This window comes from Candidatus Falkowbacteria bacterium (genome assembly GCA_018674305.1).
Classification (GTDB): Bacteria; Patescibacteriota; Patescibacteriia; order UBA11705; family JABHMO01; genus JABMRF01.
This window is the reverse complement of sequence record JABHAL010000013.1, coordinates 1-115343: the sequence shown is the minus strand read 5'-3', so window position 1 is coordinate 115343 and position 115343 is coordinate 1. Positions and strand designations below refer to the sequence as shown.

114 protein-coding genes, 3 tRNA genes and 2 pseudogenes (1 of these 119 running past the window's edge) are annotated in these 115343 nt (G+C 36.2%); 17 read left to right on the top strand and 102 right to left on the bottom strand.

From position 1 onward, the window contains the following. The 3 genes in view from HN643_05190 to HN643_05180 are tightly spaced (at most 28 nt apart) and all read right to left on the bottom strand, a layout consistent with a single transcriptional unit that may run on beyond the window. Positions 1–8: the start of an HD domain-containing protein gene (locus HN643_05190; GenBank protein ID MBT7501033.1), read on the bottom strand. Its footprint begins 988 nt before the window's first position; 8 of the gene's 996 nt are visible here — the first part of the coding sequence; it begins with the start codon at positions 6–8; its stop codon lies off the left edge, out of view. A gap of 17 nt (positions 9–25) precedes the next feature. Continuing rightward, entirely contained in the window at positions 26–1432 is a 1407-nt protein-coding gene (locus HN643_05185) for a hypothetical protein (protein ID MBT7501032.1), read from the bottom strand. Between the two features lie 28 nt (positions 1433–1460). Further along, a complete protein-coding gene (locus HN643_05180; GenBank protein MBT7501031.1) occupies positions 1461–1964 on the bottom strand; it encodes a hypothetical protein in 504 nt (167 codons plus the stop codon). A 511-nt stretch (positions 1965–2475) separates the two neighbouring features. Between HN643_05180 and HN643_05175 the strand changes: the two genes are divergently transcribed. From HN643_05175 to HN643_05160, 4 genes are all read left to right on the top strand, one after another. Then, complete coding sequence (locus HN643_05175) at positions 2476–2850, top strand: hypothetical protein (protein MBT7501030.1); 375 nt, start codon at positions 2476–2478, stop codon at positions 2848–2850. Positions 2851–3009: 159 nt separating this feature from the next. Beyond that, positions 3010–3591: a cyclic nucleotide-binding domain-containing protein gene (locus HN643_05170; protein MBT7501029.1), complete on the top strand. Its 582-nt coding sequence runs from the start codon at positions 3010–3012 to the stop codon at positions 3589–3591. A gap of 166 nt (positions 3592–3757) precedes the next feature. Beyond that, the gene (locus HN643_05165; protein MBT7501028.1) at positions 3758–5101 is read left to right on the top strand and encodes a hypothetical protein; all 1344 of its coding nucleotides are present in this window, start codon (positions 3758–3760) and stop codon (positions 5099–5101) included. A gap of 88 nt (positions 5102–5189) precedes the next feature. Further along, positions 5190–5510 carry a hypothetical protein gene (locus tag HN643_05160; protein ID MBT7501027.1) on the top strand — a complete coding sequence of 107 codons (321 nt, stop codon included), beginning with the start codon at positions 5190–5192 and terminating at the stop codon, positions 5508–5510. A 43-nt stretch (positions 5511–5553) separates the two neighbouring features. Here the strand turns inward: HN643_05160 and HN643_05155 are convergent, their stop codons facing one another. From HN643_05155 to HN643_05125, 7 genes are all read right to left on the bottom strand, one after another. Beyond that, entirely contained in the window at positions 5554–7242 is a 1689-nt protein-coding gene (locus HN643_05155; GenBank protein ID MBT7501026.1) for a CTP synthase, read from the bottom strand. A gap of 96 nt (positions 7243–7338) precedes the next feature. After that, a complete protein-coding gene (gene rplI / locus HN643_05150) occupies positions 7339–7782 on the bottom strand; it encodes a 50S ribosomal protein L9 (protein ID MBT7501025.1) in 444 nt (147 codons plus the stop codon). A 70-nt stretch (positions 7783–7852) separates the two neighbouring features. Further along, positions 7853–9124 carry a S41 family peptidase gene (locus HN643_05145; protein MBT7501024.1) on the bottom strand — a complete coding sequence of 424 codons (1272 nt, stop codon included), beginning with the start codon at positions 9122–9124 and terminating at the stop codon, positions 7853–7855. Between the two features lie 8 nt (positions 9125–9132). Continuing rightward, a complete protein-coding gene (gene murA / locus HN643_05140; GenBank protein MBT7501023.1) occupies positions 9133–10386 on the bottom strand; it encodes a UDP-N-acetylglucosamine 1-carboxyvinyltransferase in 1254 nt (417 codons plus the stop codon). A 99-nt stretch (positions 10387–10485) separates the two neighbouring features. After that, positions 10486–15219: a hypothetical protein gene (locus HN643_05135; protein MBT7501022.1), complete on the bottom strand. Its 4734-nt coding sequence runs from the start codon at positions 15217–15219 to the stop codon at positions 10486–10488. A gap of 22 nt (positions 15220–15241) precedes the next feature. Beyond that, a complete protein-coding gene (locus HN643_05130; protein MBT7501021.1) occupies positions 15242–15418 on the bottom strand; it encodes a hypothetical protein in 177 nt (58 codons plus the stop codon). 14 nt (positions 15419–15432) lie between these two features. Then, positions 15433–15732 carry a hypothetical protein gene (locus HN643_05125; protein ID MBT7501020.1) on the bottom strand — a complete coding sequence of 100 codons (300 nt, stop codon included), beginning with the start codon at positions 15730–15732 and terminating at the stop codon, positions 15433–15435. A gap of 259 nt (positions 15733–15991) precedes the next feature. Between HN643_05125 and HN643_05120 the strand changes: the two genes are divergently transcribed. Next, complete coding sequence (locus HN643_05120) at positions 15992–17329, top strand: PEGA domain-containing protein (GenBank protein ID MBT7501019.1); 1338 nt, start codon at positions 15992–15994, stop codon at positions 17327–17329. A 56-nt stretch (positions 17330–17385) separates the two neighbouring features. Here the strand turns inward: HN643_05120 and HN643_05115 are convergent, their stop codons facing one another. The 13 genes from HN643_05115 to HN643_05055 all read right to left on the bottom strand — a co-directional run bounded on the left by HN643_05115 (position 17386) and on the right by HN643_05055 (position 30736). After that, positions 17386–18234, bottom strand: coding sequence for a hypothetical protein (locus HN643_05115; protein MBT7501018.1), 849 nt, complete (start codon positions 18232–18234; stop codon positions 17386–17388). A 79-nt stretch (positions 18235–18313) separates the two neighbouring features. Further along, the gene (gene rfbD, locus HN643_05110) at positions 18314–20218 is read right to left on the bottom strand and encodes a dTDP-4-dehydrorhamnose reductase (protein ID MBT7501017.1); all 1905 of its coding nucleotides are present in this window, start codon (positions 20216–20218) and stop codon (positions 18314–18316) included. A 111-nt stretch (positions 20219–20329) separates the two neighbouring features. Continuing rightward, positions 20330–21010, bottom strand: coding sequence for a hypothetical protein (locus HN643_05105; GenBank protein ID MBT7501016.1), 681 nt, complete (start codon positions 21008–21010; stop codon positions 20330–20332). A gap of 101 nt (positions 21011–21111) precedes the next feature. Beyond that, complete coding sequence (locus HN643_05100; protein MBT7501015.1) at positions 21112–21822, bottom strand: hypothetical protein; 711 nt, start codon at positions 21820–21822, stop codon at positions 21112–21114. Positions 21823–21998: 176 nt separating this feature from the next. After that, complete coding sequence (rfbB, locus tag HN643_05095) at positions 21999–23012, bottom strand: dTDP-glucose 4,6-dehydratase (protein ID MBT7501014.1); 1014 nt, start codon at positions 23010–23012, stop codon at positions 21999–22001. A 215-nt stretch (positions 23013–23227) separates the two neighbouring features. Next, positions 23228–24037 (bottom strand): hypothetical protein, encoded by an 810-nt coding sequence (locus tag HN643_05090; GenBank protein MBT7501013.1) that lies wholly within the window; start codon positions 24035–24037, stop codon positions 23228–23230. 13 nt (positions 24038–24050) lie between these two features. After that, the gene (locus tag HN643_05085) at positions 24051–26366 is read right to left on the bottom strand and encodes a hypothetical protein (protein ID MBT7501012.1); all 2316 of its coding nucleotides are present in this window, start codon (positions 26364–26366) and stop codon (positions 24051–24053) included. A 1-nt stretch (position 26367) separates the two neighbouring features. Further along, positions 26368–26586 (bottom strand): hypothetical protein, encoded by a 219-nt coding sequence (locus tag HN643_05080; protein ID MBT7501011.1) that lies wholly within the window; start codon positions 26584–26586, stop codon positions 26368–26370. Positions 26587–26593: 7 nt separating this feature from the next. After that, on the bottom strand, positions 26594–27004 hold the full coding sequence (locus HN643_05075) for an HIT family protein (GenBank protein MBT7501010.1): 411 nt from the start codon (positions 27002–27004) through the stop codon (positions 26594–26596). A gap of 70 nt (positions 27005–27074) precedes the next feature. Further along, the gene (locus HN643_05070; protein ID MBT7501009.1) at positions 27075–27452 is read right to left on the bottom strand and encodes a four helix bundle protein; all 378 of its coding nucleotides are present in this window, start codon (positions 27450–27452) and stop codon (positions 27075–27077) included. Between the two features lie 37 nt (positions 27453–27489). Continuing rightward, positions 27490–28062, bottom strand: a complete 573-nt coding sequence (locus HN643_05065) for a CDP-alcohol phosphatidyltransferase family protein (GenBank protein ID MBT7501008.1) — start codon at positions 28060–28062, stop codon at positions 27490–27492. Between the two features lie 45 nt (positions 28063–28107). Continuing rightward, the gene (locus HN643_05060; protein MBT7501007.1) at positions 28108–28563 is read right to left on the bottom strand and encodes a dTDP-4-dehydrorhamnose 3,5-epimerase family protein; all 456 of its coding nucleotides are present in this window, start codon (positions 28561–28563) and stop codon (positions 28108–28110) included. Positions 28564–28633: 70 nt separating this feature from the next. Beyond that, positions 28634–30736, bottom strand: a complete 2103-nt coding sequence (locus tag HN643_05055; GenBank protein MBT7501006.1) for a S8 family serine peptidase — start codon at positions 30734–30736, stop codon at positions 28634–28636. A 156-nt stretch (positions 30737–30892) separates the two neighbouring features. Here HN643_05055 and HN643_05050 point away from each other — a divergent pair, with 156 nt between their 5' ends. Further along, a complete protein-coding gene (locus HN643_05050; GenBank protein MBT7501005.1) occupies positions 30893–31528 on the top strand; it encodes a hypothetical protein in 636 nt (211 codons plus the stop codon). A gap of 58 nt (positions 31529–31586) precedes the next feature. On the opposite strand, the gene HN643_05045 is transcribed toward HN643_05050, so the two are convergent. The 32 genes from HN643_05045 to HN643_04890 form a co-directional block, all read right to left on the bottom strand. Continuing rightward, a complete protein-coding gene (locus tag HN643_05045; protein MBT7501004.1) occupies positions 31587–33386 on the bottom strand; it encodes a threonine--tRNA ligase in 1800 nt (599 codons plus the stop codon). A 59-nt stretch (positions 33387–33445) separates the two neighbouring features. Beyond that, positions 33446–33907, bottom strand: a complete 462-nt coding sequence (locus HN643_05040) for a D-tyrosyl-tRNA(Tyr) deacylase (protein MBT7501003.1) — start codon at positions 33905–33907, stop codon at positions 33446–33448. A gap of 476 nt (positions 33908–34383) precedes the next feature. Further along, entirely contained in the window at positions 34384–35529 is a 1146-nt protein-coding gene (locus tag HN643_05035) for a hypothetical protein (protein ID MBT7501002.1), read from the bottom strand. A 163-nt stretch (positions 35530–35692) separates the two neighbouring features. Next, a complete protein-coding gene (locus HN643_05030) occupies positions 35693–39199 on the bottom strand; it encodes a DNA polymerase III subunit alpha (protein MBT7501001.1) in 3507 nt (1168 codons plus the stop codon). Between the two features lie 156 nt (positions 39200–39355). Further along, positions 39356–41332 (bottom strand): DUF4012 domain-containing protein, encoded by a 1977-nt coding sequence (locus tag HN643_05025; GenBank protein MBT7501000.1) that lies wholly within the window; start codon positions 41330–41332, stop codon positions 39356–39358. 663 nt (positions 41333–41995) lie between these two features. Beyond that, positions 41996–42448 carry a hypothetical protein gene (locus HN643_05020; GenBank protein MBT7500999.1) on the bottom strand — a complete coding sequence of 151 codons (453 nt, stop codon included), beginning with the start codon at positions 42446–42448 and terminating at the stop codon, positions 41996–41998. A gap of 538 nt (positions 42449–42986) precedes the next feature. Further along, positions 42987–43397 (bottom strand): hypothetical protein, encoded by a 411-nt coding sequence (locus HN643_05015; protein MBT7500998.1) that lies wholly within the window; start codon positions 43395–43397, stop codon positions 42987–42989. A gap of 36 nt (positions 43398–43433) precedes the next feature. Continuing rightward, entirely contained in the window at positions 43434–44225 is a 792-nt protein-coding gene (locus HN643_05010) for a glycosyltransferase family 2 protein (GenBank protein ID MBT7500997.1), read from the bottom strand. Between the two features lie 80 nt (positions 44226–44305). Then, positions 44306–45286 carry a glycosyltransferase family 2 protein gene (locus tag HN643_05005; GenBank protein ID MBT7500996.1) on the bottom strand — a complete coding sequence of 327 codons (981 nt, stop codon included), beginning with the start codon at positions 45284–45286 and terminating at the stop codon, positions 44306–44308. Between the two features lie 94 nt (positions 45287–45380). Beyond that, complete coding sequence (locus tag HN643_05000; GenBank protein ID MBT7500995.1) at positions 45381–46874, bottom strand: glycosyltransferase family 2 protein; 1494 nt, start codon at positions 46872–46874, stop codon at positions 45381–45383. Positions 46875–46981: 107 nt separating this feature from the next. Next, positions 46982–48124 carry a hypothetical protein gene (locus HN643_04995; protein ID MBT7500994.1) on the bottom strand — a complete coding sequence of 381 codons (1143 nt, stop codon included), beginning with the start codon at positions 48122–48124 and terminating at the stop codon, positions 46982–46984. A gap of 110 nt (positions 48125–48234) precedes the next feature. Then, complete coding sequence (locus HN643_04990; GenBank protein MBT7500993.1) at positions 48235–48504, bottom strand: hypothetical protein; 270 nt, start codon at positions 48502–48504, stop codon at positions 48235–48237. A 1-nt stretch (position 48505) separates the two neighbouring features. Further along, a complete protein-coding gene (gene pyk / locus HN643_04985; protein ID MBT7500992.1) occupies positions 48506–49939 on the bottom strand; it encodes a pyruvate kinase in 1434 nt (477 codons plus the stop codon). Between the two features lie 97 nt (positions 49940–50036). Beyond that, entirely contained in the window at positions 50037–50372 is a 336-nt protein-coding gene (locus tag HN643_04980) for a DUF4870 domain-containing protein (GenBank protein MBT7500991.1), read from the bottom strand. 29 nt (positions 50373–50401) lie between these two features. Beyond that, positions 50402–50779, bottom strand: coding sequence for a YraN family protein (locus HN643_04975; GenBank protein ID MBT7500990.1), 378 nt, complete (start codon positions 50777–50779; stop codon positions 50402–50404). 5 nt (positions 50780–50784) lie between these two features. Next, on the bottom strand, positions 50785–51024 hold the full coding sequence (locus HN643_04970; protein MBT7500989.1) for a hypothetical protein: 240 nt from the start codon (positions 51022–51024) through the stop codon (positions 50785–50787). 183 nt (positions 51025–51207) lie between these two features. Then, a tRNA-Leu gene (locus HN643_04965) sits at positions 51208–51293 on the bottom strand. A 49-nt stretch (positions 51294–51342) separates the two neighbouring features. Next, positions 51343–51525 carry a ferredoxin gene (locus HN643_04960; protein ID MBT7500988.1) on the bottom strand — a complete coding sequence of 61 codons (183 nt, stop codon included), beginning with the start codon at positions 51523–51525 and terminating at the stop codon, positions 51343–51345. A gap of 121 nt (positions 51526–51646) precedes the next feature. Further along, positions 51647–52456 (bottom strand): hypothetical protein, encoded by an 810-nt coding sequence (locus HN643_04955; GenBank protein MBT7500987.1) that lies wholly within the window; start codon positions 52454–52456, stop codon positions 51647–51649. Positions 52457–52493: 37 nt separating this feature from the next. Beyond that, complete coding sequence (locus HN643_04950; GenBank protein MBT7500986.1) at positions 52494–52946, bottom strand: polymer-forming cytoskeletal protein; 453 nt, start codon at positions 52944–52946, stop codon at positions 52494–52496. A gap of 90 nt (positions 52947–53036) precedes the next feature. Further along, on the bottom strand, positions 53037–54734 hold the full coding sequence (gene argS, locus HN643_04945; GenBank protein MBT7500985.1) for an arginine--tRNA ligase: 1698 nt from the start codon (positions 54732–54734) through the stop codon (positions 53037–53039). 132 nt (positions 54735–54866) lie between these two features. Beyond that, on the bottom strand, positions 54867–55571 hold the full coding sequence (locus HN643_04940; protein MBT7500984.1) for a hypothetical protein: 705 nt from the start codon (positions 55569–55571) through the stop codon (positions 54867–54869). A gap of 62 nt (positions 55572–55633) precedes the next feature. Next, positions 55634–56344, bottom strand: a complete 711-nt coding sequence (locus tag HN643_04935; protein ID MBT7500983.1) for a hypothetical protein — start codon at positions 56342–56344, stop codon at positions 55634–55636. 62 nt (positions 56345–56406) lie between these two features. Then, on the bottom strand, positions 56407–57102 hold the full coding sequence (locus HN643_04930; protein ID MBT7500982.1) for a hypothetical protein: 696 nt from the start codon (positions 57100–57102) through the stop codon (positions 56407–56409). Positions 57103–57143: 41 nt separating this feature from the next. Continuing rightward, the gene (locus tag HN643_04925) at positions 57144–57839 is read right to left on the bottom strand and encodes a hypothetical protein (protein MBT7500981.1); all 696 of its coding nucleotides are present in this window, start codon (positions 57837–57839) and stop codon (positions 57144–57146) included. Between the two features lie 139 nt (positions 57840–57978). Further along, positions 57979–59268, bottom strand: coding sequence for a hypothetical protein (locus HN643_04920; protein MBT7500980.1), 1290 nt, complete (start codon positions 59266–59268; stop codon positions 57979–57981). Continuing rightward, positions 59265–60041 (bottom strand): hypothetical protein, encoded by a 777-nt coding sequence (locus tag HN643_04915; protein MBT7500979.1) that lies wholly within the window; start codon positions 60039–60041, stop codon positions 59265–59267. The genes HN643_04920 and HN643_04915 overlap by 4 nt, the downstream gene beginning before the upstream one ends. Before the next feature lie 3 nt (positions 60042–60044). Beyond that, the gene (locus tag HN643_04910; GenBank protein ID MBT7500978.1) at positions 60045–61082 is read right to left on the bottom strand and encodes a hypothetical protein; all 1038 of its coding nucleotides are present in this window, start codon (positions 61080–61082) and stop codon (positions 60045–60047) included. Positions 61083–61152: 70 nt separating this feature from the next. Beyond that, positions 61153–61596 (bottom strand): hypothetical protein, encoded by a 444-nt coding sequence (locus HN643_04905; GenBank protein ID MBT7500977.1) that lies wholly within the window; start codon positions 61594–61596, stop codon positions 61153–61155. A 9-nt stretch (positions 61597–61605) separates the two neighbouring features. Further along, positions 61606–62790, bottom strand: a complete 1185-nt coding sequence (locus HN643_04900; GenBank protein MBT7500976.1) for a tyrosine--tRNA ligase — start codon at positions 62788–62790, stop codon at positions 61606–61608. Positions 62791–62870: 80 nt separating this feature from the next. Next, on the bottom strand, positions 62871–63842 hold the full coding sequence (locus HN643_04895; GenBank protein ID MBT7500975.1) for a hypothetical protein: 972 nt from the start codon (positions 63840–63842) through the stop codon (positions 62871–62873). A gap of 21 nt (positions 63843–63863) precedes the next feature. Beyond that, the gene (locus tag HN643_04890) at positions 63864–66449 is read right to left on the bottom strand and encodes an AAA family ATPase (GenBank protein MBT7500974.1); all 2586 of its coding nucleotides are present in this window, start codon (positions 66447–66449) and stop codon (positions 63864–63866) included. A 1361-nt stretch (positions 66450–67810) separates the two neighbouring features. On the opposite strand from HN643_04890, the pseudogene HN643_04885 reads away from it, so the two are divergent. Next, positions 67811–68020 (top strand): annotated as a pseudogene (locus HN643_04885) (hypothetical protein). 1161 nt (positions 68021–69181) lie between these two features. On the opposite strand, the gene HN643_04880 reads toward HN643_04885, so the two are convergent. Both HN643_04880 and HN643_04875 read right to left on the bottom strand, forming a co-directional pair. Continuing rightward, a complete protein-coding gene (locus tag HN643_04880) occupies positions 69182–69322 on the bottom strand; it encodes a hypothetical protein (GenBank protein ID MBT7500973.1) in 141 nt (46 codons plus the stop codon). A 4-nt stretch (positions 69323–69326) separates the two neighbouring features. Further along, entirely contained in the window at positions 69327–72542 is a 3216-nt protein-coding gene (locus HN643_04875; protein MBT7500972.1) for a class I tRNA ligase family protein, read from the bottom strand. A gap of 461 nt (positions 72543–73003) precedes the next feature. On the opposite strand from HN643_04875, the gene HN643_04870 reads away from it, so the two are divergent. Beyond that, positions 73004–74119 carry a hypothetical protein gene (locus HN643_04870; protein MBT7500971.1) on the top strand — a complete coding sequence of 372 codons (1116 nt, stop codon included), beginning with the start codon at positions 73004–73006 and terminating at the stop codon, positions 74117–74119. Between the two features lie 52 nt (positions 74120–74171). Here the strand turns inward: HN643_04870 and HN643_04865 are convergent, their stop codons facing one another. From HN643_04865 to HN643_04855, 3 genes are all read right to left on the bottom strand, one after another. Beyond that, the gene (locus HN643_04865; GenBank protein MBT7500970.1) at positions 74172–75200 is read right to left on the bottom strand and encodes a calcium/sodium antiporter; all 1029 of its coding nucleotides are present in this window, start codon (positions 75198–75200) and stop codon (positions 74172–74174) included. 186 nt (positions 75201–75386) lie between these two features. Then, positions 75387–75463 (bottom strand) — tRNA-Val (locus tag HN643_04860). Between the two features lie 49 nt (positions 75464–75512). Further along, a tRNA-Ile gene (locus HN643_04855) sits at positions 75513–75588 on the bottom strand. A 440-nt stretch (positions 75589–76028) separates the two neighbouring features. Here HN643_04855 and HN643_04850 point away from each other — a divergent pair. Then, a complete protein-coding gene (locus HN643_04850) occupies positions 76029–77006 on the top strand; it encodes a hypothetical protein (GenBank protein MBT7500969.1) in 978 nt (325 codons plus the stop codon). Positions 77007–77057: 51 nt separating this feature from the next. On the opposite strand, the gene HN643_04845 is transcribed toward HN643_04850, so the two are convergent. From HN643_04845 to HN643_04680, 34 genes are all read right to left on the bottom strand, one after another. Beyond that, on the bottom strand, positions 77058–77837 hold the full coding sequence (locus tag HN643_04845) for a hypothetical protein (GenBank protein ID MBT7500968.1): 780 nt from the start codon (positions 77835–77837) through the stop codon (positions 77058–77060). Positions 77838–77956: 119 nt separating this feature from the next. Then, the gene (locus tag HN643_04840) at positions 77957–78670 is read right to left on the bottom strand and encodes a hypothetical protein (GenBank protein MBT7500967.1); all 714 of its coding nucleotides are present in this window, start codon (positions 78668–78670) and stop codon (positions 77957–77959) included. Positions 78671–78746: 76 nt separating this feature from the next. Beyond that, positions 78747–79412, bottom strand: a complete 666-nt coding sequence (locus HN643_04835) for a hypothetical protein (protein ID MBT7500966.1) — start codon at positions 79410–79412, stop codon at positions 78747–78749. Between the two features lies 1 nt (position 79413). Beyond that, positions 79414–79800, bottom strand: a complete 387-nt coding sequence (gene ruvX, locus HN643_04830) for a Holliday junction resolvase RuvX (GenBank protein MBT7500965.1) — start codon at positions 79798–79800, stop codon at positions 79414–79416. A 92-nt stretch (positions 79801–79892) separates the two neighbouring features. Then, complete coding sequence (locus HN643_04825) at positions 79893–81149, bottom strand: WD40 repeat domain-containing protein (GenBank protein MBT7500964.1); 1257 nt, start codon at positions 81147–81149, stop codon at positions 79893–79895. Positions 81150–81211: 62 nt separating this feature from the next. Continuing rightward, entirely contained in the window at positions 81212–81970 is a 759-nt protein-coding gene (gene map, locus HN643_04820; protein ID MBT7500963.1) for a type I methionyl aminopeptidase, read from the bottom strand. Further along, positions 81967–82632 carry a nucleoside monophosphate kinase gene (locus HN643_04815; GenBank protein MBT7500962.1) on the bottom strand — a complete coding sequence of 222 codons (666 nt, stop codon included), beginning with the start codon at positions 82630–82632 and terminating at the stop codon, positions 81967–81969. The genes map and HN643_04815 overlap by 4 nt, the downstream gene beginning before the upstream one ends. 95 nt (positions 82633–82727) lie before the next feature. Beyond that, entirely contained in the window at positions 82728–83999 is a 1272-nt protein-coding gene (secY, locus tag HN643_04810; GenBank protein ID MBT7500961.1) for a preprotein translocase subunit SecY, read from the bottom strand. A gap of 113 nt (positions 84000–84112) precedes the next feature. Then, complete coding sequence (locus HN643_04805; GenBank protein ID MBT7500960.1) at positions 84113–84676, bottom strand: 50S ribosomal protein L15; 564 nt, start codon at positions 84674–84676, stop codon at positions 84113–84115. A gap of 26 nt (positions 84677–84702) precedes the next feature. Continuing rightward, on the bottom strand, positions 84703–85251 hold the full coding sequence (locus HN643_04800) for a 30S ribosomal protein S5 (protein ID MBT7500959.1): 549 nt from the start codon (positions 85249–85251) through the stop codon (positions 84703–84705). Positions 85252–85263: 12 nt separating this feature from the next. After that, positions 85264–85623, bottom strand: a complete 360-nt coding sequence (locus HN643_04795; GenBank protein ID MBT7500958.1) for a 50S ribosomal protein L18 — start codon at positions 85621–85623, stop codon at positions 85264–85266. Between the two features lie 13 nt (positions 85624–85636). Then, the gene (gene rplF, locus HN643_04790) at positions 85637–86185 is read right to left on the bottom strand and encodes a 50S ribosomal protein L6 (GenBank protein MBT7500957.1); all 549 of its coding nucleotides are present in this window, start codon (positions 86183–86185) and stop codon (positions 85637–85639) included. A gap of 9 nt (positions 86186–86194) precedes the next feature. Continuing rightward, positions 86195–86587: a 30S ribosomal protein S8 gene (gene rpsH / locus HN643_04785; protein MBT7500956.1), complete on the bottom strand. Its 393-nt coding sequence runs from the start codon at positions 86585–86587 to the stop codon at positions 86195–86197. 63 nt (positions 86588–86650) lie between these two features. Further along, positions 86651–86836, bottom strand: a complete 186-nt coding sequence (locus HN643_04780; GenBank protein ID MBT7500955.1) for a type Z 30S ribosomal protein S14 — start codon at positions 86834–86836, stop codon at positions 86651–86653. Positions 86837–86844: 8 nt separating this feature from the next. Next, positions 86845–87393: a 50S ribosomal protein L5 gene (gene rplE / locus HN643_04775; protein ID MBT7500954.1), complete on the bottom strand. Its 549-nt coding sequence runs from the start codon at positions 87391–87393 to the stop codon at positions 86845–86847. 5 nt (positions 87394–87398) lie between these two features. Further along, positions 87399–87758, bottom strand: a complete 360-nt coding sequence (gene rplX, locus HN643_04770; protein MBT7500953.1) for a 50S ribosomal protein L24 — start codon at positions 87756–87758, stop codon at positions 87399–87401. 12 nt (positions 87759–87770) lie between these two features. Next, positions 87771–88142 (bottom strand): 50S ribosomal protein L14, encoded by a 372-nt coding sequence (rplN, locus tag HN643_04765; protein MBT7500952.1) that lies wholly within the window; start codon positions 88140–88142, stop codon positions 87771–87773. Between the two features lie 20 nt (positions 88143–88162). Beyond that, on the bottom strand, positions 88163–88414 hold the full coding sequence (rpsQ, locus tag HN643_04760) for a 30S ribosomal protein S17 (protein MBT7500951.1): 252 nt from the start codon (positions 88412–88414) through the stop codon (positions 88163–88165). 21 nt (positions 88415–88435) lie between these two features. After that, a complete protein-coding gene (gene rpmC, locus HN643_04755) occupies positions 88436–88636 on the bottom strand; it encodes a 50S ribosomal protein L29 (GenBank protein ID MBT7500950.1) in 201 nt (66 codons plus the stop codon). 9 nt (positions 88637–88645) lie between these two features. Beyond that, positions 88646–89062, bottom strand: coding sequence for a 50S ribosomal protein L16 (gene rplP / locus HN643_04750; GenBank protein MBT7500949.1), 417 nt, complete (start codon positions 89060–89062; stop codon positions 88646–88648). Between the two features lie 10 nt (positions 89063–89072). Continuing rightward, entirely contained in the window at positions 89073–89780 is a 708-nt protein-coding gene (rpsC, locus tag HN643_04745; protein ID MBT7500948.1) for a 30S ribosomal protein S3, read from the bottom strand. Positions 89781–89795: 15 nt separating this feature from the next. Continuing rightward, positions 89796–90392 (bottom strand): 50S ribosomal protein L22, encoded by a 597-nt coding sequence (rplV, locus tag HN643_04740; GenBank protein ID MBT7500947.1) that lies wholly within the window; start codon positions 90390–90392, stop codon positions 89796–89798. 9 nt (positions 90393–90401) lie between these two features. Beyond that, positions 90402–90686 (bottom strand): 30S ribosomal protein S19, encoded by a 285-nt coding sequence (rpsS, locus tag HN643_04735; protein MBT7500946.1) that lies wholly within the window; start codon positions 90684–90686, stop codon positions 90402–90404. Between the two features lie 48 nt (positions 90687–90734). Next, positions 90735–91580: a 50S ribosomal protein L2 gene (gene rplB, locus HN643_04730; GenBank protein ID MBT7500945.1), complete on the bottom strand. Its 846-nt coding sequence runs from the start codon at positions 91578–91580 to the stop codon at positions 90735–90737. Positions 91581–91589: 9 nt separating this feature from the next. After that, positions 91590–92093, bottom strand: a complete 504-nt coding sequence (rplW, locus tag HN643_04725; GenBank protein MBT7500944.1) for a 50S ribosomal protein L23 — start codon at positions 92091–92093, stop codon at positions 91590–91592. A 4-nt stretch (positions 92094–92097) separates the two neighbouring features. Next, a complete protein-coding gene (rplD, locus tag HN643_04720) occupies positions 92098–92730 on the bottom strand; it encodes a 50S ribosomal protein L4 (GenBank protein ID MBT7500943.1) in 633 nt (210 codons plus the stop codon). A 32-nt stretch (positions 92731–92762) separates the two neighbouring features. Then, positions 92763–93611: a 50S ribosomal protein L3 gene (gene rplC, locus HN643_04715; GenBank protein ID MBT7500942.1), complete on the bottom strand. Its 849-nt coding sequence runs from the start codon at positions 93609–93611 to the stop codon at positions 92763–92765. Positions 93612–93893: 282 nt separating this feature from the next. Beyond that, on the bottom strand, positions 93894–94244 hold the full coding sequence (gene rpsJ / locus HN643_04710; GenBank protein ID MBT7500941.1) for a 30S ribosomal protein S10: 351 nt from the start codon (positions 94242–94244) through the stop codon (positions 93894–93896). A 12-nt stretch (positions 94245–94256) separates the two neighbouring features. Continuing rightward, a complete protein-coding gene (gene tuf, locus HN643_04705) occupies positions 94257–95450 on the bottom strand; it encodes an elongation factor Tu (protein MBT7500940.1) in 1194 nt (397 codons plus the stop codon). Between the two features lie 128 nt (positions 95451–95578). Then, positions 95579–95869 carry a hypothetical protein gene (locus HN643_04700; protein ID MBT7500939.1) on the bottom strand — a complete coding sequence of 97 codons (291 nt, stop codon included), beginning with the start codon at positions 95867–95869 and terminating at the stop codon, positions 95579–95581. Between the two features lie 4 nt (positions 95870–95873). After that, entirely contained in the window at positions 95874–97961 is a 2088-nt protein-coding gene (fusA, locus tag HN643_04695) for an elongation factor G (GenBank protein MBT7500938.1), read from the bottom strand. A 24-nt stretch (positions 97962–97985) separates the two neighbouring features. Beyond that, positions 97986–98483, bottom strand: coding sequence for a 30S ribosomal protein S7 (gene rpsG, locus HN643_04690; protein ID MBT7500937.1), 498 nt, complete (start codon positions 98481–98483; stop codon positions 97986–97988). Positions 98484–98667: 184 nt separating this feature from the next. Further along, complete coding sequence (gene rpsL / locus HN643_04685; GenBank protein MBT7500936.1) at positions 98668–99087, bottom strand: 30S ribosomal protein S12; 420 nt, start codon at positions 99085–99087, stop codon at positions 98668–98670. A 116-nt stretch (positions 99088–99203) separates the two neighbouring features. Beyond that, complete coding sequence (locus tag HN643_04680) at positions 99204–99872, bottom strand: site-2 protease family protein (protein MBT7500935.1); 669 nt, start codon at positions 99870–99872, stop codon at positions 99204–99206. Between the two features lie 311 nt (positions 99873–100183). On the opposite strand from HN643_04680, the gene HN643_04675 reads away from it, so the two are divergent. The 8 genes from HN643_04675 to HN643_04640 all read left to right on the top strand — a co-directional run bounded on the left by HN643_04675 (position 100184) and on the right by HN643_04640 (position 108205). Then, positions 100184–100369 (top strand): 50S ribosomal protein L28, encoded by a 186-nt coding sequence (locus HN643_04675; GenBank protein MBT7500934.1) that lies wholly within the window; start codon positions 100184–100186, stop codon positions 100367–100369. Positions 100370–100841: 472 nt separating this feature from the next. After that, complete coding sequence (locus HN643_04670; GenBank protein MBT7500933.1) at positions 100842–101141, top strand: helix-turn-helix transcriptional regulator; 300 nt, start codon at positions 100842–100844, stop codon at positions 101139–101141. A gap of 99 nt (positions 101142–101240) precedes the next feature. Continuing rightward, complete coding sequence (locus HN643_04665; protein ID MBT7500932.1) at positions 101241–101666, top strand: MarR family transcriptional regulator; 426 nt, start codon at positions 101241–101243, stop codon at positions 101664–101666. A gap of 1 nt (position 101667) precedes the next feature. Next, positions 101668–103419, top strand: coding sequence for an efflux RND transporter periplasmic adaptor subunit (locus tag HN643_04660; GenBank protein MBT7500931.1), 1752 nt, complete (start codon positions 101668–101670; stop codon positions 103417–103419). A gap of 14 nt (positions 103420–103433) precedes the next feature. Then, a complete protein-coding gene (locus HN643_04655; protein ID MBT7500930.1) occupies positions 103434–104171 on the top strand; it encodes an ABC transporter ATP-binding protein in 738 nt (245 codons plus the stop codon). An 84-nt stretch (positions 104172–104255) separates the two neighbouring features. Then, complete coding sequence (locus HN643_04650; GenBank protein ID MBT7500929.1) at positions 104256–105488, top strand: FtsX-like permease family protein; 1233 nt, start codon at positions 104256–104258, stop codon at positions 105486–105488. Beyond that, positions 105481–106731: an FtsX-like permease family protein gene (locus tag HN643_04645; protein MBT7500928.1), complete on the top strand. Its 1251-nt coding sequence runs from the start codon at positions 105481–105483 to the stop codon at positions 106729–106731. The genes HN643_04650 and HN643_04645 overlap by 8 nt, the downstream gene beginning before the upstream one ends. A 61-nt stretch (positions 106732–106792) precedes the next feature. Further along, entirely contained in the window at positions 106793–108205 is a 1413-nt protein-coding gene (locus HN643_04640) for a hypothetical protein (protein ID MBT7500927.1), read from the top strand. Between the two features lie 55 nt (positions 108206–108260). On the opposite strand, the gene HN643_04635 is transcribed toward HN643_04640, so the two are convergent. The 8 genes and pseudogenes from HN643_04635 to HN643_04600 all read right to left on the bottom strand — a co-directional run bounded on the left by HN643_04635 (position 108261) and on the right by HN643_04600 (position 115218). Continuing rightward, positions 108261–109133, bottom strand: coding sequence for a hypothetical protein (locus HN643_04635; protein MBT7500926.1), 873 nt, complete (start codon positions 109131–109133; stop codon positions 108261–108263). 184 nt (positions 109134–109317) lie between these two features. Further along, positions 109318–109655: pseudogene (locus HN643_04630) on the bottom strand (tRNA-binding protein). Positions 109656–109809: 154 nt separating this feature from the next. After that, positions 109810–110400 (bottom strand): CYTH domain-containing protein, encoded by a 591-nt coding sequence (locus HN643_04625; GenBank protein MBT7500925.1) that lies wholly within the window; start codon positions 110398–110400, stop codon positions 109810–109812. A gap of 86 nt (positions 110401–110486) precedes the next feature. Beyond that, positions 110487–110993: a prepilin-type N-terminal cleavage/methylation domain-containing protein gene (locus tag HN643_04620; protein ID MBT7500924.1), complete on the bottom strand. Its 507-nt coding sequence runs from the start codon at positions 110991–110993 to the stop codon at positions 110487–110489. 97 nt (positions 110994–111090) lie between these two features. After that, positions 111091–111864 (bottom strand): hypothetical protein, encoded by a 774-nt coding sequence (locus HN643_04615; protein MBT7500923.1) that lies wholly within the window; start codon positions 111862–111864, stop codon positions 111091–111093. Positions 111865–112332: 468 nt separating this feature from the next. Next, a complete protein-coding gene (locus HN643_04610) occupies positions 112333–112929 on the bottom strand; it encodes a nucleoside-diphosphate kinase (GenBank protein ID MBT7500922.1) in 597 nt (198 codons plus the stop codon). Positions 112930–113132: 203 nt separating this feature from the next. Continuing rightward, on the bottom strand, positions 113133–114098 hold the full coding sequence (locus HN643_04605) for a hypothetical protein (protein ID MBT7500921.1): 966 nt from the start codon (positions 114096–114098) through the stop codon (positions 113133–113135). Between the two features lie 127 nt (positions 114099–114225). Continuing rightward, entirely contained in the window at positions 114226–115218 is a 993-nt protein-coding gene (locus tag HN643_04600) for an MBL fold metallo-hydrolase (GenBank protein MBT7500920.1), read from the bottom strand. Positions 115219–115343: the final 125 nt, after the last annotated feature.

Below are 115343 nucleotides of genomic sequence, written 5' to 3'. Positions count from 1 at the left end.
GATTGCATATTTAATTGAATTAACTTTATTTAAATTTATTCATGACATTTTTGAAATCTTCTTCTCCCAACAATGAAGTTCTAGATGCGGCAATTAACGAGCCTCCCGCAACTAAGACAGTTGGATCTTTGGTAACAATTTCACCAGCATCAATTTCCCCTGCTTCAACTTTATCATTTAACCCAAAGAAAGCTTCTCTATCTGCCTGGGCAGCCCAGCCATCAATCATTTTTTGTTCGTCTTCTGTCTTATCAGCTTTCGTAATAAGTGCTTCTCTTTTTGCTTTTTCTGCTTTATTTAATTCTAAACAAACAGCACTCAAATCCAAAGAGTTGGCCATATCTGGAGTAATACCAATATTATAATTATCACCAAAAGCTCTTTCCTCTCCTCCATAAACTGCAACAACTGTATCCGGACTTACTCGATTATAAGCCATATTGGTGAACATAAGAGGTTTTTTGCTTGTACCAACAACAACATTCACTTCAATATCATTACCCTGTCTATCTTTAATTGTTATTTGGCCTTTTTCCGCTTTTTCAAAATCCTGCAAAAAGTCTTCAAATGATACTTTTAGATTTTCCCGCCCCTCGTTAACGACCTCACTCAATTCCTCAGATAAATCTAGAGATGTAATATCAACCGCTATATCAAAACCTGCATCTTTCATCTTTGCCTCGTTAGCTGAATTAATTAGTTCAAAAACCATTTGGTTGCGAAGATTTTCATATTTTGCTTGTGTTTCCTGAAGTTTCTTTATTCCTTCTGCATTTAATCTTCCGTCTTCTCCTTTCATTTTTGGACTACCAAAAACCTCTTTACCAAGTTCCGCCCGGCCTCTATCGCTAAGCAGACTCTTGATTGCAGAAACTGTTCCAGGAAGTGATTTTGCATATTCTTCAGGATCCAATCGATTTTCACCATAATCTTCAGTATTTGTAACCTTAGCCAAGTCTTCTGCTATGACCGGCATTTCTCCATTTTCAATTAAGCTTCTAACTAAATAAGAAGAAGCAATTGCATCAAGATCACTATCAAAATGAGTTTCCACTTTGGTGATTCCTTTTTCTTTAATCAACTGTGTAACCTCATCAGAATAATCAAAAACCATTTTGGTTGAACATTTTTTAACGTCAACGCCTTTGGCACTAAAAAAAGTGTCTATAGAATGATGATCAATAGCACCGGCTAAGATACTTTCTTTATAAATTTGATCAATGTCTTCTTGAGTAAAATCTGTTTTATCTTTATGTACTTCTAAGAAATCTGAGAAACTTCCTGTATCTGTAACCAAAGAGCCTTGTGTCAATTTTTCCGCAACATCAACTTTAGCTCCCTTTGGTAAAGAAGGCAAACACCCTTCATATTTTATAGGTATAAATTTCAGTTTTTCGGGAGCTGAAGAGCCTCCCATCATTTTTTCTGACATAAAATTATATTTATTTATTTCTAATATTTTATTCTTTCATCGCTAACATTTTTTTAAAAGCTCTTTTCATCACCTCTTTGATTTCACCACCATCAATAGTTAAATTAAAACCATAACCATCATGCCCAGTGGAATAGCCGATTGTTTCACCAAAAAAACTCACCTCACCTTCTTCATGATCATCATAATCTTCTGAAGGTCTTATAACTCTCCTGTCAAACAAAGCACTTGTATCAAGTTTTATCTTCATCTTCTGAGCTACCAAACTGAAAATACTTTCCAACTCATCCTCCAAGTGAAAACCCATACCAAAATCACTACGTGCGTCTTCAAATGCTTCCAATTCTTTATCTGCCCAATCAACCATTTGATCAATATTTTCCGTTGAAAACTCGACTTTATTGAATTCATCTTCATCTAAACATAAACCTAAATCATCATAGCTTTCTTCAGCTACTTCTTCTTCATGTTTAGTTTCCGCTGTTGGTGGCGGTGGCACAGGTTGGTTTGTAGGAAAACCTTCAAAATTCATAGGTTTGTAATTTATTTATTTAAAACAATGAAAAGCCCCTCGATTGGCGGGCTTTTCACTCTCATCATCTATTATAGCAAACTTTTTCTATTTTGTCAAGTTTTTTTCCTAAATTAAGTTTAATCATTGACAAAAATTCACCTTCATGCTATACTTTTCAGTTCGGTTAATCATTTTGATTTGCCGAATACTTCAACCAATGGCTTGTTTTTCCGGACCGCTACCCTACTGCTAAGCAGGAGTGAGTAGTAACCAGAGAAGGATTGGTCAAAGGAGGTTCTTTGTCATGATTTATTTAGCATCAGTTCAACCCAATGTAGCATCAGAATCTTTTGGTTTCCTTCTTATGGCAGGTATTATTGGCGCAACCGTTATAACCTATCTATCCTGGCTCTACCTTCCTAAACTTTTCAGAATACTCTTTCGAGAATCGCTAATCGCGTTAAAAGGCAAAACTTTCTACGTCCACATCCGAACCACTGACGGTCGCAAAACTGACATGGAAAGTCTTGTGCTTAATCAACTGCTCAGTCATGGCGCGATAGGCCGTTTCCAAACCGCAGATGATGTTGATCTGTATTGCCCTACTTCAAGCGACGATAATGTAACTGAGAAAATTTCCATGCCTAATTCAGAAGATTGTTATACTCTTATTGGGCGGCTAAAAACGTATCGACACACTGATCCAGATCAAGCAATCTCAACTCGAGTTCTACTTGATTTCAGGGTAATTGACTTCCAAAATCAAATCATCTTCGCCAACTCAGAAAAAGAATATTCCCAGCATACGGAGGATCGTGATCAAGACTACCTTTTACATAACACAATGAAGGAATTAGCCAGGGTTATCGGCAATCAGATTGCCAACCACCTGGCAAACAAATAATACCCAACCCTCACTTTTCTGAAAAGTGAGGGTTTTTGTTTCAAAAATCAAACTCTTCACCATTTACAACAACTCTGGATAACCCCCTTTCATTTTTAGAAAAATATGCTAACATATAACTGTGTAAGTTAACTTAACGTCACAAAAAAGGAGGTCACTATGGATTCTGACTTTATTGATGGAATATCTGAGGAATTTGCCAAAGCAATTTATATTGAAATGCAGTTGTCACTATTTGATGACATTGATCCAAAAACAGCAATCTGGCTATTGCAACAGTGCACAAGAAAAACTTTTTCCCTTGACGACACAATAATGATGGAAGGAGAGGAAGGCAAGGATCTCGTCCTCCTTCTCTCCGGTGAAGCCGTCATTAAGGTAGGCGGAGCAACCGTATACAAGTTCGAGAAAGGAGCCATCATCGGCGAAAGTGGGGTGGCAAAGAAAACATTTCGGCGAAATGCGACCGTGTTGGCCGGAAGCAGTAAAGTTCAGGTCTTGGTAATCACACAAGAAAAGCTCAGTGATATAAGAATTGAGATGCCTGAAGTTTTCACAGAGATTTACATGAATCTTCTAAACATGGCCATTGAAAAGCTGGGATTTGCCAACGACACAATCCAACAAAAGATTGAAGCTGGGGCAGAAAAAGACAGTGAAAACCTTGAATTAACCAGAGAACTTGAACACAAAAATTGGCTTAGACGACTGGCCGTAACACTCGGCTTTAGTCAAGCTTAATAGTTCTTTCAATTAAAATAAAGGCGCTCCTCTCCGAGTCGCCTTTTTTCTTTGACAAAAATATGGTAAAATAGAATTATAATAGACAAAATACAACATGAAACATGTAGCATGTAACACCATTCCAGCGGTTGATACATGATTCAGGATTCATGATACATGCATTATGCCAAACAAAAAACAAAAAGCTTACGTCGTTGCTGTAGACATGGGCTATGGCCACCAGCGCGCTGCCTGGCCATTAAAAAAACTTGCTCACAAAGGAGAAATTATCAACGCCAATAATTACCGAGGCATTCCAAAATCTGACCGTGAAACCTGGAAACACTCTCGCGAAAGCTATGAATTCATTTCTCGTTTCAAAAAAGTTCCCTTAATTGGCAAACACGTTTGGAATCTTTACGATAAACTTCAAGAAATACCACCCTTTTACCCAAAAAGAGACTTATCTAAACCAAGTTTACAAGTACGGTCAATTTATTCTTTGATCCGAAGAAAAAAATGGGGAAAGCATCTAATTGACACCTTAGCAAAAAAACCACTCCCCATTGTCACTACTTTTTTCATAATTGCCTATATGGCGGAGGAGTTTAATTACCCAGGTGAAATCTATTGTTTAGGAACTGACACTGATTTAAGTCGCGCCTGGGCACCACTTGATCCTAGAAAAAGCAGGATTAAATACTTAGCACCAAATCCTCGCTGTGAAAAAAGGCTCCGTCTTTATGGAGTTAGATCTGAAAATATTTTTGTAACTGGGTTTCCCCTACCAGAAGAACTGGTTGGTGGACCAGAAGAAACTATTCTAAAAAAGGAATTAGGTTATCGCCTATATAGTTTAGATACCAAAAAAGTTTATTTAAAAAATTACCAAGACACTGTTATCAAGCATCTGGGGAAAAAGAATTATCCTAAACGTGGTGATCATGTCTTAACCCTAATGTTTGCGGTTGGCGGAGCTGGTGCGCAAAGAAACTTAGGCATAGATATTGTAAAAAGCTTGAAACAAAAGATCAAAGAAAAGAAGATCCGAGTTGTGTTAGTGGCCGGTATTCACAATGATGTGAACACCTATTTCAAAAAAGAAGTTTGTAATCTTGGTTTACGTAGCGAGCTAAACAAAGGTGTTAAAATAATTCACGGCACAGACAAAGCTGACTACTTCCGCAAATTTAATCAGATCATTAAACATACTGACATTTTGTGGACCAAGCCTAGTGAATTAAGTTTTTATACAGCGCTTGGCTTACCTATCATAATGGCGCCACCAATTGGTTCTCAAGAAAAATTTAATCGTCGTTGGCTACGAACAATCGGTTCAGGCATCAACCAAGAAAATCCTGAATTCACCGAGCAGTGGCTATTTGACTGGCTAAATAGTGGTTGGTTTGCTGAAGCAGCCATGCAAGGATTCTTGGAAGCATCGACCAGCGGGGCCGACAACATTGAGAAAATATTAGCGCACAAAGAAGAAGCTATCAGTAAAATTAAAAAAATCCTACAATATTAAGAAAAACCAAGTTCTAATTGACAAAAAATTGTTAATATTATAATATATAAAAATGTATTGATATTTATTTGAAATAGAGGTGAACATTTTGTACAAAGACAAATACAGATTTGATTTTATTTGTTGGGATAAAAACCTAAACTACTGGATAACACAAAGTAATGACACCTGGCATACATTTGAGAATGACAACCTTGCTATTCTCGCAGCAGAAGTTAAAATTGAACAAAAACTTAAACGCGGAGCTGGAAAAGTTAGTTGTACTGTCCAATTCATGAAAAGTCAATTTGTCGCCATAAGACACGTTATTACCTTACAAAGACCAAAATCAGCTTTTCGCAAACCTAGTTGTCGAAGCGGTAATACACATATTCAAAAAGTTACACCACCAAACAGGAAAAAAAACTAAAAAAGACTCATAAGAGTCTTTTCTTTTTTTACCACATTCTATACTAATAATTCGTTATTGATAAATTGCCATCATGTTTTTTTTCTACTTCAAATTTATCAGAATCTTCTTTTCCCAGGCACGCCTCTATAAAAGCATTAAACAAAGGATGACCCTGAATTGGTCGTGATTTAAATTCAGGATGAAACTGTACACCGACAAAGAAAGGATGATCAGGTACTTCAATGATTTCGATCAAATTACAATCTGGTGACTGCCCGGCGAACAATAAACCACCGTCTTCTAATTTCTGACGATAATCATTATTAACTTCATAACGGTGCCTATGTCGTTCAGAAATTTCTTTTTCATTATACGCCTTATAACTAATAGATTTTTCGTCCAAAACACAAGGATATGCCCCCAATCTCATAGTTGATCCATATTTACCTTCTTGTAAATTTTTAATTTGCCCCGACATAACATGAATAACTTGATGCTCGCCATCGGGATCAATTTCTGTGGAGGTAGCGTCTTTGATCTGGCAAACATTTCTAGCAAATTCAATAGTAGCTAATTGCAGGCCATAACATAAACCAAAAAATGGAATTTTATTTTCTCTTAAATATTGGATAGCAGAAATTTTACCTTCTATTCCCCGACTACCAAATCCGCCAGGAATTATCACTCCATCGTATTGCTTTAATTCTTCTAGCTTTGCTGGATCATTTTCATAAACCTCACAGTTGATCCATTGAATGTCCGGCTTTTTGCCATGAAACCAACAAGCATGCTTTACCGCTTCAATCACAGAAATATAAGAATCCTTCAATACAAAGTCTCCAGTTTTGAAATATTTACCAACTATACCAATTTTAACAGTTTCCGTAGCTGCTTTAGCTGTCTCCAAAAACTGTTGCCAATCAGCCATACCCTTAGCCCCCAATTTAGGTACCCATCCAAATTGCTTGAGAATTTTTTGACCGATTTTTTCTTCTGAAAAATTTATTGGGATATCATAAATTGATTCTACATCTGGAGCAGAAATAATATGATCAGGGAACAAATTACCAGAAATGGCAATTTTTTGTTTTCGAATATCATCCAATGGTTTTTCTCCACGGCACAAAACAAAATCTGCCTGAATACCAGCTGAATTCAAAGTCCGAACTGCATATTGAGTAGGCTTAGTTTTCATTTCTCCAAGTTTAGAAGGAACTGGCAAATAAGAAACAAGCACAAAAATTACATCGTGAAAATTGTGCATTTTCATCATACGGGCAGCTTCAAGGAATAACATATTTTGATATTCACCAATTGTACCACCAACTTCTACGATCATAATTTCAGCTTCACTTTTTTTGGTTGCCTGTTCAATTCGGTAAATTATCTCTTCCGGAATGTGAGGTACAACTTCCACGCACTTTCCTCCATATTCCAAATTTCTTTCACGCTCAATTACTGTTTGATAAACTCGCCCGGTGGTCATGTAATTATCTGACAAAATATTTCGACCCAAAAAACGCTCATAATTACCAATATCCTGGTCAGTTTCATCGCCATCCTCAGTTACAAAAACCTCACCATGTTCAGTTGGATTCATGGTACCAGCATCCACATTAATATAAGGGTCAATTTTAATAGCTGAGACTTGATAGCCATGCCCTTGTAATATTCGTCCCATTGAAGCTGCGGCAACGCCCTTCCCCACTCCACTCATCACGCCACCGACTACAAAAATGTATTTTGACATATTATTCAGGTAAAAATCCAAAGTTAAAAGTTTACAGTATAGTTTTTAAATACAGATTTACTAATAGATACTTTTACTTTTTAACTTTTACCTTATTTATTTCTCACTTGCAATCAAGGTAATTTCACTTTTTAAACCAGAATCAACATTAACTGGGACCTTATACGTACCCGGTTTTTTTATTGGTTCCGCTAATTCAAGTTGTTTAATTTTCAGAGAGACACCCTTATCTTGCACAGCTGTAATGATTTTTTCTTTTGTTATCCCTGCAAAAAAAGTTCCACCTTCACCAACTTTTTCGTGAAAATTGACAACAATAGCTCGAAGCTTATTGGCTAAGGCTTCTGGTGAAGACCCTCGACCAGCTGATTTAACGGCTGGCTGCGTTGCCAGTTTTGAGTACTTGGCAACATTACTATCTGAAGCTGCCACGGCTATCTTTTTAGGCAACAAAAAGTTACTAGCATAACCATCAGACACATTTTTAACTTCCCCAGCTCTTCCCAAAGATTCAAAAGATTTTAATAAAACTACTTTCATATAATTTATATTTACAAAAAGGAGAGTGTCCCCTCCTTTTTGTTATTTGTAAAATTTCTTAAATTGATTTCTATTTGAACTGTTTAATGGCCTCATCTAACTGTGGGTCTTTTTCTTCCAAATAATCTTCACTGGTAATTTCAACTTCAACATCTGGTGCGATTCCTTCGTCATTAATACTTCGACCCAGCGGAGTTAACCATTTGGCGACTGTTACTTTCAGTGAAGACCCGTCTGGTAATTTTCTCACAGACTGAACTGATCCCTTGCCATAACTTTTTTCACCATAGATTTTGGCAATTTCATATTCTTGCAATACACCAGCAACGATTTCAGATCCTGAAGCACTACCTTGATTAATCAACGCTACTGTTTCATATTTAGCAAATGGAGTTGAATTACCAGCATTGTATTGAATTTCTCTGCCATCACCAAATTTTTCAGTTAACAACAATTTATCTTTCTCTATCCAGTAAGAAGAAATATCTAGGGCCACGTTAAGCAATCCTCCTGGATTATTACGCATATCCAATACCAACCCTTTCGGATTAACCTTTGCTACTTCTGCCTCTAAATCAGAGAATAGCTCCAAAGTATCTTCATTAAAAGCACTTAATTCAATGTACATTATACCATCCGAACGATAGTCCCATTTAACGCTTTTCAATTCAATTACACCACGGGTAATGATAACATCTTGAGCATCCCCACTCCCTCTAACTATGAGAAGTGTTACTTGTGACCCCTTTGGTCCTCGAATTAATCTAACTACCTTGTCTAAATTCATTCCCATAACCTCCTGACCATCGACAGCGTAAATTTTGTCACCAGCTAGTAAACCAGCTTTATCGGCTGGCGTACCTGACAGCGGAGCAATAACAGTAACAATCTCATCTCGTATGCCAATTTGCGCGCCAATACCTTCAAATTCACCTGCGATTTGTTGTTCAAATTCTTTCGACAATTCGGGATCTAACAAAACGGTATATGGATCTCCAGCTCCCTCAACAAATCCTTCAAGAGCATTATAAAAAAGTTCTTTTTCCTCCAAAGTGTCCTTGTCAACATATTCAGTTTGTAATATTGTCCAAACTTGTTCAACTAAACGATTATCAAACAATTTGGATAATTTGGTTGCTTTATAATATTCAGGGTCCACTTTAAAATTAATTTTACCTTCACTAATTTTTCCAAAAACATAACCACCAGAAAAGAACAAAATACATAAAACAACAATCACTATGCTAACTACAATACTTTTTTTTGTTTTGGTTTTTGGTTGTATCAATCTTCGTCCGGTTGGATCCAGCTGGCCTACATTTTTATTTTCGATTGTCTCCATAATTTTTTTTATTTACTTCTAATAATTTTAGCGCCTAATTTTGATAAACGTTCTTCAATTTTTTGGTAACCTCGATCTATTTGGTAAATATTATCAATAACTGTCTGCCCTTCTGCCATCAGACCAGCTAAAAGCAATGCAAAACCTGCTCGCAAATCCGGACTTTCCAAATGTCTGCCATACAGTTTACTCGGCCCACTTACAATAACCCGATGTGGATCACACATAATTATATTAGCACCCATTTGTTTTAATTTATCAGTGTAAAATAATCGTCCTTCAAAAATTGTTTCATGAACCAAACACATTCCCTCAGCTTGAGTCAATAAAACTGTGAAAGGCTGTTGCAGATCTGTTATAAAACCTGGGTATTCATGTGTAACAATATCAACTGCTTCAAGATCCTTAGTTTTACAAACTTCCACCCAATCTTCTCCTAACTCATAATCAACACCCATTTTATCAAACATTGCCCACAAAGCTTCCAAGTGATCTGGTCGACAATTTGTAACTCGAATTGGATCACCACACAATGCTCCAAGAATTGCAAAACTACCAGCTTCAACACGATCAGGCAAAACCTCGTAAACATCTGCAGTTAATTTATCAACACCTTCAATCGTAATTGTATGAGTGCCAGCTCCACTGATTTTTGCACCACAACTATTTAAATATTCCGCTAACTCCGGAATTTCTGGCTCACAAGCTGCATTTTTCAAAATCGTTTTACCTTCTGCTAAAGTTGCAGTCATCATTAAAACTTCTGTAGCAGTAACTGAAATCTTTGGAAAAACAAAATTCATACCAACAAGTTTATCAGCTCTAAAATGGTAATGATCTTGATTTTCTCTTACTTCTGCACCAAACTTACGAAATCCATCAATGAAAATATCAATTGGACGTTGCCCAATTGCGCAACCACCAGGGTGAGGTAATCTAACTTCGCCCTGACGTAATAAAATTGGCCCAATCAAAAGAATTGAAGCTCTTATTTTATTAACCAACTCTGGATTTAAATCTGTTTGAGTAATTTTTGAAGTTTGCATTACAATCTGACCATTACTTCGTTCAACCTTACTACCAGCAAATTCACACAATTCGAGAAGACGATTAATTTCTTCAATATCTGGGACATTATTAATTGTAATTTTTTCTTCAGATAATAAACTAGCGGCAATGATTTTCAAAGCTGCATTTTTGGCTCCACTAACGGTAATTTCACCTTTTAGCAGGTTACCTCCTTGAATGATAAAACTTGACATATTTGAGATAAAATTATTACATATAACTCTTGATGTAGTTTAACATATTTTTTTCAAAAAATAAAGAAGGCTTTGATTTAGCCTTCTTTACTAAATATTTTAATATTTTACAGTATAAATTGCGTCTCTGAGCTGATTATTCATTGCGGACAAATTGGAAGCTAATCTACCTTTAATCTCCTCAACTGCTGACGTGTCACCTGCCGCCTCAGCAGCATGCAAAGCACCTTGCATTTCGTATATATCTGTAGCTTGCCGATAAGTATCTGATACAAATTTTTCAGCTAACTTAACATCTGTAATCCCCTGATCTTTAGCTACTTTAACTGCTTCTTGAATCCAGTCGTCACGTAAAACTGCTCCGTCACCATTAGCAATCGTTTCATTTGTTGGAGGAATGGCATCATTAATATATTCATTAGCTCTATCATATGGAGTGCCTACTAATTCCGTATCCCCAACCGCAGGTTCAGGTGCTTCAACTACTGGTTCATTATTATAATGCACAAATGCTTCTCGATATTTCACGGGAATTCTTTTGTAATTATTATCAATCTTTTCTTCTAAGATCTTGGCCGCTTCATTATCTCCAGCTTCTTTGGCATCAGCTAAAGCATCCTCAAGTCGAACAATTCTTCGAGCATGATTAGCTACTTGATTCTGCTTAACTTCACCATCTTCATCTAAACCTTCTAAATCGGCCAAATATCCTTTGCGAATGATCCCCTCATTTTGCATTTCTCCAACGCCCGGATAATCACTACGGTGAAGCTTTGTAAATTCAGCTGCTCGCTCTGTTGGAGTGCCCTCAAATCCTGCTGGTTCTCCAGTCTCAGCCGGTTCATCGACAACAGATTGTTCCAACTCGGCGCCAGCCTCACCAGCATTAACTTCAACCTCCGGTACTTCACCTACTCCGCTTTCAAATACAGGGCCATACTTATTTTCTGTTTGATTTACAATTAAATCAATGTTCCTACCAAGCTTAGCGACAGCTTCAGCATCTCCGCTTGCAGCTGCCCTTTCCATAGCTTGCTGAAGATTAAAAACGCGACTCGCTCTAGATTCAATAGCTTGTTGAGCAAGTGCTGGATTATTTCCTGCACCCCTGGCATGATCAACCCAATCATCACGCAAAATATTATTATCAACTAATTCCGCTCTATTCAATCCACGGCTATCAGATTCCATATATACTTCACCGGGATTACTTGTGTCCATCCTTGGTTCAGCTGGCGCTTGTTCTGTTTCCGTAGCTAGCTCTTCAGCTGGAACCTCCTCAGGCTCAACAATAGACTCTTCTGCCAGAACCTCTTCAGGTTCAAGATCAGGATCAGCAATAGGTTCTTCAATTGGGGCTTCAGAAACTGGTTCTGAAGCTTCGGCTACTGGCAACTCAACTGACTTTTCAACTGCTGCCACTTCTAAGTCCTTTGGTGCTTCAATGGTTTCACCTAAAACGGTTTTAACTGAACCATTTTGCCAAGCTTCAGCTGGCAAATCCCGAAATCTTAATTGGTCATGTTCAGTTAAATGATGATCTGCCATTTCAATTTTCCAGCCACCCATAGCTTCTGGATCCTGAACAAAAGATAATTCTGCTCCAGCATGTGGTGTAAATGGATAACCATAATGATATTGACCATCGAATTTCACCCAATCGTAACCAAGTCCTTTTAATTGTCCCATTTTCCAGTCATGAATAAACTCATTAAAAGATTCTTTGGCTACTGTTTCATTGCCACCCGCACTTTCCAAAGCTTCTTCCCACTGAGATGGAAACATCTCCTGACCATGATCCATTGTTTCTATGTCCATAATACGACTAACGCTATCACCATCACCAAATTCAAATGTTTGTTCTGGATAGGTCGCGTCTAATACAGCTTCAACTGCTGGAACTGGGTGTTCTTCTACTACAGCTGTTTCGACTTCAGCTGCTTTAACCGCAGCTGTTTCAACTTCAGCGCCGGTAACTCCAGCATCATCTTCTGGTAAAACTGCTTCGCCCGGATAATCCACTCCAGCGACAAGCTCTCGCTCTGGTCCAGGTGTACCCTCTGCCACGGTTGGCGTAGGTTCAACTACTTCACCCCCACCACTTGCTCTTGTATCGGAGACCTCGCCGGCAGCGGCTTCTCCACTACCAAAGGCCATTCCCATTAATTTACGCTGAACTACACCTGAAGCAAATAACGCACCAATTTCAACCGCGATAACTTTTCGTACGGTTCTACGGGTTTCATTACTCCACTGTTTTTGCAAAGCTTCACTCTCTGCTCTTTCATCAATTGCATTTAGTTTTTTAGCCAATATTTCTTCTAACGCGTTGACCTTTGCCTCAACCCTTTTTTCTTTTTCTGCCACAGCGGTAACAAAAGTTTCCATATCATTCAGAACATCTTCTTGCGCTTGTTTTTTAATCAATTCATTATTGGACAAAACTTCATTAAGATGAGATTTAAAGTCATCATTCATTTCCCAAGCCTCAAGGTTAATGGAAAAAAGATTAATATCTTCTTCAAACCCATGTTTCCTTACCTTCATAATCTTCTTAACACTCTCAGTTGTATATATTTGCTGATAATATTCAGCTGGATTCTTTGTTCCTTTTGCTGAAAGCTGATCTAAAACAACTTGTATGTCTGGTGGTAAATTTTTGTAACGTTTATCCAAAACATTTTGACATGCTTGAGCACGTTTATACTCAGGACTTTTTTTCCTTTGTGCTGCAGTTCCTTTTACCTTGTTTAATTCTTGTTGTCGGACAAAAGTTAAAATTACATTTCGAATATAATCGTCAGTTCGATGAATGGCTAACTCTCTTAGATGTTCCGCTCTAGCCTCAACTGCCCTTTCCAATCTTTCTCTATCTTCTGCTCCAATCTTGGCTTTTTCTGAAGACACATCTTGCGCTTTTAATCCATCAATTACACCTTTCATTCGACGAGCTTTTTCTTTAAGTAACATTTGATATTTTGGATCTTCAGAAATTTTTATTCCATTTCTAACAACAACTGTTTGATAATATATCAATACTTTTTCCAACTGATCATCTGGTAACTCTATTGCTTGTTCAGCTTGCAACTCTACTGTTTTCTGTTGGATTAATCTTTTACGTTCTTTTAATTGATTGGCTAAAGCTAAATATCCTGGATCTTCACTCTTCTCACTCCGAGATAAACCATTTTTTCTAACATATTCATCCATTTGCTCTTGTATAGCAGCTTCTTTGTTGGCTAAAACTCCCTTGATTTGTTTTTTGTATTCCTTTAGTTTTGATTTTATTTCAGGAGATAAAGGGATTTTTGTACCTTTTCTTTTGTCTGCCCAATTCATCAATTCATATGAACCCATTGAACCACCAACAAAACCAAAAGCTCTTGAAGCTGCAAAATAAGCTCCACCGAATGCGCCAGCAGTTGCTAAAACTGGGGCTCCCGCTACTAAACTTGCACCCATTAAGCCGAGACCAACGTAAAGTCGGCCTTTATTAAATTTTCTAATATATTTATTATTGCGATACAGATCATAGACCTTGCTACCCCAACCTTTTTCTTTTTGAAAAGCTTCTGCCTTTGCATCAGACAAAGCCATTTGTTCACTGGTCCATTTTTCCATTTTGGCAGCTACTGTTTCCGCTCTAGCCTCCATATAAGTATCCTTAGATTCCTGCAGTCCTTCCATGTCTTTCAAATATGCCCCTGAATTTGTAGCTCGACGAATCCAACCAACCACTCCACCAAATTTTTTAGAAACTTTAGCATACTTATCAGCATAATTATTTCTTTTAACTTCCAATAGATGCGGTTGAAGCAATTCAATTACTTTATTTCTAAAGCCACCTTCTTTTGGTAACGCGTGAACCAATGGACTTTCAATCGCAGGATTACTTTTTACAATAAGATCAACCATGTCTTGTAATTCTTTTTTGTCATAAATCTTGCTACCTACTGTTAAATAATCTGGTAACAAGGTTTTTAAAGATTCAAAGCTAGTAGCTTTTACAACTTCAGTTTTAATTTCAGCAGAACTACCGGATTCTATTTTCACATCTTGACGATTGACAATATGATCTTTGTCTCCTATTCGGATCATAATCCCCTTTCCTTTTTTCGCCAATCCAGTCACGAAGCCAGCTAATTTCTCTCCTTTTTCATTGGTCCAACTAACCACTTGCCCTTTTTCTAAATCAATGTTCAATTTCTTTGCTTCTTGTTCGATTGCTTGCATTTCCGTTACTGGGCTACCAAGATCTTCAGCTGACCCACCAGATGAAATAGCGTTCAATTTTTCCACAAAAGTATCTATTGCTTTTTTTGCTCTTTCTTTTAACTCTTCAGCCTCAGTAAATTCCGGCAATTTTTCCAACTTATTCATTAGCTTAACAAATTTTGCAAATTTTTCCTTGGCCTGTTGAACAAACTCATCCTTTCTTTTTTCAACCTTTTCTGCATCACTTTCTACTGACTCTTCAGCCTCAGCGCCTTCAGAAGCTTCAGGGACTTTATAACCTTTTTCTAAATGAATCTCTTCGGATAATTTTAAATTAGCTTTAATGCTAACAATAGCTTCATCAATAGAAATCATCTCACCGCCGTGTCTATCAAGGATTTTAATGTCCTCACTTTCAGTGGCCAGTTTATTTAATTTCTCAAGTGCTTCTTTTACACCACTAATTCTTGCTGGACTATAATAAAGCTTGCCATCAGAAACACCATCCGGCACTTGTGTTCGGTTATAATAGTTGCGAGCTTGAATTGCTAATTCCTTGGTAACGTCTTTCTCCTTTGGAGCAGGTGCTGGTGCTGAACTCTCTGCTGTTGATGCCATATGTTTATACTTTATTTAATTATTACTCTGATATTTTTTTAACCTCATCTAAAACTTGTTGAATGTCTTCATGATCAACTTTTTTAAAGGCTTGGTTAACTAAATGATTACCCTGTTTTTCTAAATCTCTCATTTGCAAAACGAATTCGTCATAAGCTGCTTGCATTTGAGCAATTTTTTGTTTATCTATTTCGGACATAAAAAAAACAAGTCTTAAACTTGCTCAGTAGCTTCAAACATTTCTTGTTTGACTTTAATTATTTCTTCATTAACAATGTCTTCTAAATTCGGAAATTTCTCAGATAAAAAATTCATCATCTCTACTGGAGTCTGCTCTAACTCGGCCATTTTCTTAGCATCTTCGTCTGCTAGCTGTTCCATTAGACGAAGGATTAATCTTTTTTGTACCAATTCTGTCATTTTATCAACCAAAGCCTGCTTTCTCTCATCTGGCAGAGTTTGTAAACCCAAAAGCTCGATAATGTTGTCTTGAAGTAAATCTTGAGATTTCATAAGTTATTTTTATTATTCTTTTAATTTTCTAATTTACTATAGCATAAGTGAGATAAAAAGTCAACATATTTCACTAAATTTAGCCATTATTTTATAAAATACAAAAAAAAACCTTTTCTTCTTAAAGAAAATCTGCTTTAATGGTTACACTGGGTCATCTCTTGTCTACCCTGCCTACCGCAGACAGGCGGTTTACATGCCGAAGTATACGAGTGAATCCACTTTATCAAACTCTTACAAAATTACTTTCACAAGCACTATGGACATTAGACTTAGAAGAACAATTTCATTCATCTTTATTATAGCATTTATCGTTTGTACCCCCATACTCCTTTTATACACAACTGGGTTTCGTTATGATTTAAAAAAAGGTCAACTGCAACGAACTGGAGCTTTGGTTTTAGAAACGGCCCCAACAAATGCCGAGGTTTTACTAAACGACGAAAAAGCCAAAAGCAAAACACCAGCCAGACTAAACAACGTCTTACCAGGTGATTATGATGTGAAAATTAACAAGCCAGAACATTATCCCTGGCAAAAAAAATTAACTATAAACACTCAAGAAACAACCTTTGCTGAAGATATAATTTTATTTTATCAGGCTGAACCACAATCTATTAATGGTAATAATATAAACACTTGGAGCTTTTCCCCAGATAATAACTTTTTAGCCTTGATTGTTAATGAGTTTAATCAAGAGCATATTTATTTATATAATTTGAAAAATAACAAGAAAAAGTTAGTTCATGTAAGTCAAACACCAACTACCAAACATAAAATTGACTGGTCACCTTTTGGATCATATTTCTTATTGACAACAGACAGCTCGGTCACTGCCCTATCTACTGGTGCTCCCTGGAAAAACCTTCCAGTACAGGCAACTGCGAAAAATTTTCAATGGGATGCAAATAACTACAATATACTTTACCATCAAACAGGTAGTAATTTATATGAGACAAATTATTTAACACAAGCTACAACGAAAATATTTACTTTACCAACCCAGGCAACTTTGCTTGACTATTATATTAATGATTCTGAAGTGTTCACAATCGAAAAACTCAACACAAAGTATCTTTTGACTAAATATCCGTTAAACACAGACACAACAATTGATTTACGAAAAATCATTGAGTTGAATAATCCTAACTACCACTTCATTAATATTTTTAAAGACAAGCTCGCATTATTTGAAGAAACCGATCAAACTATATATTTAGCGAACCGTTCACTTGATCAAATTGCTTTTCACAAAGACGGAATTATTTCTCATGATTTCCTAAGTTCAAAAGGACTTCTTCTCTTGCAAACATCCCAAGAATTATCCTACCTTGATTTAAATCAAGACAATTTGGAGGAAGTAACTATTACTCGCTACAGCCAAGGATTACAAAATGCTAAATGGCATTCATTAGGCAACTACGTTTTCATGCTCAAAGATCAAACAGTTGAAATAATTGAATTAGATGACCGTAACGGTAATCAAACGATAAATTTACCAATTAAGCAAGTTCAGGATTTAGCTGTAAACTCAAATCAACAACTTTTATATTATATTGCGAATAATCAACTTTGGAGTTTAGCTTTGGAAAAATAAAACCTCAAAAAAAAGTAGGGCCAATTAATTAGGCCCTACTTTTTTATTATAAGCAACTATTTGAATTTCCAATAGGCATTTGTTAAATAACTCAGGAAGAAAACTTGTATACCACCCTTAATTAACAAGAATGCTGTTCCTAAAACTATGTAACCAAGCCAAGTCACCACCATCAAGGCCATCTGGCCAACAGCCAACATTCCTATCACCCCTAGCAATATAAATGGCAATGCAATAAGTATTAAAGAAAGAATTAACACAAAGCTTGCCACCACCCACAAACCTACTTCAGTGATTTTTATTACCGTTAAGTCAATATAATTAGCAATGTATAACTTCCATCCAGCAACGATTGAGTTTATAGCGCTTTTCCCTTCTATTACTGCATAACAATAAACATAATGTCGAAACAAGAACAACCAAACATTATACAAAATCAATAAAATCACAAACAAAGCCATTAACCCGCCACTAGGTATAAAAAGGACTACTAAAGCAAATAAAATTAAATTGATTACACCAAAAATTAATTCAAACAGAACCACCTTACCAAAATTTTGCCAACCAATTTTCAGCAATTCACCAATCTTTAGTTTATCACCAGATTTCAATTTACCCAAAGCAGCAACTAAACTAGTTTTAGCAAAAATTGCAATTAACAAGATTAATGATAAAAGCACGAAGGTAATAAACAAAACTAGAAAAGCTCGCCAGTCATTGAGAGTCACATTTAATTTAACTAAAACTGTATTACGAAAAGTGGTTAATTCAGTCCAATCCTCTATCAAATAATCAAGGAAAAAGGCGCCACTGGTAATGAACAAGCCCAAAAGCCATAAAAGCTTGTGAGTCCAAGCTACGCTCCAGGCTGATTTAATTGTCTGTTTAATTGGAATACTAAGCATAGAAATGTAAATTACTTTTATTTTTGTATTTATTATTCTTAAACGTAAAGGCCTAATACCTACCACTATAAGCAATTATCTATTTAACACCTTCATTATACCCCATTTTTTTCTGATATTCCATAGTAGCTGCAATATTAGAAGCTTTCAATAAAGATTCAAAAGTTCCAGCATCATACCAACGACCACGAATTTTTCTTACATCAAGTTCATTCATACCTAAATAAGCTTTGTGAACCTCTGTAATATCAGTTTCAGGCCGCCAAGTTGGTTTAATCCCTTTGGCAATATGACAAACGCGACTATCAAATATATAAATTCCTGGAATCGCATAATCACTCTTGGGTTCTTTGGGTTTTTCCTCAATGGAAACAACGCTCATATCACTATTAAATTCAACAACCCCAAAACGTTCTGGGTCTGGCACTTCTACCGCAAAGATTCTACCTCCATTTTTAAATGAAATTATGTCTTCTGTGAAATCATGATCAAAAAACAGGTTATCACCCAAAATCAACGTCACATTATCTTCACCAATAAATTTTTCGCCGATAACAAATGCTTCTGGCAATCCTTTGGGCGCGTCCTGAATTTCATAGGTTATTTTCACGCCCCACTCTTTTCCAGATCCTAACAGCTGTAAATATTGGCCAGCGTACTCAGGAGCAACAATAACTAAAATGTCAGTAATTCCTGCCTTGACTAAAGTTTCCATAGGATACAAAATCATAGGTTTATCAAAAACTGGCAACAATTGTTTACTGGTAATTTTGGTTAGTGGGTAAAGTCTACTCCCCTTGCCTCCTGATAAAATTATACCTTTCATATTTTTTTCTGGTTGTTTTAAATTAATATTTACTTGTGGTTTTTCTTCTTTAATTGAAATTTTCACTTCCTGATGTTGCTCCTTTGTTTTTTCTTCCGGCAAATTCCCACTAACCTCAATTTGTTCAACTTTTGACTTAAGATCTGCCAAATTAATTTCTGGGGCAACAACTGTCTTTGGCTTAACTAGAGGAATTTCCGGTTTCACAGCAGGCTCAACTGGCTTTTCATTAACAACTGGTTCAACCACAGGCAAATTATCAACTTCCTCCTGTCCGCCTTGATTAGAAGTTGAAACATTAACAAAAACTGGATTTACCTGCTCCAATTCACGTAAAAAATCTTTTAATGCCTTTTTCCAATGGCGCATACGAGGGAATTTTGTGTTTTGCAGAGAAGAATGTGCTGGCCGTTTAGCTGGTCGAGGAAATCGACTACTCGGAACAGGTTTTACTTTTACTGTTTTCTTGGCCTGAGAAAAAATTTCTATAGCAAACTCACACCACGTGCAACCACCTTCATTAGTAATGTGATAAATCCCAGGATGATAATTACCCGTTGTCAGATCCTTGGTAGCTTCTGCCAAATCAACCACATAGGTTGGATTACTTACTTCCTCATCTACAATTTCTAGTTCATCTTTTTCATCTGCTAATTTCAACATTAATTCAATAAAACTCTTTTTTCCACCATCAGACTTTGCAGGTAAACCAAAAAGACGAGAAGATCGAATAACAAATCCAGCAGGATTGTGTTCCAAAACTTCCTCGCCTAAAAATTTCGATTCACCATATCTAGAAATTGGAGATGGTAAATCATGTTCAAAATAACCATCTTGCTTCTGACCATCAAACACATAGTCTGTACTATAATGTACAAAAACAGCGCCTTCTTCACCAGCTGTTTTAGCCAAGTTAATTGGTCCATCAACATTTACTTTTTGAGCAAGATCGTAATTTTCTTCAATGTCATCAACTGCGTTATAAGCCGCAGCATTAATAACTAAATCAGGTGACAAGTCCTTAATCATCTTTTTAACTTGTTCTGCATTAGTAATATCGATTTCCTCCTTATCCCACAAAGTGAGATCAAATTTGGCAAATGATTTTGCCAATTCTTGACCAAGCATTCCCTTGGAACCAACAATAAGTACTTTCATATCTAATTTAAGCTAAGAATAAACTATGACTATCTTATCAAATAGGACCTAAAAGTCAAATTGAGTTATTAACAAAAAAACCGGTGGAATGTCCCACCGGTTGTATTTAATTTAGAACTGCAATCCCTTGACGATCTTTGCCATCAAACGGACTGCGCCAGAATTGGTGAACTGATCACCGACTGTTGCAGCAACTTGCCACGGAACAAATTGTGATCCTGTGATCTTTTCTGCTGCTGCGCTGGTCGCCTTGACTACATCAAGATTGAGTACATATTTCCCGCCCACTTCCGCTATTTCATCTTCGAAGAATTGAACGCCATAGTATTTGACGCCATTTTCTTCACCAAGTGTAACGAAAAAGGTAGAATTGGGATTACCCGGCTCACCAGGTGGAGCAAAAACTCTCTCTCCCTCAACCACAGCAAATTCTTCATGAAGCTCGGCCACAGCCGATTCAAAATGGCTTAGACCAAGCTCGAGAAAGCCACGTGGCAGATTTAATATCGGCGATTCAGATTGGAATGGCCGAAGCTGCTCAACCACTCCAATGAGAAGCTCACCAGCCCCAGTTTTCACAAAGGGAACTAATACTGATCCGCCTCCACCAAGTTCTTGAAAACCCCAGGAATCGTAACCTGCCGCAGTATTGCCCCATCTCAAGAGGCCAAACCTCTTGTGTTCAAGCTCTACTACGCTCGCCTCAACTTCTTCACCATCAACCCTACATTTCCAGCCTGCTTTGTCCTCAGCGCCAAGAGACGTGAGAAGCCTTCGTAATTCTGACCCCATAATAACACCTTGTTATCGGGGTCTGCACCAGGACTCAAATCCTTCCGTGCAAACTTTAACAACCATGTCGGGCTCTCCCCAACCAAAATAATTTCATGTTTTTAACTTATACAATTACCCGTGCTAGCTTGATACACGGCCCAGGCAGTTAAAGAATGCTGATCATGAATTTTACCTTGTTGAATCAACTGAATAAATCTTTGCTTATCAATCAGCCTAAAAACCCTTAAAGCGCCTGTGTACTCATTTAAGAATTTTGCTTCATCTAACTGCACTTTTACTAATGAGTAAGTTAAAACATTCCCACTAACTGTATGATTTTCAGTCACTTCTGTTCTCAAATCAAGAAACTCTGTTTGACAATCAAATTTTTGTGAAAGCAAATCACACTTTCTCGCCCAAACAGCTTTAGACACATCTTCCATACAACTTATTTCAATATCCGCGGGAATAAAACTACGGGGAAAGACTATGGCCATTTTACCTACAAACGGTGAATAACTATTTATCATCAAAAAGCTATCTCCATTAACCACTGGAATTAAAACATGACCAGATTTTGCAATATGCGAATAATTAGCATTAAAATTGGCCACGTATGCAACTTTCTCACCAGAAAAAGGTTTTCTAACTAAAAATTCAACGGTAACGACAAAATCACGACGATGAAAAACAGTTAAAATATCCTCGATTTCTAACTCACCTTCTTTGTAATTACCAACTCTAGGCAATACAAAAGGCACACCAAGATGCGCTAACCTTTGATTAAGCTTTTCTCGTTTTTGCTCTAGTCTTTGAGCTACCTTTCCCATTTTTCATCTCCTGTCGGCTCTCCCGACTCTGGACAACTTGTCAATTTACAACGACTTCGTATTATCTTAACGAATTATTATACTTATGTCAACAAAAAGAACGCCCTTGCGTTCTTTTGTGTTTTGATTATTTGGATTTTGAATTTGTTTCGTGTTTAGAAATTAGGATTTAGAATTTACTGCCTATTATACCAACGGTCATAGTATTCCTGATACTCACCAGATTTAATTCTTTGCCACCAATCTGTATTATTTTTGTACCAATCAACAGTTTGGCGCATACCTTCCTCAAATGAAATCTTTGGTTGCCATCCTAACTCAGCCTGAGCTTTATGTGAACGAATCGCGTAACGACGATCATGACCTGGTCGATCCTGCACATATTCAATCATTTCTTCGCCATGACCCATAGATTGAAGAATTCCCATAGTTAAATCAAAATTGGACTTTTCACAATTACCACCAACACAATAAGTGTGCCCCAGCTGGCCACGGTGAATAATCTGGTCAACAGCTTCACAATGATCATTAACATGAATCCAATCACGAACATTCTTGCCATCACCGTAAAGTGGAACTTTTTTACCTTCAATTAAATTGGTCACAAACAAAGGGATCACTTTTTCTGGAAACTGCAGTGGTCCGTAATTATTGGAACAATTAGAAATAGTAACAGGTAAACCGTAAGTATGAAAATAAGCGCGAACTAAATGGTCTGAAGCGGCCTTGGAAGAAGAATAAGGACTTTTCGGATCATAGGGAGTTTCTTCATGAAATGCCTTATGAGTATCTTCTAGACTTAGTGAGCCGTAAACTTCATCAGTTGAAATATGGTGAAAACGGGTATTATTTTTTCGAGCAGCTTCCAATAATGAATGTGTGCCCAAAACATTAGTTTTCACAAAAGATAGAGGATCTAAAACTGAGCGATCTACATGCGATTCTGCTGCAAAGTGAACGATAATATCAATTCCCTGGTCAACCAAATGCTCAACCAATTCAGAATTTAAAATATCACCCTTAACAAACTTATAATTTGGGTGATCTTCGCAATCTTTTAAATTTTCTAAATTACCAGCGTAAGTTAGCTTATCTAAATTAACCACTGAGTATTGTGGGTATTTATTCAAAACATAGCGAACAAAATTCGCTCCAATAAAACCTGCCCCCCCAGTGACTAGCATTTTCATATTTATCTCTATTTAAGACTATCTGCCATTACTTTACCTTATTCTTTTTTGAATTGCAAACTCTATTCATCCCCCGGCATTCGCCGGGCAAGCTACCCTCCCTCCCCATTAGGAGGCGCTGCGCGCGGCCTGACTCGTCATCCCGATGTAGTCGGGATTCCTCGCCTTATTTTCACAAAGTATTTTCAATAAATTACAAAATTTTATTATTTATTTCACATTGATCGCTTTTCAATCCAATTCCGCCATTCGTCTTCACTAAATTTATCAAAACCTGCTTCTCTCAACCTGGCTTCCTCAATTGGAATTAGTTTTTCAATCTCAGGAATCATTGTTTCTTTCAATATGCCTTCACTCATTTCCCCAACAATCTCCCAAGTTTGATAGCCATCTTTTTTATCAAAACCATACTTAGGCAATAAATCCAACATAATTTTATTAAAAAATTTTTTGGCTTTTTTCATCACTGCCTTGACAACTGCGGTTTCAAAACCAGTATAGCCAACATAAGAAATTTTTAAATAGCCTGGGACTAAGGCCTTCTCAACATAAATCCGTCGAAGCAACGAATCACGAAGTTCACCAGCTTGTTCAAATGTTAAACCTCGTTGCTGATGTGCGAATTTGGTTAACAATTCATCAACATGATATTCACCCCAAATTTTTTCACCACTTCTAAGCTTATCAGGAATTTCAACGTCCATGTTAAACCTTGCATTTTCCGGATCAGTCACCACCTCTTCCATATACTCAGCAAATGCTTCCTTTTCTATATCAATATCCATTTCAATTTTTTTTGTTTCTATTAACTCAACAATCTGCTCTTTTTTGGTGATATAGTCGCGCATTACTTGAAGCGCCTCCTTGCTTCCCCCCTCAGCTTTCTTTTTCAGCTCAGCAAAACCCAAACCACCAGAAATTACTTCCAACTCGGACATTAGTTTCTCAAAATAAACTTGTTGAACTTCGGTGAAGTTGGCGTGGAGAGATTTTTCTGTTAATTGTTGTGTTTCCGGGTTAAACATATCTACGCGAATATTACGAATCTAACTCTTTCTCTTTCTCCGCCCGCACAGACTTTCGTCTCTTCCGACGTGGTGCTTGCCATTCTTTCTTTTTGAGGTTACGTTCGCGTTTCTTACCAGTCACAGTTCGTTTACTGATAAATGCTTCTCGTGGTAAATCAACTGCGTCACCGTGAATGTCTGTTTTTTCTTGACGACCGGTCTGACCACGCACATCTTCTTTTTTAGGTTTACGAACATTTTCCCCTCGCACACCACGTGCGCCCTTACCAATATTTTCACTGGATAATGTTTTTCTTTTTGTTGCCTGTCGCGGATCAGTCAGAGTACCACGAGCTGTCTCCGCCAATTTGCCTGGTGGTGGCGGTGGTGGTGGAACGTCTTTTCTGATTCGCCTAACCCGTCTTTTTATATCAACCTCTTCACCTTCTTTCGTGTCAACATCAACCTCTCTTTTCTCATCATAACGAACTACCCTTTTTCCTTTTTTAATTTTCGCTGGTCGCTCAAAATGAATCTGCGGATCTTGCACACCATGATGTTCAACCAAGATAGCTGGATCTTGTCTTGAATCTGGAGTAACTTCTTTTTCTTGAGTTGGAGGTAAATTTATTTTAACCTTCTTCCATTTAACGTCAACTTCTGTTTCTTTTTTTGTAAAATCTTCACCTCCACCTTTTCCTGTTTCAATCACTTCAATTTTTGGTACTGGAACCTTCATTGTTTTTTCAACTGTTTCGCCCTCTACTACTTTTGGTTCAATCGAACGCCCCGTGCCACTTACGAAAACTTCTACTTCCGCTCCCCGACCTTCATCCATAACAGATTGCAGAAATGACACTTGTTCTCCAGAATATTTACTTAAATCAAGTTGCCCACGATTATATGCTTTGAAAAATTTAACTAACTCACTTTCTAATTCGATACCAAAAATATCTTTAATCTGCTCTCTTTGCTCATTTACTTGACGAGCAAACTCGTCACCATTTTCAGTATCATATTCAACTGTAATATCTTCAACTCCTAACTCAGCCTTAATTTTATCCAGCTGGCTTTCTGCAATTTGAGTCGCCCCCTTTCCTCTAGCATCTTTTAAATTTTTATTTTTCTTTGCATTCCCCTCGGGACTTACTAAACCTCTAACAACTAAAGTAAGTGAAGCTTCTGCTGGATCAACATTGTTTTCTGCTAAAACAGTTAACGCCTTATTTAAAATGGCTTGTTTAATTTTCTCAACATCTTGTTCACTCATATCTTTAGCTTCAAACTTTGGTGAACGATCAGATTTAATGCGTACTCCGCCACCTTCAAAAATTGACTTTTCAACATCTTGTAACTCAACTCTGTCTGGTAATTTTTCTTGAGTCTTTACTTCCAACTCTTCAAAAGTAGTTTTAATATCAAACTGAGCTTCATCTGGGGGAGCTTCGCTGTCTGGTATTACTTCTTTTTCTGTTTCGACAATATCTAAACCAACAGGAATAGAAAATTCCAAGCTTTTTCCACCCTCTTCAGTTCCTTTTCCATATTTCTCTTTTAACTCTTTAAGTATTTTTAATCTTTCTTCTGGTGATGTATACGGGGATGTCAAATATTGATGTAATCCATGTATCGTATTACCACTTTCATCTGTATATCTTTGAATAAGCTCCAATTCATCTTGAGTCAAGCTTTGTTCCTGTTTTTGTTGATCATTAGTTTGTGAATACTCCTTGGCCATAGAACCAACTGGGACTAACAACATTAAAGCAGCCAATCCAGCTCTAACATTTTTTGTTAAATGATGACCTTTATTGCGTAAATAACCCATAAAACCTTTTTGGTCTTCTCTAGCAACACCAGCCATTTCTTTGGTAATTTCAAGTAATCTTTCAGCTTCTTTTTCAGAAGCATAGGCTTCTGCCTCTTCACGAGATGAGAATTCATGTTCAGTTCTTTTGACTCTTGGTGTTGGCAATTCTTTATCTGGAATCGGCTCACCTTTATCGTCGTAAAGTTGTTCGTATTCAGCCTCTCCACCTGCTGGAACGTCAGTAATTTCAACAATAGGAACGGTTTTTACCCGTTCTCGGACAATTTCAGTTTGTTTTTTTATTTTTTCCGCCCAAACTTCTTCAATTATAATGTCATATAGTGTTTCGGTAACTATCACTTTTTTGTGCGGAGCGAAAGGGATTCCTTTATAAGTTTCCACTTCGCCCTCAGCGGGTTTTAACTTTCCTTTTTTACCTTCTGGCAAATCAGGTTTCATTCCCTTATTGAGGTTTTCAATCTTGCTATCATCGGGAAAGTCCAACTCTGAAATATTTATTCTATTTTTATTTTCCATATTATAAATTTTTTATTGAATCGCGTGCTTTATCAATATCTTGTTCTGCTTCTTCAGCAACTTGTTGTTTTTTAGATGTTGTTTGTTTCCAGAACATAAATCCCTCAAATACTTTTTTGATTTGAGTCAAAATTTTCACTCGTTGCTGAGGATCGTTCATAGCCTGTTCATACTTTTTTAACTCAGCCTCTGAAACATTTAGAATGTCATCATCTTTCATACTTTTTTTATTTTAATGCTTTATTTATTTTCAAGGCTATTTCCTCCATTTGTCCTTCCTCATATCCACCTCTAATAAACCTAGGGTGACCATCATCTTTCTTACGAGGAATAATATGAAAATGTAAATGCATCACTTCCTGCCCGGCTATGCCACCATTATTTGTACTGAAATTATAACCCTTATAATCAAGGGCTTCACAAACAGCTTTGGCAATTTTTGGCGCTACGCTAATTAAATTCCGTAATGCCTCTCCACTAGCCTCTGCCATATTAACAAAATGTTCTTTGGGAATTATTAAAACATGTCCAGGATTCACTGGATTAATATCTAGAAATGCTAAAGTATCATCGTCCTCATAAATTTTTTGAGAAGGAATTTCTCCGCTAGCAATTTTACAAAACAAGCAGTTAGTCATATTGTTATATTGTTATATTGTTATATTGTTATATTGTTATATTGTTATATTGTTTAAACAATTTAATAATTTATATTTCTAATTTTTCGTTTGTATACTTAATCAAATGATTCATTTCCCGAGGTAGACCGCTTAATTTACCTTCAATGTACTTATACTGGTCTTCTGAAATAAATTTTCTAATATTAGCCTTTTCTAACCAATCTTGAGATTCTTTCAAAGATCCGAAGCAATATCGATAGAACTTTATCTTATCCTTCTTTGTGTATCGCCCAAAACCCTCTGCAATATTTGCCGACATAGAATCAACTGATCTTACCCATTGCATACCAACAGTATTTTTAGCAAAATAATCCCAACTAACTACAATTTCCCAAACATCATTAGATAAATCAAAGGCTATATTATATGCACTAATATCTTTTAATCCCAAATATTTTTTTTCCATACTCCTAAACAGTTTAGCAATTTAACAATATATCAATTTATATTCCTTTTTTCAACATACTGAGAGAAGCAAAACCGATACTGGTGTATAGTAAAACCTGAGCCAAGAAAATCAGTAAACCTATATTTAACATAAAACCCAACATCAAAAAGCCAGCACCAAAACACTGTAAATTCATTTTGATTTTACCCCAAACATTGGCCATCACTTCTATCTGCTTCATTCGACTAAAAGCTCCGCCCAAAATAAAAGCCAGCTCAAAGGCTAGCAATAAAATAGTTAAATTCAGATTAATCTGTAGCAATAAAGTTGCTACTACAATTCCAATCAATAATTTGTCCGCGATCGGATCCCATATTTTTCCCCAATCAGTAATCTGATTACGCAAGCGAGCTAACGTCCCATCTAGCATGTCGGTGATAGCTAAAATCACAAATAGAATTATAGCTATCAGAAATTCGTCTCCCACCAATAAAACAATTAAGATGGGAGAAAAAATTAACCGAATAAACGTTAGGTGGTTAGGCTTAACACTTTTTGGTACGAGCGGAAGAGCATATTTTAAAATCCGATCGTATGGAGCAAATACAATCTGCTCTTTGTTCTCCATATTTTTTTATTTTTTATTTTTCAATTTCGACACAAGTCGAAATAATTAACGATTTTGAGTGGACCAATCAAAACTAATTTGAGGATCATCAAATGGAATTCTTTCTTCATCTGGCTCAGCAGGATTGTAGACCTCACTTGTGTGATATAAAAGTCCAACTTTTTGATTACCTAAAACTCTATAACCGTGAGCTACTCCCGGTGGAATGGAAATTAAACATGGATTGTCCTCACCGGCACAAATCACTTGAGTTTTTCCTCGGGTTGGAGAGCCCCAACGCAAATCATAAAGTACCACCTGCGCCATGCCCTTTAGAACAAACCAGACATCCCATTGTTTTTTGTGCCAATGAAAAGCTTTAATTACTCCAGGATGAGTCTCAGTGTAGCTTGTTTGTTTAACAGGATGAAAAGTGTCTTCCCCCTCCTTGATTACTTCTGTAAAAAACCCTCGATCGTCACAGTATTTTTTTAAAGGCTTAATCTTTACATCTTCTATCATAGGGAAAGAATAAATTATTGTATTAATGTATTAGTTTAGACTAAATTCTCTAGATTGTAAATAGCTTATTTTACATTACAGCTATATTAATACCAGATGTGAAATTAGATGAAAACGGGAAAAATTCAGCCTTGAACCCTCCAATGTTAGTAAAAATTTTAATATGTGGCCCGCCACCTGGTCCTGGCGCAGTAATAATATCAACTTCATCATCATTATCCCAGTCGCCCGCTTCAACTTCCACTCCTCCAGAAAAACTTGATTTATAAGCAAAAAAGCTAGCAATAACAGAGCCATTATATTTAAAAACTTTCACATGTGGACCGCCAGTAGCACCAGCGCCGGTCACAATATCAGCCACTCCATCATCATTAACATCAGCTACAGAAATATTAACACCACCCATAAACTGTGGCGCATATGCTATAATTTCTTTTTTTAGATTTCCTTGATGATCAAAAATTTTTATCTTAGGCATTATCCCATCATGTGGTGCACAAATAATTTCCAAGTTACCATCACCATCTACATCACCAACTTCAATATTAATTCCCTTTTTGTAACTTTTGTTATAAGCGAAAAATTCCTTTTCAAGCTGACCTTTTAAATTAAATATTCTAACTAGTGGGCTAAATCCTGATTGTGGAGCAGCAATTATTTCGACTTCACCATCACCATCTACGTCACCTGCAGCCACTTCTACTCCACCTTTGAAATCATTACCAAAAGCTAGAATACTAGACAAAATTACACCTGAACGATTTATTACTCGGACAAATGGTTGAGCGCCTCTTGTAGTTCCAGCAATTATTTCCTTACCCCCCCCGTCAATATCAATTGCTTGAATATTCAACCCGGTAAATTGATCTCCTTTTATAAGTTCAATCTCATCTTTTTTACCAAACGATGAATTATAAAAATTTACTGAACTATAACCACTCTTTTGAGTAGAAACTATAATTTCGGAACCACCAGTAACTGGCCCGGTTTTAGTATTAGTTGGAACTGAGAAAGTTGCTGGAGTTGAAACTACTGGTGTATTTGGGGTTGAGGGAGTTGTGGACTGTCCACCGGAAAGAGAGTTAGCTGCTTCAACTGCTTTTTTCGCATTTAAAACACCTGAGCCAGCTTTACCCTTCCATTTAGCATTATTTAAAAACAACATATTACTTTCCTGGATAACAGTTTCAATAATTTGCTTTGGAGATATATTACTGTTAGCTGATTTCATCAAGGCCGCGACTCCAGAAACTAATGCTGCCGAAAATGAAGTCCCATTCCAACTGGTATCATAAGCCTGATCAAACTGGGAATAATTTGTATCATGATACAACAAACTAACCATATCTTCGCCTGGTGCAGCTATATCTATACAATCTTTCCCATAATTCGAAAAAGCTGAGACCTTATTGCTTTTATCGCTGGATAAAACACCTAATATTTTATTTTCTTTAAACTCTTGATCATAGCAAATTGGGTATAGTGGTTTTTTGGACATATCAATTCCATTAGTTTCTCCTTCTGCCGCATTACCAGCTGCGGCCACTATCAAAACTCCATTCTTGTAAGCGTTCGTAATTGCATTTTTTAATTTACTGCTATGCTCGTCGCCACCAAAACTTAAATTTATAATATCTGCCCCATTATCAACCGCATAATCAATTGCATCTGCCACATCACTTGATCCTCCCAGACCAGATGAATTTAACACAACCAAAGGCATTATTTTCACATTAGCAGTCACTCCCTTTATCCCCTTATTATTGTTATGAACCGCTGAAATCAAACCTGAAACAAAGGTACCATGATTAGCAGCACTAGCCACAAAACTTCCAGTTATCTTGGGCTCTGGATTAGCTCTATTATTAATAAAATCATAACCATTACGATCATCTTTATAACCGTTACTATCATTATCAATATTATCACCAGCAATTTCTCCTGTATTAACCCAAATATTATTAGCTAAGTCTGGGTGATTTACGTCAACGCCTGTATCCAAAACTGCAACTATAACCGAGGATTTACCATTGGTTATTGTCCAAGCATCAGGAGCCATTATTTCTTGTAAATACCATTGCTTACTAAAATACGGGTCACTGGCAGCAAAAACTGTGGTACTTATCATGAATGTTAATAAAACTAAAATTACAACTAGCCTTTTATTGACCATAAATTTACTTATTTCTTATTTACTTGTTTCATGAAATTAACTAAGGCTATTATACCTTATTTTATGGAAAATTGTAAGACTACTTGACAAATAAATAAAAAAATGTAATAATGGTACAATTACGTAGTAAGAACCTAAACAGTCAGGAGGCAGATCATGTCACTAAGAAAAGATGACACTGTGATCACTGTCTCCTTTGGATCGCCGAAATCGCCATCTGAAGAAGACTGTGGGAAAACCAGCGTTACGCAAGTAATCTTCTTTGAAAACTTAACCACTCAAACAAAACTTGAGTCCAACCCTCAACCAGCGGCAGAGCCTCAAATGATTGAAGAATACCTAAAGAAGCTAGTTACTGGTGAATTACTCAATCACTATGAGATGGCTACAATTTTGAAAGCAATTGATCCACTCATAAAACTTTTTCCGGACCTTTCAGTAGAAGCTATTGAAAGAGTTCGTGATGAATTCAGAGGTGACCATACACCAAAACATTTTATCTTTGCCAAGCAAGAGTCGGAGCATTGGGACAATGCTCTTAGACAAGGTCACTCACCCATTCCTGGCTTTGACTTTCCAAAAGCACACGTTGTTTTTGAAAACAATGACCAGGAAAATCAAGAGACTCGGGTTACCTTTTTAAGGCCCGAGTACGAACACCCAGTACCGACAGTCAACATTTCAACTAAGTTGACCGATGCCAGAATTTTCTTCTTACTCATCGTGCGAATGTATCGATTTTACGACGAAAGTCAAACCGAGAAAGGAAAATTCCGCAAGGAGTCAAAATAATGAACAACAACAAAGCGAGCCCTCATACGGCTCGCTTTTCTAATTTTAAATTGTGTTATTAACTTTTATTCAAATTTTCTTCAACTATTTGATTAACAACTTCAGATAAATTTTTGGCACCTAAATCCCCCTCTGACCGTTTGCGTACAGCTACAGTTTTGTCTTTGACTTCCTTTTCTCCGACAACTAATAAATATGGGACCTTGGCTTTTTCTCCATTTCTAATTCGTTTCGGTAAAGAATCTCCATCACTATCCATTTTAACTCGGATCTTTTTACTTTTTAGTTCTTCAACCACCTCTTCTGCATAATCATTAAACTTTTCTGAAACTGGCAAAACTCGAACCTGCTCTGGTGACAACCATAATGGAAATGATCCAGCATAGTGTTCAATTAATAATCCCATAAACCGTTCAAATGAACCAAACAACGCCCTGTGAATCATAAACGGCCGATCCTCTTCTCCCTTGGAATTAGTATAAGTCATATCAAATCTTTCAGGCAGATTGAAATCAAATTGAATGGTTGAACATTGCCACTCACGGCCCAGAACATCTTTTACTTTGTAATCTAATTTCGGTCCGTAAAATGCAGCTTCCCCTTCTTCAATCTCATATTCAATACCAAGACCTTTAGCTACTTTTTCTAAAACCTTTTCACCCATTTTCCAATCTTTGGGATTACCCACATATTTATCTGGATTTTTTGGATCACTAACTGATAAATATATTTTATAATCCTTAAAACCAAATGAATCAAATATAAATTTAACAAAGTTTGCTACGCGAACCAACTCCGCTTCAACTTGTTCTTCAGTACAAATAATATGCGCATCATCCTGAGTAAAACCACGAACTCGAGTCAGCCCTGATAGTTCACCTGATTTTTCATAACGGTAAACTGTGCCACACTCTGCCCAGCGCAATGGCAAATCGCGATATGACCATTTATCTGCATTGTAAACCTGCATAGCGAACGGGCAATTCATTGGTTTAAGTAAATATTCTTCTTTTGGCCGATCAACTGCTTTGCCCTCTTGATATTCTTGCAACGTTTTACTAACTTCGAGCACTGGGAACATTGAATCATTATAAAAATTCCAATGTCCAGAAGTTTCCCATAACTCCCTTGATCCAATATGAGGACTTTTAACTAACTCATAGCCATTATCTAAATGCGCTTCATACCAAAAGTCTTCAATCAATCGCCAAAGTAGTGCGCCTTTAGGTTTCCACATTGGTAAACCAACACCAACTTTAGGATCAAGTAAAAATAAATCTTTACCAATTACTCGATGATCTCTTTTTTCTGCTTCTTCAAGCATTTTTAAATAATCTTCAATCTCTTCTCTAGTTTCAAAGGCTAAACCGTAAATTCGCTGAAGCATTTTGTTCTTTTCATCGCCTTTCCAATAAGCACCGGCCACTTTATGTAGTTTAAAAGCACCAACAGCTTTCGTTGATTCCACGTGTGGGCCACGACACATATCTACAAATACTTCATTGCCATCTTTGTCTAGGTTTTTGTAAAAGCTTATTTCTTTTTCACCCTCAGCTGCCAAGTCTTTAATCATTTCCAGCTTGTAGGGATTATCTTTGAGCTTTTTCTTAGCTTCTTCAATTGATAAATTAAAATGCTCAAACTTTTGATCTTTGGAAACGATCTTACGCATTTCCTTTTCAATTTTTTTTGAATCAGCTTTAGAAAATGAATCTTCTCCAAGATCAAAATCATAATAAAATCCATTATCAATAGCTGGCCCAATAGCTAATTTAGCATTAGGGTAAAGTTTTAACACTGCTTGCGCCATGACGTGACTTAAAGAGTGGCGCATTGTTTCAAGTTGTTCTTTGTCCATATTTTTTATTATCTTTAGTTATTGTTTAGAATTTAGAATTTTATGATTAAAATTTCCATCTACTTTTCTAAAAGAAAAGTAGATGGTCCGTCATTCACAAGCTTAACTTGCATGTAGGCTCCGAATTCACCTGACTCAGTTTTAATATTTTTAGATTTTAATTTACCGATAAATTGATCATACAACTCCTTTGCCTTTTCAGGCCCGGCAGAATTGAAAAAGTCAGGTCTTCTCCCCTTTTCGCAACTGCCGTACAACGTGAACTGCGAAACAACCAAAACTTCACCGTTAACTTCAAGTAAAGATTTTTCAAAATGCTTTACCTGCCCTGAGCCTGTCGAAGGGTCATCTTCAGCAAACACGCGCAGGTTAATTAATTTTTCAACTAAATAATCCACTTCCGCTTCTGAATCATCTTTTCCCACACCAAGAAAAACCAAAATCCCGTTATTGATTTGACCAACAACTTTTTTCTCGACTTCAACTGAAGCTGAAGTTACTCTTTGTATTAATAATTTCATAGCAAATAAAAAAGACTAAGATTTCTTAGCCTTGGGATCCCACTGAACGACAAGCCAAATTATCAGCCCGCCGTCCGAAGCCTCGAACTTGTCGAGAGGCGAAGGACGGTTCCACCCAAGTTCTCTAGATAAACAAACTCTAGAGCTCTTAATTTCTTAAATTGTCCTCACAAACTTAGTTGATGCTTTAAGAGCATCAAACCCTAAATTCTAATATCTAGACTCTAAATAAATTCAAATTGTCAAAACGTAAAATTCAAACTTAATTTTGATTATTTCAGAATTTAAATTTGAAAAATTGTTTAGGACTTAGAATTTCGTGATTAGAGTTTAACCCTACAAGGGCGTCTGGTTGGTAGCCAGACCAATCGTCTATGATTATGTTAAGTATAACATTATTAAAATGCATGTCAAACAAAAGAACGCTGCTCACACAGCGCTCTTTTTGTTATCAGTATATCTGTATAAATCAGTAATCACTTATTGGGATTCACAATAACGATATTCACATGATCCTTTAACTTTGGAACTTTCTTTACCCAGAATGGTGACAACTCAACAATGACTGATTCAACCTCATCAAAGCTGGCCAAATACAGCTCCACTCCCTTGGGACTCAAACCAACCATTTTGTCCTTGGCAAATATTTCATTATTAGCCTTGATAACAGAATCACCCTCAACATGAACCCTGATCTTAGCTGTTTTATTTTGATCGTTAAAATCTTGAACCTTATAACTAAGTTTTTCAACACTTAAACTTAATAAATCTTGCCCATCTGGCACAGCCTGTTGTAATCGATCTCCTGCCACCTCGATAATTTTATTTTGATCCAAGCCTATCAAAATCGCAGTTATTTTCAAACTAACTTCAAATTCATCTTGTTTAGCGCCCTCTTCTACATCAACTGCCTCTTCAATAACTTGCTTCGAAACTACCAAGGTTACATAATTACTGTTTGGTAACTGGCTTTCGAAATCCTTAATTGCTTTTTCATACAAAGTTTCAGTTAAACTTTCTTTTGCTTTAACTATATCAATTGACTTAACAACTTTAATAGTCTCGCCTGATGTTGAAATAACTTTTTTATTCTCAGCATAAACCTGACTTTGCAGACCTTCCCACAATCCAGGAATTGTAAACGTTGTGGGTTGAATCTCAGTAAAAGAATTTGGGTCATCGGCATATACATCCGCAACTAATTCACCTTTAGCTGGAATTTCTGCTCGATCACTCAAATGAAGTAAAATTCCATCTTGTGTTAGTAGCCGAGTAGTTTTAACTAAAGTTTGCGCTTCATCTCTATTATTAATCAAAACAACTTGCCCGATAGTATCACCCTCCAAAATTTCAGAACCCGTAGCTTCACCTGTGCCAATACCCTCTACTTCTGTTTCATGCAAAACTCCTTGCAAGATTTGATCTGAAGCTTGCCCGCCATCAGTAATCACATCGTACACAAAGTCTGTTTCAACTTGAGTAGCTATTGGAACAACCTTAACTACTGCCCGACTGGCCGAAAAATACAAAATAAAAACAACCAAAACTACAGTTGCTGCGACTAAACCAAAAATCATTTTTTTATAACCCTCCGTTACACGTGAATGTTTTTTTATATACATATAATTTATCCCGCCCACCCACCCCATTAGGGCCGCTGGCGCGGAGCCGGGCTCGAATACTCGCCCTTATTTTCACTATTAATCTACTTTATATATTTTGATAGTACTGTATGCCTTATCTGTAAATTCATTTTACTAGTTAATCGTATTTAAGTCAAAATAATTATCCCTGTAAGACTGCTTCCTTACCCAAGAGACTCTCTAATTTTACCCGACTTTCGTCACTAAGATCTATCAAAAAGTTAGTTTTTATTAACTTTTCATCAATTTTTAATATTACCTGATGTTTACCTGGGATAGCAATGAATAACATTTTTATTTGACTAGCGAAATCCTTGGTTGCACCTACTGGATATTTAACAATGACCTGTTTCTGCCCCAAACGTTTTAACTTTTCGTCATTGGTTGGCTGATTTTCTAAATCACTAATAACTAACCTTTCAGTTTGTTGGTTAATTGACCAAACTTTACTGCTTAATATTTTATTATCCCCATCCTTGTCCGATAAAGTGCCCTCGATCACCAAAATATTTCCCTCCTGCCAAATGTCTTGTTTTTCCATTGATCTATATAGTCTAGGAAAGATTAATGTTTCAATTGACCCCAACGAATCTTCAATTGTTACAAACAACATCGGGTCACCTTTTTTGGTAATAATTTTCTTGATAATTGTTGCCACACCACCTGTGCGGACAGTTATTTTTTCACCTCGCATTTGCTTTACCTCAGCAATGGGATAAATCAAGCTCTTGAATTTCTTTTCGTAATCAGAAAAAGGGTGCTCAGACACATATAAACCAAGGAATTCCTTTTCCCAAGCTAATATTTGCTGATCACCAAAATCCGGCGCATCACGCAAAACCAAATCTGGCAAAACATTTTCCCCGCCATTACTTAAACTAAAAATATTCACCTGTTTAGCTGACTTTGCTAATTCAACTTCCTTCATATACAACAAAAGCTTATCCACATTTTCCAACAAACTGGATCGACTGGCAAACAAGTCCAAAGCGCCACTTTTCATCAATCCCTCTAATGATTTCTTATTAAGCGCCTTGGTACCAACTCGAGATAAAAAATCTTCAATAGTTGTAAAGTTGCCATCAGTTTTTCTTTCATGAATTATGGCACTGGCCACACCATCCCCCACATTTCGGATAGCACTCATACCAAAACGAATCCTAGGATTTTTTTCTTTCAAAGATTCAGCCACTACTGCAAACTTTGAAAAACTTTCATTAATACTAGGTGGTAATATTTCCAACCCCATTTGTTTACATTCATCAATTTCAATAGTAATTCTATCCATGTTATTTTGATCTGAAGTTAACAAAGAAGCCATGAACTCAGCTGGATAATTAGCTTTTAGATATGCAGTTTGGTAAGCGATCAAAGCATAGCAAGCAGCATGTGATTTATTAAAACCATATTCAGCAAACTTTTCCATGCTCTCAAAAGTTTGTTTTGCTACATCAACTGGTATTTTATTGTTTTGACAACCTTCCAAAAATTCTTTTTTCATTTTTTCCATCAAATCTGCGATTTTTTTACCCATAGCTTTTCTCAAAGTATCCGCCTGCCCCCCAGTAAATCCAGCCATGTCCTTGGACAGTTGCATGACCTGCTCCTGATAAACGATAACTCCATAGGTGTTTTTCAGAGACTCCCTCATAATAGGATGCAAATAGGTTATTTCAGTTTCTCCATGCTTTCTAGCAATAAATTCATCAACCATACCGGAATTTAACGGTCCAGGTCGGTACAAAGCAACCATGGCAATCAAATCCTCAAATTCAGAAGGTCTTAATTGTTTCAAATAACGTTTCATACCACTAGACTCAAATTGGAACACTCCAGTAGTTCGGCCATTCTGAAATAATTTATAAGCCTTTTTGTTATTCAAAGGAATTTCATCGATGTCAATTTTTTTACCATGAATTTTGTCAATAATATCACAAGCTCTCTCAATGATAGTTAAATTTTTCAATCCCAAAAAATCCATTTTCAGTAAACCTAAATCTTCGACGGGGTGCAAAGAATACTGGGTAATAATTACGTCTTCCCGATCCCGAGCCAACTGACAAGGACAATATTCGGTCATTGCCTCTCGAGTAATAACTACACCACAAGCATGAGTGGAGGCATGTCGTGCTACACCTTCAAGTTTTCTGGCAAAATCAAGTAAGCGTTTAGCGTCATCACTAGTTTCATACATATCCTTGACCTCTGCAACTTTACTAATCACATCATCCAGTTTCATTCCCATGGGAATTAATTTCGAAATCTGATCACAAAAGGCATAAGGCATATCCAAAACCCGCCCCACATCTTTTACTGCTGCCCGAGCAGCCATTGTTCCAAATGTAATAATTTGGGCCACGTGATCATGGCCATACTTTTCTTCTACATAATGAAGAACTTCATCTCGACGCTCATCAGCAAAGTCAATATCAATATCAGGCATAGAAATTCGATCTGGATTCAAAAATCTTTCAAACAATAAGTCATATTTTAGTGGTTCGATATTTGTTACTCCCAGCAAATATGAAACTACACTCCCTGCAGCCGATCCCCTTCCCGGCCCAACCACAATCCCTTTACTTCTAGACCAATTAGTAAAATCCTGTACGATCAAAAAATATGAGGGATAACCAGCGCGTTGAATAACGCCTAATTCATATTCCAAACGATCAATTACCTTTTGTTCTTTTTCCGTCAACTTCTCTTTTTTGGGATCAAAATAGTAACGCTTGGAAATTTTGTCATAACAAAGGTCTTTTAAATACTCAAAATCCGTTTTTCCTTCAGGCACTTCGTAGTACGGCAATTGAATATCACCCAAAGGAATTTCTAAATTACATTTTTCTGCTACTTTCAAAGTATTTTCTACAACTTGCGGATTGCTACGAAAATTATCAAACATCTGATCTGAAGTATACAAAGAAAAATCTTCTCCTAAATAAGACATTCGGTCCGTATCGCTCAACCTTTTCTTGGTTTGCAAACAAATCAGAATATCATGAGCTTCTGCGTCTTCACTATTTAAATAATGACTATCGTTCGTGGCCACTAGATTTATATTTAACCTTTTTCCCAACTCGTACAATTTATTGTTTACAATTTTTTGTTCTGGAATGTTAGGATGGTGTTGCACTTCTAAATAAAAATCATCTGGGCCAAAAACGTCCTGATATTTTTTTATAATTTCTTCAATTTTTTCATCATCCAATCCACGAGTAATCGCCTTTGGAACTTCTCCAGCCAAACAAGCAGACAATCCGATTAAACCTTTACTATATTTCCTTAAAATTTCCCAATCAATCCTGGGCTTATAATAAAAACCTTCCAAATGAGCGAAGGTTGTTAGTTTAATTAAATTTTTGTAGCCTTCAAAATCTTTAGCTAATAATACTAAATGAAATCGCTCTTCACTTCCTACCTCTTTCTTTTTTCGGTCACTTGTAATATAAGCTTCAACTCCAACAATTGGTTTAACTCCGGCCTTTTTGCATTTCTGATAAAATTCAATCGCGCCATGCATTACCCCATGATCGGTCAAAGCCAAAGCAGGCAAACCTTCTTCTTTTGCTTTATTTACTAAATCATCAATTTTAGTTAACCCGTCCAGCAAACTGTAATGGCTGTGAACGTGGAGTGGGACGTAACTCATGGAAACTTAATACTTAAAACTTAATACTTACTTAAAGTATTTTACCACATAAACCCAACTTAACCAAAACATCACTTTATCCACCAATTACGCAACAAATTCATTGTTTTTGCAACAAAAAAAGACCTAATGATCTTTAATTTATAATCTTAAAACTTACTCCAACCAAACCGTATAAATCTGATCAGTGGTGATAACCTCGACATGTTTCAAATTTCTACCGATATTATCCAAATTATCTTTTAACCAACTAATCTTTTTGTCGAATGTTAAATCCAACTGTAAATTCAACTTAGGAATACCAGCTTGTTTTTGCACCATTAAATTATACTCACCATCGTCAACATACTTTTTGATCCGAGCGGGTAATTTGTATTGCCAACTAACCACACGCGAAGTTTGCGGTTCAACTTGAAAAAACAAACCATAAGCAGTTTTGCCGAACTCCTGATAAGTGTCAACATCTTCATCCAAGTTCACTTCTGTATTCCCAACTTTAACGGAAATTAATTCACTACCTTCTGGCACATATAATCTAGTATAAGTTCGATAACGAGTTGTTTTCCAACTAAAAGTTCCCAGATTTTGATAATTCACTCGAGTCGTAGCAATTAAATCATGATTATCATCAACATCAAGACCATATTGAATAGTTCGATCCATGACTGAATCTGTTTTCAGAGCTGCTAAATTAGCATCAACCAACATTAAGTAATCACCAGCATAACCCTTGACCTCTCCGGCCCAACCATTTTGCATTGCTAAATTTTGCATTTCATCATCAACAAAATACAACTGAATTTGTTTTTCTTTAACTTGATTGCTAACCATAGCCAACAAATCGTTGAACTGGCTCATTGGAGCAGTATACAAACGTTGAATTATTTGTTCACCTAAGTCACCGATTATATCTTTACGATCAGCTTCAGAAATACCTTGATCATAATATCCAAATTCTACTTGATATTGTAATTGTTCCCAGAAATTACCCTGATTAAATAATAAATCTTGAATTGTAAAATTGCCTAATATTCCGATCAGCTTCTCGATTACTGTGGGCGTTATAGCAATTACACCATCAATTTCTTCTTTTCCACCCTCCTGATGATAAAACCAAGTTGCTTTTTCTGCTGAAGTTGCAAAATCTGGCCACCAATTACTATCACGAAAATACCAGTGATCTTGATTCATATACTTTTCAATTGGTTCTGGTGGTTTAATATCTAACTTTCCTTCAACTAAACGATCCAAATTATATGAATTGTCTGTGAAAAATTCCACAATTTCGGCATTTTTGATTTTTAGGATTCCGTAAGTACCAATAAATCCCCCACTTGGTCGCATTTCCCTATTATTTTGTAAAATAAATAAATAAGTTTTTTCTTCTGGATAACCGGAAAAGGCTGGTAGCAACTTTGCAACAGTAATTAGGCTGTCAAAAGCTTTCTGAGTTTTTGGTAACTTGCTTCGTAGAGGATTTACAACTTTATTAAAAACAAATAATGGATTATGTGAATTTATTGCTGCCAACTTCTGACTAATATCATTTAAATCTTTTTGAGTAGCAATTAAGTCTTCAGTTGAATCAGACAAAGCCTGCAAAACGGCACCTTTTTGTTCGGGTGAAATATCCTGCCAAACGATTTTATCTGTATGCAATATAGTTTGTATTTCTAAACCCTTTTGGGTAATGTTTTTCAGAGCACCTGACATAATCTGACCGATTTCAACAATATCCTGCGCCACTAAAAGCTGTTCTTTTACTAAAGCACTACGAAAAATCGCTGCCTGACTTGTTAAATCTAAGGCTTGCCCAGCAATCTTAAAATTATTTTCTGCCATAGCCAACTCATCTATTGCTAATTCAAACTTTTGTTCTTTGATCAAACTTTCCGCAGTAACTAAATGATTTTGTCCTTCAATTCCTTCAGCGTAAACCGTTTTTAATGAAGCATAATATGGAGTAATAGAAATTCCTGCAAATACCGTAATTAATATAACCAAGATTAAACATAATAAAATTGCATACGGAATCAGCCGGATGGGAATTAAAAGAATCTGACCGACTGTTGAAGTATGTTTTTTGTAATTCGATTTTTCAGGCTGGATAAAATTTTGTTTTTCGCTATTCATCTGTGTTCACTTTTAAATTTAATATTTCAACCTCTAACTTGTTTCATTATAGCAATTTTTATACTAAAAAAATAGATTGAATTAACAAAGTAAAAAGACTCGACGATGTTGTCGAGTCAGGTCACTGAAAGCTGTGAAATGGAAATGGGAAAGTGCATCGTTAAATCGTCTGTGCTTGTAATCATAAGTCTTCGTCCTTTAGACTTTTGAAGTAAGACTAGAAACCATAGCTTCCGCCAGTTCTTGGATCACAATCACCAAAAAGGGTATCAAACAAGGGGCACTTCCCCCTTCTAAGACGTTCTGAATCCTCTTTTTGATAATCGTTTACAACAGACAAGACTACTATTCCTCCCAATAGTCCGCCAATGACACCAACACTTCTCGATGCGGTTCTTACGACAACCGTCGTGGGAGGCTGGCAAGAACACATTCCGAGTAAAACGAACAACAGCAACAGTTTTTTTAGCATCGCATCTCCTTTTGTAAGATGATACAACTATCAGAGACGAGCGTCTCTGTATATATATCATAGACCAATTGTTTTCTATTTGTCAATACAAAAATCATCTTTGTTCATCAAAAACTTTAAAAGAAAAAACCCGACAATGCTTGTCGAGTTCTTTCACAAACGTTGTTGTGAAAATTTTTACTTCTGGAGATCTAGATGTAGATCACCATCGGCATCAAGATGACTGCCGGCAGGAGGTAAACTAAGCACGTCGCCATCGCGGTGCGAACGGTGACGAACGACGGGCGATCACGCCAATAGACGATCACACAACCGACGGTAGCAGCAACAAACAGTACCCAGATGGCAGTGAAGTAGATTCCTACTCCCGATCCCAACATCCGAAAACCGTCCTGCACGATCATGTCCACCAGGAAGTTTCCAACTAAGATTGAGAATCCCGCCATCGCGCACATGAAAAGCTTAGGCGCTACGGTCCGATCTTCACGATCCCGAACTATCGCCACGGCGAAACCACCGAGAAGACAACCAAAGAGGGCGACCAACTTCGCGTTGAAAACAACCTCGCTGTTCAAACCAACGATAAGCGAGATCAAGGACACAACGGCCATAATACCGAAAAACCACATCATTTCCTTCTTCATTTGATACCTCAATTTAATGGTTAAACAACTATCAAAGATCAACTGTATATATTATAGCACAGACTTAGTTAAATGTCAAGTAAGGCTAATGATTTTGGCTAATTTTACAATACTTACAGAAAAAAGAAAGACCCGGCAATGTCGTCGAGTCTTTGTGGTTTCACTTACTACTAGATAACTTTGGCTTGATCAACTTCTCTCAATCTTCTTCTTTTTCGTCAAAGTCATCCTCAGTCAACTTGTCGTAAACTACTGCGGCAGCTATCACCGCACCGATTAGTACTAATCCTGCGCCAGATTTTGCCACAGGCTTAATCACCGTTACAATGGTCGTTGGGGATGGTCTGCAGGAACACAGAAAAACAAATAGAAGCAGCAGAAGAATTTTTTTAATCATTCTAAACCTCATTAAAAAGATTAATAAAACATTTCTTTCTCTCTCCTCTGCCTTGCTACCACTAGCGTAAAATAAAAACTCGACTTTGTCAATTCATAGGAGAATATTAAAAAACTGAACGCATTACGTCCAGTTATTATTTTAACGTTTAAGGAAAAAAAGTTCAAACTCAACCTGCTTTTCCTTTAAATATTTTTCAAAAGCTTCAGCAATTCTCATAACTTCTTGACGAGCGCTTTGACTATGATGATCTCTGAACAACAATGCTCTTTTTTGACCATACCGCCCAGCATCATCGAAGAAATACATTTTACACCAGGCAAAAAGTTTGCCTTCAATTTCAAACCCATAAATTCCACCCTCGGAATTCCAAGGCATAGAAACAACGTCATCAATGGAATACCGATGTACTTTAGGATCACACCATTGCATGAACTCTTGAACCAGCTTGATTAGCCAAGCTTTAAACTCCTCTTCTGTTCCTTCAAATTTAAATTCAAACAAAGCTTGAGAATCTCTTTGTTCAACGGGCAGTTCTTTACCGTATTGCATTCTACCCCTCCAATGTCAAGTGTTATGTGCTATGTGTTACGTGTTTTTGCGCCATTTCAACATATATTTCAGCCAACTATAAATATGAATACGAGTCAATTTACTAAATAAGGACTTCATACCACCCTGATCAGCGGACTGCCGACGATGTAAATGCACAACTTCCACTTCAGGATGATAAACGACCTGGTGACCAGCTTGTTTAATTTGACGACAAAGGTCGGTATCTTCAAAATACATAAAATAACGATCATCAAATGCCCCGATCTTATCAAGTACCTCTTTTGGCGAAACCCAGCATGAACCCTGTATCCAATCAACTTCTCGAGTATCATTGTGATCCCAGTCGGTCATTAAAAATCGATCAAGTTCTTTTTTCGCCCAAGGTAATTTACCCAAAAAAGTTCTGCGGTACATTGGGGTAAACAATTTATGCCAACGATAACAAGTATATTGCAATGTACGATCAGGATTTAACAATCGTGGTGCTAACAAACCAATTTCTGGTTCATTCTTTATATGATCAACTAATTTCTGCAAAGAATCTTGAGAAACAAAGATATCCGGGTTCATTACCATTACATGTTTGCCTTGTGCATTTTTTATGCCAACATTATTACCACCACCCATACCCAAATTTGCACCAGTCTGAATAAACCTAACCTGAGAAAAACGCTCTTTGATTAAATCTTCAATCCCGTCCTTCGAATCATTATCAACAACAATAATTTCATAAGGGAAATTTACCTCAGACTCTAAAAGGGCCTTAACACAATTCTTGATTAAGCCCCTCTGTTTGTAATTTAAAATTATAATTGATAATTCCATGATTAAACAAATATTAAAAATTGATATTAAACAAATATTTAGACAACTAATGTAATAATATTTGCGCAATATTCAAATTATTAACTATTAAACCAATCACTCAACTCTTCATCCTTAATCTTCTTATTCTTCCAAATTATTTTGCGTTTCAATTTCAATTGTTTCCAATTTCTTATAACCTGAATCCAGGCTTTAAGATTTTTTGTTTCCAATAAAAATACATAGAAAAATTTTACCAGTTCATACAGAAAAACACGTAAACTTAACTTTGGTAAACATTTTATCAGGAAAAATATATGATTACGATAAGAATAAAAATTAGCAAACTGTGACTTTCTCCGTCGGTTACTGGCAACCTGCAATTTGGTCATTTTATCAAACGGAATCGTAACTGTACGATCATGGTAAGCAATCCCACCAGGAACCATCCATGCCTCCCAGCCCGCCACCTGTAAACGAAACGCTAGATCAACATCTTCTTTGTAGCTAAAAAATGATTCATCAAAATATTCTTGTTGATACCTTATTTCTTCCAATGCTTTACGTCGAAAAAATGGTAATGCTCCAGAAATGCCAAATACTTGTTTCTTCAAATCGTACTGACCTTCGTCCACCTCCCCGCTTCCCATATCAATTACTCTAAAATTCTTGAATATTTTTAAACCAATGGTATCAATATACTTAGTCTTTTCACCGTCTTGCCAACGATATACTTTTCCAGAAGCCACTCCCGCCATGGGATTGTTATCCATAAACTCTACTAACTCCTGAACAAAGCCTGGCTCCAAAACAACATCCTGATTCAAGCACAAAACATAATCAGATTTGGTCCAATGAATCGCTTGATTATGAGCTTTGGCAAAACCCAAGTTATCTTTATGTTTAATAACTTTTAAATGCGGATATCGTTCGTTGATCAATTCTAAAGTATTATCCGTTGAACCATTGTCAATAATAATTAATGAAACATCCTTAAAAGTTTGCTCAAGTACAGACTTTAAGCAACTTTCAATATATCTTGCTCCATTCCATGTGACTAAATTGATTGAGACTTTGGACATAAAAATGATTACTGATCTTTACTGATATACTGATTAAGTAAACAAAACATATATGATGCTAAATAATCAGTAAATCAGGACGTTCAGTACTCAATTACCTTGACTTAGGTGTTACCCAAAAGCCAAGATGATATTTTTTTGGTAGAAGTAAACGGGTTTGTGATTCTGTCGCAGGAATTGAACCAAATAATATTATAGTAACAGGCAATAGAATCCACTGTAAAAACATTACCAAATATTTCCACCGGGAATGACCACTTGGCCTAGGTGGTAAAATAAACAAACTAACAATAGCAGAAAATAAAATTCCAATCATAGCTGCTCCCATTAGCTTCTCCAAAACGAATGGCGCATTTTGTACAATAACTGAAGCAGAAGAAGCGCTCCGACCAGCTACCCAAAGTGGAAGCCGACCTAAAATTAAAATTATGATTGGTGCAGTTGCCCAGGAGTACATTCCTTCTGTTAAATTCCAGGTGTACTTTAATTTTTTAGTCCAAGCGATTTTTTTATTATGTCTGAACTTATTCATCATGTAAGGAAAATGTTCAACTCCCCAAGCCCAACGTCTTTGTTGTTTATATAAATTCTGAAAACCTTTCCAATAATTTTTATCCATTACCGTATCCATAGAAACTGGTACATACATTGGCTCCACTGCATAATCGCCATCGTACTTAAAAAAACATTGTAAGAAAATTCTAGAATCATCAGTTACAATATCTTTTTGCCAAAAACCTACGTCAACTAAAGCCTTGAAACTCATTGAATGGGAACTAAAAGTGTACAATCGCTCTGGCCGCATCATATCCATTAATAACCAAAAGATAGTGCCAAAGGCAGTTACTCTCATTGCTGCTGGTGCCTCCCAAATATTATTATTGTAATTTACTGCTGGCTGATAAGATACCCTCATTGGCTTTGGATGCGTTAGATATTTATACGCTAAATGCGCAAAATATTCTTTGTGAACACAAGTATCTGAATCAAAATAAGACACTATTAAATTTTCATAAGGAATTTTCAGTTCATCAACTAGCTCTTTTGATCGATGCCCCATCCAATTCGCATTAGCACCCTTACCTTTCATTTCATCAGGCAATCCATCTGGATGAGTTGTCGCTAAAAATTTAAAAAACTTGTGACCAAATTCTTTTTCTATCTGCTTTGCCTTGGGAATAAAATCATCGGCAATTCTACCTTCACCACCCAAAATAACTATCATCTTTTCTCCAATATAATTACTATCAGTCAAACTTTTGAAAGTAGTTCGTAAAACTTCTAAAGGTTCGCCATAAGTTGGCAAATAAATAATATGATAAATCCGCTCCCAGTTTGGTATTTTCTTGACCTTGGCTAACCAGTCAAGTTGTACAATCTTACGATATTTAAAATATGACATGGTCGCATATAAAATGAAATGCAAAACGCGGAACAGCCAATACAAGTCAAAAGCTATAATAAAGTAAATTACCCAAAGTGGCTTAACAAAAGATAGTGCAATGGACAAAACAAAAGTAAGCCAGATCAGTCCGCCTGGCACCATTTCGTAGAATCGAAATAATTTAGTTCTAAGGACTTTTTTCATATTATTTACAATAGAATATCATAAAAATCAGAAATAATCAAGCAATGAATTTTCCTAAATTTAGAACAAAAAAGCTGGACAAATACCAACTTTTATTACCTTATATACTAAATAACTAAATCATAAACAGTATACACAATACCTAGAGCAAACATTAAGATTAATAACCCTCCGATAATCTTAAATTTAGGTAAATGAAACTCTGGTTTTCGATCGCCAGACTTTTTAGCCTTCCAATACATTAGAACTAAAATTGTTCCTGATAAGCCAAAAGTCAAACTACCAGCTATTCCCATAATGTGAATAAAGTCACGAGCACTGATCAGAAAAATGATCATTGGAATAGATACGACTGATAACCAGGCTGTCATTTTGGAAAACTTAAAATCAAACTGGAATAATTCTTTCATGGTAATGCCAATCGTCAAAAAACTGGTGCCCATAGCAAAAAAAGCAAACAAGTTACCAAAGACAATCATTGACTTACCAATTTTTTCTCCCAAACCAATTGTGGCGACTTCTGTTGTTAGTATCCCGGTTACACCAACAACTATTAAAGCAAATAAAGAATAAATAACAATTGGAATTATACTACCAACCGTAACAGCACGCTTAACTTTTTTAGGATGCTTACGTAAAATTTCTCTAAGTGGAACAATCGAAGCTGCTCCACCATAAGCAAACAAGATCACGCCATAAGGAACAAAAAGATTAGAAAAGTCGGTATACACCAGATTATTTATACTTATATGCGATGAACTCAATCCAAATATAACGAGGATTATTACCAAAAAAATTGCCACCATCCACAATTCAAAAACTTTAACTAAGTTTAAACCTACCAAAAGGATTAGAGAACATACTGCAAAAAATATTAAACTATAAACAAATTTATCTCCACCAAACAAAGCTGCCAAAACCTCTCCCTCACCAATCATGTAAGCTGTCAAAGCTCCATAACCACCAATTAATGACGCTAAAACTGCAACCCGATAAGCAAAGTTACCTAAATATTTTTTTGCATATCCAGCAATCTGATGACGAAAACGAGTACGTAGGACAACTTCACAAAACATCAAGTTCATAAGTAAAGCTGCCAAACCTAAAACAATTAACATCACAAAACCCAAACCAAAACCAACCTGAGCAATAACAAAAGGCACACCTAAAATACCAGCACCGATAATGGTGCCTATTAAGGTGGCAACTGCTTCACCAAAAGCAAATTTTTCACGTATAAACTTATTCATAACAAATTACCAATTTATACTAATATTCAGATTCAACGTGTTAATTCTAAATCAAATTTACGTTTCTATTTTTGTAGATCCGTACATCCGCACAAATCAGTAATCTTAACTTAATGGAAATGGCACATATACCCGACTGACTTTTGCGATGTAATTTCTTTTTTTTGAGGAACAACTGGTAGTTTTATGTCCTCAACATCAGTTATTTCTTCCAAAGCACCTCCACGAATTATACAACTAACCTTTTGTATCCAAGATGGTTCAAGTTCATAATACTCAATTCTTTCCGGTGATTTTATATTAGAATAAATAAAAAACATGGCCGTAATTACAGCTATAAAAAAAAATAATATCAATAAATAACGCTTCTGCCATTGCATATCACGAAACTTCTTTAACTTCAACTAAATTAATTTTCCCACTCTTGCCAACTGGAACACCAGCTACAACAATCATTTTATCATTTTTCTTTGCCTGTTTAGTCAACTTAAGATAGGTCTCCGCTTTTTTTATTATTGCTGGTAAATCCTTACAGCGATGTAACACAAAAGGTATTGCGCCCCAGGTTAATTGCAACTGTCGCTGTACTCGATGATCTTCGCAAGCAACAAAAATGGGCAACTCTGGACGGTAACGACTTACCACCCTTCCTGAATGTCCACTAATAGATGCAACTAAAATTAATTTAGCGTTGATTTGATCAGCCAAAGTCTTGGCTAAGCTACTAACCGCATCGCTAGTTGACTTGATCTGCTTTATTTTATGTTTGATTACTAAATCGTCATAAGCTGACTGCTCTGTCTTTTCAATAATCTTACGCATATATTCAACGGCCTTGACTGGATACTTGCCTGCAGCAGTTTCACCCGATAACATAACTGCGTCCGTGTGGTCAATAACAGCATTTGCTACATCACTTGCCTCTGCTCTGGTTGGCCGAGGATTATTAACCATAGACTCCAACATTTGAGTAGCCACAATTACCGGTTTAGCAGCGGTCAAACATTTATCAATAATCATTTTCTGCATTAATGGTACATCTTCAGCAGAAAGTTCAATCCCCAAATCGCCACGCGCTACCATAATGCCATCAGCCACAGCAATTATTTCATCCAGATTTTCAATGGCCTCCTTTCTCTCAACTTTTACAATTATCTTGATTGGATTTTTGGATTTTATTTTTAACTTTTTTTCATACTTTGTTATTAAGTCTTTTAAATTGCTCACCTCTTTAGCATTGCGAACAAAAGACAAAGCCACAAAATCAACTGCGTTTTTAATTCCAAACATTAAATCTTTTTTATCCTTTTCCGACAAAGCCGGCACAGTAACATCAGTGTCAGGCAGGTTAATCCCCTTGTGAGAAGTAACCACTCCACCAGCTTGTACTTTGCAATAAATGTCCTTTCCTCTGACCTTAGTCGCCATCAATTCAATCACACCATCTGCAATCAAAACTCTTTGGCCCGCCTTGACATCGCGGTGCATGTTTTTGTAAGTTACTGGTATTTTCTTTTTATTTTTCTTAGTATCCGTTGTCAAAATAATTTCTGAACCTCGAACTAAATTAATTCCTTTTTTCGGTAAATCACCTAACCGAATGCGCGGACCTTGTAAATCTTGCAAAATAGCCACTGATTGTTTTACCTCTTTTGCTGCCGAACGGACCAAACGTAAAACTCGACCGTGGTAAGCATGGACATTATGAGAAAAATTAAACCGCGCCATGTTCATGCCGTTGCGTATCAATTGCTTTATAATGGTTTTCTTGTCTGACGCTGGGCCTAGGGTACAGACAATTTTTGTTCTCTTCATATTATAGGAAAGAGGGCTAAAAAGGCGAAAGAGGGCTAAAGAAGGTAACTTGTGACGTTCTCACTTTAGTTATCACCTTTATCACCTTGATCTTCTCTCAAATGTTTATTTTTTTACTGTAGTCATGAATGATTGGCGCTTTCCACCACTCGCCATTCCAAGCTTTGATTACACCGATAACAGAAATAATCAGGAAGGCCATGCTAGCAAATAACCAAACCATTTGTCCTAAGATTGGAATAATATTTATAAATGAAACGATTACTTCAACAATAAATAAAACTAATCCCTGCTTAGCATGAAATTGCACATATTTACTATCTTTTTTCGCTAATAATGGAATTAAACATAATATGCCTAAATAACTAATGGCTGCTAATAATTTGTTGTCTTCAATGTCTTTGGCACTGTTTGGTACGGTTGGTTGATCCATATAATTATACTAGTTTATTGTTAAATAATTTAACAATTTAATTCGATATTTTCAAAATGAATAAATTTTGGTATTAAATCCATGACTTCTACAACCATAATGTCAAAGCGTGGAAAATAGTCATCGTATTTTTCGTTCAATGTACAAAACTGATTTATAGCTTTGGAAATTTTTTGTTTTTTTGAATAATTCACGGCTTGTTCACCATAACCATAAGCTTTACTGGTTCTGGTTTTGACTTCCACAAACACTACTTCTTTATCTTTGGCTACAATCAAGTCTATTTCAGCAATAAGTTTTTTGGATTTAAGATAATAATTTTTATCAACTAATTCATAGCCTTTATCAACATAAAACTTTGCTGCTAGATCTTCCCCCCATTGGCCAAGTTGTTTTTTTGAACTCATGTGCGTTATCCAAAGAAAAAACTAAACAAACCTCCAAAAAAAGCAGCGTGTAGGTTTGTGACAACTAAAAATCCTATCAAAATCACTACAATACCGAACATTTTATAAAATGATTTACTACCGCCCATAAACATTTTTTCCGCAAAGCCTAGTGGCCCAATGAATTCATAAAATGCTCCTGGTTTCCAGACCATTAAATAACCTACTGCACAAACAATCAAACCAACTATAATTCTAACTAACATAAAATATACGCAATTAATAATTATGCAATTAAATTATACCATATTTATGCTTATATATAAAAAATTTATCAACAAAAAAAGAATCTTATTTTTAATAATAAAATTCTTATGGTGCCCAGAGCGGGACTTGCCCGGCATTCGCCGGGCAGCCGGCGCATGCCGGCTGAACCCCTGTTTACATAGTGGTGCCCAGAGCGGGACTTGAACCCGCACGCCCCGGAGAGCCATGGCCCTCAACCATGTGTGTATACCAATTCCACCACCTGGGCAAAAACAAAAACAGCACCCTCTAGTGCTATTTTTGCATATTTTTTAAAATTATTCAACAGTTATACAGGCAACCGGACAAGCGTCGTTAGCTTGGTTCGCCATTTCTTCTTTGCCAGTCAAATCACCAGCAATTACTTCAGCTTTACCGTCAACCATTTGAAATACTTCACCAGCAATAGCTGCGCAAGAGCCACAGCCGATACAGGTTTCTTTGTTTACTTGAACATTCATAATAAGTGATACGAATAAACCTTCATACGAATGCCGCTAATATGCGAATCTGATATCCTTAATATATTCGCTTATTCGCATCATTCGCATCCTGAGTAAATTCGTATTATCATTTTTTGTTTTAATTAATATTTTTTTGTCTACCCTTCCCGACAATCACCTGAAATATTTTCGGTTCGATTTCTACAACAACCGGTGTTTTAATTATTTTATAATTATCTAAAGTCACGGGTAAATATTCGAAGCTCTTAATTTTGAAATCTGTTCCCTGAATAATAGTGTCGATCTTTGGCTGAGGTTGTTTTTGGCTAAACCAGGCTCTTTTATTTACCTTTGACCTGATAACCAATTCAACTTTATTATCTTGAGCGGAAAATTTCTTCATTTTACTTTCAGTTTTTCTTTTCTCATTCGGAAAGTAAAAATTATTGACCTCAATTTCTGCACAATCAGCCTGTGGTACAATTTTATAATTATCTTTTTCTACACTTAAGCGATCTAGGTTTTTATTAATTTTCAAATTGGCAAAAAAGTATTGTTCGCCCACCTTCCCTAAATCAAATTTAACAATTGTACGAGCTGCAATCACTTCACAAGCAGCATCTTCCATTGGTAAGCCTAAACACTTAGCAATATTATTGCCTGGGCCAACAGGAATCAGTCCTAGTGTAATTTTATTTTTGGCAATTATATTAACGACTTTAAGAAACGTCTTATCATTACCAAGAACAACGACAGTTTTTACTCCCCGCTTGGCTTCATCGTTAATTAATTCATCAACACTTTTAAGTAAGGTCAGTCGTTCGTGTTTTCCCTGAATTTCTAAATCTAACAACCTGGTCTTGATACGATCAATTGTTTTTTCGTATTTTTTATCACCTAAAAATGTGTCGTAAATGTAATAATACATACAGCCTGTAGCATGTAACATCACTAAAGTGTTGCTTCATGATACATGATTCATGAGTCTAATCTTCATCACTAAAAATCTCAGCCTGGTCTTCCTTGTCCTTCGTAGCTTCAGGCGAAGAAGGATCTTTTCCTTCAGCTGATGTTGGGCTTGCATTATCAGTCATCGAACAACGACCATTAAAAACAGCGCCGGCATCAATTTGTAAAGTACTGGCTTCAATGTCGCCATTAACTTCAGCAGTATTACTAAGTTCTAATTTTCCTTTGACCACTATGTTGCCACTAACTTTCCCTGAAACAAATGCCTCATTAGCGTTTACTTCCGCCTTAACTTTAGCTCTTTCACCAATCTTCAAAGTTTGTTCAGTTTTGACGCTACCAATAACCTCCCCCTCAACTGTAATGCTACCATTACTAACCAAATCACCTTCAATTTTTATTGATTGACCGATTACAGTGTCGTCAACTACATTTTCGTTATAATCTTCTTCTCCATTGGATTTAAACATAATTTAAGTTCGTTATTTATTAACCCCTCCCATTCCCCCTTCAATATACCTCTATCTTACTAAAATACGAGGCTTGGGTCAAAAAGTTATCTACATTTCATCAACAGGGTCAATATTCAATAAATTTAGTCCCTTTTCAAGCAAAAATTTCACTTTTGAGCATAAAGTCAAACGTGCTAAACGTAAGTTTTCCTCAGATTTCAAAACTGGGCACTGATGATAAAAATTATTATACAGTTGAGTTAGATCAATTAAGTAGGTGCAGAGTCGCATTGGCACGTTATCTTGAGCAACTTTGACTACAATTTCATTAAAATTACTCATATGTAAAATCAAAGCTTTTTCAGTTTTATCAGTTAGCAAAGAATAATCAACCTTACCTTTAAGTTTGGTTTTTCGTAAAATAGAATTAATCCTAGCTAAAGTATAAAGTAAATACGGACCAGAATCACCTTCAAATGCTAAGGCCTTCTTAACATCAAAAACTATTACCGAATTATTATCATATTTCAACATAAAAAACTTAATAGCTGCCAACGCAATTTTACTGGCCACTGCTTCAATCCTATCCCTCGGCCACTCATCATGACGTTCTTTGGTTTCTTCAATTGTTTTCTTCCAGATCTCATTATAAAACTTGGAAAAAGTTACCACGTTCCCTTTTCTTGAAGCCATCGCACCGTCTGGCAATGTTACAAAATCATAAGCCACGTGAATTTTCTCACGATCCTCATATCCCAGTAAATCCAAAAGCTTAAAAACTTGTTTTATATACAATGACTGTCGATTATCAACCACATAGATAGATTTTTTAACTTTGAACTTATCAAACTTTTTCATACCAAGTGGAATATCCTTTGCGCCGTAAAGCGCGTTTCCATCAGACTTGATCAAAACTAAGACTTCCAGCTTGAACTCCTTTAAATCAGCAATCACGGCGCCATCACTTTTTCTAATTTGTGGAATTGTTTTTTCATCAAGAATATTCTGAACAATCTTTTTTCCAACGGCTTCTTCTTCACTTTCCCAAAACCATTCATCAAATTCAACATTAAGTAAATTGTATACATCATAAAAACCTATCATGCTCCACTCTTTGGTTGATCTCCACAAGGAAACTAAATCTTTATCGCCGGCTTCCAGCTCTTTGTGAATATCGCTAACTTCCTGATTTAGGGTTTCATCTTCTTCCAGCTTTTTCACAGCTTCAGTATAAGCTTGGCCAAGGTATTCTGAGTTAGTTACACCCTTGGGTATATCAATATTAGAATTAAACTTGGTTATGTACCACAATACTTTAGCTACATGCACTCCAGTGTCGCCAATATAGTTAGCAGCAATTACATTTTTAGGTTTTTTATTTAGGAAACGATGAATCTTTACCAAAGCTGCACCAAGAATTGCGTTTCGAGAATGGCCAACGTGAAATTCTTTATGAGTGTTTGGCTGAGAATACTCAATCATTACTTTTTCTGTAACTTTCTTTTCGGGTTCAAATTTACTTTCCAGAACCAGCTTGTTTAGATATGCGCTTTTAATTACAAAATTAAGATAAGGCCCAGCCGCTTTTACTTCTTCAATAATCTCCAGCATGTCGGCCTGCGCGCGTTTAAGGATCTCCTGGCAGGTCGCTTGAGGATCAAGTTTCAATTGTGCCGCCAAATCAAAACATGGTAATGCGAGGTCGCCCATTTCACGATTTGGCGGCTCAGTAAATTGACTTGGTTCAACTTTAATCTTTAATTTTTTACTTAAGTAATCCGCTAATTGTTGTTTTATTTTGTTCATATTTTTTAAATAGGATTAAGAGGATAAAGAGGGCGAAAAAAGATAACTAAAGTGATTAATAAATTAAATTACGGGAATAAAGTCTTCATCTTAATTTACTTACGATTTTGCTACGAATACATGGTTTCATTTCTATGCTTTTCTATAATTACGAGCTTTAAGATCTCGCCGAAACCAGCGATTTAACTTGGCATACGTTTGCCCATTACCTATTTTATACACAATTAATAGACCATCTTCAATCTTAGCATTTATTGGCATACTTAAGCCAACAACTTCTATTTCTCCTTTACCATCCTCGGAGCGATAAATATCACCAACTGTTATATCGTTATACTTTTTTAAGTCTAGCAAATCTATTTCACCAAGTCTATCAGCATTATATTTTTCTGACTTATTTTTGGCCAACAATCGTCCTTCAAATCCATATTCTTTCATTGAAGGATTATTACTATCCTTAATTCCATCAACCATAAAAGCTTTACTATCCGAACTTCTAGGAATACTTAATATTTTGCCCGTTGCTCCAAATGAAAAATTCTCTAATATAAAAACCTCATCACCAACTTTTAATTCCTCGTCTCTCAATTCATTTACTTCTGGCAATTCTTTTTTCTCAATAAACTCAACAATCTGTTCTTTCTTGGAGATATAATCCCTCATTACTTGAAGAGCCTCTTTATTACCCGCTTCAGCAGTCGCTTTAAGTTCAGTAAAACCCAAACCATCCGAGATCACTTCCAATTCAGACATTAATTTATCAAAATATCGTTGTTGAACTTCGGTAAAGTTAGCATGGAGAGATTTTTCTGTTAATTGTTGCTCGGGATTGATCATATTTTAATTTTGTTCCGGGATACGGGATATGTGTTACGCGCTATACGATTCACGCTATACGCTTAAGGCTTTTCTACTTTTTTGTAAACTAAAGCAATAATTTCATTCTCGAATCTGAAGCGACGTGCAGTATACACATCACCATCACCATATTTAAAAACAATTTTCAGGCCTTCTTCGTGAGTAAAGCTATCAGGCATACTAAAACCTAAAATCTCTCTTGTTTTTGTTTTAGTCCTATTATGTCGCACAAAAATATCACCAACAGCATAATCTTCATATTTTTTCAAATCAAGTAACTCAATTTCACCAAGTCGGTCAGATTGGATTTTTTCCGGTTTATTTTTGGCTACATCTTCAGGATTAAAATAAATTATTTCGGCATCGCCATTCTCATCTTTGCTAAAAACCAGTACTCGAATTACGTTACCAGAACTATCATTATTCTCAACTGTTCCTTTTCTACCAGAATAACCCCCTCCCACTATATAGACTTCATCACCAAACTTGAATTCCTCATCTCGCCATTCATTCTCAGGCATCTCCTTCTTTTCAATAAACTCAACAATTTGCTCTTTCTTGGCGATATAATCACGCATTACTTGCAATGCTTCTTTATTACCCGCGTCAGCCTTCTCTTTAAGTTCAGCAAAACCTAATCCACCTGAGATCACCTCCAACTCAGACATTAGTTTATCAAAATGTTGTTGCTGAACTTCGGTAAAGTTAGCATGGAGAGATTTTTCTGTTAATTGTTGCTCGGGATTGATCATATTTTAATTTTGTTACGGGGTACGGGATATGTGTTACGCGCTATACGATTCACGCTATACGCTTAAGACTTTTCTACTTTTTTATAATCGAGTCCACGATTAATCTGTTTAAAACGTCTGTATGATGTTGCATATGTCTGACCATTAGTTGCTTTATACACTATTGTTAAACCATCCTCATGATTTGCAGCGATTGGCATCATAAACCCAATAATTTCTTTTATCTCCTGACCATCAGAATAAACATCGTCCACACAAAGATCTATATATTTTTTCAAGTCCAGTAAATCAATTTCACTCAATCTGTCAGCATAATATTTTTCTGGTTTATTTTTAGCTAATTGACTATCTTTCAAAAACCGAGAATTTGTATCGTCAACTACACTGACCTGAACATGATACTTTTTAACTTTACCTAAATCGTCAATATCTATAATTTTTACTTTTTCTCCAAAATGTGCGGCATACAATATAAAAACCTCGTCTCCAACTTTAAGCTCCTCCTCTCGCCATTCATTCTCAGGAACTTCCTTCTTCTCAATAAACTCAACAACCTGCTCTTTCTTGGCGATATAATCACGCATTACTTGTAATGCTTCTTTGTCACCAGTTTCAGCTTTAGCTTTAAATTCAGAAAAACCTAAACCACCTGAAATCTGTTCCAGCTCAGACATTAGTTTATCAAAATGTTGTTGCTGAACTTCAGTGAAGTTAGCGTGAAGAGATCTTTCTATTAATTGTTGTTCGGGATTTAACATTTTTTATGATTGTTACAGGATACGTGTTATGTGTTACGTGTTTAAGACTTTTCGACTTTTTTATAATTTTGCTCCTCATTTAGTTCTATGAATCTTTTGTATGACATTAAAAATGTTGCCTCGCCGTCTTTTTTAACAACAATCGTTAATCCGACTCGGTGATGGGGATGTTCTGGCATTTTGAAACCTAAAATTTCTCTATTTTCTACACCTTTAGAAAAAAAATCGCCGACAGTAAGCCCGTTATATTTTTTTAAATCAAGTAAATAAATTTTACCCGCTCGATCAGCATCAAATTCTTCTGGTTTATTTTTGGCTAAATACCAATCCTGAAAAAATCGTAAATTTGTATTGGCACCTTCCTTGACCTTAACATAATACCTTTTAACTTTACCTAAATCGTTAATATCTAAAATTTTCACTTTTTCTCCAAAATGCGCAGTATTCAAAACAAAGACCTCATCTCCAACTTTAAGTTCCTCTTCACGCCACTCATTCTCAGGCACTTCCTTCTTCTCAATAAACTCAACAATCTGTTCTTTCTTAGTAATATAATCCCTCATTACCTGAAGGGCTTCTTTATCTCCCTCTTCAGCCTTTGCTTTAAGCTCAGCAAAACCCAAACCATCTGAAATCACTTCTAATTCAGACATTAATTTATCGAAATGAGCTTGCTGAACTTCGGTGAAGTTAGCTTGGAGTGAGCGTTCAGTTAAATTGTGTTCAGGAGTTAACATGTTCTTTGAATTTTGATCTAGTTTAAAAAATTATTTAGTTACTCACTACTATTTACTAGTTACTAATTATCCCGACGTAAGGCGGGATCCCGATAATCAGCTTTGCTGATTCATCGGGACTGATTACCAATTACTGCTCCTACTTTTCATCGAAAAACGCAATCGTAGCATCTCCATACGTTACCATCAATTGGTTATTTGGCAAAACCTGCATTCTCTCAACGCCTTTTTTTTCTTCATCTGGATCGCCAATTGTACTGACAATCTTATTCGTTTTAATATCATAAACCAAAACTTCGCCTGATTCCATTCCCAACAGTAATTTATTGTCATCAGTCAGCTGAATCTCATAAATTTTATCGAATATTTGCAAGTCCTTTGGCAACTCAACCCTATATTGCTCTTTTCCCTTTTTATTTAGAAATATAAGCTCGGAACGTGTAATATCTGGCACATCTGATTCCGTTTTGAACTTGCTTGTTACGTTGGCATGTACAATAATATTATCTTTTGTAACCACGCTATTAACAAAATTATCATCCTGGCATTGCATATCGATAAAGTGATTTGTAGCAGGGGCAATAGTTTCATACCAAACATTTTCTTTATTTCCTAATAAATTCCAAGCTGCAATTCCACCACTGAGATCCAAAGTGACAACACTAGCTGGTGATAATCTTTGTGTACTCATAATACTGTCCTCATGTTTTCCTTGAAAAGTGAAAATCTTTTGTTTTGCACTAACATCCCACATAATCAGCTTATCATCAGTCATAGAAATTAACAAAATGTCTTTCCCGACTATAGCAATTTCAGATGCCTCAAGATTATCTCTATTTATTCTACCTAAAGATACTATTTCTGCATCAAGCATTGCCTTACCTGTCCAATCAAGTTTATATAAAAAATTTTTAGAATCAATGCAATAGGCGCTTTGATTATCAATCATTTTATAGAAAGAAATCCCTCCTTTGAAAAGTCCCTCTCGAAGACCATCAAACATAGCCCCAGACTCCGGATAAACCATGGCCATAGTATCCTCATCACCACCAAAAATAGTATAACGAACCAACATATTATCCTCATCCAACCAGTCAGCTGAAAAAGGTCTTTCAGAATCACCATAAATTGATGATAATTCACGTGTCTTTTTGTAATCCTGCCAATTTGGACTCATGTCTCTTGTCTCAATGAACACAACAATCTTTTCTTTTTTGGTAATATAATCGCGAAGACGCTGAAGCGCTCTTTTTCCAGCAACTGAATTTGGTGGTAGACTCAACGTTTTCGCTTTGAGTTCAGAAAAACCCAAACCACCTGAGATTTCTTCTAATTCAGACATTAATTTATCAAAACGTTGTTGTTGAACTTCTGTGAAATTAACCTTAAGGCTTTTTTCTGCTAATTGTTGAATTTCTGGATTAATCATAAATTCGGGTCTTCTATTTTTTTATACATCATATTTTCAATGGCTTCTTTAAAACTACCGATTGACTCGGAACCAAACATTTTCTCTTTATGGCTATGGAAAATACCCTCTCCATAACTGAAAACAACAGCCACGCCACTAGGTTTAAAGCCATTAGATTCTACTGCATTGTCGGGCGAACAAAATCCCTCAATTTTCCTATTTTTGCTTCTAAAATTATGATAGATATCCCCTACACCAAAACCTTGATACTTACTCAAATCCAACACCACAAGTTCTCCAAGCTCTCCAGCATCAAGTTTTTTAGGTTTATTTTTAGCTAAATTTTCTATTTTACAAAAGCTCAGTTGTTTGCCATCATCGCCAGTAATAACCCTAGCCCAATCAGCACCATCCTTCTCAAAGAAATTAGAAATTTTCCCTTTTCGAACGAAACCAGTTGTTGGCTCAATCAAATAAACCTCATCACCAACCTCAAGCTCTTCATCGCGTAATTCATATGTCTCAGGTAATTCTTTTTGCTCAATAAACCCCACAATCTGCTCTTTCTTGGCGATATAATCTCTTAGTTTTTGAATGGCTTCACTTGAGCTGCCGACTGAAGTCGCCGATGAACTCAACACAGACCGGGCTTCCGCTTCAAGTTCAGAAAAACCTAAACCACCTGAGATTTCTTCTAATTCAGACATTAATTTATCAAAATAAACGCGCTGCTTCTTGTTGAAATCAGCGCGTAAGCCTTGTTCACTCAAATGGCCTAACTCTGGCTGCATATTTTAGAAAGCTTCTGCTGGAAAAACCCCAGCGGTTTTAGTAATTATTGAAGGCCTACTTGAAGATCTTCTACTTGCGTCTGGTTCGTATGTCTTTGGTCTAGATTTAAAAAGAATGCGATTGTTCTGAGTCCCCCAACGAACAGTTGGTACTCGATCAGTTGCTGGTCGCACGCTAGCAGAACAAATATTACTAGAATCAGTAAACAAATGCTGACCAGTACGATCAAAATGATCACGCTCTAATATAAAATACTCTGATAAAGTTAAACCATCAATATTAGGATACATGGGCTTTCTTCTTTGTAAGGCCTCCCACGATTCATTATTAAAACTTTTAGTATGCTTACATCCGTCGTGTCCAGGGACATCTGTAAATAAAACTAATCTCAAATCCTTGCGTGTATCTAAAGTCCCATCAATTCCACCCTCTAGTAAATCGCTTTTGAAAAAATCAGGTGGGTTATAATCAGAGCCAACTGTCATTTTTCTAAACAGTTCACTATAATGTTCTGCTGGAGTAACTAGCTTATTAATTTTTCGTCCTTTCCCATCAATACTCTCCTCAAAGTCTGGATCTCCAACCACACCTTCAGGGATGACGGCCAAACGGTTAAATCCAGCTCGTTCAATAAGTTTCTGCATCTGCTCTTGTGTTTCCTGACTAACTTTAATTTCCTGTGGCCAATCCACCCAATCAATTCCTTTTTCCATAAAAAAGGATTGCCATTTACGCAACTGTTCTTGTAAATGAAATTCTACCTCCACTCCTTCAGGTGTAGTTGCCCGAATATCTTGAACCAAGATTATTTTTCTTTCAATAAAACATACAACCTGTTCTTTTTTTGAAACATATTGTCGTAAAACTTTCAAAGCTTGTGGGTCACCAGCTTCAGCAATAGCTTTGATCTCTTGAAAGCCATACCCTTGTGATATATGCTCCAACTCATCCATCAAACGGTTAAAATGGTCTGTCTGTGCTTCATTAAAATTAGCTCTAAGTGAACTTTCATTTAATTGACTTGCTTCTGGAGTAAACATAAAATTATAACTAAAATAAATAATAAATGATTGTCTAGTAGCACTTTAATTTGTATTATCTGTACTACAATTAATAAGCATCCTCACGAACTACTTCCCCGTCTTCTTCAGAAAGGTCCCTTAGCTCATCTAGATCAACGGGTAAACTATCAACTCCCTTTTCCCCTGTTAAAAAGATACAATTGACTTTGTCTTCTGGTTTTAATCTATCAGCAACTTTTTTTTCTTCGCCAGAGTTAGTTTCATTTTCTAATAAAATATTTGGTTTTACCTCACGAACAATATTTATATATTTCTCGCCTTCTGCTCTAGCGTGTATCTTGGGATGGGAAACTCCTAACTTTTGAATTGCTTCGTCAACTTTTTTTAAATCCAAAAATTTATGAATACCTGTGACAAATTCAACTTCTGCACCATTACTAATCCAGCCTTGGACTTTACTCGCTACGCCAGTAACCGGACTAAGGTCATCTGAGTTCAATACGTTGTTTTCAATAAATAATAGGATTTTCATAGTTGCGGATTATTTGATTTTTATAAAATGGCGTTTACCTTTTTGGATAACATCACCAGATTTAACTTTTGTATCTATTTTTTCAACAACTTGATCGTTGATTTTGACACCACCTTGTTGAATATTTCTTCTAGCTTCTGAATTTGATTGTACTACCCTTGCCTCAACTAACGCTTCAATAATTGTTTTACCACTTAAATCAAACTCTTCAATGTCATCCGGGTTTTGCTTTTGTGAAAAAGTTTTTATAAAGTTATCAACTGCTTTTTCGGCTTCTGCTTCACCATGATAAATTCTAACAATAGCTTTGGCTAATTCTAATTTAAGGTCACGTGGATTTTCACCTTTATTTAATCGCGCTTCAACTTCGCTAACCTTACTTGCTGGTTCAAAAGTGCAAAGTTCAAAGCCATTCACAATCATATCATCTGTCCAGGCCATTACTTTACCAAACTTATCTACAGCAGCATCATCCAAAGTAATCATATTACCCTCGGACTTACCCATTTTCTTACCAGAAGTATCAGCTAACAATTTATTAGTCACTACAAACTTTTCTTTATTACTCATGGATTTCATTAACGTCCGTCCGGCCAACATATTAAAGGTTTGATCATTGCCACCAATTTCACCATCAACTTTCATGGCCACACAATCATAGCCCTGCATTAAAGGATACAAAAACTCATGCAATCCGATCGGTTTACCTTCTTTCATTCGATTCTCAAACATATCACGCTCTAGCATTTGCTGAACTGTGAATTTCCCTGCAATTTCAACGATATCTTTGAAGTTCAATTTATCTAACCACTTGTTATTGTATTTAACTTCAGTTTTTTTCATATCCAAAATACTGGCCGCTTGTTTTTCATAGTTCTTGCAATTGGCTAAAACTTGTTTTCTGGTCAATGGCTGACGAACGGCTAATTTATCAGTTGGATCACCGATCATGGCAGTAAAACTACCAATCAACATAATAACCGTGTGACCAAGTTCCTGAAATTGTCTGAGTTTCATTAAACTAATAGCGTGCCCCAAATGCAAACTTGGACCGGTAGGATCAATTCCTAAATATAGTTTTAGTTTTTTCCCGGATTTCAAAAGTTCTTCCAAAAATTCTTTATTTGGGTAAACATTTTCCACTCCGCGAGTTAATAACTGTTCGATTTTTTGTGGATCTGTGTTGACTGACATAAGTTAATAAGTAAATAGTAAATGGTAAATAGTAAGTAGTAATTAAGTAATTGTTCGTAATTTCTTATAAGTTCGTACATCTACTCAATCGGAAACACTGCGCCAAACAAAGTTCCTGCATTTGGGTAACTTTCATCCGGTGCTCTCTCTGTGAATGCAATTTTTTGACCAGTCTCCTTCATTAAAGCGATTGGCGTAATATATCTATCTGAAGCAAATTTTGTTTCTGGTAGCCAAACTCCAGTTCCTCCATCTGAGCCCCAAAATTTAGAAGTCGCTTTGTAATACATCCACTGCCAGACAGCAAACTCAGACAACGTTAAACCTGATATCTCCGGTTCTTTAAAAGGTTCTGTCTTTTGAACTTGATCACATCTAACGGCTAAAGTGCTTCTATATAATTGACTTTCATTAAAATCAGAAACTTTTTTCATTAAAACAATTCTCAATCCCTGCCTATTATCCCGCACCCGGCTAATTGAACCGCCGGAACCACGATAAGCATTAGTAGTAGAGATCTTATCAACTCCATCAAGAAGTAAATTAGTTAATTCATAATTTTTATTATCACTAAATTCGTTATTGCCATTTATTTCATCTGGAATAATCATCATTTTATCAAAACCATACTTGGCAATTAATTCCTGCATACGTGTAGCTTGTTCTTGGGTGACCTCCAACTTATCAGGAAACTCAACCCAATCAATGCCAGCTAGAGCATAAGCCCCTTTCCAAGACTCCAATTCCATTTGTAACTGTATTTTAACCTCTACTCCTTCCGGAGTGATGGATTCAATCGTCTTAACAAAAACAGGTGGTATTTCTTTATTCTCGATAAACTCCACAATCTGTTCTTTCTTGGCAATATATTCACGTAAACGCTGAAGAGCTACTACTGTCCCGGCTAAAGCCTCTTTTTCCAACTCTAAAAAACCCTTGCCCTGAGAAATAACTTCTAATTCAGACATTAGTCTATCAAAATAATCTTGCTGACGTTCATCGAAGTTCACCCTAAGTGCGCTTTCCTTCAATTGCTGTTCTGGATTGATCATATTTAATACTTAACGTAATTATTAGCGTTCGCCTTCTACAGATTCTTCGGATTTCCTGTGACCATGTTTTAACGCATCCTGAGCACCCTGCATATCTTTACCTCCCTCATCTACATGATGCTCAACTCTATCGTCAAGTTCTTCATTTCTTTCAGAAAGTTTACGGATTTCTCTTTCTGTGACTGGGTCTAATTCTGCTTTTACTCCACCTTCAGGCTCACCATTTTCACCTAAGTTGACTTTCTTTAATCTAATCTCGGTTCTCTCCGGGATACGCCCAAACAGCATCTTGATTACCTCTACCGCCGACATAGTCGCTACTTCCGGCATATCATCATCAATAAGAGCTTCACCCGATTTATGTCCACTCAAATAATCAACATCATGCAACATTTTAGCTGTATCAAATTTTAAAATTCTATTTTTGGCCTGTTGTTGAAACTTTTGATCATCATCATTAGCTCCAGTTGCCGGATCAATCTCGCCTGTTGCTGGAGGCCAGCCTTCACTAACAGAGAAAAAATCTCCCTGCGTTTGCAGTTTTTCATAAAGATAAAGCATTTCTTCTTCTCTCGCCTTAGATCTTTCCAAGTAATAATTAAAAAGATAAACATCAATTGGTTTACTATAACCTTCACTTTTCCAACGTTCTATAATTGGGATCAAGTGTCGTAATGACAAAACATTTTCCTTTAATACATCTTTTGGGCCACGTTCAACATTACCGGTGGCATCTGGAAAATATTCACTTGGCACATCAAAACCAGAAAAAGCGCTTTGAATATTTCTAGCCACAACTGCCAATCTATAAAGTTGATCATCTCCTCCCTCTGGGATCTGCAATGAGCCGTTATTGTCTAACATTCTGATAATCAACATGTGAAATAATTCATTTTCTTGCCTTAGCTTATGTTCATCTTCCTGTTCCAGCGTTGAAGTTTCTGCCAGAAGACTGAAGTCAACGGCATTAGGTAAATAATCGTATTTTTCTAATTCAAAACGTGATAAATAGGCAGCATCTATCTTTTGCCGACCTACATAAACATCAGCTGATTCTGGATCCCAGTTACCTGTAGCAATAACATAAAATCCTTTTTTTACAGTAAACTCAGAAACTCCCTCAACCATAGGTTTAACATTATCACCAGGAACTCTAGTCAAAAGATCATTTAATAAAATCAACACGTGATGAGGAATGGCATTCATCTCATCAATAATAATTGGTCGGCCTTCTTGCATCGCGCGATAAAACATACCCAGATAACCACAAACTTCTACTGGGTTATCGTAAAACTTTTTTAGATCTTCCTCATATAACCCCATCATCTGGTCTAATTTTTCCTTTGCTACGCCGTCTTTCTCGTGTTCAGACCTATACTCCGCCAATTTTTCCATCATCAGTTTAGTTTTCTCTTCTGGTGTCATACTCTTCATACGCTCAATCTTCATTCCTCCGATAAACTGTTCTGCTTCTAATCCTCGATGACCAGATATTAAATAAGGCTCTGCTTGTTCTTTTCGTTCTTTGTGCCAATCTTTAAGCTTTTTACGCCACTCTTCCAGTTTTCCAAGTCTCTCTTTCCTGGCTTTGTTGAATTCTCGAGTATTTTCACTTACCTCCTCCTCACTCATACCTTCTTTTACATAATCTTCATAGTTTATTTCTGCTGGTTTTATTGGTTTCGGGTGTGGAGCCAAGTTCAAGTCCTCATCTCCCGTTTCCCAACGATGTAAATAATGTCTAGACAAAATTTTTCTGGATAAATGTTTAGCTACTTCTGACTTTCCACTTCCCAATTCACCATGCAAAAATACTGGGCGACCACCTTCTAACTTTTCGTAAACTTGCTCCATTAAAATTTTCACATAGCGAGTCTCAACAATTCTACCACCCTCATCAAATGATTTCTTCATATTTAACATTCTATCGAAGGCCATAACCATAAAAGCATCTGGATCATTTTCAATATATTCGCTAAACTCCTCCTTTAATTGCTTATATTCATTTCTAGCTGCTCTGACTTGAGCAGGTCTACGTTTACGTGCTGACGAACCGCGAGAAGCTACCAACAATTGTTCTAATCTTTTATTATAATCTTTAATTTTCTTTTTGGCTGTGATTCCTTCCTGAACTCTATAATTATAAGCATCCTGCACTTCGTTTGGAATACTAATTCCAATTTCCTCATCCCCCACAACTTGCTTTCTTAATTCAACTATTTCTGCAATTGAATCCAAAACTGCCTCAACCTCCGTTTCGATTACCATTTTTGAGTCTGTAGAGTCTGACAATTCTTCAGCTAAATCCTGCTTGATTTTTTTTGTATTGATAAACTTCCGCCAATGCTCACGATCGGTTTCCAGCATTTCCGTAACTTGCAATCGACGTTTAACCTTCTTAGGACCTTTCTCAGTTTGAACGGTTTCTTCTATTGAAGTTAAATCCGGCCGAACATCAGAAAGCAAAGTAAAATACTCTTGATATTGTTCGAATAATCTTTCTGCACGCTCATCATTAGCTTTCCACTCTTGTAACTCAACAGCATCCACTTCCTCTACTGGAGTGTAGTTCTTCTCGAACTTTGATTTGAAAAAATTTAGAACCATAGAATTTTAATTAATATGTAATAAAGTTAATAAACGATTAGTCAGTTGATCAAGCTCTAAACAAATCCAAGCACATAAACTCAAAACAATTTTAAAATTTGAACCTTATTATTTTTGTATTTATTTAGGACTTTGTACATTGATCAATTGATAATTAATTTGTTTATTCTTCAGCTTCTCCCATTTGGAAGTTAATATCCTGAATCTGTTCTTTGAGTAATTTATAAACTGCTTCAACCAATTCACTAACATCATGAATAACTTCACCGTCTTTGCCCCAAACTTCATCAAAAGTATCTAAATCAGAACTTCGCCAAGAGGACCTATAATCATCCCCTTCTTCGTCTTTATCAAAAACACCAATCGCACGTGTTACTATTCCCATATTTGAAATTTGGTGCAACAAAGATCTTGTTTCAGCAGCTGTAGTTGAGCCACCATCTGTAATTTCGATCGCAATATCTTTCAACTCTCCCTTTTTAATTTTCTCTGAATCTCCGTCCCAAAAAGTTCCCTTCACCTTTTGCCAAGCCTCATCATCACAGGTATTACCACCATCTGAATGAATCCCCGCAAAACCTCGCAACCGATCTACCCTCTCTTGTTCCACATTAATTCTTCTTTCCGTTCTGAGTTTTTTAACCTCCTCAGACCCACCTTCATCACCAAAAGTAATAATTTGAGTTCTGGCTCGAAGTGGTGGTTGTTTCATATTGAATTTTTTGAACATGCGATCAATTTTGTCTTCAAATGTTGCTAAAGATTCCAAAAACAAAACTAACACTTCTTTGGCTTTATATGTTTTATCACCAAGCGTCATAGATCCTGAACAATCGACAATAAATCTAATTCTAAATTCATCCGGTTTTAGACTTAATTTTTCAATAAACGCTCTCTGCTGATAAGTCTCAAGCTGATCAAACTGTACAAAACTGAGCATTTTTTTATCCACAAAGTATGGACCGTACTTCTTCGTCAATCGAGCAACATCCAATTTACCAGAACGGTAATACTTTTCCCAAGCTAATTCAATCTGACGACTTATATTTTTACAAATACTTTCAAATAATTGAGCTAATTCCTCCTTATGTTTAGCAATTTCATGCGAGATCTGACGATAATCATGCACTTTTTCTTCAGGAATATCATGCTTTTCAGCAAAAGCTTTATCTGCTCTGCGAATTGCTTCTTTGGCTCTTTCCGCCGGCGTCATTCTAGCCTTGCGTTCACGCTCGGCTACTTTTTTTGACTCTTCTTCATCTTTACCTTTTTTATCTTTTAAATAATCTGCAACTGTTTTTCTGTCCATTGGCTTATTAGGATTGAGTTGTGACCAAGGATTTGGTTTGCCATCTTTAGGCTCACCATCCTTTGGTTCACCTTCACCCTCACCTTCTTCGCCTTCACCTTCTTCGCCTTCACCTTCACCTTCACCTTCACCTTCACCTTCACCTTCACCTTCACCTTCACCCTCACCTTCTTCGCCTTCACCTTCGCCGTCACCCATTTGTGTTTCTTTTTCTGGAGGGATTTCTAATTCTTCTATATCTTTCATCAAAAGCTCAATATAGAATGGTTCAATATATTCTTTAATTTGTTTATATCTCCAAGATGCTCTGTGTTGATCTTTTTCTGGAATACCATCAGGACTAGGTGTCGTTATAAAATCAACCAACTTTTCCATATCCTCATCTTCGACAATTTTTTTTATTTCATCATCCACTATTACCATTTGATCCGGCACCATTCTTTTTCGCAACAAAAGATAAACCAACTGTTGAGCCTTAGCACTTTTTTTAAGATAATATGAGGTTAGCTCATCCTCCGGTGGCTGTCCTCGTTTCTTACTATCAGTTGGAAACAAAAAATCTCTGTACATTTTCATCACTTGAGGACTGTGTCTTTTTCCTTCAATCAAATAACGAGCCATTTTCCTACCAACTCGCTTATTAACATAAATATCATCCAAACAATTATATAATGTATGCAGTTGTTTATATAAAAATATTTCTAAACCACTCATTGTTTTGCTCGGGTCATCAGGATCAACTTTTTTTTGTTTAGTTAAATATTCTGGTAGATCGCCATGCTTTTTTTTCAAAATGGCCTCTACTTGTGGGGCCAAGCCTCTGGCCTTTTTTTCCATATAATCAAAATTTTCAAGCATTCCCTCTGGGTCTTCTCTCAAATCCCAAAAATGAGCAATTTCATGACCACTACTGAAAAGAATTTGCTCATGTCCCAACCCATGTTCATGTGCCCACTTCCATTGCTCTAAACCAAGCGTAACTTCACCGGACACCAAATTAATCTTAAAACCTTTCCCTGGTTTAAACCTCAAAGTATTATCACCGGCAAGATCTGCCAAAATTCGACGATTTGATTTAGCAAAAATAGCAGCCTCTTTTTCAAACGGCTTTAAATCTTCTGGCAATTTCGGTTCACTACGCTTTTTTTTCTTTTTTTTCTTTTCTGGCGCTGAAACCTTACTGTCATCATCATCGACACCTTCTACAAATTGTTCTTTACCAATGATCTGGTTGGGGTTTAATTCTGACATAAAATATTTATATTTATCCTATTTATTACAAAATAACAAAAAAATGCTTAAATTAAGCATTTCGAACGTACACAAAACTAACCCTAAGCTCCATGTGACCTAGGCCTTCCGGTGCTTTTAAATTGATTGCCTGCTTAGGCATAAAAATTATATTTTAGATGACCTTGTTCTTTCATCTAAATATAGCACAAACCACAAAATTAGTCAATGATTTTGACGTCCTTGTATTTAGATCATCGTTCTTCTTTTTCAAATCAGCTAAAACTTTGTCTAAATCCTCTTTTTTGTCATCTTTTTTTGTTGTTGCAACCATATTTTTAATTCAAGTTAATTATTTGTTGTTGTATTTTAGATAAATTTTCCTGTGCTGTTTTCAACTTTTGTTTTTCAATTTCAACTACTTGTTTTGGAGCATTAGAAATGAACTGTTTGTTGCTTAATTTCTTTTCTAGGTTACCAACAAAAGTTTCCAAATTGCTTTTCTCAGATACCAACCGCTGTTTTTCCTTTTCAGGATCAAGAATATCTGCTAACGGTAAATAAACCTCCACCCCATCGACAACGGCTGAGGCTGCTTTCTCCGGTTTATGGTCTACAAAATCAAGTTGTTCCAAACGAGCCAAGACGATTATAACATCCTTATTCTCTTCAACAAAAGGCTTATCAGTTTTCAATAACACCTTTATTCTTTTGCCTGGATCTATTTTGTACTCTGACCGTAAATTACGAATTTTAATAATTACCTCCTTAATTATAGCAAATTTTTGTTCCTTTGGCTTGTTAATTAAAGCTTTATCCACCTTTGGCCACTGAGTTATCATTATATCTTCTTTGGGATCAAACTGTTGCCATATCGCTTGGGTAACAAAAGGCACATACGGGTGCCACATAACCAAGAGCTCTTTGAGAATTTTTACTAAAATTTTCTTTCTTAATTCAGAATTTTGATCTTTGATTTTTGATATTTCGATGTACCAATCCGCAAATTCACTCCAAGTAAACTCTCGTAGCTCTTCACCTGCTGCTGAGAAATTAAATTCATCCAATAATTTTGTTACTCGCTCCTTGAGTTGATTAAATCGTGATAAAATCCACGCATCAGCTAAGGTCTCTTTGTTCTCTCCTCTATCTCCTTTATCACCTATATCTCCTATAATATAACGCGACACATTCCAAAGTTTATTGACTAAATTTCGAGCACTTTCAACTTTTTCGTCGTAAAAAGCAGAGTCATTACCAGGGGAAATGCCAATCAACAGTGCCCAACGTAGAGCATCTGCTCCATATTTATCAATAACTTCAATTGGATCCACACCATTACCTGCTGACTTAGAAAACTTCTGGCCTTTTTCGTCACGGAGCATACCGTGAATGTAAACATTCTTAAAAGGGATTTCGTCCATAACGTAAGTGGACATCAAAATCATTCTAGCCATCCAAAAAAATAAAAGCTCATATCCCATTTGCATCCAGCTGGTCGGGTGAAAAGTTTTTAAGTCGTTTATTATTTTCTTTTTTTCTTTATTTTTTTCCTTATTGTTCTCCGGCCAACCTAAAGTTGAGAATGTCCACAACCCTGAAGAAAACCAGGTATCCAAAGTGTCAGGGTCTTGATGCCAACCTGGATCATTGACTGGTTGATCACTCACTTTAATTTGTTCTTCATTTAAATCCACCTTGATTGTTCCAGCGTTCTGAGGATAAGGGAGTAAAAAGGTTTGTTCTGGCTCTAAGTTTCTGCCATAAGAAGATATATAACGAAGAATTTCACCATGAGAGACAATTAAAACTTTTTTATCAGTATGTTTTTGTTTTATTTCTTCTAACACAGCCATAGTTCTACCGTAAACACTTGTCCATGATTCAACTCCATGAGGATTAGCATTTTTCCAATCAGCAAAGTGACCACAACGGCATCTACTCAAACTACCATCTGCATTACCTTCAAATTCGCCCATACCATATTCCCGTAAACGAGGGTCTTCAATCACCTGTTTAACTCCCAACTTGTCAGCTAAAATTTTTGCAGTTTGCTTAGTTCGTAGAAAATCAGAAGTATAAATTAAATCAAATTTTTGATCTGCTAATTCTTCAGCCGCTTGTTCAACTTGTTTTTGACCCTTTTTTGTTAATGCAAAATGATTATTATCAATATCACCATTTAAATAATCCTGAGCATTATTTTCTGCTTCACCATGGCGAATTCCGACAACTGAATTTCCTTCTTTGTACCAAACAGGGATACGATGGCCAAACCAAATCTGCCGAGAAATGCACCAGTCACGCAAATTATCAATCCACTGAAAATATATTTTTTCAAAATGCTGAGGAGCAATATTGATCTTCTGATCACCTTTTCCTTTATGTCCTTTGTTAACGGCCTGCGTCATTAATTGTTTTAAACTTTTTTTCTTACCTGGGATCTCTTTGTTCACATCAACAAACCATTGAGTCATTGGAATTGCTTCTACCACGTCACCGAAACGATCTGAAGTTCCCACGTTTTGCATTATATCTTCTTCTTTTATAAATAAACCGTTAGCTTTGAGTTTTTTAACAACTTTATCCCGAGCTTTTTCTACGCTTAATCCCACAAACTCTGCGCCAGCCATTTTGGTCATTTTTCCGTCAGCTCCAATCACCGGAATTAAACCAATTGGCTGTTTCAGTGCTTTTTGCTTTTCATACATTTCAAAATCAACTGGACTATGAGCCGGCGTAACCCCAAGCGCACCAGTCCCAAAATCTGGATCTACTTCTGGGTCAGAGATTATTTTTAGTTTCAACTTATTACCACAAAAATCAACTTCAAGCTCTTGTCCAATATATTTTTTATAACGTTTATCTTTTGGATTGACTGCCACTGCAGTATCACCAAGTTTAGTTTCCGGTCGTGTAGTCGCGATTTCAATTGGGAAATCTTTTGAATATTTAAAAGTATACAACTTCGCTTCTCGTTCTTTATGTTCAAGTTCATCATCTGAACAAGTTGACTGACCCTTGACTGACCAATTAATTACTTTGTACCCACGATAAATCAGGCCGTCGTCATACATTTTCTTAAAGACCTTATTTACAGCTTGATTTCTTTCTTTATCAAATGTATAAGCAAAACGACTCCAATCACAACTGGTCCCCATCCTTCGAATTTGCTTTAGAATTGTGTCACGTGACTCATCCGCGTATTTTTTAACTTTTTCTAATAACTTGTCCCTACCCAGTTCTTGCCTAGGATTTTCCATGCCTTGTTCAATCAAAATCTTTTCGACCTTGGCTTGAGTTGCCACTGCAGCATGATCTACACCTGGTAAAAGTAAAACTTTTTTGCCTTGCAATCTCTGATAACGCGCCATTGAGTCCATTAAAGAATTTTCCAAAGCATGGCCCAAATGCAAAACACCGGTCACGTTTGGTGGTGGCATCATTATTGAATATGGTTCTCCGGTGTATTTGTCTGGATTGAATAAATCTTTTTTTATCCAGTTTTTATAAATCTTGTCTTCGAATTTTTTTGATTGATAGGTTTTGTCCATATATTAAAATTGATGAAGATGTTAGAGGTGCAATAAGTGTCAAAAGTGTTAAAAAAAACTAAAAGGGTTTCTAAAAACACCAAAGTAAATATTTTTACCTTTAAATTATACTTAACTTAATTCTAGCATAAAAATTACCTAAAATCAACGAAAATTGACACAAGTTCATGATAATGGTCTGCCTATCGCTCCCATACTAAAAACCCCTTTTACATGTTAATAAATCTATTGACAGATACCTTTAATTTCGTTAAGATACTACCTTATGATATTAACGCCCATGCTTGTAAGGGAACTTTTGAAAATATATTTACGTTACGAAATTCTGAAATTTTAAAACGAAAATTGTAAAAAGCAAGGAAACTTAAAGCAAATTAAGTAGACGAACTTTTAACAATTTGTAGCTAGAATTTCAGGATTGCAGTAGTAAATATATTTTTCAAAAGTTCCCAAGAACCGTTATGGCGCTAAATCAACATCAACAACTTTATGAAGCGATCCAGAAAAGCAATAATCCATTGATTACCTTTCGTCAGGATCACAACGGTGATGTCATTGCTGGAAGCTTAGCTCTAGCTGAATTACTTAGTAAAATGGGCCGAAGCGCAGAAATTGTGTCTCCTGAATTTGAGTTACCTTCTACTTATAAATTTTTACCAAAAGCAGCCTCAATTCAAAAACAAGTAAATAATTTAAAAAAAATTATCATCAGCCTGGAAATTGAAAATCAAAAACATCCAGAAATTGATTATCAAATTGAAGATAATCGTCTACATATTCACGTTCATCCAGAAAAAAGTACTTTTTCAAAAAATAATATACGTATCAATGACAATCATTACCGATATGATTTAATAATTGCCTTAAATACTCCTGACCTGGAATCTCTTGGTTCGCTCTACTTTGATAATACAGATTTTTTTTACCAAGTGCCTATTATCAACATTGATCACTCTCCAGACAATGAACACTATGGGCATATAAACGCAATCAATCTAACAGCCTCTTCTGTTTCAGAAATCATCTACGACTTTGTTGAACAGGTTGATTCAAAGCTGCTAGATGAACCCATTGCTACTTATTTATTAACTGGAATGGTAGAAAAAACTAAAAGCTTCAAAATTCCTTCAGTAACCCCAAAAAGTTTAAATATCGCCAGTCAGTTAGTGGCAGCAGGCGCACAAAGGGATTCAATTGTACAAAACTTATATCAAAAACAAACTGTAAATGCGCTCAAACTTTGGGGTCGTGTATTAATGAATTTAAAAACTGATGATCAACAAAAAATCGCCTGGGCTGAAGTTACTCAAGACGATTTTCAAGAGACAAACTCTAGATCGCAAGATTTAATAGGTGCTATTGACGAATTAATTAGTAGCATTCCAACTGTTGAGATAACTGCCCTATTCCATGAAGATAAGGGTAAAAAGTTTTGTATAGTAAAAGCCGAAAAACCAATTGATCTATGCTATAGATTCAATCAATACAATCCATTGGGTAGTAAAAACCTGATCAGTTTTGAATTAACAACTCAACCATTGGATATCATCAATCACATTCAAGAATTTTTATATTAAATTTTCTGTAAAACAAAAAGTGGCCCATAACAGGGCCACTTTTTTATTATCACTAAAAAATATTAAATAATTTACCTGCAAATAAAACATAAATAACTATAAACATTAACGCCTCCGACTTAGTGATTTTCTTGTCAATTAAAACCAACCACAAAAGGAAAAAACAACCCACAAGGAAAATAGACAAAATTACAAACAGCTCATGCGTTATGGTTAGCGGAGTTATCAAACCAGCCACTCCATAAATAACAAAAATATCAAAAATATTTGAGCCTAAAATATCGCCAATCACCATATCAAAATTACCTCTTCGCGCAGCTGATAATGCCACTAAAATTTCCGGTAATGACGTTCCCAACGCTACTACTGTAGCTGCCAAAACAGAAGTTCCCAATCCTAATATGACAGCTAAATTAAGAACTGATGTAACAACAAAGTGAGAAGCAATAGCTACAATACCTAAACTAAATAACAGAATAACTACAATTTTAATTTCCTTTTTCAAAATTTTATCAAAAAACTTTGAACTTGCTTTTTTGTCTTTTTCCTCCATTTCTTCTAAACCACTTTTAATTTCCTTGCTTAATTCTTTTTTGTATTCTTTTTGAGCAGTGTCCTTTATTTCCTTCTGAATATAGTAAGCATATATGATATAAATTATATACCCAGCCAAAAACAATAAAGCTTCAACCTTACTGAAATGACCATCCATCAAAGAAACTACAACTAAGAAAATAGCGGCAGCAAAAAAAGGCAAATCATTAGAAACTATATCCCAATTAAAAATTGTTTTACGTTTTGTAAATATAACTGCAATTCCTAATCCCAATAAAATATTTACAATTACTGTACCGAGAACATTACCACTTAAAAATTCAACATCCCCTTGATACACACCCATTATAGAAGTAGCAAACTCAGGCAACGATGTTCCTATCGCAACAATCACTACACCAATAATAAAATTTGGTAAACGTAATATTTTACCTAACTGTTCCGCATAATCAGTGAAATAATCTGCAGATTTAATCAATACCCACAAACTTAAAATTAAAACTGCAACCCAAGCAATAATCGGCATAATATACTTTTTATTTTTTATTCGGTTCTATTATAACATCATTTAAACCAAAAAGCACCGTCAACTAAATACCGGTGCTTCATGGTGGACGCTAGTGGAGTCGCCCGGCATACGCCGGGCGCCCAGCGTATGCTGGGCGAACCATAGACCGTAATAAAAAAACACCAAAGTAAATTGATGATTTTTTGGTGGACGCTAGTGGAGTCGAACCACTGACCTCATCGACGTCAACGATGCGCTCTAACCAACTGAGCTAAGCGTCCCTAGTACTCGTAAATAAAATTGCGTCGAGTCTCAAAATATAAATACAACTGGTGCTCGTAGATGGGATTGAACCATCGACCCCCACGTTATAAGCGTGGTGCTCTAACCCCTGAGCTATACGAGCGCAAGAACCAGATGTATTTATATTTTATTCAATACTTACAATTTCGATCGTGGCGATCCCTACCGATAGCTATACGAACATTATAGTAAAGCTGGGTATATAGTAGCAAAAATTAACAATTTTGTCGAGTAATAAAAATACCGCAATATTTGCCTAATTTTACATAAGTGTTGACAAAATATCTCATCTGTGTTATACTGATTAGTTACTATATTGTAATTTAACAAAATTGGAGGTGCAAATTGAACCAGCTATCTAGGCTTGAAGAACACAGTAACTATGTCCGTTTCCCTATTTTTGCGGCAGGAGAGGCTCTGTGGTTTTTAACCCACGTTGGTCCACACGCAGACGAAATCGCAGCAGCTGTTCTCATCGAGAGGTATGCTACTCCCGAGTGGGTGGCGGAACACACGTCTGGTGGTGTCGTTATCGTTGGCACAATGGGAAACGAATTCGACGAACACCCAGACAATGGCACTGGCAAAGCAAGAGACAAAAAAGATTGCGCAGCCACACTGGTTGCCAAGTCATTGGGGGTTTCAAATTTGCCAAACGTCAAAGAAATTCTCAAGTATCTGTACTCTGCAGATATTGAGGGTATTGACGTTCGAAACGGACTGGCCTCTTGCATCAACCTTCTCCGACGGGTGATGCCACACAGTCAGATCAGAAACATTAACTGGGGACTTACTGCTTTCCAGTCAATGTTCAGTGTCCCAAAGAAGAAGTACGTCTTCGCGGTTGCCAATGTGTCAAATGTTGTACATGGCCACTTTGCTAACCGGCCTGACATCATTAAGCTTTGGGATGATCACATCGCCGCTGCAAGAAAAGAGCAATCTGATCAATTCAATGCTGCAGTTGCCGAGTTGGAATCCAACGGGGACATGCGAGAAATCCCAGGACCTGGTAAAGGCAGAAAGCTACAGCTTTTGGTCATCAAATCTGACAGCAGTGAAATGGCCAAGGCAGGCAGGTACAAAGGTGCTGACATTGTTCTGCAAATGAAATCTACTGGCCAGACCATGGTTCACACCAAGAAACAGGCCAACCTGAAATTGTACAGCTTGATTCTGATGCTGCGACTCGAAGAGCAAAAAGCTCTTGGCTCTGTCACAGTCACGAACTGGCAGGCTCTAATGAAGGAAGGCGATGGACCGATGCGAAGATGGTATTTCCATTGCTCTGGCAAATCTGGGCATTTCATTTTGAATGGCAGTCTATCGACACCCGACGTGACTCCAACGATTATGCCGATTGAAAAAATTGCTGAATTAATTGAAATCTCAGTGGATATCAATCGGTATGAACCCAAAATGGAACTGGCGTGTCAGCAAGGTATCTGCACGTCAACCAAGGAAAAAACTTGTTCTTGGTTCAACTGGGGACTACCACGCTGTAATAACAATCGGAGATAAACTTTTTAACACACGAAAAAGAGGAATGTACATTCACACCCTCTTTTTTGTTTACTTTGACATATTAAACGGACCGTTTTGAAAAGTTCCATCAGTAAAGCTATAACTGTAAAACCCAAAAACCTCATCTTCTGAAGTGGTCTCTGACGTTAGAAGTAAGCTGTACTGAGCATTTTGACAAGTAAGTGCGAATTCTTTTTTCTGTAAATACCCCACACAGTTAGCAATTTCAGATGGAGACGTTAGCGTCAATTCTCCTTGCAAATAGGCAACCTGCTGATTCAATTTCACTTGATAAACAGTAAACGAAGATGTTTCAGTATCCATCACGCTAACTGACCATTGTGCATTTAAGTCACAGCAAGGATAGAAAAAACACTGGCCCAACTTATCTTCATAATACTTATCTGCCGGACAAAACGAAACACACTCCCCTGCTTCAGGATCATATTGATAACCCTGAGGACACTCAATGACTTCCTCTTCAAACTGATCTAGCTCACCAAAATAATCTAAGATCTCCAGATCCTTTTGTGTTTTTTGATCTAACAACTCCGCAACAAGATCAATAAGCTCTACCTCACCTTGATCACTAGCATCATATTCATCCCCAACAGCAATAAAATCTTTCGTTTCTACTTCTTTTAATTCAAGAGCCGTCATATCGTACTTTACTTCGAACTGATCAACTACCTTGATTTCATTAACATCAAGAAAAACCTCTTTAGTCACTTCAAGCCAGCCATCTGGTCGCCAAGGTGGTGGTTTACTGATACATGCCATAAGAACAACTTGCACTAGAATAAACAAAAGTATATTCTGTTGTCTCATTTCTTCCTCCCTATAAAGAACAATCAAATTATATAATAGTTTAATATAAATACAGAAGATTGTCAAGTTCTGATTTATAATTAAAAAGAGGCATGTACTTGAGACATCCTCTTTTTTGTTTATTTAGTCATATTGAACGGACCGTTTTGAAAAGTTCCATCAATAAAGCTATAACTATAAAACCCAAAAACCTCCCCTTCTAAAGTGGTTTCTGACGTTAGAAGTAAGCTGTATTCAGCATTTTGACAAGTAAGTGTGAATTCTTTTTTCTGTAAATGCCCAACACAGTTACCAATTTCAGGTGGAGACGCTAACGTTAGTTCTCCTTGCAAATAAGCAACCTGCTGATTCAAGTTCAACTGATAAATAGTGAACAAAGATGTTTCAGTATCCATCACGCTAACTGACCACTGTGAATTCAAGTCACAACAGGGATAGAAAAAACACTGCCCCAATTGCTCTTCGTAATATTTATCAGCTGGACAAAATGAAACACATTCACCCGACTCCGGGTCATACTGGTAACCTGGAGCACACTCAATCACTTCTAACTGTGTTTCAATTGGAACTATGACTTCCTTAACTATCTCTGAAAACGTGTCAATTGGGTCAATTGTATCGATAGGATCAATATTGTCGATTGGATCGACCGTGTCAATCGGATCAACTGTATCAACTGGTTCAATCGTGTCAATCGGATCAATAGTATCGACTGGCTCGATTGTGTCAGTTAAATCTTTGGCGTCAACACCTGTCACGTCTTGAAGATTATCCCCAGGAATTTCACCATGCCACTCACCAAACTCCATTTCCTTGATACATTGGGTACACATAAACAATAGTACACCAAGAACTACCAACAACTTCATTCCTCCCCCTAATTTATAATGAACAATTTAATATATAATTTTAGACTAATTTGATTGATTTGTCAATAGTGCCCGCAATTTTAAAACTGTTAAATGGTTGTTCCAAATTATATTGCAAATACCGTTGTAAAAACTTAAATAAGGCTTGATTATCATTTTTAGAAATACTAAAATCAGGTCTAACTTGCCCATTTTGAAGTTGGCTAATTATTTGGGCAGTTTTGATATTAAAATTCTTCCTTTGTTTTTCCAAATTAATTCGAAAACCTAGAAGATTCAATAACTTAATTAAAAAAATATTTACAATAAATCTTTTTTGTTCAAACATCTGGTAATTAGTAATATTTATGGACAACCAGCTGAGTAATTGCCAAACCTCGCTATAGGCAGTTTCTTCCAAAACTGCCTTATCGATAATCTCCCAGGCTAAATTTAAAAAATAGAAATCATCAGGTTCATTCAACTTGAAAGTTTTTATTAAATACGCGTGAGTAATCTTTTTTTGCGCCTTGCCCTGTACAAATATCAATTCAACAATTCCTGGCGTACTTAAATGCCCTACCAGTTTACTGGTTATTTTTTTTGAACCTGTAGCAATTGCCTGGATCCTACCAAAATCTTCTGTTAAAAACGAAAAAAGCAGGTCATCCTCCCGCCATTCTTTTGTACTCAACACAATTGCTTTAGTTTTTTGCAACTTTTCCATATCACAATTTATCTAAATAAGACTGCAGAATAACGGTAGCTGCCACATCGTCATCTTGAGCTCTTTTTGTTTTCTTAAAATCACGCATTAAACCTTGCGCCAGTTTGGTTGATAGTCGTTCATCTTCAAAAACTATTTTCTTACCTAACTTTTTTACTTGCCTAACAAAATATTCAAATTCATGTGACATACTCTCATCACCTTTTAAACTTACAGGTTTGCCTATCACAACTATCCCAATCATTTCACTGACTATAATTCTTTTCAATCTATCAAGCCACTCCCCATTATTCTCCAAAATCAAAATAGGGCTAGCGATTTTAGTTTCATCACTGCCAAGTGCTATACCAATTTTTGCTTTACCCCAGTCGAGGCCCAATATATTCATAATTCATGGATCATAGAGCATGGGACAATTACTGAAAAATTATAATTCTTATCTATAATTGTTGCTCTATGAATAATGTTCTATGATCTGTGTTATATGCTCTTCACTCGATGAATCATAGTCTCAGTTTGCGCATAAATCGTATCCTCACCAACTAATTTCAATTCTGTAACACTACTGGCTTGTGGTAGCTGAATTTCTTTAATATGTTCACCTGTCTCTATATCAATAAAAGTTAACCTTCCAAAATCATCCCCCACAATTAAATGTTTATTATCCGGAGAAACAATCATCTTTTGAATAGCTGTGGTTAGCGAATTTATATCACCATCATTTTCTTCCATTACTGTTAAAGCCATCTCTTTACCAGTAGCCGTCTCCCACTTAGAAATCTGGCCGTCCTGTGTGCCTGTAAATAAATATTCCCCATCAGAAGTGATCGCCACAGAATAAATCGGATCAAATTGAGTAATCGACTCACCCACATCATCACTCTCCCAAGTTGGTAAACCAATTGGGTTATCATTTTTATTAAGATCAATTCTACAAATTTTCTCGTTTAATGGAACATAAGCAATCTTACCATCAGGAGAAAAACAAACCCCTGCCTGAATATAACCTTCTGCGCGATCAGGATCTTCATGTTTTAGATTTAAAACCAATCTCGTTCTGTTAGGATCATGAATATTTTCCAAATTAGCTATTTCAACATAACCATCACCAACAAACAATATATCTTGCCCATTCGGAGAGACAGCGCAATCGTGCATTTTAGCATGTGCTAAACGAACTCTTTCTTGAACCCAATCACCTTCTTTAACGTCAGTTGGCAACCAAGCTGTGTAAAGTTCCGGCTTATTAGTTACAATAAAAGCCTTTTCTCCATCTGGAACAAATTTTACATCCTTCATCTTTGCTATATTTGCAGTCCTAGCAAAAATCTCCTTTGGCGGTTTGTTGTTCTGCAAATATTTAACATAAACACCTTGAGAGGTTGGACTTTCTGTTATATATATCAATCTACTGCCGTCTGGTGAAATATCACACGCTTCTATGCTCTCCACTGGTAGTTCAAGAACAGGTTCTGACTCCAACTCCCAGTTTACCCTTGATATTTCTTTAGTTTCAATAAATTTAACAATCTGCTCTTTCTTGGTGATATAATCGCGCATCACTTGAAGTGCTTCCTTACTTCCTGCCTCAGCCTTTGCTTTAAGCTCAGCAAAACCTAACCCATCTGAGATTGCTTCTAATTCTGACATTAATCTATCAAAATGAGCCTGTTGAATTTCGTTAAAATTAACTTTTAGGGCTTTTTCACTTAGTTGTTGAACTTCTGGATTAATCATGTAATTTTTTAATTCCCATCGAGAGTATTGGCCAGAACACTATTCTTCCTTAGAAACAAAACTTATTTAGTAATAATATCACATCCTCTCTTCGTAATAACCACTGTATGTTCAAAGTGGGCGGTTAAACTATTATCAATTGAAGATATTGTCCACTGATCATCTAACACCTTAATACGAAAATCACCAGAACTAACCATAGGTTCAAGGGCCAGAACCATACCTTCTTTTAATATAAATTCTGTATTTCTAATATAATAGTTTGGGATTGGTGGATCTTCATGAACTGCGTGACCAACACCATGACCAACCATCTCACGAACAACTGAAAAGCCTTCTCTTTCTATATACTCCTGAACTAATTTAGCAACAGCATACAGGTTGTCTCCAGCCTTTAAATTACTAGTCCAAATTTCCAAAGCTCTTTTGGTTACTCTAATCAATTTCTCTGTCTGAGCATCAATTTTCCCAATAGGTACAGTTACGGCCATGTCAGTATATAAACCAGAAGACTTCGGATATCTCATTCCAATATCCAAACTTAAAATATCACCATCTTTTAAAATAACCTCGCCTGGAATTCCGTGCACTAACTCATTGTTAATTGAAGTACACAAACCACTAGGATATGGCGGATCACCATAACCTTTAAATGAAGGCTCTCCTCCAGCTGTATAAATCATTTCTTCAGCAAATTGATTCAATTCGCCAGTTGTGATTCCAGGCGTACATTTTTCAATAACTTGTTGTAAAATATTAGCCAGAATTTCGCCTCCTTGCTTTAATGTTTGAATTTCAGTTGGACTTTTTAGTAAACTCATTTTGATCGTTTAATAATTTTTTCTAATTGTTTAAAAACTTCGTTGACCTTTTTATCACCTTCTACTTGATAAAAACGATAATATTTTTCTTTTTTATAAAATTTTAGAATAGGTGCCGTTTCATATTTGTAAATTTGCATTCTAGTTTTGACCACACTAACTTTTGCATCTGAACGAGTTTGTAATTTGGACCCACAAATGTCACAAATGCCTTTATTACTTGGCAAGTTGAGCTGTTCGTGAAAAATACGACCACAGGCACACTCCAGACGACCTAATATCCTTTGAGAAACCTGCTTTTCTGTTAATTTGACCTCAACTATCACAATCTTATACTTATTTTTATGCTTTTGCAAATATTCATCGAGAATTTTGGATTGGTTTAAATTACGAGGAAAACCATCCAAAATAATTGGCTTCCTTAATCTAGAAATTTTTTTTATCATCATTTCAGTGGTTATTTCATCAGAAACCAAAAAACCCTTGTCCATAAACGGTTTTATTTGTTTTCCAATTTTAGTTTTTTTCTGCACTTCTTCCCGGAATAATTTACCAGAAGATAAATCAGTATAATTAAACTTATCAGCCAAAAGTTTTGCCTGAGTTCCCTTTCCTGACCCTGGAGGACCAATAAAGATTACAATTACTTGTTTTTTCGACATATGTAGTTAAATAGTAAATTTAAGACAACTTTATTATAACAAAATTGCTGGACTTACTCCAGCAATTTTAATATATTATTCGATAAACTTTTTTACTAAAAACCTTCGTAATCACGCATAGTCAGCTGTGATTCAACCTGTTTAACAATTTCAATCGCTACACTTACCACAATCAGAATACTGGTACCTCCAATTACCATAGATTGCAAACCTGATACTTGCTGCATTACTAACGGCAAAACTGCAATTAAGCCTAGGAATAATGCACCTGTCAAAGTAATACGACTGATCGTTTTTTGTAGATATTCAGCTGTATGATTCCCTGGTCGAATCCCTGGGACAAAACCACCATTTTTTTGTAAATTTTCTGCGATCTGATATGGATGAAAAATAACAGCTGTATAAAAATAAGTAAATCCAAAAACTAATAAAAAATATAGGACACCGTAAAATAATTGATTATTAAATAAATTTATTACACCCTGGCCAAAGTTCTGAATCCAAGCCGATTGTGCACGTAGTAAGAACTGAGAAACCATAGGTGGAAATAATATAATCGAAATAGCAAAAATGATTGGAATAACTCCAGCTGTATTAACTCTGATTGGCAAATGAGTATTCATACCACCATACATCTTCATCCCTCGCACTCGCTTGGCATATGAAACAGGGATATTTCTCTGACCTTCGGAAATTATTACTACACCAACAATAGTTACAATAGCGATAAAAGTAAAGACCAATAAGTTAATAACCTGCTCCTGACTAAAATTAACAATTACTTGCTGTAAGGCAGTTGGTATACGAACCACAATACCCGCAAAAATTAATAATGAAATACCATTACCAATCTTCTTTTCTGTAATCAACTCACCCAACCACATGAGAAATACTGTTCCAGCTGATATTGTTATCAGTACAGCCGCCAAGTAAAAAAAACTTAGATCTTCGATAATTGGTTTGGGCGATTGTCGTAATATTGCAATCATGCCATACCCTTGTAAAATAGCTAGGGGAACTGTAGAAATTCTTGTATACATGTTTACTTTCTGACGACCAGCTTCTTCCTTTGACATTTCTTCCAACTTTGGAATAATCATACCTAAAAGCTGGAAAATAATTGAAGCTGTGATATATGGCGCTACTCCCATCATAACAATAGAGAAGTTTTGCATACCACCACCAGAAAATAAATTCAATAAACCTAATATTTGATTAGAACCAAAAAATTCACGCAAATTTTCCACATTAACTCCTGGAATAGGAATATGAGCAGCTAATCTAAAAACAACTAGCATACTTAAAACAAATAATATCTTATTACGTAAATCTCTTAATCGCCAAATTTGAATTAATCTTTCCCACATAAAATTTGAAGGGTTAGAGGAGCCTGCCCGGAGTGCTTCGCTTAAGCGATGCTGACGGCAAGAGGAGTGAAACAACTAACTAAAAATTAGAGGCTGCTCGACTAAATTATTTTTTATTTTTTTGGTGTAGCTTTCTTGACTTCCGTTTTATCCTTCTTGCCTTTAGTAGAAGAGGCACTATCAACAGATGAAGTAGGTTTACTAGAGTTTTCTTTTTTTACTGAGACTGGAACCGCTTCAACAATCTTACCTCCAGCTTTCAGTATAGCACTTTCAGCAGATTTTGATACAGCACACCCAAAAACTTCCAACTTCTTACTTATTTTATCTTTTGAACTGTTAACTAAAATTTTTACTGGTTGAGATATACTACCAATTAACCCTTTTTGTAAAAGAGCGCCTGGACCAACCTTTTCATTATCTGCGAAGTTTTTGTCTAAAGCTGATAACAAAACAACCTGCGCACTTGCAGTCCGCCTTTTCATCCCTTTAAACTTAGGTGCATTTAGTAAATTTTGCTTAAAACCTTTAAGTTTCAAACCACCTTTACCACCAGAACGAGACCTTTGCCCTTTTAATCCACGGCAACAATAAGTTCCATGCCCTGAAGCATTACCACGCCCTAATCTTTTTTTAGGCTTTTTCTTGTTGGTTAAATTATGTAAACTCAAACTCATATTTTATTCTATTATAATCTGTTTAATTATTTTTTTGTATCAGCAGTAACTTCAGCTTTATCAGTAGTCGTCTGTTTTGAACTGGCTTTTTTCACATTAGAGAGTGGCTTAGTCTTGAATGAAGCTAAAGCTATCATTAATGCCTTAACATTAGTTACTTTATTATTAGTACCCAAAATTTTGGCTACAATATTTGGAACACCGGCTAACTCTAAAGCCACGCGTATCGCACCACCAGCCTTGATCCCAGTACCTTTAGGTGCAGGTTTTAGCAACAGTTGAGCGGCCTTATATTTTACTCTAATTTCATGTGGAATAGTTTCATTAACTAGTGGTACCTTGATCATTTGCTTTTGTGCTCTGTTTACTGCCTTGTTAACAGCAAGAGCAACATCAGCTCCCTTGGCTAAGCCTATTGCTAATTTACCTTTTTTATCACCAATCGCAATACAGGCGCGAAACCTTAAGCGCTTTCCGCCAGCCATCACTCGAGTCACTCTAGCTAAATCAATAATTTTTTGATCAAACTCTCTAGCTTCTCTTGGTGCTCTTTTTTTGTATTCTTTCTTAGCCATAATATATAATAATTAAATTTCTAAACCTTGTTCGCGAGCTCCCTCAGCGGCAGCTTTAACTCGACCATGATATTTATATGCACCACGATCAAAACGAACTTTCTCTATTTTTTTCTCTTTTGCTTTTTTTGCTAATTCCTGACCAATTAATTTCGCTACTTCAACAGGTTTCTTTCCTTCAACTTTGATATCCTTATCACAAACAGCACAAATAGTCTGACCATTCTTGTCGTCAATTATTTGCATATAAAAATGCTTTAAACTACGCTTTACTGTTAAACGTGGTAATTCCAACTTTCCAACAATCTTGGCCCGTGTTCTCTTTTGTCGTAGTTTAAACTTATTAAATTTTATTACTTCTCGATTTTTCATATTATAATTTCAATTAAGCTGCGGCTTTAGCTGCTGCCTTTCCTGCTTTTCTTCTAATAATTTCGTCAATATATTTAATTCCTTTACCTTTGTATGGCTCTGGCTTACGAACTTTTCGAATATTTGCTGCCACTTCTCCAACTTGTTGCTTATCAATTCCAGAAATGGTAATCACATTAGCTTCAACCTGACAATTAATGCCTTCTGGTATATTAAATTCTACAGCATGCGAATACCCAACATTAAGTACCAAATTTTGACCTGTAGCATTTGCTTTATAACCTACTCCATTAATTTCTAACTTTTTTTCAAATCCTTCAGTTACACCTACTACCATATTGTAAATTAAACTTCGAAATAATCCCCAAAGTGCTTTTTGTATATGGTTTTCTTCATTATCAACTTTGACATTTATCTCAGTATCCTTGATTTCCACTTTGACAAGTGGATGAATTGATCTTTGCAATTCACCTTTTGGCCCTTTTACCAATATTAAACCTTGGTCTAACGTGACGTTGACCCCTGATGGGATTTCAATTGGTTTTTTTCCTATTCTAGACATATATTAATATTAATAAACCTCACAAATTACTTCACCTCCTAGTCCTAAATGTTTAGCTTCCCGATTGGTCATTATACCTTTAGAAGTTGAAACAATAGCTAATCCATAATTATTCAAAACTCTTGGTAGGTCTACCTTTTTCACATAAATGCGTTGACCAACTCGACTAACACGTCGAATCTTACCAATGGCTGGTTTATTATCTTCGTATTTTAATTTAATTTTAATATATTTAAATTCTAAGTCAGTTTTTTCAACAGCTTCAACATATTTCTCCTTTTCTAGAATTTTTGCAACAGCGTATTTAAATTTTGAATAAGGAATCAAAACTTCCGCCTTCTTAACCATAGAGGCATTTCGAATGCGTGTTAGCATGTCTGCAATTGGATCTGTCATTGTCATATTTCAAATATAAGTTGATTTATAGCTTATTAATATTTGTATCTCACTCTTTGATACTTGTGATTACCAGCTACTTCTAGTAACTCCTGGTATTTCGCCTTTCTCGGCTAGTTCCCTGAAACATATTCTGCACAGTGCAAACTTTCTCATATAACCGTGAGCGCGGCCACAACGCCAACAACGCCTAACAATTCTACTTGAAAATTTGGGTTTATTTTGTGATTTTACGAATTGTGCCTTGGTTGACATAGTTACAATTATTTATCTTCTTTTTTAAATGGAAAACCTAATTCTTTTAATAATGCTTTGCCTAATTCTTCCGTATCAGAAGTTGTTTTTATACAAACTTCCAAACCATGTAGTCGCTCAACATCATCCTGTATAATTTCAGGAAAAGCAACATACTCATTAAAACCTATTGAATAATTACCATTTCTATCAAACGCTTTTGGTGATAAACCACGAAAATCTCTGATTCGAGGACAAGTTACTTTTACTAGTTTTTCAATAAAATCCCACATTCTCTTTCCTCGTAGAGTTACCTTAGCTCCAACTACCATCCCTTCTCTAATCTTGAAATTAGAAATTGATTTACGAGCAATTGTTTCAACTGGTTTTTGACCACTGATTAATTCTAGTGTTTTTTTTATTGTAACTAAATATTCTTTATCCTTAAGTCCTTTTCCCGCACCCACGTTCAATACTACTTTTTCCAAATTTGGCACAGCTAACTTATTCTTATAACCAAACTTTTCCATTAGTGCTGGAACAATTTCATCATTATATTGTTTTTTTAGGTTATTCATATTGATTAATCAATAGCTTCTTTACATTTTTTACAAATTCTTATTTTTTTCTTACCTTTTAAATCTGAATCCAGCAATTTATAACTTACCCTTGTTGCTTTACTACATTTAGGACATACCAACATAACATTAGAAATACTAATCGGTGCTGGAAATTCAATTCTTTGGCCTTTTTCGCCTTCTCTTTTGGGTCGCACATGTTTATATCGTAAATTTAAACCGTCTACTACAACCTTTTTCTTGGTTCTTAAAACCTGAACAATTTTGCCTTGGTTGCCTTTTTCTTTCTTTTCACCTTTTTTTGTGCGTTTGACTCGGTCTTTACCCTTTGTAATTTGGACTTTGTCACCTTTTTTTATTCTCATATATTTATAACTTTATAGAACTTCTGGAGCTAATGAAATTATTTTACTGAAGCCTCTTTTTCTTACCTCTCGGGCAACTGGACCAAATATACGTGTCCCTTTAGGCTCTTTTGTTTTACGATCAATAATCACAACTGCGTTATCACCAAATCTAATATACGAACCATCATTCCGGCGACTCTCTTTTCTCGTTCTTACAACTACAGCGTGCAAAACTTCACCTTTCTTAACCATGCTATGCGGTTTTGCTTCCTTTACAGTTATAGTAATAACGTCACCCAATCTAGCATACCGCTTTTTATAACCATCTAAAACCCTAATACACTGCATGCGTTTTGCGCCAGAGTTATCAGCTGATTTTACCATTGTTCTATGTTGAATCATATATAAATTAATCTACAAAACTATTTAACTTTTTTAAAAATTCGCCAACATTTTTCTTTACTCATTGGTCTGCACTGTTGAATAACAACCTTATCACCGACACGAACATCTCCCTTTTCATTATGAGCTTTATATTTTTTACTTACAGCGTATTGTTTTTTATAAATTTTATGTTTTACCACTCGATCAACCTTAACTACTGCAGTTTTGTCCATCTTGGTACTAACAACTGTTCCGGTTAATTGTCTTGATAATTTTACTTTTTTTTCAATCATATTGATAAAACTGTTTCTTTATTTTTTTTCTTCACTTTGTCGTTGCTTTTGAATAGTTAGAATCCTAGCAATTGTTTTTCTCGCCTCTCTTACTTCTCTAATATTTTTCAATTGCTTACTGGCAACTTTAAAATTCAACTGTTGTCTTTTTTGACAAAAATCGATATATAACTTTTCTAATTCTTCACTTGATTTTTTTTCTAATTCTCTTGTCTTCATATACTTCAATTATCCTCTACTTACAAATTTAGTTTTTACAGGTAATTTATGTCCAGCCAAACGCATTGATTCTTTGGCAATTTCCTCGGTTACACCCGCTAGTTCAAAAATAACAGTTCCAGGTCTAACGACGGCTACAAAATACTCAGGTGCACCTTTACCACTACCCATAGTTGCTTGAGAACCTTTACTGGTCACTGGCTTATCTGGGAAAATTCTGATCCAAACTTTTCCTCCACGCTTAACATAACGAGTAATCGATCTTCGAGCAGCCTCGATTTGTCGAGAAGAAACCCAAGAAGCCGTTGTAGCTTTTAATCCAAATTGACCAAAAGAAACTTCTGTAGCCCTGGAAGCCTTCGTGTCCCTATTGCGACCACGACCCTTATGCCATTTTCTGTGTTTAGTTTTCTTGGGAGTTAACATATATAATAAATTACTTACTTACTTTTGTTTCTTGACTTACTGAATCATTATTTTTAACATTTTTAACTTTAGCTTTTTTTTCAAAAATATCACCACGGTAAATCCACACCTTGATACCGATTACACCAAATATAGTAAAAGCTTTAACATTTGCGTAGTCAATATCCGCTCTTAAAGTGTGCAAAGGAACTTTTCCGGAAATCAACTTTTCATTACGTGCAATTTCTACACCATTTAATCTTCCTGCCATTTCTATTTTAACACCCTTTGCTCCTGCTCGTTCAACTTTTCCTAATGCTTGTTTCATTGCTCTTCGGAAAGGAAAACGTTTTTCAATATCAAATTTAAGGTTATTTGCAACAATCATGGCATCTAAATTAGGGTTGCTAACTTCCTTAATGTTTATATTTAACTTTGCTTTTCTATCTTTTAAAAATTTCATTTTTATATGCTTTTTCAACTCGTCAATTCCAACACCACTACGACCTATAATTACACCCGGTCTAGCAGAATAAATAATAATATTCATGTCCTTGCTAGTTCTTTCAATATTAACTGTTGAAACAAAGGCATTAAGTAATTTTTTCTTTAAATATTCTTTTATTTCGATGTCCTGTTTTAAAAACTTTGTATAATTTCCTTTACTAGCAAACCACCGAGAATCCCAAGTTCTAGTTTGTTTCAGACGAAATATAATTGGATTTATTTTTTTACCCATATAACTTACGAAATTTTACATGCCAGACTTACGTCTGAACATTTTTTTAAATAATCCTTTTTCCTTTTTTTGCATACGATCTTGTTGTTGCATATCGCGTTGTCCACCCTTACGTTTAACATCATGCTGATCATCCTTTTTCTCAGCATCAACATCCTTCAAATCAGTATCCTTCTTAGAAACATCTACTTTTTGTTTTATTTGATCAGTTGTTTTTTGGTCTACTTTTACAGTTTCAATTTTTTTAGATCCTTTTTCAGTAACTTTTTTCTCAGTTGGCACCCGCTCATCAAGAATAACTGAAATCATAGAGGTTCTCTTTCTCAATGGTGTTGCCCGTCCAAACGCACGTGGCATCCAACGATAAAAGGTTGGGCCTTCGTCAACTTTTAATTCCTTAATATATAAATTGTCTTTTTTTAATTCTAAATTGTGCTCGGCATTAGCTAAAGCAGACTTCAAAAGTTTATCTACAAAACGAACAGCTTTCTTGTTAGTCACTGCTAATTTATCAAGAGCTGCTTGCAAATCCAAACCTCTAACTAAGTCAACAACTAGTCTAGCTTTTCTAGGAGAAATCCTGATGTATTTTGCTTTTGCTTTCACTTGCATATAATATAATTACTTTTTACCACCTTTCATTTGAGTCTTGGCCATTTTACCACCATGTGAGAAAAACTTTCTCGTTGGTGAAAACTCACCAAGCTTATGGCCAACCATGTTTTCTACTACAGATACTTCAATAAAGTCCTTGCCATTATGTACAGCAAAAATATAACCTACCATTTCAGGTGTCACAACTGCGCTTCTAGCCCAGGTTTTAATAACATCACCGGGTTTAGCTACACCGACCTTCTTTAATAGTTTTGCATCTATGTATGGTCCTTTTTTTAGACTTCTTGACATATTTATTTATAAGTAGAATTCACAGAATATCTGCTATATCTACATTAATTACTTTTTACGCTTTTTCTTGCGTCTAGTTAATATTAATTTATCTGATTGTTTATTTTTTGCTCTTGTTCTCACTCCTAAAGCCGGCTTACCCCACGGCGTTTTCGGATGTTTCATTCCAATTGGGTTACTACCTTCTCCACCACCATGAGGATGATCAACTGGGTTCATGGCCTTACCACGTACAGTCGGTCGGAATCCCATGTGTCTTTTTCTACCAGCTTTACCAATCTTCACATGCATATGTTCAGGATTACTTACCTGGCCAATTGTAGCAAAACATTCCTTTGGAACTAAACGAATCTCAGAAGATGGTAAACGCAATTGTGCATACTTGCCTTCAACTGCCATTAGCTTACACCATGCTCCAGCGCTACGAGCCATCTCTGCGCCCCTACCTGGAACAAGTTCAATATTTGAAATCAACATTCCTACAGGAATATTTTCCAATTGAGTTGCATTACCAACCTGTATCTCAACCTTTGCTTTTGAAGAAATAACTTGATCACCTACCTTCAAATTAGCCGGGGCAATGATATATCGCTTGTCACCATCATGATAAACTAAAAGTGCAATTCTAGATGATCGACTTGGATCATACTCAATAGCTGTAACCTTTGCTGGAATATCAAATTTATCTCTTTTGAAATCAATTAACCTATATAAACGCTTTGCTCCACCACCACGATGACGAACAGTAATTCGACCAGTATTATTTCGGCCACCACTTTTCTTCAAAACACGCAGAAGTTTTTTCTCTGGTTTTTTCTTTGTGTAGTCAGACGAATCGATTATACTCATTTTTCGTCTAGCATTTGATATTGGTTTGTATACTTTTATTGCCATATTGACTAATTAAACTCCTTCGTAAATCTCCATTTTATCACCAGGTCGTAGTGTAATAATAGCCTTTTTGGTTCTTTTGGTCTTTCCAAAAATTCTACCATAACGCACTCGTTTACCTTGTTTCTTGATAAAATTTACTTTTGCTGGCTTAACACCATAAACATTCATTATTGTCTTAGCAACTTCACTCTTATTAGCAGTAAGTGCTACCAAGAAACAATATTTGTTATATTGCATTAAATCAGTTGCTTTCTCAGTAACCAACGGCTGTAACAAAATTTTATATGCACCAGCATCATCTTTTCTTTGAACCTTAATAGGTTTAGCCACTTCCTTGACTGGAGTTGACGCAACCTTAATTGGTGCTTTTGTGACAGGCGTTGCAGTTGCTACTGATTTTTGAGTATCTTTAACCTTAACTGTTTCTTTTTTATCAGTTTTAACTTCTTTTACAGAATCAGTCTTTTTCTTCTGATCATCCGCCTTAAATATTTTATTTAATATACCGCTCATATTTTTATTTCTTTAGAAAAACCTCTTCAAGTTTTGCCAAAGCCTGTTTGGTGATTATCGTGTGATTATACTTCAATAAATCATAAATATTCAAACTGTCTGCAGCAATAACTTCAACTTTGGGAATATTACTAACAGATAACGCAATTTTCTTATCCATCTTATCAAGAACTATTAATCCGCTCTTTTCCATTTTTATATTTTTTGTTAAATCTGCAAATTTTTTAGTTTTAGGTTCAGTCATTTCTAATTTTTCCAAAATTTTTATTGCTTGATTATTCGCTTTGTCAGACAAAACCATTAATACCGCCTTGACCTTCATTTTTTTATTAATGTCTTTACTGAAATTTCTCACATTTCGCGGACCAAAGGTTACACCACCACCTTTCCAAATAGGAGATCGGGTTGAACCATGTCTTGCTCTACCTGTACCTTTTTGTTTCCAAGGTTTACGACCACCACCACGAACTTCACTACGATCTTTGGAGTGGGCAATAACTTGTCTTTTGTTGGCCATTACAGCAACCAAAGCTTGGCGAACCAATTCATCACTTACTGTCATACCAAAAATTTCAGGATTTAATTTCACTTCTCCTTTTTCTTCTCCTGCTTGGTTGTATAATTTGGCTTTAATCATATATAAAAATGAAGAAGTAAAATAATAATTTCTTATTCCTTTACTTCTTCACTCTTCGCTGAATCTTTTACTAAAACGTCTTTTTTATTATCAACTTTTGGTTCTTTAATTTTAACATCCTCCTTGGTTAACTCAGGGGTTGGTTCGGATTTTTTTTCTTCAACAGATTTAACTTCTTCTACCTTCTTCTCAGTAGCTACTGGTTTAACTTCTTCTGACTTAACTTCTTCTTTTTTAGGTAATTCAAAATCACCTTCAATCTTTATATACAAAAGACTATTACGTGCACCTGGAACTGCTCCTTTGATATAAATTTCATTTGTTTCAGGTAATATTTCGACAATTTCCACACTCGGCAAAGTAGCTGATTGATCTCCCATGTGTCCACCCATTCGAGTGCCTTTAAATACGTGAGCTGGCCCAGTGGCACCAATGGAACCTGGCATTCTCAGCTGATCTTTATGACCATGTGAAGCTGGAGAACCTTTGAAACCGTGGCGTTTAACTACACCCTGAAAACCTTTACCTTTGGAATGTCCTTTAATCTTAACAACGTCCCCTACTTGAAAAATACCAACATTAATCTCTTGCCCAACTTCAAGTTTATCGTACATAGCGTCATCATTTGAAACCTTGAATTCCTTTAATCTTCTATATGCAACATCCTTCTTGAATATTTTTTTGAAAATCACGTTTTGTGGTTTAGAAACTTTTTTTGTATCGACTTTTTCCCAAGCTATCTGAATTCCCTTATGGTCAATATATTTATTTTTGGCAGTCACAAAACATGGACCAGCTACGATTCTGGTCACTGGCACTACTTTACCGTCTTCGGTAAACTTTTGTGTCATGTCTAATTTTTTACCAATTATGAATTTCATATTAACTAACTTATAATTTTGAGAAAAACAAAAAGGGGCGGACTTAAAGCCCGGCCCCTTACCGGTTTATATTAAGTCGATCAAATTTAGATACTAAACTTTTCAATAGCAATTTCCTAATGCCGATGAACAGTTCTCTGGCACTTCGTCAAAGTTTGACGGTTACTAAAGCTCCAATCACTGACATATAACCAATTATTAGCTTATTTCAGTAAAATTTTAATATAGAATCAAAGTTTTGTCAAGGCCTTAGAATATTCAAGAAAAAATGGCTAAAATTACCTACATTTTTATCTCAATATCCACACCTGCTGGCAGGTTCAAATTCATTAAAGAATCAATGGTTTTAGCACTAGGACTTAAAATATCAATCAATCTTTTGTGAATTCTCATTTCATACTGGTCTCGAGCATCCTTATGAACAAAGGTTGATCGGTTAACCGTGTATTTTTTCTTTTCCACTGGCAAAGGAATAGGGCCCTTGATAGTAGCACCAGTTCTTTCTCCAGCTTCGATAATGGTCTGTGTAGATTGATCAATTATTTTATGATCGTAGGCTTTAATCTTGATCCTGATTCTTTGAACAGCATCTAGGTTGCCTTCTAACTTTTTAGGTTGTTTTGTGTCTGTCATTGCCTATAAAAGTTATTTAGTAATTTTACTTATCACTCCAGCACCAATAGTTCTACCACCTTCTCGAATAGCAAATCTTTGTGATTCTTCTAAGGCAATTGGAGTAATTAACTTAACGTCCAAGTTTACAGTGTCACCAGGCATAACCATCTCTGTACCTTCAGGTAAGAAGACTTCACCAGTAACATCTGTTGTTCTCATGTAAAACTGTGGTTTATATCCCTTGAAAAATGGTTTGTGTCTACCACCTTCATCTTTTGACAATACATAAACTTCGCATTGGAATTCTGTATGAGGTTTAACTGTACCTGGCTTAGACAAAACCTGCCCTCTTTCTACTTGGTCCTTTTTCAAACCACGTAGCAGAATACCTGCATTATCACCAGCGCGACCTTCATTCAAGGTCTTATTAAACATTTCCACACCGGTTACGATTGTTTTTTGATTATCACGAATACCAACAATCTCTATTTCTTCATTAACTTTAACAATACCTCTTTCTATTCTACCAGTCACTACAGTTCCACGTCCTTCAATTGAAAACACGTCTTCGATTGGCATTAAAAAATCCTTATCAATATCTCTTTTTGGTTCTGGAATAAATGTATCTAGAGCTTCCATTAATTCTTGCATAGACTTAACTGAATCTTCACTAGCAGGATCTTCTAACACCTTCAAAGCTGATCCTCTAACAATTGGAGTTTCATCTCCAGGGAATTCGTATTTTTTTAATAAATCACGAACTTCTTCTTCAACTAAATCGATCAATTCCTTATCATCAACTAAATCGGTTTTGTTTAGAAAAACAACAATTGATGGGACACCAACCTGTCTAGCCAACAAAATATGTTCTCTAGTTTGTGGCATAGGACCATCTGTAGCAGCTACGACCAAAATTGCGCCGTCCATTTGGGCTGCTCCAGTAATCATGTTTTTTACATAATCAGCATGACCTGGACAATCAACGTGAGCATAGTGACGATTTTCAGTCTCATACTCAACATGAGCTGTAGCAATTGTAATACCACGAGCTTTTTCTTCAGGCGCTGCGTCAATTTGACTAACGTCTTTATTCTGAGCTACTCCACCCTTACCAATAAGATACTTTAAGATAGCTGCTGTTAAAGTTGTCTTACCGTGGTCAACGTGACCAATTGTTCCCACATTTACATGGGGTTTAGTTCTTTCAAATACTTCTGCTGCCATTGTATTATTCTCCTTAAGACGACCTCCAAATTAATATCGGAGTTATAATCCAGTCGCCTGTTTAATTATTTTTTATTAAATTAATTTAAGTGAGGCTATTATATCATAAAAAATGATAATTGCAAGCTTTATTCAACAGGTTCAATGTAATAATAATCATCACCTGACTCTTCCTTAACTTCAGCTTGCTCAATAAGCTCTTCCATTTCTTCGCTAGACTGCCAGGTTTCTATGTCGCGATTTATACTATCCAAAAGTTGCTCTTCGGATAAATCATTTTCGCCCTCGACCTGACCGGCAAGTTTTTCGTATTGTTGATGAGGCAAAACAACATAGGCCTCTCCGCTCTCACTATCAAAAACCACCAATTTGTCGTTATTTTTTCTCAACAAGTTAACAATTTTTTGCCAACTTAACATATGTTTACTTTTTATCACTATTTTTTGAATTCATAATCTTTTCAACTACATTTGCCGGAACATCGGAATACTTTAAAAATTCCATTGAATAACTACCACGACCTTGAGTTACTGATCGGAGTGTAGTGGCATAACCAAACATTTCAGATAGAGGAACTTCTGCATCAATAACCTTGGCATTTCCGCGATCACGCATTTCACTAATCTGAGCACGTTTGGAATTTAAATCACCAACCACATCACCTAAATATTTTTCCGGTATTGTTGCTTCCACTTTCATTACTGGTTCAAGTAAAACCAGGTTTGCTTTTTTAACAGCATCCTGAAAAGCAATTGATCCAGCAATCTTAAAGGCTGATTCTGATGAATCAACTTCATGAAAAGATCCATCATAAACAACTGCCTGAATATCAATCATAGGATACCCAGCTAAAACACCTTTATCCATTGCTTCCTTAATTCCTTTTTGGACAGCTGGAATATATTCTCGTGGAATAACACCACCTTTGACCTCGTCAACAAACTCAAAACCTTCTCCGGCTTCTCTAGGCGACACTCGAAGTCTACAATGACCATACTGACCACGACCACCTGACTGACGAACATATTTTCCTTCTGCTTCTGCTGTTTTTTTAATAGTTTCTTTATAAGCTACTTGCGGTGCACCAATATTAGCTTCCACTTTAAACTCTCTCTTCATTCGATCAACAAGAATTTCTAAATGTAACTCTCCCATACCAGCAATGATAGTCTGCATAGTCTCATCGTCAGTTCGAACCCTAAAAGTTGGATCTTCTTCTGACAACTTTTGTAAAGCCATTCCCATTTTTTCCTGGTCAACCTTTGTCTTTGGTTCAATCGCCACAGAAATTACCGGTTCTGGGAAAGTAATATTTTCTAGAATAACTTCACGCTCCTCAGCACATAGTGTATGTCCAGTAAAAGTATTTTTTAATCCAATCACAGCTGCAATTTCCCCAGCATAAACTTCTGTAACTTCTTCGCGATGATTTGCATGCATTCTTACTAGCCGACCAACTCTCCCCTTTTCACCAGTATTAACATTAACAATATATGAACCTGATTTCAAAATGCCTGAGTAAACACGAATGAAACATAATTTACCGACATAAGGATCTGTGGCAATTTTAAATGCCAAGCCAGCAAAAGGATCTTCATCATTTGGCTTTATTTCAACCAACTTTTCTTCATCCTTTGCGTCAGTTGCTTGTAATGGTGGGATATCGAGCGGTGATGGTAAAAATTCAACAATTGCATCTAAAAGCATTTGAACACCTTTATTTTTCAAAGCACTACCAACCAAGATAGGTACAATTTTATTTTCAATAGTAGCCACTCGTAAGACTCTTTTTAAATCTTCGACTGGGATTTCCTCACCTGCTAAATATTTATCCATCAAAACCTCATCATGTTCGACAATAGCTTCAACTAATTTATCTCTATACTCTTTAGACTTGGCCTCCATGTCTTCAGGAATATCAATTTCCAAGATTTTAATTCCCATGTCATCTTCATAGACAAAAGCTTTCATTTTGAATAAGTCAATGATCCCCTTAAATGTCTCAGCTGCTCCGATTGGTAATTGAATAGGGTGAGCATTCTTAGTTAATCTATCATAAATAGACTCCATGTCGGCATAAAAATCCGCGCCCATGCGATCCATCTTATTGATAAAACCCATTCGTGGGACACTATATTTAACCGCTTGATGCCAAACCGTTTCAGATTGCGGTTCAACTCCAGCTACTCCATCAAAAACAATAACACCACCATCAAGAACTCTCAAAGAACGTTCTACTTCGGCAGTGAAATCTACGTGACCAGGAGTGTCAATAATATTAATTCTCTTATCATTCCAGAAACAAGTTGTAGCAGCAGAAGTAATAGTAATACCACGCTCTTTCTCTTGTTCCATCCAGTCCATTTCAGCTCCACCTTCATGAACTTCTCCAATCTTATGTTTTTTTCCTGTATAAAATAAAATACGCTCAGTAACTGTTGTTTTACCTGCGTCAATATGGGCAATAATCCCAATATTTCTAGTATTTTCTAATGAATATTCTCTCGACATACTTGTTTGATTTTTTTATTTTAATTAATAACGCGCAAAATGAGCAAATGCTCGATTAGAATCAGCCATTCTATGAACGTCTGTTTTCTTCTTGAAAGCATCGCCCTCACTATTCATAGCAGCTACCAACTCATCAGATAATTTGATGTGCATTGGTTTACCTTTTTTCTTCTTTGCTGCAGTTATTAACCAATGCAAAGATAAAAATTGTTTTCGTTCACCACGAACTGGATATGGAATCTGATAATTACCACCACCTATTCGCCGACCACGAACTTCCATTTGCGGAGTAACATTTTTTACTGCTTGATCAAAAACACTAAGAGCAGTTGGAAACTCCTCTTTTTTAATTTTGCCAGTATCAATCTGCTTTTGGATTATCTCAAAACAATCATACACAATTTTTTGTGAGACTGCTCTTTTACCGTCTTCCATTAAATAATTGATAAACTTACTGACAAGGGCTGAATTGTAGCGAATATCCGTCTTTATCTTTCTCTTTGGTGCTTGTTTTCCACGCATAGAATTTAAGTTAGTTTAGATTCACATGTAATAATTGATATTTCAGTTATCACATATTACTCCCAACTTATCTTATTATAATTTATTTAGAGTTGGGCGAGACAGTGATGTCTCGCTTACCTAATTATTTTGTTAGTTTGTTTACGAAACATCCGTGTTTCGCATCTTTTAAGAGTATCCTTATTTATTTCTTCTCTTTCTTGGCTCCGTACAAAGACCTTGATTGTTTTCGGCCTTCAACACCCTGAGTATCATAAACTCCACGCACAACATGGTAACGTACACCCGGCAAATCTTTTACTCGACCACCACGTAACATTACAATTGAATGCTCTTGCAAATTATGGCCTTCACCTGGGATGTATGCTGTTACTTCTTGTCCATTCGAAAGTCGAACACGAGCGATCTTACGCAAAGCTGAATTAGGTTTCTTTGGTGTTGTAGTTGTAACCTTTAAACATACACCACGTTTAAAAGCGGCGCCTTTTGGTAAAGTCCTACGACGTCTTTTTAAAGTATTAAAAACAGTTTGCAAAGCCGGAGTTTTTGACTTTGAGCTTTTACTCTTTCTACCTTTTCTAACTAGTTGATTTATTGTAGGCATAATAATTTTTAAAATTAAAAATTTTAGAGTTATAGATTTGGGAAATAAAAATAGCCTAGATTAAGCTATATTAATATCGCTATAAGGATATCATACAATAAGGAACTCGTCAAGAACTATAATAGCCACTTATAAACAATGTCTAATGCACCATAAAGTAGACTTCCTAACAAATTCAAATTAAGCATATTATCAAGGACAATAACCATTAATAGAATCATTGGTCCCTGATGTTCCAAAGTTTCTCGAATGCGTGAAAACTTAACATCTGACAAGAAAGAAAACAATATTTTTGAACCATCCAGGGGTGGCAGAGGAATTAAGTTAAACAACATTAAAATGATATTCAGAAAAATTGATAAGGACAAGAAAATAGCCAACAAATTCCCCTCTGCTCCAATCCCGGAATATATTAAAAACAGAGGATGCACAGCTGGAAATAATACTTTGAATAAAAGTATGAAAACAATAGCGCAAATTAGATTTGACAAAGGACCTGCTCCGGCCACAACTGCTGGTCCAAACCGCGACCACTTTAAATTGTAAGGATTAAATGGTACCGGTTTCCCCCAACCAAAACCGATCACTAAAAGCATAAAAAAACCTACCCAACTAATATGAGAAAATGGATTTAAAGTTAAGCGCCCCTTCATCTTGGCTGTACCATCACCCAAAAGAGTTGCTGCTAAAGCATGAGAAAACTCATGAATTGTTAAAACAAAAATAATTGCTACTACCCAAGCTAGCAAAAATAACGGTTGATCCAATAGTTGCATTATAATCATATTTGATAAGTAAAAATCCAAAGGTAAAAGTTTACAGTATAGTTTTCATTGATAAAACCCCTAGGCAAATACTTGTAACTTTCACTTTTCACTTTTACTTTTTACCTTTTAACTGTAATTGCTCTTGCAAAATTATATCACATATGATAGTATTATACCACACTTAGTAAAATTCTAAATCCTAAACTCTAATTTCTAAACAATTTCAAACTCCTTAAATCCAAAATGTTACAATAGTTTTGGTATTAAAAAATTTGAATTTCGAATTTGTTTAGAATTTCTTATTTAGATATTAGGGTTTTAACAATAATATGTCTAGAATCTGTGAAAAATGCGGCAAAGGACCAAAGGCAGCAATCAAGCGCAGTCACTCAATGATCAAAACTAAAACCAGGAAATATCCGAACCTACAGACCAAGAGAATTGATGGCAAAAAACTTACCCTTTGTACTAAATGCATTAAAACTTTAGTAAAAGTTCAAAAAAAGACGTCCTAGGATAAATATGGACGTTTTTTGGTAAAGAAAAAAGAAGCACCACTCGGTAACGCTTCTTTTTTGTATGTTCATTGTTTAAACCCAGGGAGCCAGATCTTGAATGGATCACGGTTAGTTTCGCTTTTGAAACTTCAACTCAATCGAGTTTGCCGTTTTCAAATCCTGATTTTCTGTTAATCCAATCAGTTGCGACAGCAACCATAACCACTACTCCAAGAATCACAACCACATCCACAATTGCCCAAAAATATGGCATATCTCTACCTCCATTGTAAAATTACACAATTAACTAAACAATATACATTATTACAATACAAAAGTCAAGAATCAACCATGATTATTGTCTAAATTTAGAATGATATCACCAATAGAGTCAATTCATGAATTGACTCTACTAATATCGGTTGACAAAAACCCCTCATTCTATATACTAAAACTATTGTTCCTTCACACAAACAATCTAGGGGCCATCATGGATAACAATAGACGACTTCTTGGGCTTGGCATAGGAAACCTCATCACTGCACTACGTGCACAAACTGGTTGGTCACAAAAAGACCTAGGTGAAAGGCTGAATTATTCAGAATCCTACATTTCCATACTTGAGAAGAAAAAAACGTCCATTTCACTCGAACTGCTGATTCGTCTTTGTAAACTATTTAACCTAATCTTTTCTGATATGGCTCTTTATCTAGATGTTTACTCTCTCGAGAAACGCCCAGGTGTAATCGAGTCTATCACCGAAAGATTAATTGAACGACTTAAAGATTAAACTCACAACTCACAGCCCTCACCGGCTGTGTTTTTTTACTTGACAAATCTATTCAATTCGTTATAATTAGACTACCTAATAGTTAGACAAACTAATTATATGCCAAAGACCCTAAACTCACAATTAGTTTCTATGCTGTTCGCCACCAAGCGAGCACTCATGAATTCTATGTGCAAAGAAAAAAACTTTAGTCCAGTAGACTATATTCAGGCTGAAACCCTAAGTTTTATTTTAAAAAATCCTAAAACTTTAAGCAAGGACGTAGCTGAATTTCTAGCTATAACCAGTCCGTCCGCCACCACCCTGATCGACAAACTTGAAAAGCAAGGCTTAGTCAAACGAACCCATTCAAAAAGTGATCGCAGAAAAATTAATTTGCAAGTCACGCCAGATGGCGAAACTTTTATAAAGCAAACCGTTATAAAAATGAAAAAAATCGCTCAAGAAATGTTTAAAGTCCTAGACGAACAAGACAAAAAAAATCTGGTCAATATATATCAAAAAATATTAAATAATTACAAGTAATATGTTTTACAAGAAAAAAAGTTTTTGGATCATTACAGTCATCGTTATTATCATCGTTGGTTTTTTCATTTACCAAGCCAAAAAACCTGTACTACCTGAATTTGACACTCTTGAAATTCAGGCTGGAGAGCTAATTCAAGAAATCAGCATTACAGGTTCAGTGCAAGCTGCTGAAGAAGTTGATTTAGCCTTGGAAAAAAGCGGTAAAGTGACCTATTTACCCGTTAAGGTTGGTGATCAAGTCTTCAAGGGAAAAGTATTGCTAAGATTAAATAATGCTGATCTGGCGGCGCAACGTAATCAAGCTTCTGCTCAAGTTGATCAAGCTAAGGCGCAATTACTTCAATACCAAGCGGCCTTGGCCACGCAACAATCTACGTTAGAAGAATACAAACTGGGCACTAGACCTGAAACATTACAAATAAAACAAACTGCTGTTAATAATGCTTTGGTTGCTTTGACTGACGCTCAATCAAATTTAACTAATGTACAAAACAAAGCGACTACTGACTTGGCTGAAGACTATGAAGCTGCACTCAACGCACTGTCTACTTCCATAACTACAGCAGAAAACACTATTTATACAATTACGGATATTCAAGCTACCTATTTTAATGACAATGACCAGGACAGTTCAAAGTTCTCAACGGCTAAAGGTAATATGATTTATCCAATTTGGGGAGCGACCAATGCTGGTCGTTGGACAAAAAGCAATCTAAGCGGTTTAACTGGTGGCGCAAAAGGGATTTTGTTAAGTACCCAAGCTGATCCAACTCATAGCAACATTGACAATGCCCTACAAACCGTAAAAAACGCTATACAAACCGTTAAAACTGAATTGAATAACATACCAATCGTTTTAGAAATGAGCTCTGCTAATATTACTATTATAAATACAGAAAAAACTGATATTGATTCTGAGATAACGGCTTTAACAACGAAAGAACAAGCTATTATTCTCCAGAAAGCAACAAGTGAAAGTAACATTATTGCGGCACAGACTACTGTTAACACAAAACAAAGTGTTATAACCACTGCACAAAACGAACTAACCTTATCTCAGGCTGGCTATACCTCAGAGCAAATTGCTGCTCAACAAGCAAAAGTTGACCAAGCTCAAGCAAATGTTGATTCTCAGCTAGCTTCAATTAAATCCGCGCAGGCCAATGTAGCTAATTATCAAGCCCAAATTGGTAAGACATATATAACCTCCCCCATTCAGGGCATTGTAACTAAAATTGATGCTAAGTTGGGTGAAATTGTGGCAGCAAATTCACAAGTCATAACTGTAATTTCTGAAGCAAAGTATCAAATCGAGGCTAACGTACCGGAAGTGGATATTGCTAATATTAAAATTGACGATATTGGAATTGTAACTCTTGACGCATATAGTAGCGATAAAGAATTCCAGGCCACAGTAATTAAAATTGACCCAGCGGAAACCATTATTGATAATGTGCCAACTTATAAAGTTACTTTTCAATTTGATGAGGAAAGTGATTTAATTAAATCTGGAATGACCGCTGACCTAGATATTTTAACTGAAAAAAAGGAAAATGTAATTAGCGTTCCACAAAGAGCAATTCTAAAACAAAACGGTGATAAAATTGTTCGAATATTAAATGAAGACGGACTTGATTTCACAGAAGTAAAAGTTAGAACCGGTCTTCGTGGTTCAAACGGTAACGTGGAAATTCTTGAAGGTATTAACGAAGGAGATGAAATTGTGATCAGTATTAAAAACGGAAAATAATAACAAACATTACCATGGAAAAACAAGAAAAAAAATTAATTGACGTACGAAGTTTACAACGCTGCTATAAAACAGAAGATGTGGAGACTATGGCTCTACAAGAAGCTAGCTTTACAATTGAGCAAGGTGAATTTTTAGCGATCATGGGCCCGTCCGGTTCTGGAAAATCAACGTTAATGCATATTGTCGGATTTCTGGATAAACCAACCAAAGGTGAATATTTTTTCAAAGGAAAAAATACAACTGCTTTAGAAGAAGAAGAATTAGCCGGCTTGCGCAATAAAGAAATTGGTTTTGTTTTTCAATCCTTTAATCTTCTAACCAGAACAACGGTTTTTGATAACGTCAGACTACCACTTGTTTACGGTAAACTTTCCAACGCCGAACATAAAGTTAAAACCAATAAAGCAATCAAGGCCGTCAGCCTTGAACATCGCAAAGATCATTTTTCAAATCAACTTTCCGGTGGAGAAAAACAACGCGTAGCAATTGCGCGAGCTTTGGTTAATGATCCGGACGTAATTCTAGCAGATGAGCCAACCGGTAATTTGGATTCTAAAACCGGTGCCTCCATTATGAAAATTCTTCAAGACTTAAATAAACAAGGAAAAACGATTATCATGGTTACTCACGAACAAGATGTTGCTGATGCTGCAAAAAGAATTATATTCATGAGAGACGGCTTGATTTCAACAGACAAACAAGTTAAGAATCGGCACATATTTAAAGATGGCGACGACCTTGCGAAGTAAAATTTTCAAACAGAAGGCAGTTTGAAAATTGCAAATTAGAAATTTAATGAAAATTGCAAAATTGTAAATTGAAAATTTTAAAAAATGTTTATCCAAACTACAATCAAGCAATCACTAAAAAATCTACGCGCTCAGAAAATGCGTTCTTTTTTGACTATGCTTGGAATTATTATTGGAATTTCTTCAGTTATAATAATTACCTCTGTTGTTGCTGGTGCACAAAGCTTAATCACTAATCAATTCAATAGTATTGGTTCTAATGTAATTGGTATTTTACCAGGTGGTGGAGATGAAGATGGTCCACCGGCTGCTGCCATGGGAATCATAATCACATCTTTGCAAGATGATGACACAAAAGCAATTGCTAAACTTCCTCATATTGAAGCAGTTTCATCATACGTTAGCGCAACGAAAACTGCTTCTTGGGCAAATCAAAAAACAACTGCCTCAGTTTACGGCACATCGGCCGACTATCCGAAGTTAGCTGACGTAGAAACTGAGCTCGGCAGTTTTTTCACAGAAGAAGATGAACGAAATATTAGTGCTGTAGCCGTCATTGGACAACAAATAAACGAAGACCTATTTGAAGGCGTAAATCCGATTGGCGAAAAAATTAAAATCAAAAATAATAAATTCAGAGTGATCGGAGTCCTTGAGCCAGTCGGGTCATCCGGATTTCAGAATGTAGATAAAATGATTTTTTTACCGTTAACAACTGCGCAAAAAAAAGTTGTTGGAATTAATCATCTAGGTTTTATTCGTGCCAGAGTTGACTCGGAAGAAAATATGGCCAATGCCGTTGAAGATATCAAATTATTGCTACGAGACCGCCACGACATTGAAAACGCTGAGGATGATGACTTTACAGTCCGAAGCACCGCCGATGCGATGGAGGCACTTGGAACCGTAACCAACGCTCTCCAATTTTTTCTAATTGCAATTGTTTTCATTTCTCTAATCGTAGGTGGCATTGGAATCATGAACATCATGCTTGCCTCTGTAACTGAGAGAATTAAGGAAATTGGTCTTCGTAAAGCTGTCGGTGCTACGAAAAGTCAAATCACCAATCAATTTTTGACAGAAACAATCATTCTTTCCTTTTTTGGTGCCGTAATTGGAATTATTATCGGCATTTTTATTTCTTATTTAGTTTCTATCATTGTGAACAAACTTGATTACAACTGGGATTTCACAATTACCGGTTTTTCAATTATTTTATCATGTGTTTTTGCCTTTTTAATCGGTTTAACTTTTGGTATTTATCCAGCAAAAAAGGCAGCTAAGTTTGACCCAATAACGGCATTACGTTATGAATAATTTTTTACTTCCAATCAAAATAGCATTATCAACCTTTAATAAAAACAAAGGGCGTACCTTTTTGACTGCGCTTGGAATTGTGATTGGCATTGCTGCCGTAATTATTGTTCTATCAACCGGTCAAGCAATTAAAGGCTTGATTGTTGGTGAGCTGGAAGCATTTGGAACTGACTTTATTGAAATTGAAGTCAAAACTCCACAAACATCTCAAACCTCCGTAGACAACGCTTTCTCCATGGTTGGTGGATCTGTAATCACCACTTTAAAAGAGGAAGATGCTGAAGCGGTCAGTCGTCATCCAAACATTGAGAACTATTACGTTGGTGTAATGGGACAAAAACTGGCTAATTATGAAAGTGAAATAAAAAAGGCCTTTTTGTTTGGAACGAATGCGGCCTTTATTGATATTGATACTGCGGAAGTTGATCAAGGCCGTTTTTTCACAGCACAAGAAAACAAAGCCTTAACAAAAGTGGTTGTTCTTGGTTATGATATTAAAAATAAACTATTTGGAGAACAAGATCCAATTGGAGAATCAATTAAAATCGATAAAGACAAATTTCGAGTTATCGGCGGTCTAAAGGAAAAAGGTGCTTCGTTTGGATTTGACATGGACAACATGATTTTTATGCCCGTACAAACTCTACAAAAAAGAATTCTGGGTATTGATTATGTTTCATTTGTTTTTGCGCAGATGATTGACCCTGAGATTGGAGAACAAACTGTCGAAGATGTAACTTTAATAATGCGCGACCAACATAAAATATCTGATCCGAACAAAGATGACTTTGCGGTAATCAGCATGGACCAAATGTTAGAAATGATGGATGTTGTAATATATGGTATTCAAATTCTATTAATCGCGCTCGGTTCAATTTCCTTAATTGTCGGAGGTGTTGGTATTATGAACATAATGTATGTTTCGGTAACTGAGCGAACTTTTGAGATTGGCCTGCGTAAAGCAAATGGTGCCAAGTACAAAGATATTTTATGGCAATTTCTGGCTGAATCGGTCATTTTAACTTTAGTTGGTGGAATAATTGGAATCATTATTGGAATTGGTTTTTCCTGGTTAGTTTCAGTTATTGCCACATCTCAAGGGTTTGACTGGGCCTTTGCAATTTCCTGGCCTGGCCTGATTATCGCAGTTGGCATGTCATTAATCGTCGGAATTGTTTTTGGCCTCTACCCGGCCAGGCAAGCAGCTAAGAAAAACCCGATTGAAGCATTGCGTCATGAGTAAACCACTTAATACCCAATACACAATACCCAATACACAATACCTAATAAAATAATTAAATTTTATGAAAAAATTGACAATCTTCCTAGCGATTTTTACCCTGGTTTTCAGCTTAATCGGAACAGCCAACGCTGGCTCAGTTACAGAAGCAACGAAAGGAAAAATTTTAATTCAAGTAGAGGAAAATGGCGAGGCTTGGTACGTCTACCCACTTGATCTAAAACGCTATTACCTAGGACGCCCGATTGACGCTTTTAATGTCATGAAAACGCTTGGACTTGGAATAAGCGAAACAACTTATAACAACTGGAACGGTTTTGCACCAGCGAATTTAGCGGGCCGAATAGTTCTTCGTGTTGAAGCTAACGGTGAAGCTTATTATATTAATCCTAGTAATAATCAATTATTTTTTCTGGGAAAACCTGGTGATGCCTGGCTCCTAATGAAGGGTATGGGATTAGGAATTACAAACGCCAATCTAGCACAAATCGAACTTTCTGGTGATGGTGCAAGCCTTGATGTTGATCTAGGAGAAGTTTGTCCAATGGACATGAAGCGCTACACCAATACTACTTATAAATACACTTTTTGTTATAATGACAAAGGTGAGGTAAAAGAAAACGCTGACCATACAATCACCTTTACAAGGATTAAAGGTGAAGCACACGATGGTCTTGGACAGGACATTGATTTCTATGATTCAATTAGTGCATTTAGAACAGGTTTAATGGGAAATACCTCAACCTGGCATGCTGGAAATAATGCAGAGGGCACATACGCCGAGATGATAACCCAGGATTTTGATGACATGACCGCCTATCACATTGTTGCTCAAAACCAAATCAACAAACATTTAATTACCTTGTCCTATATTAAAGCTGATAGTGATGACCAGTTCTTTATGGACGGCCTTTGGAATACATTTGAATTTACAGAACCGACAGCTAATTCTCTCAGCGAATGGGCCGCCAGCATTACGCTAGATAATTGCCCTACAAATTCCAATTTAAAACACTTCAAGCAAGATTATCAAGCTACCGAACATTACGAATTTTGTTACGATCCGGACTGGAGCTTAACCTTGGCTAATGGAAATAAAGTCGTCATCACCCCCCCGGTCCAAAATGGCAAACAAATCCAGGGTTGGTTTAGTGTTGACCTGGCTTATGAAAATGTTCAGTCAAACTATAATAGCCAGAAAAATGAATCTGACCATTCAAATATGACAGAACAGGTCACGAGCAATGACAATTGGTCATTAGAGTTCGATAACATTCGATGGCTTTCATCAGTAGGAGATGGAGTAGACATGCCAAGCACCAAAAGCGCTTATCATTATCTAGAAATTTATGATCAGGATGACGATTATTATGGGAGAAGAGCTGTCTTCTTTTTCAATGGAGATATTGAAGGTTATGACTTTACTGAGTTTACTGATGACATCCTAGTAACATTCAAATTCTTCCCAACTGAATAATATTAAATAAATGTAAAAGAAGCTATCGTGGATAGCTTCTTTTTTTTGTTTTGTTTTACTTTGCTAAACGCTGACACAGATCCAGACAGTATTCAACCCAGAGCATAATCAAATCAATGCTCTCGGTTGTGTCGAACATCCTGAATTCAATTGCTCCATGCTTGGACAGACGAATAAAATCCCATAATCGGCGAGGATCTTCATCAAAACCTTCAATCACCGCCCGCTCATAGAACGCCTGCCAATCTTTGTAAACAGGTGGGACTGGCGCAGTTGTCAAATAATCTTCGAACAGTTTAATCCGTTCACTTTTGTAAATACCTTTCAAGACTACTGACCGATAAACCGCCAAACGATCGCCAGTTTGGGTATGACCGAGGGTACACAGTTCAGGTAAAAATGCCACCGTCCGGTTATAAACCTTCATCGCTGTTTCTGCGTCAGGCATACCTACCAAGATATGCACACCCGCGACCCGACAGGCAGCGCGAAGCATTTCAACTGGCATTTTTTTGGTAATTCTCAGATATCGTTCATCCGGGTAAACCTCTAATGACATATCCTCAGGGGCTACTCCATGATAAACTCGCTCAAAACCCAAAGCTCTTTCTGCTGCTTCAATTTCTTCCGCATTCCGTAAAAGCAATTTCTTTACTTCCCAGAAATTGGAAGGTCCAGGCAGTCGCTCTTCCAGCTGACAAGCTGACAACTCATAGCCATAACAACTAGCGTGACCATTAGCCCGACTCAACAGATAAGTCAAAACTTCTGGGGCTCTAGGAACAATTATTCCAGTCTGGTCGACTAAATGACACTCACGTTCCACTCCAATTTTAAATCCTTTTTCTGGCGCAAAGGCAAACTTACCAATAAACTCCTGCAAATCTGTACTTGAACTCATCGTTCTTCTCCTTGCCTCATTTTTCATGAGGCCTAGTTGTGAAAAAACAAAAAAACCGACCCTGAGGCCGGCTGGTTCCGAATTAACAAATTACATGAACCATAAATCAACCGACCTCTGTGTCAGTAAAGAAGAAAAACCAACTGTTGATTTTATTAATTCTGTAATTCATACAAATATATTATACAAAGACAATAAAAAGTTGTCAAATTTATCCAAGCTTCGCGCCGTTATCAACTTCTCTTTCCGGGACGGCCAAAACAACCTCTCCTTTCTCATTATAAAATCCAGTAATTAGACATTCAGAGACAAACGGTCCAATTTGCTTAGGTGGAAAATTCACCACGCCAATTACCTGTTTACCCAGCAGTTCGTCTTTTGAATATAATTCAACAATCCGAGAGCTGGATTTTTTATTCCGATTTCTGGACCGAAATCAACATCCAATTTATAGGTTGGTTTATTTGCTTCAGGGAAATCTTCTACTTTTGTAATTGTACCTACTCTTAATTCGACTTTTTCAAAATCAGACCAATTTATTTGTTGCATATGGAATTAAATTGCTTGCCGTGAACTTAACTAGCACAGCGAGTTATAGTTCATGGTTATATTGCCAGACTGTTATATTGCTCACCGGTCGAAGCTTTACGAAATCGGAAGTGTAGATCAATTATTTATAAATTCTAAACAAAATCTTAAAACATTACTTGGTATACTTTTGGGGTGGACTTTCAAAGGTAATCTCTGGAGTTTCATTATTGATAACTTGAGGTGGAATGCCAAGTTTCTTTTCGTAGATCAAACCTACCGGCCCAAAAATTGCTTCAGAATAATCAAACCCTAATTCTTCTGCAACCTGTTTAACGGTTTTTTCATCTGAACCCTCCAACTCAACAAAAGGCTCCAAGCCCGGCCAAGTATCTATAGAGATTTCTAAACCTTTGTATTTCCAATCCTCTCGTTTGGTTTCCTGGTATGATTTTTTTCTAGCACCACAAACTTCTAGAAGCTGAACGCCTTGATCAAAGTCATTAATTTCTAAGAATATTTCTTGCTGATTATCCATCTGGTCACTTCCCTCTTTGTATCCCAGAAAACGTTTATAACTTAATGTAATTCGATCACCTTCATCACGAACGCGCATCCAACCAGTGTCATCATCAATCGGTGGATAAAAATTTACCCGTCGCATCAAAGCTTCAGGTCTAATTAGTTTAGCCCCTAGTTCCTTTAATTTTTCTCGTACTTCACTGATATTAATATCAGCAAATGTAGCTTCAAATTCGATTTTCATATTAATAGTTTTAGTTACTTATACTATGACAATTAAAGCAGAAAAACAAAAAACGGTCAATTTATTAACCGTTTTTATATTCAGTATTATTGTGAAATATATATTTCAGCAGCATCAGGATTTTCTAATTCGCAAGCACGGATATGAAGGACATTAGTTGCATCACGCTGTAAAGTATAACCAGACATAATTGGTCCCCATTGCCCAAAACCATTTGGACTAATAGGAACTTTACCTAAATACCCTTCTTCAACTAATCCAGACAAGTCAACACAACTTGAAGCATCTGTAACATTCGTAACACAATTCTCATTTTGATTATTACAACTATCAACTGTAGACCCGTCAACAACCATATAAATTACTCCTTCTCTCATTTTCGCAATAGCAGATAAATACGCCCCTCCATTGTCTCTTTGATCCTCCTTGATAGCATGAATCACCGAATTTATGTCTAACCAGCGACTGGAAACACGTTCATTTCTATATTTAGTTAATGGGTCTAAAGCAACAAATACAATTGTTACTATAATGATAATTATTGCAATCACTATTAATAATTCTGCTAATGTAAAACCTTTTCTTTTAGTCATAAGGTTGAGTTTTATTTATGTGACTTGATTATATATAATTTTATTTTTACCTGATAATCCCTAGATTACAACAGAGAATATTCTCAAGAAATTCTATTTAATTAAGCTCCTCCTCCCACTCCTGCAACCTCTGCCTCAGCCCAACCAAATGAACCTTTGCTGCTTTTGCTAAATCCTGAGAATCTTTAGCTAATTCTTCATTGATAAATGCTAAAAAGCGCTGTTTCATGTCTGCAGATTCAGGTAAACCTAATTCTTTAGCTCTAATTACCTGTAAATAGGCTGAATAAGGATTTTGTGCTGGACCTGCTTTTAATGAGCCCTCAAAAACATTCAACACCACCTCTTTCTGAGCAGTTTCAAAATGATCTTCGGTATCTTTGAGTATCGCAGCTTGACCAAATTCTGACAACTGTTCAAGATACTCAGTTTGAGTTGGTAAACGATCAAATTTGTTTTGGTTTACAAAATCCTTCAGTAACTCCAAGTCCAATCGGTATTTTCCCACCACCTCAGCGTCTTCCTTACTTAAAAAATAATCAATTAATCCCACAAAATCCTGTTTTAAATCTGCATACGCCTTGTGATGCATTAAGTATAATTGTTTAAGACTAAAAAAACATTCCATTATATTTTTTGTTTCAGACGCCTCCATGAATCGAATAACATAATCTTTTTCTTTTTCCGAGCTTGGTTCTTTAACTACATCAGGATCGTGATAACGGTTACCACCTGGTGCAAAATCCTCAAGACCAACCTCAAAATCATCCGGCTCAAATTTCTTGACCTGCTTTTTGGTACCATCAAGGGCATGCGGACTCGCTGCACCGGTTTTTTCTTGGTTTGATTGTGGCATAGATTCGAAACTCATAGGTTTAATAAGGCTAAATAGGGATAAACAGGGCAATAAGGCTCAACTATAAATCAATCACCCTCTTAATTATTTTATCACAATTTGTAACATTTGTCTTTGTTATCTTCTTTACCATATTACTACTTAAACTCAGTTAATCCGTATAATCTGTATGTGAATCAGTACATCCGTACCAAACAAAAAGACCCCAAAACTACGAATTTTCGGCTAGGAGCCAAGTGGGTCACAGCAATTACGATCCACGGACCGTAACGATATATGCGTCCCATTAAATACGAGACCCGAAATTCTGCCAGTTCTAGGGCTAATTATATTATAGCATAAAAACATGAAAGCATGAAAACACTCTAAGCGACTTAGTTAATTAGTTGATTGGTTAATTAAGTCAACTTTAAGAATCAAAAAGACGCAAACAAGTTGCGTCTTTTCTATTTGTAACATTCGTAAAAATTTGAAAATTTGTCTTTATTCTAATAACCCATCTAGATTTACATCATACAAAATCTGTTCTTGCACCAAACGGTAATCGATAATTTCTTCTGGTTTGAACCAATGTTTAATTTCATTTTCAACTTCTTCAACTGAACCAGAAGCGTGAACTAAATTTCTAACTGAGCGACCATCTTGATCTGACAATTGATAAGAATCAATCACATAATCACCTCGAATTGTTCCAACGTCTGAAGTAAAAGGTTCAGTACCTCCAACTAACTTGCGAACAATCTTAACTGCGTGTACACCTTCCCAGATCATAGCGATAACTGGACCTGAAGTCATATACTTGATTAAATTTTTTAAAATTACTGCAGTAATTTCTAGAGGATCATTACTTGGTGGTTCAAGACCTTTGTCTTTGTATCCTTTAATAGTTTTTTCACCGGTAATTCTTCGCCATTCTGGATCTAGGGTATAATGTTTTTCAATATGATCTTCTTCTGGTACTACCATTTTAATGGCTACCAACTTTAAGCCTACACGTTCAAATCGTTGAATAATGTCTCCCATTAAACTGCGTTGAATTCCGTCTGGTTTAATTAGGACTAAGGTTTTTTCATTTTTCATAATGAATAAGTTAAAAGTTTATAAAGTTTATCAAGTTCATAAAGCTTGATATGAACTGAATTAATCAAAGTATAGCAGATTCTATTCATAAATCAAGGCCTATAAAAAAAGACCGTTCAGATTCAAACGGTCTTCGGAGGTGTTTTGTCTTTGCGGTTAGATACCTTTCTCTAATCTACCAAGCGTTTGGTTTTTGTTAGAAACTAAACTTCAATTATCATGTAGTCGGCACAAGCAAAGATACTCTTCGGAGCAATACCTTTCTTGTTTTTACCAGCCTCTTCGCGAGCAATCGCGAGAATCGCATCCACATCCTGATCAGTAGACTTCGGATCATGATGCATCAGGCCAAGCCGCTTCGCGCCGACAATTCCAGCGAGCGTGGCAGCAAAGTCAGGTGTTCCGTGACCAAAGCCAGCGGTTCGTCCGCTGTAGTACTCTTCGGGTGTATACTGGCAATCCTGCAACAAAACGTCAACATCTTTCAAGTGAGCACGAAGACTCATTGGCACTGAGGCCTGAGTTTCATGATCAGTCAAGACTGCTGCCACTTTGCCGGTCGGGCGTTCCTCAACTCGATATGAAATCGTAGTTTCAGGATGCTCTGTCCGGTGCATTTTTATAACCAGGCATTCACCGACGGGAAAACGCATCCCCTTGAAAGGCAAGGGTGCGTCTTTGGCAATAGTTTTCTCGAACACATCCACGTCCATCAACTTGAACCCTCCTTCTGGATGAACCAGAATGACCACTGTGGTCGGATATTCAAGCTTGTGAAAATGAAAATGCGAAAGCACTACTTTTGCCGGAACCGGAAACAATGGTTTTTGCATGATCGCTTCAAAGACCTGCTTTGGCGACCAGTTGTCCTGCATCGGACCATAAACATGGAACGGAATCTGCTTGATGAACGTAATTGGTGACAGCAGCATTCCCTGATTATGATCATGGTGATGATGAGTCTGCAAAAGATTCATTTGTGAAATTTTTGCTGCGAGTGCATCCCCAGACAGTGGCACAAAACCACTCCCTGCGTCTAATACCAACCACTGTCCGGCTGGTATACACTCTGACTCAATCCGAATACAAGTTGTGTTTCCCCCGTACTTTACGCTTTTGGGGTTTGAAATCGGGATACTCCCTCGTGTTCCGTAAGTTGTCAAACGCATAATTAATTCCTCCATTGACGACTTATAGGCAGGAGAAAAAGTATCATGTGCAAAGAACTACCTCCACTATCCTTGTAGCAAATTTAGACGATTTAGTCAAGTACAATTATTTAAATGCTCGTAAAGACTATTGTTCTAAAAAAATCTCTTCACCATTACTAACCACTAAAATTCGACCTTCTTGGTCATTTCGTAAAATTGGAATTTTCAATCTTTTCAATCGTTCTAATACACGTAAATGAGGATGACCAAATTCGTTATCCAGTCCTGCTTGGACAATCGCTAACACAGGACTAACGGCTTTCAAGAATTCTTCTATGCTAGAACTTGAGCTACCATGATGCCCTAACTTTAAAACGTCTGAAACTAAATGGATTTGGTTATTGGTTATTGGAGTTTGCTCATTAATTGTTGAATTGTTTAATTTCTTATTGGTTGTTGGATATTGGTTATTGGATATTTTTATTAAATGCTCCTCCACCTCCTCCTCAGCATCTCCCATAAACAAAAAGCTGGTCTCACCATAAACCAACCGATTCACGATTGAAGTATTGTTTAATTCCTTAACCTTTTTATTTAGAAAACTTTCATCAGGATATAAGAATTCTAATTTAACATCTTCACCAAAATCAATCTCAAATGGCTGATCAACAATTTTCAGGTTCAATTCTTGTTTTTTAATTTCATCTAACCAAGCTAAATAATCCGGCGCAGTATGCAAAACGCCAGTGTAATATATTTGTTTAACGTCAAAGCGCCGGAGGACCTCTACAAGTCCAGTCGCATGGTCCGAATGCGGGTGACTTAAAATCATCACATCAATTTCCCGATCCCAGAAAGGCATCACCTCTCCGAGTTGACTTAATACATTTTTATTTGGTCCACCGTCAATTAAAATGTCTTGTTCACTTGGTGTCCGAATATAAATCGAATCGCCCTGGCCCACGTCCAGGAAATGCACCTGCATTTCCTGGTTTTGTACGGAAGGGTCGCGACCGTTCCGTACATCAACGGCGGTGTCAGCACCGCCGCCACGTGGAACATCAAAATACGCCAAACCAAGTAAAATCAAAAACAAGATGAATAAAGATCCTATGATTTTATTAAATGTTGTATTCATATATATTAAACTATGTTATGTGTTATGTGTTATGTGTTATGTGTTATGTGTTATGTGTTATGTGTTATGTGTTATGTGTTATGTGTTATGTGTTATGTGTTATGTGTTATGTGTTATGTGTTATG

Coding starts and splice junctions, on each gene's coding strand:
- HN643_05185 (MBT7501032.1), bottom strand. CDS start 1,432: ATGTCAGAAAAAATGATGGGAGGCTCTTCAGCTCCCGAAAAACTGAAA.
- HN643_05180 (MBT7501031.1), bottom strand. CDS start 1,964: ATGAATTTTGAAGGTTTTCCTACAAACCAACCTGTGCCACCGCCACCA.
- HN643_05170 (MBT7501029.1), top strand. CDS start 3,010: ATGGATTCTGACTTTATTGATGGAATATCTGAGGAATTTGCCAAAGCA.
- HN643_05165 (MBT7501028.1), top strand. CDS start 3,758: ATGCCAAACAAAAAACAAAAAGCTTACGTCGTTGCTGTAGACATGGGC.
- HN643_05155 (MBT7501026.1), bottom strand. CDS start 7,242: ATGTCAAAATACATTTTTGTAGTCGGTGGCGTGATGAGTGGAGTGGGG.
- rplI (MBT7501025.1), bottom strand. CDS start 7,782: ATGAAAGTAGTTTTATTAAAATCTTTTGAATCTTTGGGAAGAGCTGGG.
- HN643_05145 (MBT7501024.1), bottom strand. CDS start 9,124: ATGGAGACAATCGAAAATAAAAATGTAGGCCAGCTGGATCCAACCGGA.
- murA (MBT7501023.1), bottom strand. CDS start 10,386: ATGTCAAGTTTTATCATTCAAGGAGGTAACCTGCTAAAAGGTGAAATT.
- HN643_05135 (MBT7501022.1), bottom strand. CDS start 15,219: ATGGCATCAACAGCAGAGAGTTCAGCACCAGCACCTGCTCCAAAGGAG.
- HN643_05130 (MBT7501021.1), bottom strand. CDS start 15,418: ATGTCCGAAATAGATAAACAAAAAATTGCTCAAATGCAAGCAGCTTAT.
- HN643_05125 (MBT7501020.1), bottom strand. CDS start 15,732: ATGAAATCTCAAGATTTACTTCAAGACAACATTATCGAGCTTTTGGGT.
- HN643_05120 (MBT7501019.1), top strand. CDS start 15,992: ATGGACATTAGACTTAGAAGAACAATTTCATTCATCTTTATTATAGCA.
- HN643_05115 (MBT7501018.1), bottom strand. CDS start 18,234: ATGCTTAGTATTCCAATTAAACAGACAATTAAATCAGCCTGGAGCGTA.
- rfbD (MBT7501017.1), bottom strand. CDS start 20,218: ATGAAAGTACTTATTGTTGGTTCCAAGGGAATGCTTGGTCAAGAATTG.
- HN643_05105 (MBT7501016.1), bottom strand. CDS start 21,010: ATGGGGTCAGAATTACGAAGGCTTCTCACGTCTCTTGGCGCTGAGGAC.
- HN643_05100 (MBT7501015.1), bottom strand. CDS start 21,822: ATGGGAAAGGTAGCTCAAAGACTAGAGCAAAAACGAGAAAAGCTTAAT.
- rfbB (MBT7501014.1), bottom strand. CDS start 23,012: ATGAAAATGCTAGTCACTGGGGGGGCAGGTTTTATTGGAGCGAATTTT.
- HN643_05090 (MBT7501013.1), bottom strand. CDS start 24,037: ATGTTTAACCCGGAAACACAACAATTAACAGAAAAATCTCTCCACGCC.
- HN643_05085 (MBT7501012.1), bottom strand. CDS start 26,366: ATGGAAAATAAAAATAGAATAAATATTTCAGAGTTGGACTTTCCCGAT.
- HN643_05080 (MBT7501011.1), bottom strand. CDS start 26,586: ATGAAAGATGATGACATTCTAAATGTTTCAGAGGCTGAGTTAAAAAAG.
- HN643_05075 (MBT7501010.1), bottom strand. CDS start 27,004: ATGACTAACTGCTTGTTTTGTAAAATTGCTAGCGGAGAAATTCCTTCT.
- HN643_05070 (MBT7501009.1), bottom strand. CDS start 27,452: ATGGAAAAAAAATATTTGGGATTAAAAGATATTAGTGCATATAATATA.
- HN643_05065 (MBT7501008.1), bottom strand. CDS start 28,062: ATGGAGAACAAAGAGCAGATTGTATTTGCTCCATACGATCGGATTTTA.
- HN643_05060 (MBT7501007.1), bottom strand. CDS start 28,563: ATGATAGAAGATGTAAAGATTAAGCCTTTAAAAAAATACTGTGACGAT.
- HN643_05055 (MBT7501006.1), bottom strand. CDS start 30,736: ATGGTCAATAAAAGGCTAGTTGTAATTTTAGTTTTATTAACATTCATG.
- HN643_05050 (MBT7501005.1), top strand. CDS start 30,893: ATGTCACTAAGAAAAGATGACACTGTGATCACTGTCTCCTTTGGATCG.
- HN643_05045 (MBT7501004.1), bottom strand. CDS start 33,386: ATGGACAAAGAACAACTTGAAACAATGCGCCACTCTTTAAGTCACGTC.
- HN643_05040 (MBT7501003.1), bottom strand. CDS start 33,907: ATGAAATTATTAATACAAAGAGTAACTTCAGCTTCAGTTGAAGTCGAG.
- HN643_05035 (MBT7501002.1), bottom strand. CDS start 35,529: ATGTATATAAAAAAACATTCACGTGTAACGGAGGGTTATAAAAAAATG.
- HN643_05030 (MBT7501001.1), bottom strand. CDS start 39,199: ATGAGTTACGTCCCACTCCACGTTCACAGCCATTACAGTTTGCTGGAC.
- HN643_05025 (MBT7501000.1), bottom strand. CDS start 41,332: ATGAATAGCGAAAAACAAAATTTTATCCAGCCTGAAAAATCGAATTAC.
- HN643_05020 (MBT7500999.1), bottom strand. CDS start 42,448: ATGAAGAAGGAAATGATGTGGTTTTTCGGTATTATGGCCGTTGTGTCC.
- HN643_05015 (MBT7500998.1), bottom strand. CDS start 43,397: ATGCAATACGGTAAAGAACTGCCCGTTGAACAAAGAGATTCTCAAGCT.
- HN643_05010 (MBT7500997.1), bottom strand. CDS start 44,225: ATGGAATTATCAATTATAATTTTAAATTACAAACAGAGGGGCTTAATC.
- HN643_05005 (MBT7500996.1), bottom strand. CDS start 45,286: ATGTCCAAAGTCTCAATCAATTTAGTCACATGGAATGGAGCAAGATAT.
- HN643_05000 (MBT7500995.1), bottom strand. CDS start 46,874: ATGAAAAAAGTCCTTAGAACTAAATTATTTCGATTCTACGAAATGGTG.
- HN643_04995 (MBT7500994.1), bottom strand. CDS start 48,124: ATGAATAAGTTTATACGTGAAAAATTTGCTTTTGGTGAAGCAGTTGCC.
- HN643_04990 (MBT7500993.1), bottom strand. CDS start 48,504: ATGCAATGGCAGAAGCGTTATTTATTGATATTATTTTTTTTTATAGCT.
- pyk (MBT7500992.1), bottom strand. CDS start 49,939: ATGAAGAGAACAAAAATTGTCTGTACCCTAGGCCCAGCGTCAGACAAG.
- HN643_04980 (MBT7500991.1), bottom strand. CDS start 50,372: ATGGATCAACCAACCGTACCAAACAGTGCCAAAGACATTGAAGACAAC.
- HN643_04975 (MBT7500990.1), bottom strand. CDS start 50,779: ATGAGTTCAAAAAAACAACTTGGCCAATGGGGGGAAGATCTAGCAGCA.
- HN643_04970 (MBT7500989.1), bottom strand. CDS start 51,024: ATGTTAGTTAGAATTATAGTTGGTTTGATTGTTTGTGCAGTAGGTTAT.
- HN643_04960 (MBT7500988.1), bottom strand. CDS start 51,525: ATGAATGTTCAAGTAAACAAAGAAACCTGTATCGGCTGTGGCTCTTGC.
- HN643_04955 (MBT7500987.1), bottom strand. CDS start 52,456: ATGTTACATGCTACAGGCTGTATGTATTATTACATTTACGACACATTT.
- HN643_04950 (MBT7500986.1), bottom strand. CDS start 52,946: ATGTTTAAATCCAATGGAGAAGAAGATTATAACGAAAATGTAGTTGAC.
- argS (MBT7500985.1), bottom strand. CDS start 54,734: ATGAACAAAATAAAACAACAATTAGCGGATTACTTAAGTAAAAAATTA.
- HN643_04940 (MBT7500984.1), bottom strand. CDS start 55,571: ATGATCAATCCCGAGCAACAATTAACAGAAAAATCTCTCCATGCTAAC.
- HN643_04935 (MBT7500983.1), bottom strand. CDS start 56,344: ATGATCAATCCCGAGCAACAATTAACAGAAAAATCTCTCCATGCTAAC.
- HN643_04930 (MBT7500982.1), bottom strand. CDS start 57,102: ATGTTAAATCCCGAACAACAATTAATAGAAAGATCTCTTCACGCTAAC.
- HN643_04925 (MBT7500981.1), bottom strand. CDS start 57,839: ATGTTAACTCCTGAACACAATTTAACTGAACGCTCACTCCAAGCTAAC.
- HN643_04920 (MBT7500980.1), bottom strand. CDS start 59,268: ATGATTAATCCAGAAATTCAACAATTAGCAGAAAAAAGCCTTAAGGTT.
- HN643_04915 (MBT7500979.1), bottom strand. CDS start 60,041: ATGCAGCCAGAGTTAGGCCATTTGAGTGAACAAGGCTTACGCGCTGAT.
- HN643_04910 (MBT7500978.1), bottom strand. CDS start 61,082: ATGTTTACTCCAGAAGCAAGTCAATTAAATGAAAGTTCACTTAGAGCT.
- HN643_04905 (MBT7500977.1), bottom strand. CDS start 61,596: ATGAAAATCCTATTATTTATTGAAAACAACGTATTGAACTCAGATGAC.
- HN643_04900 (MBT7500976.1), bottom strand. CDS start 62,790: ATGTCAGTCAACACAGATCCACAAAAAATCGAACAGTTATTAACTCGC.
- HN643_04895 (MBT7500975.1), bottom strand. CDS start 63,842: ATGATCAATCCAGAACAGCAATTGAAGGAAAGCGCACTTAGGGTGAAC.
- HN643_04890 (MBT7500974.1), bottom strand. CDS start 66,449: ATGGTTCTAAATTTTTTCAAATCAAAGTTCGAGAAGAACTACACTCCA.
- HN643_04880 (MBT7500973.1), bottom strand. CDS start 69,322: ATGGTTGCAACAACAAAAAAAGATGACAAAAAAGAGGATTTAGACAAA.
- HN643_04875 (MBT7500972.1), bottom strand. CDS start 72,542: ATGGACAAAACCTATCAATCAAAAAAATTCGAAGACAAGATTTATAAA.
- HN643_04870 (MBT7500971.1), top strand. CDS start 73,004: ATGGCGCTAAATCAACATCAACAACTTTATGAAGCGATCCAGAAAAGC.
- HN643_04865 (MBT7500970.1), bottom strand. CDS start 75,200: ATGCCGATTATTGCTTGGGTTGCAGTTTTAATTTTAAGTTTGTGGGTA.
- HN643_04850 (MBT7500969.1), top strand. CDS start 76,029: ATGGGAAACGAATTCGACGAACACCCAGACAATGGCACTGGCAAAGCA.
- HN643_04845 (MBT7500968.1), bottom strand. CDS start 77,837: ATGAGACAACAGAATATACTTTTGTTTATTCTAGTGCAAGTTGTTCTT.
- HN643_04840 (MBT7500967.1), bottom strand. CDS start 78,670: ATGTGTACCCAATGTATCAAGGAAATGGAGTTTGGTGAGTGGCATGGT.
- HN643_04835 (MBT7500966.1), bottom strand. CDS start 79,412: ATGGAAAAGTTGCAAAAAACTAAAGCAATTGTGTTGAGTACAAAAGAA.
- ruvX (MBT7500965.1), bottom strand. CDS start 79,800: ATGAATATATTGGGCCTCGACTGGGGTAAAGCAAAAATTGGTATAGCA.
- HN643_04825 (MBT7500964.1), bottom strand. CDS start 81,149: ATGATTAATCCAGAAGTTCAACAACTAAGTGAAAAAGCCCTAAAAGTT.
- map (MBT7500963.1), bottom strand. CDS start 81,970: ATGAGTTTACTAAAAAGTCCAACTGAAATTCAAACATTAAAGCAAGGA.
- HN643_04815 (MBT7500962.1), bottom strand. CDS start 82,632: ATGTCGAAAAAACAAGTAATTGTAATCTTTATTGGTCCTCCAGGGTCA.
- secY (MBT7500961.1), bottom strand. CDS start 83,999: ATGTGGGAAAGATTAATTCAAATTTGGCGATTAAGAGATTTACGTAAT.
- HN643_04805 (MBT7500960.1), bottom strand. CDS start 84,676: ATGAGTTTGAGTTTACATAATTTAACCAACAAGAAAAAGCCTAAAAAA.
- HN643_04800 (MBT7500959.1), bottom strand. CDS start 85,251: ATGGCTAAGAAAGAATACAAAAAAAGAGCACCAAGAGAAGCTAGAGAG.
- HN643_04795 (MBT7500958.1), bottom strand. CDS start 85,623: ATGAAAAATCGAGAAGTAATAAAATTTAATAAGTTTAAACTACGACAA.
- rplF (MBT7500957.1), bottom strand. CDS start 86,185: ATGTCTAGAATAGGAAAAAAACCAATTGAAATCCCATCAGGGGTCAAC.
- rpsH (MBT7500956.1), bottom strand. CDS start 86,587: ATGACAATGACAGATCCAATTGCAGACATGCTAACACGCATTCGAAAT.
- HN643_04780 (MBT7500955.1), bottom strand. CDS start 86,836: ATGTCAACCAAGGCACAATTCGTAAAATCACAAAATAAACCCAAATTT.
- rplE (MBT7500954.1), bottom strand. CDS start 87,393: ATGAATAACCTAAAAAAACAATATAATGATGAAATTGTTCCAGCACTA.
- rplX (MBT7500953.1), bottom strand. CDS start 87,758: ATGAGAATAAAAAAAGGTGACAAAGTCCAAATTACAAAGGGTAAAGAC.
- rplN (MBT7500952.1), bottom strand. CDS start 88,142: ATGATTCAACATAGAACAATGGTAAAATCAGCTGATAACTCTGGCGCA.
- rpmC (MBT7500950.1), bottom strand. CDS start 88,636: ATGAAGACAAGAGAATTAGAAAAAAAATCAAGTGAAGAATTAGAAAAG.
- rplP (MBT7500949.1), bottom strand. CDS start 89,062: ATGTTAACTCCCAAGAAAACTAAACACAGAAAATGGCATAAGGGTCGT.
- rpsC (MBT7500948.1), bottom strand. CDS start 89,780: ATGGGTAAAAAAATAAATCCAATTATATTTCGTCTGAAACAAACTAGA.
- rplV (MBT7500947.1), bottom strand. CDS start 90,392: ATGCAAGTGAAAGCAAAAGCAAAATACATCAGGATTTCTCCTAGAAAA.
- rpsS (MBT7500946.1), bottom strand. CDS start 90,686: ATGTCAAGAAGTCTAAAAAAAGGACCATACATAGATGCAAAACTATTA.
- rplB (MBT7500945.1), bottom strand. CDS start 91,580: ATGGCAATAAAAGTATACAAACCAATATCAAATGCTAGACGAAAAATG.
- rplW (MBT7500944.1), bottom strand. CDS start 92,093: ATGAGCGGTATATTAAATAAAATATTTAAGGCGGATGATCAGAAGAAA.
- rplD (MBT7500943.1), bottom strand. CDS start 92,730: ATGATTAAAGCCAAATTATACAACCAAGCAGGAGAAGAAAAAGGAGAA.
- rplC (MBT7500942.1), bottom strand. CDS start 93,611: ATGAAATTCATAATTGGTAAAAAATTAGACATGACACAAAAGTTTACC.
- rpsJ (MBT7500941.1), bottom strand. CDS start 94,244: ATGACAGACACAAAACAACCTAAAAAGTTAGAAGGCAACCTAGATGCT.
- tuf (MBT7500940.1), bottom strand. CDS start 95,450: ATGGCAGCAGAAGTATTTGAAAGAACTAAACCCCATGTAAATGTGGGA.
- HN643_04700 (MBT7500939.1), bottom strand. CDS start 95,869: ATGTTAAGTTGGCAAAAAATTGTTAACTTGTTGAGAAAAAATAACGAC.
- fusA (MBT7500938.1), bottom strand. CDS start 97,961: ATGTCGAGAGAATATTCATTAGAAAATACTAGAAATATTGGGATTATT.
- rpsG (MBT7500937.1), bottom strand. CDS start 98,483: ATGCGTGGAAAACAAGCACCAAAGAGAAAGATAAAGACGGATATTCGC.
- rpsL (MBT7500936.1), bottom strand. CDS start 99,087: ATGCCTACAATAAATCAACTAGTTAGAAAAGGTAGAAAGAGTAAAAGC.
- HN643_04680 (MBT7500935.1), bottom strand. CDS start 99,872: ATGATTATAATGCAACTATTGGATCAACCGTTATTTTTGCTAGCTTGG.
- HN643_04675 (MBT7500934.1), top strand. CDS start 100,184: ATGTCTAGAATCTGTGAAAAATGCGGCAAAGGACCAAAGGCAGCAATC.
- HN643_04670 (MBT7500933.1), top strand. CDS start 100,842: ATGGATAACAATAGACGACTTCTTGGGCTTGGCATAGGAAACCTCATC.
- HN643_04665 (MBT7500932.1), top strand. CDS start 101,241: ATGCCAAAGACCCTAAACTCACAATTAGTTTCTATGCTGTTCGCCACC.
- HN643_04660 (MBT7500931.1), top strand. CDS start 101,668: ATGTTTTACAAGAAAAAAAGTTTTTGGATCATTACAGTCATCGTTATT.
- HN643_04655 (MBT7500930.1), top strand. CDS start 103,434: ATGGAAAAACAAGAAAAAAAATTAATTGACGTACGAAGTTTACAACGC.
- HN643_04650 (MBT7500929.1), top strand. CDS start 104,256: ATGTTTATCCAAACTACAATCAAGCAATCACTAAAAAATCTACGCGCT.
- HN643_04645 (MBT7500928.1), top strand. CDS start 105,481: ATGAATAATTTTTTACTTCCAATCAAAATAGCATTATCAACCTTTAAT.
- HN643_04640 (MBT7500927.1), top strand. CDS start 106,793: ATGAAAAAATTGACAATCTTCCTAGCGATTTTTACCCTGGTTTTCAGC.
- HN643_04635 (MBT7500926.1), bottom strand. CDS start 109,133: ATGAAAAATGAGGCAAGGAGAAGAACGATGAGTTCAAGTACAGATTTG.
- HN643_04625 (MBT7500925.1), bottom strand. CDS start 110,400: ATGAAAATCGAATTTGAAGCTACATTTGCTGATATTAATATCAGTGAA.
- HN643_04620 (MBT7500924.1), bottom strand. CDS start 110,993: ATGACTAAAAGAAAAGGTTTTACATTAGCAGAATTATTAATAGTGATT.
- HN643_04615 (MBT7500923.1), bottom strand. CDS start 111,864: ATGAGTTTCGAATCTATGCCACAATCAAACCAAGAAAAAACCGGTGCA.
- HN643_04610 (MBT7500922.1), bottom strand. CDS start 112,929: ATGAAAAATGAAAAAACCTTAGTCCTAATTAAACCAGACGGAATTCAA.
- HN643_04605 (MBT7500921.1), bottom strand. CDS start 114,098: ATGCGTTTGACAACTTACGGAACACGAGGGAGTATCCCGATTTCAAAC.
- HN643_04600 (MBT7500920.1), bottom strand. CDS start 115,218: ATGAATACAACATTTAATAAAATCATAGGATCTTTATTCATCTTGTTT.